Annotated in this window: 100 protein-coding genes and 2 pseudogenes (1 of these 102 only partly in view); 51 read left to right on the forward strand and 51 right to left on the reverse strand. The window is 70.7% G+C overall.

Features of this window, described 5'->3' with window-relative positions; translation table 11 throughout:
• Window positions 1–91: 91 nt before the first annotated feature.
• The 5 genes from ABH920_RS38210 to ABH920_RS38230 form a co-directional block, all read right to left on the reverse strand.
• The gene (locus ABH920_RS38210; protein WP_370354176.1) at window positions 92–1030 is read right to left on the reverse strand and encodes a lytic transglycosylase domain-containing protein; all 939 of its coding nucleotides are present in this window, start codon (window positions 1028–1030) and stop codon (window positions 92–94) included.
• Window positions 1031–1380: 350 nt separating this feature from the next.
• Window positions 1381–2235 (reverse strand): transglycosylase SLT domain-containing protein, encoded by an 855-nt coding sequence (locus tag ABH920_RS38215; protein ID WP_370354177.1) that lies wholly within the window; start codon window positions 2233–2235, stop codon window positions 1381–1383.
• A gap of 335 nt (window positions 2236–2570) precedes the next feature.
• Window positions 2571–3905, reverse strand: a complete 1335-nt coding sequence (locus ABH920_RS38220; RefSeq protein ID WP_370354178.1) for a PhoH family protein — start codon at window positions 3903–3905, stop codon at window positions 2571–2573.
• 244 nt (window positions 3906–4149) lie between these two features.
• The gene (locus ABH920_RS38225; protein ID WP_370354179.1) at window positions 4150–4929 is read right to left on the reverse strand and encodes an isoprenyl transferase; all 780 of its coding nucleotides are present in this window, start codon (window positions 4927–4929) and stop codon (window positions 4150–4152) included.
• A gap of 179 nt (window positions 4930–5108) precedes the next feature.
• The gene (locus tag ABH920_RS38230; RefSeq protein WP_370354180.1) at window positions 5109–6971 is read right to left on the reverse strand and encodes a phosphoenolpyruvate carboxykinase (GTP); all 1863 of its coding nucleotides are present in this window, start codon (window positions 6969–6971) and stop codon (window positions 5109–5111) included.
• A 250-nt stretch (window positions 6972–7221) separates the two neighbouring features.
• Here ABH920_RS38230 and ABH920_RS38235 point away from each other — a divergent pair, with 250 nt between their 5' ends.
• The 6 genes from ABH920_RS38235 to ABH920_RS38260 all read left to right on the forward strand — a co-directional run bounded on the left by ABH920_RS38235 (window position 7222) and on the right by ABH920_RS38260 (window position 12323).
• Window positions 7222–7890: a hemolysin III family protein gene (locus ABH920_RS38235; protein WP_370354181.1), complete on the forward strand. Its 669-nt coding sequence runs from the start codon at window positions 7222–7224 to the stop codon at window positions 7888–7890.
• A 217-nt stretch (window positions 7891–8107) separates the two neighbouring features.
• Window positions 8108–8869, forward strand: a complete 762-nt coding sequence (locus ABH920_RS38240; protein WP_370354333.1) for a helix-turn-helix domain-containing protein — start codon at window positions 8108–8110, stop codon at window positions 8867–8869.
• A 111-nt stretch (window positions 8870–8980) separates the two neighbouring features.
• On the forward strand, window positions 8981–9985 hold the full coding sequence (locus ABH920_RS38245; RefSeq protein WP_370354182.1) for a hypothetical protein: 1005 nt from the start codon (window positions 8981–8983) through the stop codon (window positions 9983–9985).
• An 88-nt stretch (window positions 9986–10073) separates the two neighbouring features.
• Window positions 10074–10289, forward strand: a complete 216-nt coding sequence (locus ABH920_RS38250; protein ID WP_194905727.1) for a hypothetical protein — start codon at window positions 10074–10076, stop codon at window positions 10287–10289.
• 387 nt (window positions 10290–10676) lie between these two features.
• Window positions 10677–11309, forward strand: a complete 633-nt coding sequence (locus ABH920_RS38255) for a DUF47 domain-containing protein (RefSeq protein ID WP_370354183.1) — start codon at window positions 10677–10679, stop codon at window positions 11307–11309.
• 3 nt (window positions 11310–11312) lie between these two features.
• Window positions 11313–12323 (forward strand): anion permease, encoded by a 1011-nt coding sequence (locus tag ABH920_RS38260; protein ID WP_370354184.1) that lies wholly within the window; start codon window positions 11313–11315, stop codon window positions 12321–12323.
• A 169-nt stretch (window positions 12324–12492) separates the two neighbouring features.
• On the opposite strand, the gene ABH920_RS38265 is transcribed toward ABH920_RS38260, so the two are convergent.
• On the reverse strand, window positions 12493–12786 hold the full coding sequence (locus tag ABH920_RS38265; RefSeq protein ID WP_370354185.1) for a 4a-hydroxytetrahydrobiopterin dehydratase: 294 nt from the start codon (window positions 12784–12786) through the stop codon (window positions 12493–12495).
• A gap of 91 nt (window positions 12787–12877) precedes the next feature.
• Between ABH920_RS38265 and ABH920_RS38270 the strand changes: the two genes are divergently transcribed.
• The gene (locus ABH920_RS38270) at window positions 12878–13288 is read left to right on the forward strand and encodes a (deoxy)nucleoside triphosphate pyrophosphohydrolase (RefSeq protein ID WP_370354186.1); all 411 of its coding nucleotides are present in this window, start codon (window positions 12878–12880) and stop codon (window positions 13286–13288) included.
• A 234-nt stretch (window positions 13289–13522) separates the two neighbouring features.
• Window positions 13523–16000, forward strand: coding sequence for a SpoIIE family protein phosphatase (locus ABH920_RS38275; protein ID WP_370354187.1), 2478 nt, complete (start codon window positions 13523–13525; stop codon window positions 15998–16000).
• Between the two features lie 41 nt (window positions 16001–16041).
• Here ABH920_RS38275 and ABH920_RS38280 read toward each other — a convergent pair whose 3' ends face one another.
• The 4 genes and pseudogenes from ABH920_RS38280 to ABH920_RS38295 form a co-directional block, all read right to left on the reverse strand.
• A complete protein-coding gene (locus ABH920_RS38280; RefSeq protein ID WP_370354188.1) occupies window positions 16042–16842 on the reverse strand; it encodes an arylamine N-acetyltransferase in 801 nt (266 codons plus the stop codon).
• Window positions 16843–16936: 94 nt separating this feature from the next.
• On the reverse strand, window positions 16937–17698 hold the full coding sequence (locus ABH920_RS38285) for a succinate dehydrogenase/fumarate reductase iron-sulfur subunit (protein ID WP_370354189.1): 762 nt from the start codon (window positions 17696–17698) through the stop codon (window positions 16937–16939).
• A gap of 338 nt (window positions 17699–18036) precedes the next feature.
• Window positions 18037–19971: pseudogene (locus ABH920_RS38290) on the reverse strand (fumarate reductase/succinate dehydrogenase flavoprotein subunit); the annotation flags it as partial.
• Window positions 19972–19988: 17 nt separating this feature from the next.
• On the reverse strand, window positions 19989–20813 hold the full coding sequence (locus tag ABH920_RS38295; protein WP_370354190.1) for a hypothetical protein: 825 nt from the start codon (window positions 20811–20813) through the stop codon (window positions 19989–19991).
• Window positions 20814–21196: 383 nt separating this feature from the next.
• Here ABH920_RS38295 and ABH920_RS38300 point away from each other — a divergent pair, with 383 nt between their 5' ends.
• Together ABH920_RS38300 and typA are read left to right on the forward strand one after the other, a co-directional pair.
• On the forward strand, window positions 21197–23920 hold the full coding sequence (locus ABH920_RS38300) for a PQQ-binding-like beta-propeller repeat protein (RefSeq protein WP_370354191.1): 2724 nt from the start codon (window positions 21197–21199) through the stop codon (window positions 23918–23920).
• A 167-nt stretch (window positions 23921–24087) separates the two neighbouring features.
• Window positions 24088–25983 (forward strand): translational GTPase TypA, encoded by a 1896-nt coding sequence (gene typA, locus ABH920_RS38305; protein ID WP_370354192.1) that lies wholly within the window; start codon window positions 24088–24090, stop codon window positions 25981–25983.
• Window positions 25984–26246: 263 nt separating this feature from the next.
• Here typA and ABH920_RS38310 read toward each other — a convergent pair whose 3' ends face one another.
• On the reverse strand, window positions 26247–26534 hold the full coding sequence (locus ABH920_RS38310) for a hypothetical protein (protein WP_370354193.1): 288 nt from the start codon (window positions 26532–26534) through the stop codon (window positions 26247–26249).
• A gap of 123 nt (window positions 26535–26657) precedes the next feature.
• Entirely contained in the window at window positions 26658–27089 is a 432-nt protein-coding gene (locus tag ABH920_RS38315; RefSeq protein WP_370354194.1) for a DUF4232 domain-containing protein, read from the reverse strand.
• Here ABH920_RS38315 and ABH920_RS38320 point away from each other — a divergent pair.
• Window positions 27076–27426, forward strand: coding sequence for a hypothetical protein (locus tag ABH920_RS38320; RefSeq protein ID WP_370354195.1), 351 nt, complete (start codon window positions 27076–27078; stop codon window positions 27424–27426). The genes ABH920_RS38315 and ABH920_RS38320 overlap by 14 nt on opposite strands.
• A gap of 123 nt (window positions 27427–27549) precedes the next feature.
• Here ABH920_RS38320 and ABH920_RS38325 read toward each other — a convergent pair whose 3' ends face one another.
• Complete coding sequence (locus ABH920_RS38325; protein ID WP_370354196.1) at window positions 27550–29706, reverse strand: prolyl oligopeptidase family serine peptidase; 2157 nt, start codon at window positions 29704–29706, stop codon at window positions 27550–27552.
• Between the two features lie 74 nt (window positions 29707–29780).
• Between ABH920_RS38325 and mshB the strand changes: the two genes are divergently transcribed.
• From mshB to ABH920_RS38340, 3 genes are all read left to right on the forward strand, one after another.
• On the forward strand, window positions 29781–30752 hold the full coding sequence (gene mshB / locus ABH920_RS38330) for an N-acetyl-1-D-myo-inositol-2-amino-2-deoxy-alpha-D-glucopyranoside deacetylase (RefSeq protein ID WP_370354198.1): 972 nt from the start codon (window positions 29781–29783) through the stop codon (window positions 30750–30752).
• Entirely contained in the window at window positions 30752–31324 is a 573-nt protein-coding gene (locus ABH920_RS38335) for a hypothetical protein (protein WP_370354199.1), read from the forward strand. Before mshB ends, ABH920_RS38335 begins: the two co-directional genes overlap by 1 nt.
• 286 nt (window positions 31325–31610) lie before the next feature.
• On the forward strand, window positions 31611–35444 hold the full coding sequence (locus tag ABH920_RS38340; protein ID WP_370354200.1) for a VanW family protein: 3834 nt from the start codon (window positions 31611–31613) through the stop codon (window positions 35442–35444).
• A 40-nt stretch (window positions 35445–35484) separates the two neighbouring features.
• Here the strand turns inward: ABH920_RS38340 and ABH920_RS38345 are convergent, their stop codons facing one another.
• Window positions 35485–36390, reverse strand: coding sequence for a LysR family transcriptional regulator (locus tag ABH920_RS38345; RefSeq protein WP_370354201.1), 906 nt, complete (start codon window positions 36388–36390; stop codon window positions 35485–35487).
• 61 nt (window positions 36391–36451) lie between these two features.
• Between ABH920_RS38345 and ABH920_RS38350 the strand changes: the two genes are divergently transcribed.
• Window positions 36452–36802: a DoxX family protein gene (locus tag ABH920_RS38350; RefSeq protein WP_370354202.1), complete on the forward strand. Its 351-nt coding sequence runs from the start codon at window positions 36452–36454 to the stop codon at window positions 36800–36802.
• Window positions 36803–37212: 410 nt separating this feature from the next.
• On the forward strand, window positions 37213–38307 hold the full coding sequence (locus tag ABH920_RS38355; protein WP_370354203.1) for a glycosyltransferase: 1095 nt from the start codon (window positions 37213–37215) through the stop codon (window positions 38305–38307).
• 95 nt (window positions 38308–38402) lie between these two features.
• Here ABH920_RS38355 and ABH920_RS38360 read toward each other — a convergent pair whose 3' ends face one another.
• Window positions 38403–38789 carry a hypothetical protein gene (locus ABH920_RS38360; RefSeq protein ID WP_370354204.1) on the reverse strand — a complete coding sequence of 129 codons (387 nt, stop codon included), beginning with the start codon at window positions 38787–38789 and terminating at the stop codon, window positions 38403–38405.
• Window positions 38790–39249: 460 nt separating this feature from the next.
• Here ABH920_RS38360 and ABH920_RS38365 point away from each other — a divergent pair, with 460 nt between their 5' ends.
• The 4 genes from ABH920_RS38365 to ABH920_RS38380 all read left to right on the forward strand — a co-directional run bounded on the left by ABH920_RS38365 (window position 39250) and on the right by ABH920_RS38380 (window position 43329).
• Window positions 39250–40215 (forward strand): ABC transporter ATP-binding protein, encoded by a 966-nt coding sequence (locus tag ABH920_RS38365; protein WP_370354205.1) that lies wholly within the window; start codon window positions 39250–39252, stop codon window positions 40213–40215.
• Window positions 40212–40934: an ABC transporter permease gene (locus ABH920_RS38370; protein WP_370354206.1), complete on the forward strand. Its 723-nt coding sequence runs from the start codon at window positions 40212–40214 to the stop codon at window positions 40932–40934. The genes ABH920_RS38365 and ABH920_RS38370 overlap by 4 nt, the downstream gene beginning before the upstream one ends.
• Window positions 40935–41039: 105 nt before the next feature.
• Window positions 41040–42362, forward strand: a complete 1323-nt coding sequence (locus ABH920_RS38375; protein WP_370354334.1) for a sensor histidine kinase — start codon at window positions 41040–41042, stop codon at window positions 42360–42362.
• A gap of 340 nt (window positions 42363–42702) precedes the next feature.
• Window positions 42703–43329 carry a response regulator gene (locus ABH920_RS38380; protein WP_370354207.1) on the forward strand — a complete coding sequence of 209 codons (627 nt, stop codon included), beginning with the start codon at window positions 42703–42705 and terminating at the stop codon, window positions 43327–43329.
• A gap of 45 nt (window positions 43330–43374) precedes the next feature.
• Here ABH920_RS38380 and ABH920_RS38385 read toward each other — a convergent pair whose 3' ends face one another.
• The 3 genes from ABH920_RS38385 to ABH920_RS38395 all read right to left on the reverse strand — a co-directional run bounded on the left by ABH920_RS38385 (window position 43375) and on the right by ABH920_RS38395 (window position 46317).
• Complete coding sequence (locus ABH920_RS38385; protein WP_370354208.1) at window positions 43375–44220, reverse strand: hypothetical protein; 846 nt, start codon at window positions 44218–44220, stop codon at window positions 43375–43377.
• 11 nt (window positions 44221–44231) lie between these two features.
• Entirely contained in the window at window positions 44232–44732 is a 501-nt protein-coding gene (locus ABH920_RS38390; protein ID WP_370354209.1) for a SigE family RNA polymerase sigma factor, read from the reverse strand.
• Window positions 44733–44817: 85 nt separating this feature from the next.
• On the reverse strand, window positions 44818–46317 hold the full coding sequence (locus ABH920_RS38395) for an MFS transporter (protein WP_370354210.1): 1500 nt from the start codon (window positions 46315–46317) through the stop codon (window positions 44818–44820).
• 104 nt (window positions 46318–46421) lie between these two features.
• Between ABH920_RS38395 and ABH920_RS38400 the strand changes: the two genes are divergently transcribed.
• On the forward strand, window positions 46422–47108 hold the full coding sequence (locus ABH920_RS38400; RefSeq protein WP_370354212.1) for a TetR/AcrR family transcriptional regulator: 687 nt from the start codon (window positions 46422–46424) through the stop codon (window positions 47106–47108).
• Between the two features lie 83 nt (window positions 47109–47191).
• On the opposite strand, the gene ABH920_RS38405 is transcribed toward ABH920_RS38400, so the two are convergent.
• From ABH920_RS38405 to sdhC, 5 genes are all read right to left on the reverse strand, one after another.
• Entirely contained in the window at window positions 47192–47632 is a 441-nt protein-coding gene (locus tag ABH920_RS38405) for an SSI family serine proteinase inhibitor (RefSeq protein ID WP_370354213.1), read from the reverse strand.
• A gap of 146 nt (window positions 47633–47778) precedes the next feature.
• Entirely contained in the window at window positions 47779–48552 is a 774-nt protein-coding gene (locus ABH920_RS38410) for a succinate dehydrogenase iron-sulfur subunit (RefSeq protein WP_370354214.1), read from the reverse strand.
• Window positions 48552–50315 (reverse strand): succinate dehydrogenase flavoprotein subunit, encoded by a 1764-nt coding sequence (gene sdhA / locus ABH920_RS38415; protein ID WP_370354215.1) that lies wholly within the window; start codon window positions 50313–50315, stop codon window positions 48552–48554. Before sdhA ends, ABH920_RS38410 begins: the two co-directional genes overlap by 1 nt.
• A gap of 8 nt (window positions 50316–50323) precedes the next feature.
• Complete coding sequence (locus tag ABH920_RS38420) at window positions 50324–50776, reverse strand: succinate dehydrogenase hydrophobic membrane anchor subunit (protein WP_194912089.1); 453 nt, start codon at window positions 50774–50776, stop codon at window positions 50324–50326.
• An 8-nt stretch (window positions 50777–50784) separates the two neighbouring features.
• Complete coding sequence (sdhC, locus tag ABH920_RS38425) at window positions 50785–51183, reverse strand: succinate dehydrogenase, cytochrome b556 subunit (protein ID WP_370354216.1); 399 nt, start codon at window positions 51181–51183, stop codon at window positions 50785–50787.
• A 372-nt stretch (window positions 51184–51555) separates the two neighbouring features.
• On the opposite strand from sdhC, the gene ABH920_RS38430 reads away from it, so the two are divergent.
• The 5 genes from ABH920_RS38430 (at window position 51556) to ABH920_RS38450 (ending at window position 57965) form a co-directional block, all read left to right on the forward strand.
• On the forward strand, window positions 51556–52806 hold the full coding sequence (locus ABH920_RS38430; RefSeq protein ID WP_370354217.1) for a cytochrome P450: 1251 nt from the start codon (window positions 51556–51558) through the stop codon (window positions 52804–52806).
• Between the two features lie 205 nt (window positions 52807–53011).
• Window positions 53012–54595, forward strand: a complete 1584-nt coding sequence (locus ABH920_RS38435; protein ID WP_370354218.1) for a methylmalonyl-CoA mutase — start codon at window positions 53012–53014, stop codon at window positions 54593–54595.
• A gap of 181 nt (window positions 54596–54776) precedes the next feature.
• Window positions 54777–55397, forward strand: coding sequence for a SigE family RNA polymerase sigma factor (locus tag ABH920_RS38440; protein WP_370354219.1), 621 nt, complete (start codon window positions 54777–54779; stop codon window positions 55395–55397).
• Window positions 55394–56317 carry a hypothetical protein gene (locus ABH920_RS38445; protein WP_370354220.1) on the forward strand — a complete coding sequence of 308 codons (924 nt, stop codon included), beginning with the start codon at window positions 55394–55396 and terminating at the stop codon, window positions 56315–56317. Before ABH920_RS38440 ends, ABH920_RS38445 begins: the two co-directional genes overlap by 4 nt.
• A 193-nt stretch (window positions 56318–56510) precedes the next feature.
• Entirely contained in the window at window positions 56511–57965 is a 1455-nt protein-coding gene (locus tag ABH920_RS38450; protein ID WP_370354221.1) for a N,N-dimethylformamidase beta subunit family domain-containing protein, read from the forward strand.
• A 21-nt stretch (window positions 57966–57986) separates the two neighbouring features.
• Here ABH920_RS38450 and ABH920_RS38455 read toward each other — a convergent pair whose 3' ends face one another.
• Window positions 57987–59072 (reverse strand): N,N-dimethylformamidase beta subunit family domain-containing protein, encoded by a 1086-nt coding sequence (locus ABH920_RS38455; protein ID WP_370354222.1) that lies wholly within the window; start codon window positions 59070–59072, stop codon window positions 57987–57989.
• 166 nt (window positions 59073–59238) lie between these two features.
• On the opposite strand from ABH920_RS38455, the gene ABH920_RS38460 reads away from it, so the two are divergent.
• From ABH920_RS38460 to ABH920_RS38490, 7 genes are all read left to right on the forward strand, one after another.
• Complete coding sequence (locus tag ABH920_RS38460) at window positions 59239–60480, forward strand: amidohydrolase (protein ID WP_370354223.1); 1242 nt, start codon at window positions 59239–59241, stop codon at window positions 60478–60480.
• 425 nt (window positions 60481–60905) lie between these two features.
• The gene (locus tag ABH920_RS38465; protein WP_370354224.1) at window positions 60906–62057 is read left to right on the forward strand and encodes a BMP family protein; all 1152 of its coding nucleotides are present in this window, start codon (window positions 60906–60908) and stop codon (window positions 62055–62057) included.
• A gap of 31 nt (window positions 62058–62088) precedes the next feature.
• Entirely contained in the window at window positions 62089–63903 is a 1815-nt protein-coding gene (locus tag ABH920_RS38470) for an ABC transporter ATP-binding protein (RefSeq protein WP_370354225.1), read from the forward strand.
• A complete protein-coding gene (locus ABH920_RS38475; protein ID WP_370354226.1) occupies window positions 63896–65131 on the forward strand; it encodes an ABC transporter permease in 1236 nt (411 codons plus the stop codon). The genes ABH920_RS38470 and ABH920_RS38475 overlap by 8 nt, the downstream gene beginning before the upstream one ends.
• A 64-nt stretch (window positions 65132–65195) precedes the next feature.
• Window positions 65196–66500, forward strand: coding sequence for an ABC transporter permease (locus ABH920_RS38480; RefSeq protein WP_370354227.1), 1305 nt, complete (start codon window positions 65196–65198; stop codon window positions 66498–66500).
• 17 nt (window positions 66501–66517) lie between these two features.
• Window positions 66518–66919 (forward strand): cytidine deaminase, encoded by a 402-nt coding sequence (locus ABH920_RS38485; RefSeq protein WP_370354229.1) that lies wholly within the window; start codon window positions 66518–66520, stop codon window positions 66917–66919.
• A gap of 10 nt (window positions 66920–66929) precedes the next feature.
• Window positions 66930–68219 (forward strand): thymidine phosphorylase, encoded by a 1290-nt coding sequence (locus ABH920_RS38490; protein WP_370354230.1) that lies wholly within the window; start codon window positions 66930–66932, stop codon window positions 68217–68219.
• 49 nt (window positions 68220–68268) lie between these two features.
• Here ABH920_RS38490 and ABH920_RS38495 read toward each other — a convergent pair.
• A pseudogene (locus tag ABH920_RS38495) lies at window positions 68269–69477 on the reverse strand (RNA-guided endonuclease InsQ/TnpB family protein); the annotation flags it as partial.
• 158 nt (window positions 69478–69635) lie between these two features.
• Here ABH920_RS38495 and ABH920_RS38500 point away from each other — a divergent pair.
• Entirely contained in the window at window positions 69636–70739 is a 1104-nt protein-coding gene (locus ABH920_RS38500; RefSeq protein WP_370354232.1) for an adenosine deaminase, read from the forward strand.
• Window positions 70740–70910: 171 nt separating this feature from the next.
• Window positions 70911–71633 (forward strand): hypothetical protein, encoded by a 723-nt coding sequence (locus ABH920_RS38505; protein ID WP_370354234.1) that lies wholly within the window; start codon window positions 70911–70913, stop codon window positions 71631–71633.
• A 496-nt stretch (window positions 71634–72129) separates the two neighbouring features.
• On the opposite strand, the gene ABH920_RS38510 is transcribed toward ABH920_RS38505, so the two are convergent.
• The 3 genes from ABH920_RS38510 to ABH920_RS38520 all read right to left on the reverse strand — a co-directional run bounded on the left by ABH920_RS38510 (window position 72130) and on the right by ABH920_RS38520 (window position 75065).
• On the reverse strand, window positions 72130–72741 hold the full coding sequence (locus tag ABH920_RS38510) for a hypothetical protein (protein WP_370354235.1): 612 nt from the start codon (window positions 72739–72741) through the stop codon (window positions 72130–72132).
• The gene (locus tag ABH920_RS38515; protein WP_370354236.1) at window positions 72738–74267 is read right to left on the reverse strand and encodes an ATP-binding protein; all 1530 of its coding nucleotides are present in this window, start codon (window positions 74265–74267) and stop codon (window positions 72738–72740) included. The genes ABH920_RS38510 and ABH920_RS38515 overlap by 4 nt, the downstream gene beginning before the upstream one ends.
• Window positions 74268–74387: 120 nt before the next feature.
• Window positions 74388–75065 (reverse strand): response regulator, encoded by a 678-nt coding sequence (locus ABH920_RS38520; protein WP_370354237.1) that lies wholly within the window; start codon window positions 75063–75065, stop codon window positions 74388–74390.
• A 116-nt stretch (window positions 75066–75181) separates the two neighbouring features.
• Here ABH920_RS38520 and ABH920_RS38525 point away from each other — a divergent pair, with 116 nt between their 5' ends.
• Window positions 75182–75721: a SigE family RNA polymerase sigma factor gene (locus ABH920_RS38525; protein ID WP_370354238.1), complete on the forward strand. Its 540-nt coding sequence runs from the start codon at window positions 75182–75184 to the stop codon at window positions 75719–75721.
• Window positions 75722–75915: 194 nt separating this feature from the next.
• Window positions 75916–76704, forward strand: coding sequence for a hypothetical protein (locus ABH920_RS38530; RefSeq protein WP_370354239.1), 789 nt, complete (start codon window positions 75916–75918; stop codon window positions 76702–76704).
• Window positions 76705–76854: 150 nt separating this feature from the next.
• Here ABH920_RS38530 and ABH920_RS38535 read toward each other — a convergent pair whose 3' ends face one another.
• The 4 genes from ABH920_RS38535 to deoC all read right to left on the reverse strand — a co-directional run bounded on the left by ABH920_RS38535 (window position 76855) and on the right by deoC (window position 80718).
• Complete coding sequence (locus tag ABH920_RS38535; protein WP_370354240.1) at window positions 76855–77199, reverse strand: hypothetical protein; 345 nt, start codon at window positions 77197–77199, stop codon at window positions 76855–76857.
• A gap of 71 nt (window positions 77200–77270) precedes the next feature.
• Window positions 77271–78311, reverse strand: coding sequence for an aldehyde dehydrogenase family protein (locus ABH920_RS38540; protein WP_370354241.1), 1041 nt, complete (start codon window positions 78309–78311; stop codon window positions 77271–77273).
• A complete protein-coding gene (locus ABH920_RS38545; RefSeq protein WP_370354335.1) occupies window positions 78304–79731 on the reverse strand; it encodes an aldehyde dehydrogenase family protein in 1428 nt (475 codons plus the stop codon). Before ABH920_RS38545 ends, ABH920_RS38540 begins: the two co-directional genes overlap by 8 nt.
• 45 nt (window positions 79732–79776) lie before the next feature.
• Entirely contained in the window at window positions 79777–80718 is a 942-nt protein-coding gene (deoC, locus tag ABH920_RS38550; RefSeq protein WP_370354242.1) for a deoxyribose-phosphate aldolase, read from the reverse strand.
• 118 nt (window positions 80719–80836) lie between these two features.
• On the opposite strand from deoC, the gene ABH920_RS38555 reads away from it, so the two are divergent.
• Window positions 80837–81559 (forward strand): PH domain-containing protein, encoded by a 723-nt coding sequence (locus ABH920_RS38555; protein ID WP_370354243.1) that lies wholly within the window; start codon window positions 80837–80839, stop codon window positions 81557–81559.
• 84 nt (window positions 81560–81643) lie between these two features.
• On the opposite strand, the gene ABH920_RS38560 is transcribed toward ABH920_RS38555, so the two are convergent.
• The 3 genes from ABH920_RS38560 to ABH920_RS38570 form a co-directional block, all read right to left on the reverse strand.
• Entirely contained in the window at window positions 81644–83443 is a 1800-nt protein-coding gene (locus tag ABH920_RS38560; RefSeq protein WP_370354244.1) for a phospho-sugar mutase, read from the reverse strand.
• A 20-nt stretch (window positions 83444–83463) separates the two neighbouring features.
• Window positions 83464–84273, reverse strand: a complete 810-nt coding sequence (locus ABH920_RS38565) for a purine-nucleoside phosphorylase (protein WP_370354245.1) — start codon at window positions 84271–84273, stop codon at window positions 83464–83466.
• A gap of 106 nt (window positions 84274–84379) precedes the next feature.
• Complete coding sequence (locus tag ABH920_RS38570; protein ID WP_370354246.1) at window positions 84380–85756, reverse strand: MFS transporter; 1377 nt, start codon at window positions 85754–85756, stop codon at window positions 84380–84382.
• A 78-nt stretch (window positions 85757–85834) separates the two neighbouring features.
• Between ABH920_RS38570 and ABH920_RS38575 the strand changes: the two genes are divergently transcribed.
• On the forward strand, window positions 85835–87250 hold the full coding sequence (locus tag ABH920_RS38575) for an NAD(P)H-quinone dehydrogenase (RefSeq protein WP_370354247.1): 1416 nt from the start codon (window positions 85835–85837) through the stop codon (window positions 87248–87250).
• A 156-nt stretch (window positions 87251–87406) separates the two neighbouring features.
• Entirely contained in the window at window positions 87407–87988 is a 582-nt protein-coding gene (locus ABH920_RS38580; protein WP_370354248.1) for a DUF6215 domain-containing protein, read from the forward strand.
• 25 nt (window positions 87989–88013) lie between these two features.
• Here the strand turns inward: ABH920_RS38580 and ABH920_RS38585 are convergent, their stop codons facing one another.
• Both ABH920_RS38585 and ABH920_RS38590 read right to left on the reverse strand, forming a co-directional pair.
• A complete protein-coding gene (locus ABH920_RS38585) occupies window positions 88014–88835 on the reverse strand; it encodes an SDR family oxidoreductase (protein ID WP_370354249.1) in 822 nt (273 codons plus the stop codon).
• Between the two features lie 4 nt (window positions 88836–88839).
• Window positions 88840–89217, reverse strand: a complete 378-nt coding sequence (locus tag ABH920_RS38590; protein WP_370354250.1) for a hypothetical protein — start codon at window positions 89215–89217, stop codon at window positions 88840–88842.
• Between the two features lie 133 nt (window positions 89218–89350).
• Between ABH920_RS38590 and ABH920_RS38595 the strand changes: the two genes are divergently transcribed.
• The gene (locus ABH920_RS38595) at window positions 89351–89890 is read left to right on the forward strand and encodes a helix-turn-helix domain-containing protein (RefSeq protein ID WP_370354251.1); all 540 of its coding nucleotides are present in this window, start codon (window positions 89351–89353) and stop codon (window positions 89888–89890) included.
• A 113-nt stretch (window positions 89891–90003) separates the two neighbouring features.
• On the opposite strand, the gene ABH920_RS38600 is transcribed toward ABH920_RS38595, so the two are convergent.
• Window positions 90004–91434 (reverse strand): hypothetical protein, encoded by a 1431-nt coding sequence (locus ABH920_RS38600; RefSeq protein ID WP_370354252.1) that lies wholly within the window; start codon window positions 91432–91434, stop codon window positions 90004–90006.
• Between the two features lie 131 nt (window positions 91435–91565).
• Window positions 91566–93341 (reverse strand): biotin carboxylase N-terminal domain-containing protein, encoded by a 1776-nt coding sequence (locus tag ABH920_RS38605; protein ID WP_370354253.1) that lies wholly within the window; start codon window positions 93339–93341, stop codon window positions 91566–91568.
• 295 nt (window positions 93342–93636) lie between these two features.
• Between ABH920_RS38605 and ABH920_RS38610 the strand changes: the two genes are divergently transcribed.
• Together ABH920_RS38610 and ABH920_RS38615 are read left to right on the forward strand one after the other, a co-directional pair.
• A complete protein-coding gene (locus ABH920_RS38610) occupies window positions 93637–94401 on the forward strand; it encodes a rhomboid family intramembrane serine protease (RefSeq protein WP_370354254.1) in 765 nt (254 codons plus the stop codon).
• 60 nt (window positions 94402–94461) lie between these two features.
• A complete protein-coding gene (locus tag ABH920_RS38615) occupies window positions 94462–95760 on the forward strand; it encodes a hypothetical protein (RefSeq protein ID WP_370354255.1) in 1299 nt (432 codons plus the stop codon).
• A gap of 6 nt (window positions 95761–95766) precedes the next feature.
• On the opposite strand, the gene ABH920_RS38620 is transcribed toward ABH920_RS38615, so the two are convergent.
• From ABH920_RS38620 to ABH920_RS38630, 3 genes are all read right to left on the reverse strand, one after another.
• Complete coding sequence (locus ABH920_RS38620; protein ID WP_370354256.1) at window positions 95767–96324, reverse strand: isochorismatase family protein; 558 nt, start codon at window positions 96322–96324, stop codon at window positions 95767–95769.
• A gap of 57 nt (window positions 96325–96381) precedes the next feature.
• Window positions 96382–97653: a cytochrome P450 gene (locus ABH920_RS38625; protein WP_370354257.1), complete on the reverse strand. Its 1272-nt coding sequence runs from the start codon at window positions 97651–97653 to the stop codon at window positions 96382–96384.
• A 121-nt stretch (window positions 97654–97774) separates the two neighbouring features.
• Complete coding sequence (locus tag ABH920_RS38630) at window positions 97775–98884, reverse strand: GGDEF domain-containing protein (RefSeq protein WP_370354258.1); 1110 nt, start codon at window positions 98882–98884, stop codon at window positions 97775–97777.
• 124 nt (window positions 98885–99008) lie between these two features.
• On the opposite strand from ABH920_RS38630, the gene ABH920_RS38635 reads away from it, so the two are divergent.
• Window positions 99009–99197 carry a hypothetical protein gene (locus tag ABH920_RS38635; protein WP_370354259.1) on the forward strand — a complete coding sequence of 63 codons (189 nt, stop codon included), beginning with the start codon at window positions 99009–99011 and terminating at the stop codon, window positions 99195–99197.
• 61 nt (window positions 99198–99258) lie between these two features.
• Here ABH920_RS38635 and ABH920_RS38640 read toward each other — a convergent pair whose 3' ends face one another.
• The 5 genes from ABH920_RS38640 to ABH920_RS38660 form a co-directional block, all read right to left on the reverse strand.
• Window positions 99259–100173 carry a hydroxymethylglutaryl-CoA lyase gene (locus ABH920_RS38640; RefSeq protein ID WP_370354260.1) on the reverse strand — a complete coding sequence of 305 codons (915 nt, stop codon included), beginning with the start codon at window positions 100171–100173 and terminating at the stop codon, window positions 99259–99261.
• A gap of 95 nt (window positions 100174–100268) precedes the next feature.
• Complete coding sequence (locus tag ABH920_RS38645) at window positions 100269–101576, reverse strand: adenylate/guanylate cyclase domain-containing protein (protein ID WP_370354261.1); 1308 nt, start codon at window positions 101574–101576, stop codon at window positions 100269–100271.
• A gap of 54 nt (window positions 101577–101630) precedes the next feature.
• Entirely contained in the window at window positions 101631–102173 is a 543-nt protein-coding gene (locus ABH920_RS38650) for a PH domain-containing protein (protein ID WP_370354262.1), read from the reverse strand.
• 122 nt (window positions 102174–102295) lie between these two features.
• Complete coding sequence (locus tag ABH920_RS38655; RefSeq protein WP_370354263.1) at window positions 102296–103219, reverse strand: biotin--[acetyl-CoA-carboxylase] ligase; 924 nt, start codon at window positions 103217–103219, stop codon at window positions 102296–102298.
• The gene (locus tag ABH920_RS38660) at window positions 103216–104421 is read right to left on the reverse strand and encodes an RNA-guided endonuclease InsQ/TnpB family protein (RefSeq protein WP_370354264.1); all 1206 of its coding nucleotides are present in this window, start codon (window positions 104419–104421) and stop codon (window positions 103216–103218) included. Before ABH920_RS38660 ends, ABH920_RS38655 begins: the two co-directional genes overlap by 4 nt.
• A 161-nt stretch (window positions 104422–104582) precedes the next feature.
• Here ABH920_RS38660 and ABH920_RS38665 point away from each other — a divergent pair, with 161 nt between their 5' ends.
• The 3 genes from ABH920_RS38665 to ABH920_RS38675 all read left to right on the forward strand — a co-directional run bounded on the left by ABH920_RS38665 (window position 104583) and on the right by ABH920_RS38675 (window position 107733).
• A complete protein-coding gene (locus ABH920_RS38665; RefSeq protein ID WP_370354265.1) occupies window positions 104583–106175 on the forward strand; it encodes an acyl-CoA carboxylase subunit beta in 1593 nt (530 codons plus the stop codon).
• The gene (locus tag ABH920_RS38670) at window positions 106172–106432 is read left to right on the forward strand and encodes an acyl-CoA carboxylase epsilon subunit (protein ID WP_370354266.1); all 261 of its coding nucleotides are present in this window, start codon (window positions 106172–106174) and stop codon (window positions 106430–106432) included. The genes ABH920_RS38665 and ABH920_RS38670 overlap by 4 nt, the downstream gene beginning before the upstream one ends.
• A gap of 179 nt (window positions 106433–106611) precedes the next feature.
• Window positions 106612–107733, forward strand: coding sequence for a hypothetical protein (locus ABH920_RS38675; RefSeq protein WP_370354267.1), 1122 nt, complete (start codon window positions 106612–106614; stop codon window positions 107731–107733).
• Window positions 107734–107821: 88 nt separating this feature from the next.
• Here ABH920_RS38675 and ABH920_RS38680 read toward each other — a convergent pair whose 3' ends face one another.
• Together ABH920_RS38680 and ABH920_RS38685 are read right to left on the reverse strand one after the other, a co-directional pair.
• Window positions 107822–108460, reverse strand: coding sequence for a nucleoside triphosphate pyrophosphatase (locus ABH920_RS38680; RefSeq protein WP_370354268.1), 639 nt, complete (start codon window positions 108458–108460; stop codon window positions 107822–107824).
• Between the two features lie 44 nt (window positions 108461–108504).
• Window positions 108505–108999, reverse strand: coding sequence for a hypothetical protein (locus ABH920_RS38685; RefSeq protein WP_370354269.1), 495 nt, complete (start codon window positions 108997–108999; stop codon window positions 108505–108507).
• 179 nt (window positions 109000–109178) lie between these two features.
• Between ABH920_RS38685 and ABH920_RS38690 the strand changes: the two genes are divergently transcribed.
• A complete protein-coding gene (locus ABH920_RS38690; protein ID WP_370354270.1) occupies window positions 109179–110090 on the forward strand; it encodes a polysaccharide deacetylase family protein in 912 nt (303 codons plus the stop codon).
• On the opposite strand, the gene ABH920_RS38695 is transcribed toward ABH920_RS38690, so the two are convergent.
• Window positions 110065–110328 carry a hypothetical protein gene (locus tag ABH920_RS38695; protein ID WP_370354271.1) on the reverse strand — a complete coding sequence of 88 codons (264 nt, stop codon included), beginning with the start codon at window positions 110326–110328 and terminating at the stop codon, window positions 110065–110067. The genes ABH920_RS38690 and ABH920_RS38695 overlap by 26 nt on opposite strands.
• Here ABH920_RS38695 and ABH920_RS38700 point away from each other — a divergent pair.
• Window positions 110327–111478: a hypothetical protein gene (locus ABH920_RS38700; protein ID WP_370354272.1), complete on the forward strand. Its 1152-nt coding sequence runs from the start codon at window positions 110327–110329 to the stop codon at window positions 111476–111478. The genes ABH920_RS38695 and ABH920_RS38700 overlap by 2 nt on opposite strands.
• Window positions 111479–111487: 9 nt before the next feature.
• On the opposite strand, the gene fdhD is transcribed toward ABH920_RS38700, so the two are convergent.
• A complete protein-coding gene (gene fdhD, locus ABH920_RS38705) occupies window positions 111488–112387 on the reverse strand; it encodes a formate dehydrogenase accessory sulfurtransferase FdhD (protein WP_370354273.1) in 900 nt (299 codons plus the stop codon).
• Window positions 112388–112522: 135 nt separating this feature from the next.
• Between fdhD and ABH920_RS38710 the strand changes: the two genes are divergently transcribed.
• Together ABH920_RS38710 and ABH920_RS38715 are read left to right on the forward strand one after the other, a co-directional pair.
• Complete coding sequence (locus tag ABH920_RS38710; protein WP_370354274.1) at window positions 112523–114412, forward strand: ABC transporter ATP-binding protein; 1890 nt, start codon at window positions 112523–112525, stop codon at window positions 114410–114412.
• A protein-coding gene (locus ABH920_RS38715; protein ID WP_370354275.1) for an ABC transporter ATP-binding protein crosses the window boundary here: on the forward strand, window positions 114409–114579 show its start. 1749 nt of this gene lie beyond the right edge of the window; only the first 171 of its 1920 coding nucleotides appear in the window; its start codon is at window positions 114409–114411; its stop codon lies beyond the right edge, outside the window. The genes ABH920_RS38710 and ABH920_RS38715 overlap by 4 nt, the downstream gene beginning before the upstream one ends.

A 114579-nucleotide genomic window follows, 5' to 3' on the forward strand; every position in this document is an offset into this window, starting at 1 on the left:
AGAGACCTCACCTGCTTGTCAGCATCCTGCAACACCAGGGCGCCCGAGCCGTGACGGCTCAGGCGCTCACACCTCACTTTTCAGACACGGCCTAGTACCAGCTGTGCGACTGCCAGAAGGACCACGCGCCGCACGGCGAGCCGTACCGCGAGTCCATGTACGACAGCACCCACTTGATCTGGGTGGTCGGGTTGTTCTCCCAGTCCGAGCCGGCCGAGGCCATCTTGCTGCCCGGCAGTGCCTGGCCCAGTCCGTACGCGCCGGACGAGGGGTTGCTCGCGTGCACGTTCCAGCCGGACTCGCGCTCGATGATGTTCGAGAAGCACGCGAACTGGCCGGAGGGCACCATCGACTGGGCGATGGCGTACGCGTCGCCGTACGAGCCGGTCGGCGCCGTCGGTTTCGGGGTCGTCGGCGTCGGCTTGGGAGTCGGCGTCTGCGTCGGCGTGGTGGTCGGCGCGGACGGCGTGCTCGTCGTGCTCGTCGGCAGTTGCTGGCGCTGTTCGTCGCGGTTCGCGGCGGCCGCTGCGGCCGCGCGTTGGTCGGCGGCCGCCTTGTCGGCGGCTGCCTTCTGGGCCGCGGCCTTCGCTGCGGCGTCGGCCGCGGCCTTGTCGGCTGCCGCCTTCTGCGCCGCGGCTGCGGCGGCCTGGTCGGCAGCGGCCTTCTCAGCTGCCGCCTTGTCGGCGGCTGCCTTCGTGGCGGCGTCGGCGGCGGCCTTGTCGGACGCGGCCTTCTGCTCCGCCGCGAACTGCGCTGCCGCGACCTGCCTGTTGTGGGTGGAGACGTCGTTCGAGTGCACCGCGTACGCGGTTCCCGCGCCTGCCAGGACCATCGTGCCGGCGGCGGCTGCCGCGACTATTCGGGAGGTCTTGGTGGGGAGCTTGGCGGTCATGAACGAGACGGTCTTGCCCGCCGCTGTCGAAGCGGCGCCCGCGATCCCGGATTTCGGGTCCTGCAGGGTGTTCGGGTCCTGCGAGGTGGGGTTGTGCTCGGGGTTGTGCTCGTGCTCAGGGCCAGTATGGCTGGACAAGAGTTGCCTTCCGCAGTGCCTCACCCCTTTTCGACAGCCGTCTCCGCACAGCACGGATTCGTCCGTGGCGTGTGGGAAGAGACGACCGGCTCCCTCATGGAGCGGCGCATGGGCGAACGGATAGGCGGCATCATCGCCGCCACATCCACCCCCTGGTGGATCAAAGTCCGTGAAGGACTTTGGTCCCGCGAGCCCGAGCGCGGGGTCTTCCAAAAATCGACCCTCTCCCGGAACTGAGATCGAACTCAAGCCGGGAGAGGGTCGGAAAAATCACAGTACATTGAGTTATGGTTCGGTCACTGCTGGGAACAGTGCCCGGTCAACGCCGGATTCTTGCTGGTTTGAGCGGCTTAGTAGCCGACCCAGCAGGAGCCGCCGCAACGCTGCGCGACGACGTTGTCCAGCGAACCGTAGGTCGCCGCGGCGTAGCGGGCGCCGGCGATGATGTTGTCCACCGGGTTGTAGATGTTGCCGTGGCCCGAAAGCATGTACGCGTTGAACGTCGGCTGGATCACCTGGAGCAGGCCGATCGACGGGGTGCCCTTGGCGGCGTTGGAGTCCCAGCCGTTGACCGCGCTCGGGTTGCCCGCGGACTCGTGCATCGCGGCCTGGTAGACGGCGTTGTAGGAGGTCGGGGTGCCGGTCGAGTCCAGGATGGACACGGCCTGCTTGATCCAGCCGTCCAGGTTGTTGGCGTAGCTCGGGGTGGCGGCGGCAGCGGCGGCCTTGGCCTTCGCGGCGGCCGCGGCCTGCGCCTGGGCCTGCGCGGCCTGGGCGGCGGCGGCCTGAGCGGCGGCAGCCTTCTCAGCGGACGCCTTCTCGGCGGCGGCCTTGGCGGCGGCGTCCGCCGCGGCCTTGTCAGCGGCGGCCTTGGCCGCGGCAGCGGCGGCGGCCTTGTCGGTGGCCGCCTTCTGGGCGGCGGCCTGAGCGGCGGCGGCGGTGTCGGCGGCCGGGGCGGCGGCCGGCAGCGCGGCGCGCTGCTCGCTGCGGTTGGCGGCGTCGGCGGCGGCGGCCCGCTGCGCGACGATGTCAGCGGCGCTCTTGGCCTGGTCTGCCTTCATGGTGGAGACGACAGCGGCGTCGGCCGTGGCGGCCTTGCCGTTGTTGACGGACGAAGCGTGGGCGGCGACGCCGGTCGCCACGAACGCGCCGGTCACGGCGAGAGCGCCGGTGATGGCGAGGGCCTTCGTCCGGGAAACACGCATACCGGACACAGAATTCCGCACGGAGAACAAAGGGAGCCTTCCGAAGTGGGTTCACCCCGCTGCGGCTCGACTCACCGTCTGTTCACAGACAGCGACAATGCAATGACTCATTGCGACTCATTGCGGTCGAGAGCGAAAGTCGAGCCGGGAAAACTCCCGGTTCTCGCTTCCGGCGCCGGCGGCCGTTCGGCCCTGGATCGTCGAATGCGATTGCCAGACGCGGGGTCTTACGCATTCGACGATGCAGGGCCTTTGGTCCCTTTTCAACTCAATCGGGCGTGTCCTGCGTCACGTTACACGCTCCGTGATATCCCCTGCACGAGGGGGGTACGCACTCAAACCGCCAGTTCCTCCAGCAACTCTGTCACCAGAGCGGCGATGGGGGACCTTTCGCTTCTGCTGAGAGTTACGTGAGCAAAGAGGGGGTGTCCCTTCAGCTTTTCCACCACGGAGACGATGCCGTCGTAACGCCCCACACGCAGATTGTCACGCTGCGCCACATCGTGGGTGAGAACGACACGGGAACCGGTGCCGATACGCGACAGAACGGTCAGTAGCACATTGCGTTCAAGCGATTGCGCCTCGTCCACGATCACAAAGGAATCGTGGAGTGACCGGCCGCGGATGTGGGTGAGCGGGAGCACTTCGAGCATTCCCCGGTCCACCACCTCGTCGATGACGGCCTGCGAGGTCAGCGCGGACAGCGTGTCGAACACCGCCTGGCCCCACGGCGACATCTTCTCGTTCTCGGTGCCCGGCAGGTATCCCAGCTCCTGGCCGCCCACGGCGTATAAGGGCCGGAACACCACGACCTTGCGATGCAGCCGCCGCTCCATCACCGACTCCAGGCCGGCGCACAGCGCCAGCGCGGACTTGCCGGTGCCGGCGCGGCCGCCGAGCGAGACGATGCCGATGTCCGGATCCAGCAGCAGATCCAGCGCCACGCGCTGTTCGGCCGAGCGGCCGTGCAGCCCGAAGACGTCGCGGTCGCCGCGCACCAGGCGCACCTTCTTGTCCTGCGTCACGCGTCCCAGGGCCTTGCCACGCTCGGAGAGCAACACCAGTCCGGTGTGGCAGGGCAGTCCCGCGGCCTCCGGGACGTCGACGAGCCCTGAGGAGAACAGCTCGTTCACGGACTCGGCGGCGACCTCGATCTCGGCCATGCCGGTCCAGCCGGACGCCGCCTCCAGGGCGATCTCCGCGCGGTACTCCTCCGCGGGCAGGCCCACGGCGCTGGCCTTGACCCGCATCGGCAGGTCCTTGCTGACCAGCGTGACGTCCAGGCCCTCGGCCGTGAGGTTGCAGGCCACCGCCAGGATGCGCGAGTCGTTGTCGCCGAGCCGGAAGCCCGGCGGCAGACCTTCGGGGTCGGTGTGGTTGAGCTCCACACGGAGGGTTCCGCCGGTCTCGCCGACGGGGATCGGGGCGTCGAGGCGCCCGTGGACGACCCGCATCTCGTCCAGGATCCGCAACGCGTTGCGGGCGAAGTAGCCGAGCTCGGGGTGATGCCGTTTGGCCTCCAGCTCGGTCACGACCACGATCGGGACGACGACCTCGTGTTCGGCGAACCTGGTCAGCGCCGACGGGTCGGCGAGCAGGACGCTGGTGTCGAGGACGTAGGTGCGGCGCCGGGCCTTGCTGGAGGCGCGGCGGCGAGGGGTAGCTGCCACAGTTGTCTGTCTCCCCAGAAGCGACAAATGCCGGGGAGCAGACCCGTCACAGCCATCTGTGTGAGTCGACCTTGCTCCACCGGCACGTCTGGAAAGTTCCCGTCACCTGATGGGGCTAAACGCAGTCCTTCTTGTTGTCACGGTTCTGACCTGTAGTGATAACGCTACGTAACAGAATGCAAGCACGTGAATCCGCCATTCCCGCAGGCCGGGTGCGGGTGCGGGTGCATTCGTTCCGTGCGATTCAGGAGCCGTAGCGCCGATGGCGGTTCGCGTAGTCGCGCAGAGCCCGCAGGAAGTCGACCTTCCGGAAGGCCGGCCAGTACGCCTCGCAGAAATAGAACTCGCTGTGCGCGCTCTGCCACAGCATGAAACCGCTCAGCCGCTGTTCCCCGGACGTCCTTATGATCAGGTCCGGATCCTGCTGGCCCTGCGTGTACAGGTGCTCCGTGATGTGCTCCACGTCGAGCATCTGCACCAGGTCCTCGATGGACGTCCCGCGCGCCGCGGCGTCGGCCAGCAGCGAGCGCACCGCGTCGGCGATCTCCTGGCGGCCGCCGTAGCCGATGGCGACGTTCACCTGGATCCCCGGGTTGTCCCGGGTCTGCTCCTCGATCTCCTTCAGGTGCCGGGCGAATTCGGCCGGCAGCAGGTCCAGCGCGCCCAGCGGGTGCACCCGCCAGCGGCCGGTGTCGGCCAGCGAGCGCACCGAACCCTCGATGATCCGCAGCAGGTCGGTGAGCTCCTCGGGGGGCCGGTTGAAGTTGTCGGTGGAGAACAGCCACAGCGTGACCGTCTCGACGCCGGCCTCCTCGGCCCAGTCCAGGACCTCGTGGATCTTGTCCGCCCCGCGCTGGTGGCCGGTGGCGATCTGCTCGCCCATCTGCTTGGCCCAGCGCCGGTTGCCGTCCATGATGACGCCGATGTGCCGCGGCACCTTCTTCTTGCCGCGCTGGACGTCCGAGTGCAGCCGGGCCGCCAGGCGCCGTTCGTACACGCTGTAGGCGACGTCACGCATGCTCACAGCACGGCGCCTTTCTTAAGGGACAGGGGGCGTCAGAAGTGGACGCATCGAGGTTATCGGAGTCCCGGCGCGTCTCGTCACGGCCTTCAGCAAACCTTCGGGTGCGGGTTTCGTGAAGACCGGCAGGCCCGTTCCCGCGAGCGGGAACGGGCCTGCCGGTACAAGGTGTGAGCGGTGTCTCAGCTCTCCAGGCGGTCCAGCCGGGACACGAGCGCCTCGTACTCGGCGGTCAGCTCGGCCGGCAGGTGGTCGCCGAAGCGGTCGAAGTGCGCCGGGATCTGCGCCGCCTCGGCCTTCCAGACGTCCTTGTCGACGCTCAGCAGCACGTCCAGGTCGGCCTCCGACAGCTCCAGGCCGTCCAGGTCCAGCGCGTCCTTGGTCGGCAGCACGCCGATCGGGGTCCGGACGCCCTCGGCGGTGCTGTCCAGGCGGTCCACGACCCACTTCAGCACGCGCGAGTTCTCGCCGAACCCGGGCCACAGGAACCGGCCGCCCTCGCCCTTGCGGAACCAGTTCACGTAGTAGATCTTCGGCAGCTTGTCGGCCTCGGCCTTCTGCCCGATCCGCAGCCAGTGGCCGAAGTAGTCGCCCATGTTGTAGCCGCAGAACGGCAGCATCGCGAACGGGTCGTGGCGCAGCTCGCCGGCGGTGCCCTCGGCGGCCGCGGTCTTCTCGCTGGCCACGTTGGCGCCCAGGAAGACGCCGTGCTGCCAGGAGAACGACTCGGTGACCAGCGGGACCGCGGTGGCGCGGCGGCCGCCGAACAGGATCGCCGAGATCGGGACGCCCGCCGGGTCCTCCCAGTTGTCGGCGATGGTCGGGCACTGCGCGGCCGGCACGCAGAACCGGGCGTTCGGGTGCGCGGCCGGCTCGTCGCTGTCCGGGGTCCAGTCGCGGCCCTTCCAGTCGGTCAGGTGCGCCGGCTTGTCCTCGGTCAGGCCCTCCCACCAGACGTCGCCGTCGTCGGTCAGCGCGACGTTGGTGAACACCGAGTTCGCGTAGAGGGTGTCGATCGCGTTGGAGTTGGTGTCGCGGCCGGTGCCCGGGGCGACGCCGAAGAAGCCGGCCTCCGGGTTGATGGCGTACAGCCGGCCGTCCTCGCCGAAGCGCATCCACGCGATGTCGTCGCCGACGGTCTCGACCTTCCACCCCGGGATGGTCGGGGTGAGCATCGCCAGGTTGGTCTTGCCGCAGGCGCTCGGGAACGCGGCGGCGACGTACTTGGCCTGGCCGTCGGGCGGCGTCAGCTTCAGGATCAGCATGTGCTCGGCCAGCCAGCCCTCGTCGCGGGCCATGACCGAGGCGATGCGCAGCGCGTAGCACTTCTTGCCGAGCAGGGCGTTGCCGCCGTAGCCCGACCCGTAGGACCAGATCTCGCGGGTCTCGGGGAAGTGGGTGATGTACTTCGTGGGGTTGCACGGCCACGGCACGTCGGCCTGGTCGGCGTCCAGCGGGGCGCCGACGGTGTGCGCGGCCCTGACGAACTCGCCGTCCGTGCCGAGTTCGTCCAGCACCTTCTGACCCATCCGGGTCATCACGCGCATGGACACCACGACGTACGGGGAGTCGGTCAGCTCCACGCCGATCGCCGACAGCGGCGAGCCGATCGGGCCCATCGAGAACGGCACGACGTACATCGTGCGGCCGCGCATGGCGCCGGCGAACAGGCCGCCCAGGATGCCCTTCATCTCGGCCGGGGCCATCCAGTTGTTGGTGGGGCCGGCGTCCGCTTCGCGCTCGGAGCAGATGAAGGTGCGGCCCTCGACGCGCGCGACGTCGCTCGGGTCCGACTTGGCGTAGAAGCTGTTCGGGCGCTTGGCCTCGTTCAGCCGGGTGAAGGTGCCCTGCTCGACCAGGAGGGTGGTCAGCCGGTCCCATTCGTCCTGCGAGCCGTCGCACCACACGACGGCGTCGGGCCGGGTGAGTTCCGCGATCTCGGCGACCCAGGCCTTCAGGGCCGCGTGGCCCGTCGGCGCGTGGTCCAGCCCGGGTATGGCCGCAGGGCTGTCCGCGGGCACGGTTTTTGTGGACACGTCAGTCATGGCGCGCTCCTAAGACACCGGGGTCGTTTCCCATCCGCACTGGTCGGCGGCCCCGGTCGATGTATGAGGGTATTTCGGAGTGTACCCAGAGCAGTCCACATGGTGGATAGTCGGCAATGGCTAGTTCGTCACACTCGGTTCGCCATCGTGTCCGGTTCCGGGCGGTTTGCGCGGTGTTCTCGCGGCGTACGGCCGGTGTACGGCGCCGGGGCCTATCGAAGTTACGGTCCCGTAGGTTACCGTCGGTGACATGACGCCGCCGCTTACGAACGCCGTATCGAACGCCGTCGCCCCGATGAAGCCGAAACTGCGCGGCTGGCTGCATCTGTGTGCGGCGCCGCTGGCGCTGGCCGCCGGGATCGTCCTGATCGCGCTGGCCGAGAACGGCCGGGCGCGGGCGGCTTCCGCGGTCTTCGCCTTCTCCGCCGTCATGCTCTTCGGCACCTCGGCGCTGTACCACCGCCGCAACTGGGGCCCGCGCGGCGAGGCGATCCTGCGCCGCCTGGACCACGCGAACATCTTCCTCATCATCGCCGGGACCTACACGCCGTTCACTGTGCTGCTGCTGCACGGAAGCGCCGAGCGCGCACTGCTCTACACGGTCTGGGGCGGCGCGTTGGCCGGCATCGCCTTCCGGGTCTTCTGGCTCGGGGCGCCGCGCTGGATCTACACCCCGTGCTACGTGGCGCTGGGCTGGGCCGCGGTGTTCTTCATGCCGCAGTTCCTGCACTCCGGGGGCGTGGCGATCGTGGTCATGATGGTCGTCGGCGGGCTGCTGTACTCGATCGGCGCACTGGTCTACGGGACGAAGCGGCCGGACTTCTCGCCGCGCTGGTTCGGCTTCCACGAGGTGTTCCACACGCTGACGATCGCGGCGTTCTCGCTGCATTTCATCGGGGTGTCGCTGGCGGCGATGTAGAGCGCCATCGTGTCCTTATATAAGGACTCTCTTTCAGGCGGCGGCCGGGCTTCGGGCCCGGCCGCCGCCTTTTCCGGTCGAACAGTCGCGCCGGGCTCCGTATCGTGAGGTCATGAGCACCGCGACCATCGCCGCGCCCCGGACCACCGTCCCGACCGACCCGACCGCGACCCGGCTCAAGAAGCAGCCGCCGGCCGCCGACGCCGACTTCGGCGCGATGCTGCGGGCCTGGCGCCGGACCCGCAACGTCAGTCAGCTCGACCTGTCCTCGGCCAGCGGGGTCTCGACGCGGCATCTGAGCTTCATGGAGACCGGTCGGGCCAAGCCCAGCCGGGACATGGTGCTGCGGCTGGCCGACGAGTTGGAAGTGCCGCTGCGCGAGCGGAACAAGCTGCTGGTCGCCGCCGGGTACGCCCCGGAGTTCAAGGCCCGGCCGCTGGCCAGCCCGGAGATGACCGCGGTGCGGCGGGCGATCGACGTGGTCCTCACCGGGCATCTGCCGTATCCGGCGCTGATGCAGGACCAGCACTCCAACATCATCGAGGCGAACAAGACCATCGGGATCTTCACGGACCTGGTGGCTCCGCATCTGTTGGCGGACGGCGGCAACACGGTGCGGCTCACGTTGCACCCCGAGGGTCTGGCGCCGTACCTGGTCAACCACGGCGAGGCGCGGGACCGGTTGCTGCGTGCGCTGAGCCGGCGGGCGGCGGCGTCCGGGGATCCGGAGCTGACCGCGCTGTTGAAGGAGTGCGTGGCGTATCCGCATCCGGAACCCGAACCGGAGCCGGATCTGTACGCGGGCGTGGTGCTGCCGTTCCGCTTCCGTCGGGACGGACAGGTGCTGAGCTTCTTCAGCTGCACGGCGGTGTTCGGTGCGGCGGCCGACCTGACCCTCGCGGACATGCAGTTGGAGACGTTCTTCCCGGCCGACGAAGTGACCGGCGAGGCGCTGCGGGAGTACGCGGCCCGCGTTTAGCACAGGATGGTCCGATCCGGTGGTATCGGCGCGTCATCACGTAACCACCTTCTGCGTGGCTCGTTGGGCAGCGGACAGACCCGCCGCCTTCCGAACCCACCAGGGGTAGCCGTGAACCGTCGCCGCATCGCCATCGGGGTCTCCTCGGTCAGCGGACTGGCCGTCGTCGCCGCCGGCGCGATGAGCATGTTCGGCTCCGGCGGCTCCGCCAACGCCGTCGATCTGCACGCGACGCCGGTCGCGGCGGTCACCGGCGCCGCCGGCGTCACCGCGGGGGCCGGGACCGCGCAGACCGACACCGTCGTCACCGTCGCCAATCCGGCGGTCCCGGCGCAGGGCAAGACCCCGGCCGTCGCGCCGCAGACGCTGACCATGCACGGCGCGGGCCTGTTCGACTTCACCAAGCAGGTCGGCTCGGTCGGCCTCACCGTGCCGACCGGTGCCCTGGACGAGGTGCTGACGCCGGCCACGGTGTACGTCCGCCGCAGCGCCACCGCCGCGACCGCGACCGCCGCCGCGGTCCCCGCCTCGGCCTGGAGCCGGACCGCCACCGCCGAGGTCCCCGACGGCGACGTGATCTCCGGCGGCGTGACCGATCCCGCGCTGATCTTCGCGATGCTCGGCGGCGTGCAGCCCGGTGTGCGCGAGGTCGGCCAGGAAGTCGTCCGGGGCGTTCCGGTGGTGCACTACCAGGGCACGCTGGACCTGGCGCAGGCCGCGTCCGCGCTGACCGGCCCGGCCTCCGCCAAGGGCGCGGCCGCCGAGGCCGCCGACGCCGTCGCCGACAAGCAGGCGCTGACCAACGCGGCGCACGCGTTCACGACCACCAAGGTGCCGTTCGACGCGTACCTGGACGCGCAGGGCCGCCTGCGCCGCTTCGTCGCCACGTTCTCGTTCCTGGAGGGCGGGCCGACCAAGCCGGTCGCGCAGGTGACCTCGGCCACGGAGCTGTACGGCTTCGGCACGCCGGTGACCGTCGCCGCGCCGAAGACCACGCCGGCCACCACGCCCGCGACCACGTCCCCGACTACTCCGGCCCCGGCGGAGAGCACCCCCGGACACCGCGCCACCACCCCGTCGGCCCATCCGACTAGCCCCACTCGCTCACACAAATAGTCCTGTTGGGCCATATCCGCAGGCCTCGGCACCCAATAGGCTCGACCGTCGGGGACCAAGGGGTCGCGATGACGGGCGGTGATCAGCCATGACGCTCTACCAGCAGGATTCTGGTTCGGCGTACGGCCGCTACGGCGCGCTGCCCTCGGTGTACGACGGCCCCGCGCTCGACGAGATCCGGCTGTACGGCGACCTGCTGCAGGTCGTCGCCGAGCATCCGAGCAGCGACAAGCGGCTGGACTGGGCGGTCATCGACCGCGCGCTCGGGCTGATGCCGACGGATCAGAAGCGGGATCGGAACTAGCCCGACGCCGGCCCGGGGCCCCGTCGAGGGCCCGGACGTTCCGCCGTCGGAATCCCGCTGCAAGCCTGGGTAAACCTGGGCAACCCAGCGGATCTCGGCGGATCTCGGCGGATCCCAGGGCAAACCACCGCACCTCAGCATCCTGAGCAGCCACCGGGCCGCGTCCCCATGGCGAACCCCGCTCGCGCCATCGGCGGAGATGGCGAAAATCACATCTGCGGGCCCGGAGATCGCCCCGGCCCAGGGACACGGCCCCGCTCACGGCCGTGACAACAGAGGCTCGGTTGTGCGCTCGGTAGGTTGAGCACCTAGCATCCTTACGGCGAACAAGCCAGAACAATCAGCCCCTGCCCGGATTAACGGCAACCGAAAACCTGGAGACTTCCAGTGAAACTGCGTCTGACCCCCAGGGAGACCAGCTTCTACGACCTGTTCGCCGAGCAGGCTGACCACCTCGTCATCGGGGCCGGCATCCTCACCGAACTGCTCGGGGCGACCGGACCGGGGGCGGGTGCCGAGCGGAACAAGATCGCCGAGCGGATGCGGGCCGCCGAGCACGCCTGCGACGAGACCACGCACAAGATCTACAACACCCTGAACTCCTCGTTCATCACCCCGTTCGACCGGGAGGACATCTACGCGCTGGCCTCCACCCTGGACGACGTCATGGACGAGATGGAAGAGGCCGTCGACCTGGTCAACCTCTACGGCATCCAGACGCTGCCGTCCGGGGTGGCCGACCAGGTGGACACGCTGGTGCGGGCCGCGGAGCTGACCGCGGAGGCGATGCGCAAGCTGCGCGGGATGAAGGACCTGTCCGAGTACTGGATCGAGGTCAACCGGTTGGAGAACGCCGGCGACCAGTCCTACCGCAAGCTGCTGGCCCACCTGTTCTCCGGGGAGTACGACGCGCTGACGGTGATGAAGCTCAAGGAGGTCGTCGACTCCTTAGAGGGGGCGGCGGACGCGTTCGAGCACGTCGCGAACACGGTCGAGTCCATCGTCGTCAAGGAGTCCTGACCGGTGCACTGGATCGGCCTGGTCACGGTGGTGGCCGTCGCCCTGGGGTTCAGTTACACCAACGGGTTCCACGACTCGGCCAACGCGATCGCCACCTCGGTGTCCACCCGGGCGCTGACCCCGCGGGCCGCGTTGCTGATGGCCGCGGTGATGAACCTGCTGGGCTCGTACATCGGGCTGCGGCTCGGCGGCGGTGTGGCCTCGACGATCACCAAGGGGATCATCAAGACCCCCGGCGGCGACGCCGGGCTGTGGATCGTGTTCTCGCTGCTCGTCGGGGCGATCGTGTGGAACGTGGCGACCTGGTACTTCGGGCTGCCCTCGTCGTCCTCGCACGCGCTGATCGGCGGGATGATCGGGGCCGGCCTGGCGGCCGGCATCACGGTCGAGTGGAAGGGCGTCTGGGAGAAGGTCATCCTGCCGATGGTGACGTCCCCGCTCGTGGGATTCGTCCTGGCGTTCTTCCTGATGGTGGGGATCCTGTGGGCGTTCCGGCGCGCGCACCCGGGGCGGGTGACGCGCGGCTTCCGGATCTCGCAGACCATCTCGGCCGCCGCGATGGCGCTGGGCCACGGCATCCAGGACGCGCAGAAGACCATCGGCGTGATCATGATGGCGCTGATCGCCGGCGGGCACGCGACCAGCAAGTCGGGCGTTCCGAACTGGGTGCTGCTGTCCAGCGCCTGCGCGATCTCGCTGGGCACGTACGCCGGCGGCTGGCGCATCATGCGCACACTGGGCCGCAAGATCATCGAGCTGGACCCGCCGCGCGGCTTCGCCGCCGAGACGGTCGCCTCGGGGGTGCTGTATTTCACCGCGTTCGTGTGGAACGCGCCGGTGTCCACCACGCAGATCATCACCGGCTCGATCATGGGCGTCGGCGCGACGAAGCGGCGCAGCGCGGTCCGCTGGGGCGTGGCGCGGAACATCCTCGGCGCGTGGCTGTTCACGCTGCCGGCCGCCGGGCTGTGCGCGGCGCTGGTCTGGTGGGTCACGCACGCGATCTTCGGGTAGTCCGGTCGGGCGGCCGGGCCGGCTGGACTTGCCGGACGGGCTGGACGGACCGGACGGGCCGGACGGACCGGACTCGCCGGACTCGCTGGGCGGGGCTCGGGCGCCTCGTGCGGCTCGGGCGGCGTCGCTCAGCTCGCCAGACCAGGCCTTTCGGTTCGGTGGGCCGCTCTCAGGCGGTCTCCGCGGCCAGCACCGTCTCGATCCGCCGGGCCAACTCCAGGTCCAGGTGGGTGACCCCGCCGGCGGAGTGCGTCGAGACGCGGAACCGCAGCGTCGCCCACCGCAGGTCGATGTCCGGGTGGTGGTTCATGTCCTCGGCGATGGCCGCCACCTTGTTCACCACCGCGATGGCCGCGGCGAAGTCGGCGGCGGTGAACACGCGCGTGAGATGCTCCGCGCCGCCGGTCCACTCGGGGTGGTCCGCCAGCAGGGGTGAGATCTCCTCTTGCGAGAGAATACGCATGTCCCCATTGTCGTCCCGTTGCCAAGAGGGCGTCGGCGGGCGGTGACGGAGTGTGATCATCGGGGCCCGCCGGTGTCCTAGACTCGCTGGAATGACCACTGGGACACCTGTCATCGTCGTCGGCGCGGCCATCGTCCGGAGTGATGACGAAGCCGTGCTGTGCGCCCGCCGGTCGGCGCCGGCCCATCTGGCCGGGAAGTGGGAGTTCCCCGGCGGGAAGGTCGAGGCGGGGGAGCGCGACGTCGACGCGGTCGTGCGCGAGTGCCGCGAGGAGCTGGGGGTCGAGGTGACGGTCGGCGCGCGGGTCGGGGAGGACGCGCGGATCGACGACCGGTTCACGCTGCGCGTGTTCCTGGCCCGCATGCGGCCCGGTCAGCCGGAGCCGTTGCCGCTGGAGGACCACGACCTTTTGGCGTGGGTTTCGCGCGGCGAGCTGCTGGACCTGGACTGGCTGGCTCCGGACGTGCCGATCGTTGCGCAATTGGGGTATATGGCCTGGTGAAACCTACTGGCCGTTGTGACTGCTCTCATAGTGTGAAAGTCAGATCAACTGCTTGAGAGTGCGGCATTCCGGGAAGGATCACGGAAGACCCGGATCCGCAACACGGGGTTCGGCGACCGCACTGATTCTCAGACACCACAGAATCGAAGCCGCCCGATGCCCGACACGCCGCCAGAGCAGCAGCCCCACCGGGAGCGGCAGGACAATCCCGGGTGGCGCGGCCGGGGCTGGGCCATGACCACGTCCGTGTTCGGGCAGGGCTCCGAGGGCGACGCGCAGCGGCAGCTGGGGCGGATGGCCGGGGTGATCGAGCGGGTACGCTCGGCGACCTTCATGCTCGACGGCGAGGGGACCATCCGCGAGTTCCGGCTCAACGCCGAGGAACTGCTGGGATGGCAGCGTACGGAGATGATCGGCAAGCCGTTCCACGCGATGTTCCGGCCCGCGGACCGGGCGGCGGCCGACCGGATGGTCGCGGCGGTGCGGTCCGGCGACGACGCGCGCGGGGCGCTGGACGCGGTCACGCCGAGCGGGGCGAGCGTGCCGGTCGACGCGCATCTCATGGGGCTGCGGGACGGCGACGGGCACGTGGTGGTGTTCGGGTACGCCAACTCCGCCGAGGACCTGATCCGGTTCACGCGGGACCGGGCCGTGCTGGACTCGCTGTTCGAGCAGTTCCCGGTCGGGATCGTGGTCTACGACGAGCAGGGGCGGTACGTCCGGCTGAACCGGGCGCTGGAGGAGATCAACGGGCTGCCGGTCTCCGACCACATCGGCAAGCGGGTCCGCGAGGTGCTGCCCGGACTTGATCCGAGGCTGGAGGAGATCCCCGACGAGGTGCTGCGGACCGGGGTCCCGGTGGTGGACGAGCAGTACGGCGGGTTCACTCCGGCCTCCGACGAGGAGCGGGTCTGGTCGGTCAGCTACAACCGGCTGCACGGCCCGGACGGCGAGGTCATCGGGCTGTCCGGGCTGATCCTGGACGTCACCGACCGGCATCGGGCGGCGGCCGCGGCGGCCGGCGCGCGGCGGCGGCTGGCGCTGGTGAACAAGGCCGGGTCGCGGATGGGGACGGCGCTGGACGTCGAGCGGACGGCGCGGGAGCTGGCCGACGTCGCGGTGCCGGACTTCGCGGACGCGATCGTGATCGAGATCAAGGAAGAGGTCTTCGACGAGCGGATCGGGCCGGTCGGGCCGGTGTGGCTGGCTCCGGTGCGGCGGCGCCGGGTGCTGGTGCACGAGGGGGGCGGGGCGGTGCCGGATCCGGTGCGGGCCGAGGGCTTCAGCGCGTGGTCGACCGATCCGGACATCAGCGACCGGATGCTCGGCGGCGCGGCGTGGCACTCGTCGGCGGGCATCAGCGCGGTCGCGAAGGAGCCGATCCGGGCGGTGGACGGGACGCTGCTGTGGCAGCCGACCGGCGGCGACTCGATCCTGGTGCCGCTGTGGGCGCGGGAGGCGCTGCTCGGGGTGGTGCACTTCCACCGGCACCCGGACAGCCCGCCGTTCGAGCCGGAGGACATCGAGGTCGCCGAGGAGATCACGACGCGGGCCGCGGTGTCGATCGACAACGGCCGGCTGTACTACCGGGAGCGGACCACGGCGCTGATGCTGCAGCGGGCGCTGCTTCCGCAGCGGATACCGAGCCTGCCGGGGGTACAGGTGGCGTACCGGTACCTGCCGGGGTCGGTGGGCGCGGAGGTCGGCGGGGACTGGTTCGACGTGATCCAGCTGTCCGGGGCGCGGGTGGCGCTGGTGGTCGGGGACGTGATGGGGGTCGGGGTGCGGGCGGCCGGGATCATGGGCCAGTTCCGCACCGCGGCGCGGACGCTGGCCGGCCTGGACCTGTCCCCGGCGCAGGTGCTGCACCAGCTCGACGAGCTGGGGGCGTCGCTGTCGGAGAACCACCTGGCGACGTGCATCTACGCGGTCTACGACCCGGCGACCGGCAAGCTCGCGGTCTCGCGCGCCGGCCACCCGCCGCCCTTGCTGCTGGCACCGGACGGGACGGTCGGCGGACTGGACGTCCCGCCGTCGCCGCCGCTGGGCGTGGGCGGCGGCGCGTACCGGAGCTGGGTGTTCGAGACGAAGGAGTTCGACATCCCCGACCGCTCCCGCCTGGCGTTCTACACGGACGGGATGGTCGAGGACAAGGGACGCGACATCGACGAGGGGATCGGCGTGATGGCGGCACTGCTGGCGAACTGCCCCCCGGACTCATTGGAAGAATGCTGCGACGCGGTGACGGACGTCCTGGGCATCACGGGCGACACGTCCGACGACGCGACCCTGCTGCTGGCACAGGTCCAGTCGATCCCCCCGGAAAGCAAGGCGCACTGGCAGCTCGACGCTCACCCCTCGGCGGTCTCGGACGCGCGCCGCAAGGTCCGCGAGCGGCTGGCGGAGTGGGGCATGAGCGGCCTGACGGACACGGCGGAGCTGCTGGTCAGCGAGCTGGTGACGAACGCCCAGCGGTACGGCCGGTCGCCGGTGTCGCTGGACATGCTGAAGACGGACCGGCTGCTGGTGGAGGTCGGCGACGCGCTGGACGTGGTCCCGCAGGTGCGGCGCGCGCAGGAGACGGACGAGGGCGGGCGGGGGCTGCAGCTGGTGAACCAGCTGGCCACGCGCTGGGGGACGCGGACCACGGGGAACGGGAAGATCGTGTGGTTCGAGTTGGGGGCGGGGGACGGGGCTTTGGGGCGGGGGTAGGTGCCGGGCGGCGGCTTGGCGAGGCCGATCAGCGCGCCGACTCAGCCCTTCGCCCGCCGGGGCGCCCGCGCCAGCTCGATCCCGAACCGCTCCCGCAGCAGGGTCAGCAGGTGCTCGTCGGAGGTGACCTCCTCGACGTGCCGGCCGGTGCTGTCGGTGGTGATCAGTTCGTCGCCGGTCAGGGTCAGGCGGCCGGCGTCGGTCAGGCGGGAGCAGACCAGGTTCCGGGTGAAGTGCGAGTCCGGTGAGGTGCACTGCCACCAGCTCGCCTGCGTGAAGTCGGTCAGTGCCAGGGGCTTCGGGTCGATGCGGTACTGCGCTTCGCCGTCGCGGAGGATGGTGAACTCCGCGTCGTCGTTCTCCGCGATGCGGAACAGGCCGCCGGGGTCCTTCTGGTCCGTGTGGTCGGTGAAGTGGAGCGGGAACTCGGTGTGCCGGCCGAAGCCGACGTCGGCCAGCCAGGTGTCGCCGGCGGCGTCGGTGACGTGCAGGGCCAGGTGGTCCAGCGGCGGGCTGTAGCCGTGCGCTGTGCTGAAGGTGCGGGCTGACAGGCGGTGCACGCGGTAGCCGAAGGCCTCCAGGAGGAGGGCGAACAGGCCGTTGAGCTCGTAGCAGAAGCCGCCTCGGCGGTGTTCGACGATCTTCTCGAACAGGGCCGCGCCGTCCAGGGTCACCGGTTCGTCGAGGTGGATGCTCAGGTTCTCGAACGGGACGGTGTGCAGGTGCGCGCTGTGCAGGCGGCGGAGTGTCGCGGCGTCGGGGGTCAGGGCGCCCTCCGTGACGCCGATGCGGGCGCGGTAGGCGGCGACCTGTTCGTGGTTCAGAGCGTGCGTGGGTGCCATGGGTCCTTTATCGCAGATCCGGCGCGGAAACGCCTGGGGCCGCAGTCCTACGACTGCGGCCCCAGGCGTTGCTCAGACGTGCGTCAGACCTGCGTCAGGCGTCCGACGAGGTGCGGCGGCGGATCTTGTTGCCCAGCCAGACCAGCGGGTCGTACTTCTTGTCGACGACGCGCTCCTTCAGCGGGATCAGCGCGTTGTCGGTGATGTGGATGTGCTCGGGGCACACCTCGGTGCAGCACTTCGTGATGTTGCAGAACCCGAGGCCGTGCTCCTCCTGCGCCGCCTTCTTGCGGTCGGCGGTGTCCAAGGGGTGCATGTCGAGCTCCGCCACGCGCATCAGGTAGCGCGGGCCGGCGAAGCTCTCCTTGTTCTCCTCGTGGTCGCGGACCGCGTGGCAGGTGTTCTGGCACAGGTAGCACTCGATGCACTTGCGGAACTCCTGCGAGCGTTCCACGTCGATCTGCTGCATGCGGTACTCGCCGGGCTTCAGGTCCTTCGGCGGGGTGAAGGACTTCACCTCGCGGGCCTTGGCGTAGTTGAAGCCGACGTCGGTCACCAGGTCCTTGATCACCGGGAAGGTGCGCAGCGGGGTGACGGTGACGGTCTCGTCCTGCTCGAAGGTCGACATGCGGGTCATGCACATCAGGCGGGGCTTGCCGTTGATCTCCGCCGAGCACGAGCCGCACTTGCCGGCCTTGCAGTTCCAGCGGCACGCCATGTCGGGGGCCTGCGTGGCCTGCAGCCGGTGGATGATGTCGAGGACGACCTCGCCCTCGTTGATCTCGACCTCGAAGTCCTTCAGGTCGCCGCCGGACGCGTCGCCGCGCCAGACCTTGAACTTGCCCTTGTAACCCATCGTCACTTCTCCTCGGCGGCGGTGTCGGACGTGGCGTTCTCCGCCTGGGCGCCGGCCTGGGCCTCGGCGGTCTGCTCCTCGGCCTGGGCCTCGGCGGACTTCGCGGCGGACTTCTCAGCCGCCGACCCGCCGTTGTTCTGGCCGGGGATCGGGGCGGCTTCCGGCGCGGCGTCGGTCTTGGCCTCGGGGGCCGCGTCGGCCTCAGCCGCGGGCACGGCGTCGGGCTTCGCGTCGGGCTCGGCGTCGGGCTTGGCATCGGCCGTCGCCTCCGGCTCGGCGTCCGCGTCCGCGACCGCGTCGGGGACCGCGTCCGCGACGGCGTCCGTCGCGGCCTCGGGCTCCGCGTCCGCCTCGGCACCCTCGCCGAGCACCCCGAGCTCGTCGTCCGTGAAGTACTTCTTCAGCTCGGAGACCTCGAACAGCCCGAGCAGATCCGGCCGGATCGTCGGGATCGGCTGGTGCTTGAGGTCGATCCCGGTCCCGTCCGCGCTCAGCGTGCAGATCAGGTTGACCTGCCGCCACTTCGAGGACATCGCCGGGAAGTCGTCGCGCGTGTGCCCGCCGCGGGACTCCTCGCGCTCCAGCGCCGCCTTGGCCACGCACTCGCTGACGATCAGCATGTTGCGCAGGTCCAGCGCGACGTGCCAGCCGGGGTTGAAGCGGCGCCCGCCGACCGAGCCGACCTTCTTGTGTCGGGGCTTGAAGTCCTCCAGCTTGGTCAGCGCCTCGCTCACCTCTTCGGGCTTGCGGATGATGCCGACGAGCGTGTTCATCGACACCTGCAGGTCGTGGTGCAGGGTGTACGGGTTCTCGCCCCCGGGGTTGGCCAGCGGGGCCAGCGCCTCCTCGACCGCGGCGTCGACGTCGGCCTCGGCCACCGCCGGCTTGCCGTCCGCGCCGAGCCCGTCCACGTACTCCGCGGCGTGCAGGCCCGCGCGGCGGCCGAAGACCAGCAGGTCGGACAGCGAGTTGCCGCCGAGCCGGTTGGAGCCGTGCATGCCGCCGGAGCACTCGCCGGCCGCGTACAGGCCCGGGACGGCCGTGCCCTGGGTGTCCGGGTCGACCTCGATGCCGCCCATGACGTAGTGGCACGTCGGGCCGACCTCCATCGGCTGCGCCGTGATGTCGACGTCGGCCAGCTCCTTGAACTGGTGGTACATCGACGGCAGCCGGCGCCGGATCTCCTCGGCCGGCAGGCGCGTGGAGACGTCCAGGTACACGCCGCCGTTCGGGGTGCCGCGGCCGGCCTTCACCTCGGAGTTGATCGAGCGCGCCACCTCGTCGCGGGGCAGCAGCTCGGGGGGACGCCGGTTGTTCTCCTGGTCGTCGTACCAGCGGTCGGCTTCCTCCTCGGTCTCCGCGTACTGCTTGCGGAAGACGTCCGGCACGTAGTCGAACATGAACCGCTTGCCCTCGCTGTTGCGGAGCACGCCGCCGTCGCCGCGGACCGACTCGGTGACCAGGATGCCCTTCACCGAGGGCGGCCAGACCATGCCCGTCGGGTGGAACTGGATGAACTCCATGTTCACCAGCGCGGCGCCGGCCAGCAGGGCCAGCGCGTGGCCGTCGCCGGTGTACTCCCAGCTGTTGCTGGTGACGGTGTAGCTGCGGCCGATGCCGCCGGTGGCCATGATCACCGCCGGGGCCTCGAAGACCACGAACTGCCCGGTCTCGCGGTAGTAGCCGATGGCGCCGGCGATGCGTCCCTGCTCGTCCTTGAGCAGCCGGACGATCGTGGTCTCGGCGAAGACGCGCAGGCTGCCCTCGTACTCGCCGGTCTCCGCCTTGTCCTCCTGCTGCAGCGCGACCACGCGCTGCTGCAGCGTGCGGATCAGCTCCAGGCCGGTCCGGTCGCCGACGTGCGCCAGCCGCGGGTACTCGTGCCCGCCGAAGTTGCGCTGGCTGATCTTGCCGTCCTTGGTGCGGTCGAACAGCGCGCCCCAGGCCTCCAGCTCCCAGATGCGGTCCGGGGCCTCCTTGGCGTGCAGCTCGGCCATCCGGAAGTGGTTCAGGAACTTGCCGCCGCGCATGGTGTCGCGGAAGTGGACCTGCCAGCTGTCCTTCGGGTTCACGTTGCCCATGGCGGCGGCCGCGCCGCCCTCGGCCATCACGGTGTGCGCCTTGCCGAACAGCGACTTGCTGATGACGGCGACGCGCTTGCCGGAGTGCCGGGCCTCGATCGCGGCGCGCAGTCCCGCACCGCCGGCCCCGATCACCACCACGTCGTAGGAGTGGCGCTCGATGCTCTCAGCGTTCTCAGTCTTCCCAGTCATGATTGCGCACTGATCCTTTAGAAGAACGTCGGGTTGCTGAAGGTGCCGTTGGCCACCAGGGCGACATACGCGTCCGTCAGCGCCACGCCGAACAGCGAGATCCACGCGAAGAGCATGTGCTTGTGGTTCAGCTTCGACACCAGCGTCCAGCCCTTGTAACGCAGCGGGTGCTTGGAGAAGTGCTTGAGCTTGCCGCCCATGATGTGCCGGCAGGAGTGGCACGACGCCGAGTACAGCCACAGCAGTGTGGCGTTGGCCAGCAGCACCAGCGTGCCCAGGCTCATGTGGCCCCACGCGCCGTCGACGTTGCGGAAGGCCAGGATCGCGTCCCAGGTCAGGATGACGTTGAAGACCAAGCCCGCGTAGAAGAAGTAGCGGTGCGAGTTGTTCAGGATCAGCGGGAAGCGGCGCTCGCCGGTGTACTTCTCGTGCGGCTCGGCGACGGCGCAGGCCTGCGGCGACAGCCAGAAGGCGCGGTAGTAGGCCTTCCGGTAGTAGTAGCAGGTCATCCGGAATCCCAGCGGGAAGATCAGGATGAGCAGCGCCGGCGAGATCGACCACCAGTCGCCGAACGGCTTGAAGCCGCCCAGGGACGAGCCCGGCACACACTTCGTGGCGATGCACGGGCTGTAGAACGGTGAGATCAGGTTGCCGGTGTAGTAGTCGGCGTTCTGGAACGCGCGGAACGTCGCGTAGAAGATGAAGGCGATCAGCACAATCATCGTCAGGAGCGGACTGAGCCACCACCTGTCTGTGCGCAGCGTCTTCTGTTCGATCTGTGCGCGCGCCGGGCTCAGCGGGGCGGGTGCCTCGGGGCCGGGCGCGATGGTGTCAGTCGCCATCGACTTGTGTCTCCCAGACGGGCAATGTTCTTACACTGATGTCTTACACGTAGGCGTCTTGCGTGCGCGGGCTTTCACTTGGCAGGGCTCTACAAAGCTGCGCGAACTCTAATGGACATCGCGTCAGATTCCATAGAACGCGTCACCCGGAGTAGTGGAAACGTGATCTACGTCACATCCTACCGGCGGCTGATCAGGGCCCGGACGGCGGGGGGACCGACAAGGGTTTGGCATCATGCTCCTCGAAGCCGCCACCGACGCGACGCTCGACGCGCCGAGGGGCGCGCGGGGACACGGGCGCACGGGCGCGGGGACACGGGGACGGGGACACGGGGTAACGGGAACGGCACGCGCGAGGCGGCCGTGATCAAGGGGTGGTCGCGATGGTGGGAGCGGTCGGGGCGGTCGGGGCGGCGATGGGTCCGCTGACCGACGGGGACCCGCGGCGGGTCGGTCCGCATTCGACGGTCGGCCGGCTCGGCGTCGGCGCGCTGGGTCCGCTGTACGGGGGGTACTCCGACGACGGCCGCGCGGTCGCGGTCCGGGCGCTGCGCCCGGAAGTGCTGGCCGACGAGGCGGTCCGGGCCCGCCTCGCGGCGGACGTCGCGGCGGCGCGCACGGTGGCGGTGCCCTCCGCGGCGCCGGTGCTCGGAGCCGAGCTGGCGGGCGAGGCGCCGTGGCTGGCGTCGGCGTTCGTCGCGGGCGTGCCGCTGGCGAAGGCGGTGGCCGACCACGGGCCGCTGCCCGAGCCCGCGCTACTAAGCCTCGCAGCCGGGCTCGCCGAGGCGCTGGCGGCCCTGCACGCCGCCGGCGTGATGCACGGCGACCTGCGGCCGGGGACGGTGCTGCTGACGCCCGAGGGGCCGTGCGTTGTCGACTACGCGCTGGTGCGCGCCTTCGACGGCGTGGCAGGGCTCGGGGTGGCCGGGTTCCTGGCGCCGGAGCAGGCGCTGGGCCGGACGGTCACGCCGGCGGCGGACATGTTCGCACTGGGCTCGACGCTGTTCTTCGCCGCGACCGGCCGCCCGCCATTCGGCGAGGGCACGCCCGACGAGGTGAAGAAGCGGGTCGCGAAGTCCTCGCCGGTGCTGGGAAAGCTGCCGACGGCGCTGGGGGAGCTGATCCGCGGGTGTCTCCAGAAGGACCCGAACGGGCGCGCGCAGCCACAGCAGGTGGTGGAGTACGTGCGGCGGCGGGCGCCGATCCCGTTGGGCGGCGGGTGGTTGCCGCCGGCGCTGGCCGAGGATGCGCGGGCGGCTGCGGCGGCGGGGTTGGGGTCGGCCGCGGGGCCGGATCCGGATGCGAACGCGACGATTGTTGTTGCGCCGCGGGTGGCTCAGGGGGCGGCGGGGCACGCGGGCGATGCCGGTTCCGGCTCGCCAGGGTCGGTGGCGGCGGGCGCCGGACAGCAGGCGGTGGGGCACGCGGGCGACGGCGGCTCGGGTACGCCAGGGTTGGTGCCGGCGAGTGCCGGGCAGCAGGCGGTGGGTCGCGTCGGCGATGCCGGCTCCGGCGCGCCAGGGTTTGTGGCGGCGGATGCCGGACAGCGGGCGGCGGGGCGCGCGGGCGACCGCGGTTCGGGTGTTCCGGGGCTGGTGCCGGCGGCTGTTGCTGGGCAGCAGGCTGATGCGGGAGCGGCATTTGCGGGTGCTGCACCTTTGCCTGGCGGGCAGATACCTGGGTTTGTGCAGCAGGCTGATGGCTCTGCGTTCTACCAGCAGTCCGGCGTTCCCGGCGTGCCTGGCGACCAGCCGGCCCCGAGCCGTCGCAACCTCCTCCTCGCGCTGACCGGCGGCGCGGTCGTCGTCGTGGGCGGTACGGCCGCGGCACTCGGACTCGGCGGCAGCTCCGGTACCACGACCACCGCCGATGCTCAGCCTTCTGCCGGCGCGGTCGGTGCCGTGCCGTCCGCGGCGAAGCCCTCAGCCTCTGCTTCCGGCCGGCTCCCGCTCCCGAAGAGCGGCCCGCTCTCGCCGCCGGTCGGCGCGGCCGGCACTCTGCAGGGCCCTGACGCCACCCCCTTCTGGTCGCTGCCCGGCGGCGGGATCTCCTCGCTCGCGGCCGGCGATGGAGTGCTCGTCGTGGGTGGCGAGTCCGGGGTCTCCGGCTACGACTTCGGGGCCAATCTGAAGTGGGGTCCTGTGCGGGCCTCCGGCGTTCGTGGCTCCGGCAACGGTGTCGTGGACTCCGGTGTCGTCTATCTGATCGTCGCGGCGGAGCGGGGCGGTGCCGGCGGCGATCTGCTCGCGCTGGACGTCGAGACCGGCGTGCAGAAGTGGCGCGCGGTCACGCCGCAGGGCCCCTGGCTCGACCTCCGCGTCGGCGGGGCGTTGGGCGGCATGGTGTTCGTTGTCGGGACGTCCGGGGGCGTGCCGGTCCTGTGGGCCGTCGATGTCGTCAGCGGCCGGAGCCTGTGGCAGAAGAGTGGTGTGGACTTCGCCACGTTGGCGGTGCCGTCGAGCGGCGCGCAGATCCTCACCGCCGGCGCCGGGGACCCGAACACCGGGGGAGCCGTCGCCGCCCTGGATATCCGCAGCGGTGACCAGGTGTGGAGCCGTCCGTGGAAGACCGCGGTGGACTACGGCCACGTCTCGCTCAACAAGGTCGCGTGCGCCGACGACTACTACGTCCTGCTGCTCTCCGACCAGCCGGAGGCCGACACCCTGACCGGCGGCAGCGCCAACGGCGGCCCGAACGCGTGGAGCGTCCCGTTGCCGGTGCCGCCCGGGGATGCCGGCACCATCGCGCTCATCACTCTCCTGCCCGAGGCCAACGCCGACGCCAACCCCAACGCCGTCGCCGTCCTCTCCCGCCACGGCCTCTACGCCGCCGATGCGCAGACCGGCGCGGTCCGCTGGCAGTCGCAGGGCACGCAGTTGTTCGCGACCGCCTCCGACGCCGGGGCTCCGCAGTCCGCGGACGGCAACGTCTACGTCCCCGACCAGCAGGGCACCTGGTGGGCCGTGGACCTCGCGACCGGCCGGACGCGCTGGAAGTACACCGTCGCCGGCTTCGACCGGAGTGCCGATCCGGTGTGGATCGCGGTGCCCGGCGGCGTGGTCGTCTCGGCCGGCGGGACGCTGGTGCTGATCGCGGCGGACGGATAAAAACTGCTGGTGACCGCCGCTGAGAGGTGACGCTCGCCACCTCACGGCGGGTGTCCGACGCTCCGAGTTAACCCTGACGCCGGGTGCGCGGGCACTGACGGTAAGCAGGAGGATTCCCGACCCCGTACGATGGGTAGGTATCCCCTTCTGCCAAGGAGCGCTCAGGCATGCCCACACGCGACAACATCAGGAACGTGGCGATCGTCGCGCACGTCGACCACGGCAAGACGACGCTGGTCGACGCGATGCTGTGGCAGTCCGGCGCGTTCGGCGAACACCAGCACGTCGACGAGCGCGCCATGGACTCCAACGACCTGGAGCGCGAGAAGGGCATCACCATCCTCGCCAAGAACACCGCGGTGCACTACCGCGGTCCCGACGGGGAGGACGTGGTGATCAACATCATCGACACCCCCGGGCACGCCGACTTCGGCGGCGAGGTGGAGCGCGGCCTGTCCATGGTGGACGGCGTGGTGCTGCTGGTGGACGCCTCGGAGGGTCCGCTGCCGCAGACCCGCTTCGTGCTGCGCAAGGCGCTGGCCGCGAAGATGCCGGTGATCCTGCTGATCAACAAGGTGGACCGGCCGGACTCGCGGGTCGACGAGGTCATCGACGAGACCTACGAGCTGTTCATGGACCTGGACGCCACCGAGGAGCAGATCGAGTTCCCGATCGTCTACGCCATCGCCCGCGACGGCAAGGCCACGCTGACCAAGCCGGTGCCCGGCTCCTCGGGCAACGGCCAGGGCGGCGACCTGGACTCGGACAACCTGCTGCCGCTGTTCAAGACCATCCTGGAGACCATCCCGGCCCCCTCCTACACCGAGGGCGCGCCGCTGCAGGCGCACGTCACCAACCTGGACGCGTCCAACTTCCTGGGCCGCATCGCGCTGTGCCGGGTGCACCAGGGCGAGATCCGCAAGGGCCAGCAGGTGGCCTGGTGCCGGCACGACGGCACCATCGAGCGGGTGAAGATCACCGAGCTGCTGATGACCGAGGCGCTGGAGCGCAAGCCGGCCGAGTCCGCCGGCCCCGGCGACATCATCGCCATCGCCGGCATCCCGGAGATCATGATCGGCGACACCCTGGCCGACCCGGAGGACCCGCGGCCGCTGCCGCTGATCACCGTCGACGAGCCGGCGATCTCGATGACCATCGGCACCAACACCGGCCCGCTGGTGGGCCGCGGTCCGACCAAGGGCACCAAGGTCACCGCGCGCCTGGTGAAGGACCGCCTGGACCGCGAGCTGGTCGGCAACGTCTCGCTGCGGGTGCTGCCCACCGAGCGCCCCGACGCCTGGGAGGTGCAGGGCCGCGGCGAGCTGGCGCTGGCCATCCTGGTGGAGACCATGCGCCGGGAGGGCTTCGAGCTCACCGTCGGCAAGCCGCAGGTGGTCACCAAGACCATCGACGGCAAGCTGCACGAGCCGGTCGAGCGCCTCACCATCGACTGCCCCGAGGAGTTCCTGGGCGCCGTCACCCAGCTGATCCAAGGCAACCGCAAGGGCCGCATGGAGACCATGACGAACCACGGCACCGGCTGGGTCCGCATGGAGTTCGTGGTCCCCTCCCGGGGCCTGATCGGCTTCCGCACCGAGTTCCTGACCATGACCCGCGGCACCGGCATCGCGCACGCGGTGTTCGAGGGCTACGAGCCCTGGTACGGCGAGCTGCGCACCCGCACCTCCGGCTCGCTGGTGGCCGACCGCCCGGGCGCGGCGACGCCGTTCGCGATGATGAACCTCCAGGAGCGCGGCACGATGTTCGTGCAGCCCACCACCGAGGTCTACGAGGGCATGATCGTCGGTGAGAACTCGCGCTCGGACGACATGGACGTGAACATCACCAAGGAGAAGAAGCTCACCAACATGCGGTCGTCCACCTCGGACGTCACCGAGACGCTGATCCCGCCGCGCCAGCTGTCGCTGGAGCAGGCGCTGGAGTTCATCCGCGAGGACGAGTGCGTCGAGGTCACGCCGGACACCGTCCGGATCCGCAAGGTGGAGCTGAACCAGCAGGTGCGCGGGCGCTCGCGCGGGAACGCGGCCAAGGCCAAGGGCTGAGCTACGGCTTGCTGATCTGACGGGTTCCGACGAACCTCCAGAGCGACGGAGCGGCCGCTGCGGGATCTCCCGCAGCGGCCGCTCCGTTTTCATGACAGCGCCTGCTTCGCTCATGTCCTCCAGTTACAGCAGTTACTTCCGGCAGTTACAGCAGTTACTTCCTGGTCGCGGCGGCTACTTCGCCGATTCGCCTACTCGCCTACTTCATGTCGAAGTTCCCGGCGCCCCAAGCCTGGCCGCCGGATCGAGCTTCGCCCCGCCGGTCAGCAGCAGCGGGCCGCCCTTCTGCGCGGCCAGCGCGTTGCCGGCGAGGGCCCGTCGGCCGCGGTGAAGCCGCCGCCGGTCGGGACGACCGTGTGCGAGCCGGTCCCGTCAGCGTTGACTTCGGACCAGTCGACGCCGTCGTTGTAGGCGATCGGCCCGTTGGCGGTGGTGCCGGAACCACTGGCTGTGGCCGCATGCGCTGCTGTCGTCAGCGCACTGACCCCACCACCGGTCACCGCCAACACCGCCAGGCTCGCGGCGGCGCGTGCTCGGACTCGCTGCGACACGGTGTCCCCCCAGCATGATCGGTGATCGAACGCCGATCATGCTAGGGACGTTCCCACCTGCGCCGGATCCCGTGAAGTTCGTAGAACGCCATCCCCCTTATGTGGTCTACGCCCCTTGATGGATCAGCCCCCGGCCGGACTCGACTGCCCGCTCACGAAAGGCTTCACCTCAAGCTCGCCCTTCTCGCACACCGGCGTCGGGTTGTCGAGCGTGATGTGCGCCCACGCGCTGTCGCCCGGCAGCTGTGCCTGCGCGTGCACCGTCGTCGGCTCGCACTGCCCGTTGTCGGGTTCGCCCGGGCCGGGGACGTTCGCCGAGTAGCGCATCTCGGCGTGGACGGAGGCGCCCGGGACGACGGTGATGGTGGTGGCCGGGACGGAGGTGTCCTTCACGATGTACGACGGCAGTGTGCGGTCGTTCGAGGCGAGCAGTGCGATGGCGGGGAAGCCGGAAACGGTGCAGCTGCGGGCCGAGGTGTTCTGCAGCGTGAGGTCGGCGGCGACGTGGCCGGCGCCCTGGCTGTCCGGGACCACGCGCCAGGTGCCCGACGGCATCTCGGCCGTGGTGCAGGCCGAGCTGGCGGCGTGGGTGGCCGGGGAGCTCGAAGCCGCCGTCGAGGTCGACGGTGCCGAGGCGGCCGAGCTCGACGCCGTGGAGCTGCCGCCGGCGGTGGTGGACGCGGAGGCCGGGCCGGAACCCCCTGCCGGGTTGGAGCCCGATCCCGTCGAGGACGTGGTCCCCGCCGAGTTCGTGGTCCCCACCGTGGGGCCGCCGCTGACGGCGCTCTTGGCGGAGGTGCTGGTGCATCCGGCCGTCAGGGCGACGGCTCCGAGCGCCCCCGCTGCGACCAGAACGGAAATACGGTTCATGGAACCCAACCTTTCCGGGTGACTACGGCAAGTAGACGCCGAGTAACCCGGCCAGGTTGCTACTAACCCGCGTCAACGGCTGGTCACCTCAACGGGACGCCAGGGTTCTGCGAGGCATTGCCCCAGCGTCGCGTCGAGGCGGCGGCTAGTTCTTGGCGAGCGCGCGCTTGAGGAAGTCGACCTGCAGCAGCATCAGGTTCTCCGCGACGACTTCCTGCGGCGTCATGTGCGTCACCCCCGACAGCAGCAGCGTCTCGTGCGGACGCCCCGCGGCCAGCAGCGCCGAGGACAGCCGCAGCGTGTGCGCGACCACCACGTTGTCGTCGGCCAGGCCGTGGATCAGCATCAGCGGCCGGTGCTGCTCGGCCCAGCCGCTGGGCTCGGTGCCCACGACGACCGAGTTGCGGCGGTAGACCTCCGGCTCGGCGTCCGGGTGGCCCAGGTAGCGCTCGGTGTAGCAGGTGTCGTACAGGTGCTGGTCGGTGACCGGGGCGCCGACCACGGCGGCGTGGAACACGTCGGGGCGGCGCAGGGCCGCCAGCGCCGACAGGTAGCCGCCGAAGGACCAGCCGCGGATCGCGACCCGGGTCAGGTCCAGGTCGGGGTTCTGCGCGGCCGCCGCCTGCACGGCGTCCACCTGGTCCTGCACCACCGGGCCCGCGAAGTCGCGGTAGACGGCGCGGTCCCACTCCGGCCCGCGGCCCGGCGTGCCGCGGCCGTCCACGACCAGCACCGCGAAGCCCTGGTCGGCCAGCCACTGCGAGGCCAGGTGCATGTTGTGCGAGGCCAGCGCGCGCTGCGCGTGCGGGCCGCCGTAGGGGTCCAGCAGGATCGGCAGCTTGGTACCAGGTACGTGGCCGGTCGGCAGGACCAGCACGCCGCGCAGCGATCGCTCGCCGAGCCGGACCATCGTCGCGTTCAGCTTCAGAGCGGGGGTCTCGGCGACGTTGCGGACCGTGCACAGGTCCTTCGCGTCGCCGTCCTCGTCCAGCCGCACCACGCGGGCGGTGGAGCCGGGCTCGGAGAACGACACCGAGCTGATGACGGCCAGGTCCGCGCCGAACACCGCGGAGTGCACGCCGAACGACTCAGTGAGCTGACGCACCACGCCGTCCCGCGAGACCAGGAACACGTGCACCTCGGCCGGGTCCTCGGCGCTGGCGGTGAACTGCACGCCGTGCTCGCCGACCGCCAGCACCGCGCGCACCTGGAGCTCCGGCGGGGTCAGCGGCTCGCCGTCGAGCAGGACGCGGTTCGCGCCCTCCCGGGCCGCGACGGTGACCAGCGCCGCCGTCGGCTCCTCGTCGCCGTCGTCGGCGCCGCTGATCCAGGACGGGACGCCGGAGACGATGTCCACCCAGCGCGGGTCCGACTCCTCGCCGTGCAGCGTCACCATGCCGGTGTCCGGGTCGAGCAGCGCGTAGGTGATGCGCGTCTGCTCGCGGTTCATCAGGCCCAGCACCGGGTCGCCGCCTGCAGACCAGTGGACCGTGGTCAGGTACGGCGAGGAGTCCTCCCACGCCACGTCCACCCGCGAGCCGTCCAGGCCGAGCACCACGCCGGAGACCGTCGCGTTGTTCGTCCCGGCCGCCGGGTAGCGCACCGCCGCCGGCTCCTTGCCGGGGTTCGCGGGGTCGGAGATGAACCAGGTCTGGATCGGCGCCTCGTCGGCGCGCTCGGCGAACAGCCGGTCGCCCTCCGGGGCCCACCAGTAGCCGCGGAAGCGGTCCATCTCCTCGGCGGCGATGAACTCGGCCAGGCCGTAGGTGACGGTGTCCGTCTCCGGCTCGGCCAGCGCGCGGTCGCCGGCGCCGTCCAGGCCGATCACCCGCATCGCACCGCCGGCCACGTAGGCCACGTGCGTGCCGGCCGGGTTCGGCCGCGGGTCGGCCACGCCGGCCGGGGTCGGGAGTTCGCGCACGGCCCGCGCCGCGTCGGTCTCTGTGAGGTCGGCCACGAACAGCCGGCCGGACAGCGCGAACGCCGCGTGCGACAGATCGGCGTCGACCGCGAAGCCGACGATGCCGGCCGCGCCCTGCCGCGAGCGCTCGCGGCGTGCCTTCTCCTCGTCGGTCAGCTCCTCGCCCGCGCCGCCGAGCAGCGCGACCGGATCGGCCACGAGCCGTTCCTCGCCGCTGGTCGGGTCCAGCACCCACAGGCAGGTCGCGGTGTCCGTGCCGTGCTTGCCGCGCAGGAACGCGATCCGCGTGCCGTCCGGGGAGATGCTGAAGGCGCGCGGCACGCCGAGGGTGAAGCGCTGGGTCCGGGCCGAATGCCGGGGGAACGAGGGGGTGTCAGCCATGCCGTCATGCTATTCGCCCCGGCGCCGCCGGGCTGTTCCCCGAGCGGCGGGGAAGGTATGCGTACCCTTGCCCTATGACCGCGAACACGACCGCGCAGCCGGCGGGCGCCACGCCCTCCCCGAGCCCCACGGCCGCCCGGCGTCTGCTGCTCGTCCACGCCCATCCGGACGACGAGGTGATCGGCACCGGCGCCACCATGGCCGGCTACGCCGCCGAGGGCGTGCACGTCACGCTGGTCACCTGCACCGCCGGCGAGGAGGGCGAGATCCTGGTGCCGGAGCTGGAGCACCTGGCCGCCGACCGCGAGGACCGGCTGGCCGACGTGCGGGTGGTGGAGCTGGCGAACGCGATGACCGCGCTCGGCGTGGCCGACCACCGGTTCCTCGGCGGCGTGGGCCGCTACCGGGACTCCGGGATGATGGGGACGCCGGCCAACGACAAGCCGTACACGTTCTGGCACGCCGACCTCGACGAGGCCGCCGGACACCTGGTGAAGGTGGTCCGCGAGATCCGGCCGCAGGTCCTGGTCACCTACGACGAGAACGGCGGCTACGGCCACCCGGACCACATCCAGGCCCACCGCGTCGCGATGCGCGCCGCCGAGCTGGCCGCTGACCCGGACTTCGCCCCCGAGCTCGGCGCGGCCTGGGAGATCACGAAGATTTACTGGACCGCGCTGCCGAAGTCGTCCCTGGCCGAGGGGATCCGCCTGCTGAAGGAAGCCGGGGACACCAGCGGTTTCCTGGCCGTGGACTCGGTGGACGATCTGCCCTTCGGCACCGACGACGCGTTGGTGACCACCGGCATCGACGGCAGCGCCTACATGGAGAACAAGCGCGAGGGCATGCGCGCCTACCCCACGCAGATCTCGATGAAGGAGGGCTTCTTCGCGCTCTCCAACGCGATCGGCATGAACTTCATGGCCCACGAGTTCTACCAGCTGGTGAAGGGCGTCGCCGAGCGCTCCGACAGCGAGTTGGAGAAGGACCTGTTCGCCGGCCTCGGGATCGCGGACGGGGCCGCTGCCGGGGCCTCCCAGGACTGATGGACGTTTCGGGCGCAGCGGAGGTCGGCGTGTCGGTGGTCGTGGTGCTGGCCGGTCTGGTCGGCCTGATCGGGTTGGTCGGGGCCGCGTGGCTGGGCACGGAGTCCCCGCGCGGGCGCGCGCTGGTGCTCTCCGGGCTCGGCGGGGCCGGGGCCGTGGTCGGGCTGATCGGCGCGATGATCCAGGGCTACACGGTGCGCGTCGGTGGTTCCGGCCCGCGCCTGCTGGACGCCGGGGACCCGACCTCCGCGTCCCAGGGCGGCTCCGGCGGCTTCGCCTTCCCGCTCGGCTCGCTCATCGGCCTGGTGCTGCTCACCGCGCTGCTGGTGGTCGGCGGGGCGCTGCTGCGCGCCCCGCGCGCCGTCGGGATCCCGGTCGCCGGCTGGCTGCTGGTCGTCGCGGTGCTCATGTTCGGGGTCGGCAACAGCGGCACCGTGATCCTGGCGAACACCTCCTCGGCGCAGATCTTCGTGTACGGCGGCCTTGTCATCGCCTTCGGCATCGCGGTGCTGGTGTACCAGTGGCAGCTGACCGACCGGCTCGCCGCGAAGGCCGCGGGTCGCTCGCGCTGAGCCGCTGAGCGCGCTTCTTGTCGCAAAACCGTCAGATCCGGCTTTTCCGGGACCGGACTCGAGGCGGAATCCTCCTCGCTCGATCGAGTGAAGCCTCGCCGGATTCCGGCGGGTCAGCGCCGCACGGCCGTGGCAATGTCACCCGTACGCCCCTGTGACCACCGCTGATCACAGTACTGTGATCGGAGCAACACTCTCGGTGGCCGGTGGCGCGCTGCTAGATGGCACAGCTAGTAGGCCCTGCCCGATGGCCCTGCGCGACCGACCTTGACAGAGGCGACCGATTTTGAACGACGAGTTTCCCCGACGCCAGGCAGACGACGTTGATCCGGACCGGCAGCCCGACTTCGGGTTCGGCGGCGCGCCGCTGTTCCGCGACGAGGTCCCGCCGCCGCCGGCCGAGCCCGCGTTCGGGACCGAGCCCGCGTTCCGGCCCGAGCCCGCGTTCGGGGCCGGCCCGGCCTCGGTCCCCGGTCCCGGTGCGACCGGGTTCCACGACGCCTCGCTGTTCCGCGACGGCGCCGAGCCGGCCGCCGAGCAGGCGCGCGGTCTCGACTACGGCGGCGGTGGCGACTACGGCACCGGGATCATGGCCGGTTTCGGCGGCGGTGCCGACACGCTGAGCAGTTCCGGCGGTTTCCCGGCGCAGCGCTTCGCGGGCCCCGGCGACGCGGCCGACACGGCCGGCCCGGGGGCGTTCTCGCACGCCGGCCCGAACGCCTTCAGCGGCGGTGCGGCGGCGAGCGGTGGCGCGGCTCCCGGCGGCGCCGGCGGCGGGGAACCGGAGTGGGGCCCGAGCGAGGGCCCGCTGCGCGTGGTGCCCGCCGACCAGGCCAGCGCGCTGCTGCGCATCAAGCTGCCGGACGCCCCGCCGGTCCCGTCGACCACGCTGCGCGGCGACGCCGCGATCGAGGAGGTCGTCGAGGCCTCGCAGATGCTGCACCGGGTGAGCCCGGCCAAGGCGACCGCGCTGCCCGGCGACGTGCTGGCGCTCACCACCGCGACGATGGTGGTGCCGATGCCGGGTGCCGCGTTCGGCGGGGTGCGGGCCGTGCCGCGCTCGGCGCGGCTCACCGCGTCGGTGCCGCCGGACCTGGCCAGCCGGGCCGAGGCGGACCTGCTGTCGGACACCGTCGAGCAGTTCTTCGGGGACTTCGACGCCATCGGGCGCGAGTTGGAAGCGCAGCGTGCGAGCGGCGCTCAGGCGGCTGCGGCCGCGGCGGCGGCGGCCGTACAGCCTCCGGCCTCGATCGTGCCCGCGCAGGGCGGGGGAGCGGCCGGAGCCGCGGCGTCGCAGTCCGCGCCGCTGCCGGGCCAGTACGCCCCCAGCGGGCCGCCCGCGGGCCGCTACGGCGTGCCGACGCAGTTCCCCGGCTACGACGCGGCGCGCCGCAGCCCGGTCGGTATGCGCTATCTCGGCGGCATCTTCCACGACTCGTCCGGCGAGTCCTCGTTCTACGACCCGTCGACCGAGTCGCTGGTCCCGATGGGCGCCGCGGCCATCTCGGCGTCGGACTTCCGGCGGACCGCGCCGGCGGTCACCCGGCCGGTCCCGCCGCCGCGCACCGGCCCGCAGCCGCCCCGGCCGCCCGCGCCGGTGTCCGCGCCGCGTGCGGCCGGGGCGGCTGCGGCTGCCTCGGCGCCTGCGGCGCAGGCCGCGTCGACAGCACCCGCGCCGCGAAGCGCTTCCGCGCCGCCGCGCACCGGCACCGTGCCCGGTCCGACGCGCGGCGGCCACACCGGCTACACCCAGTACGCCGACGGCGCCGACGACACCAAGGTGCTGTCGAAGGAGCACTGGTCCGACCACCACCCGGACCACCACCGCTCCCGGCGTGCCCGGCGCCGTGGCCGGGTGGCGCTGGTGTCCGCGCTGTCCGTGACCCTCGCGTGCGGCGTGCTGTACGGCGCTGCGCTCGCCTTCGAGGGCCAGGTGCCCAAGGGCACGGTCGTGGACGGCGTCGCCATCGGCGGCATGACCCGCACCGCCGCTGAGGCCAAGCTCTCCGCGGCTCTCGGCCCGACGCTGAACGCACCGCTGCGCCTGACCGCCGACGGCACCACGTTCCAGCTCGCGCCGGACCAGTCCGGGCTGCACATCGACTACGCCGGCACGGTCGCCGCCGCCGCCTCGGGCCGCACCGACCCGACGGTCGCCATCCCGGCGCTCGCCGGCAGCGGCCGCGAGGTCCCCTTACAGGTGAGCGTCGACCGCAGCGCGCTGAAGACCGCGCTGACCAATCTCACGGCCGGCTTCGACAAGCCGATGGTGGACGGCAGCGTGGTCTTCCCCGGCGGCGTCCCGACGCCGATCGCCCCGCGTCCGGGCCGGCAGATCGACGTCGACGCGGCGGTCGACGCGGTGGTCTCAGCCTTCGACAACGGTGTGTCCTCGGTGCACCTGGCAGCCCTGGCGCGTGAGCGGTCCGGAGGCGGGACGCCCGCGGTTCCGCTGCCGACTGCTCCGGCGGCATATGCGATGGTGCCTGCGAAGACTGCGTTTTCGCCGACGCACCACACCGCCACGTCGCGGGTGAAGCAGTCCCCTGCTACTCCTTCCTCGCCCTCGTCCACGCCCTCCGCGCCGGTTTCCCCGAGTGCGACCGACGGAACGCCGACAGGTACGGCGCCGGTCGTCCCGATCCCCACGGCACCGATCCCCGCGGCACCGGCCCCGGCGACCCCGGCCCCGGCCACCGCCCCGGACGCGGCGCCCTTCACCGGCTTCCCCGCCCCGCCGGTCGCCCTGGCCGTCCACGACGTCCAGCCGACCGTCACCCCGGCCGCCGTCGCGCAGGCCATGCAGGACTTCGCGCGCCCCGCGATGTCCGGCTCGGTGGTGCTGGTCACCGGCAGCGTCCACACCGTCCTGAAGCCCGCGATCCTGGGCCGCCACCTGGCGATCGAGCCGGACGGCCACGGCGGCCTGACCCCGAAGCTCGACGGCGCCGGCATCCGGGCCGAGCTCGACCACGACGCGCTGGCCAAGCTGGAGCAGGCGCCGACCGACGCCTCGTTCACCGTCTCCGGCGGGCAGCCGGTCCTGGTCCCGGGCAAGAACGGCGTCGGCTACGCCCCCGAGGCGATCCAGAACGCGATCCTGCCGGTGCTGACGAAGGCCTCGTCGTCGCAGCGTATTGCGACCGTGCCGATCGGCCCGCTGCCGCCGGCCCTGACCACCGAGGCCGCGCAGGCGCTCGGCGTGCGCGACGTGATGGGCCTGTACACCGCGCCGTTCAGCGCCACCACGCAGCGCACGGCGAACGTCAAGCGCGCCGCCGACCTGGTGCGCGGCCAGATTCTGCAGCCGGGCCAGGTGTTCAGCCTGAACCAGATCCTCGGCGCGCGCACGGCGACGAACGGCTTCCTCCCCGCCGCCCAGTCCGGAACCTCCGCCTCCTCCGCCTCGGCGCAGGATGCCGGCGCGGGCTCCTCGCTGGTCGCCACTGCGCTGTACAACGCCGAATATCTGGCCGGGCTCAAGGATGTGGAGCACCACCCGCACGCGACCGTGACCGACCACTTCCCGCCCGGGATGGAGGCCGCGGTGGTGTACCCGGACGTGGATCTGAAGTTCCAGAACGATTCCAGCGCTCCTGTCTACCTCTGGACGAGCTCCACGGAGAACGCGGTGACCGTCGCAGTACTCGGACAGAAGGCGTACGACTCGGTCCAGACCGAGACCTCGCCGCACTACGCGCTGGTGCAGCCGAAGACCACGTACTCCTTGGCAGAGTCCTGCGTCGCCAGTGACGGCGTCCCGGGGTTCCAGGTCGACGTCACCCGCACCCTCACCAAGAACGGCCAGGACCCGATCCGCCAGGTGTTCCACAGCTCCTACGCCGCGCAGGACAAGGTGATCTGCGGCGCGCCCGGCAGCAGCGGCTCCTCGACGACGAACGGCGCCACGGTCGGCACCCCCACCGGAACGCCGACCGGCGGCGCCGCGTCCCCGCAGTCCTCCGCCCCCGCGACGCAGGGCGCCACCTCCAGCAGCCCGAACGCCCCCAGCCCGACCGGCGGCGCGGCGTCCGGGACGCCGACCGAAACCCCACCTTCGAGCGGTTCGGACGGCTCGCTCCTGGGCGGCCTGCTGGGGGCGCCGTCGTCGCGGCACTGACGGTATGTGGCGATGTGGCGCGCAGTTCTACTGAGGTTTCTCAATTCTTTGCGATCACATCGACGCAGCAGGCGACGAAGTCCTGGACCGCCGGATCGGCGTCCTCGCCGACCCGCCACGCGACCGCGACCGTGCTCGCGCTGATCCCGTCGACGGGCCGGAACACCAGGCCCGGCCGCTGGTAGAAGCGCGACACCGACTCCGGGGCGAGGGCCACGCCGTCGCCGTTGCCGATCGCGGCGAGCCATTCGTCGGGCTGGGTCACGACCGCGCCGATCCGGACCGGCGTGCCTCCGGGGCCCGTGACGTCGTCGCCGCCGAGCCAGTACTCGCGCCAGGCGCCAGTGCGTGCCGGCGCCGCGACGAACGCCTCGTCGCGCAGGTCGGCCGCGGCGATCCGGTCGCGTCCGGCCAGCCGGTGGCCGGCGGACAGGACCACGCAGCGCGGTTCGCTGAACAGCTCCCTGATACGCAGACCCGCGGTGTCCGGCACCGGAAGCCGCAGGATCGCGGCCTGCACCAGACCCTCGGCCAGTGCCGCGCTCGGATCGCCCCAGTCCGCCTGCCGCATGCGGATCTTCCATCCGGGACGCCGGCGGGCGAACTCGGCGACGATCTCCGGGGTGGCCTCGTTCGCCGCCGCTGCGAGGAAACCTATATGCAGTGTTTTCTCTGACATGCGAGCGGCTGCTTGGGTCTTGCGCATTGCAATATCCCACTCACTCAGCAGAGTTGGGACACGGGCCGCGAGCGCGCGCCCCGCCGCCGTGAGGGTCATTCCGGTGCGGGAGCGGACGAACAGTTTCACGTCCAGCTGCGCCTCCAGCTGCCGGATCTGCTTCGTCAGCGCAGGTTGGGACACGTACAGCCGCTGCGCGGCACGGGTCAGCGTGCCCTCCTCGGCGACGGCCGCGAAATAGCGCAGCAGCCGGGTGTCCACATCCATGCCACCAGGTTATAGAAGCAGGTATTGGCGCCGCATCCGGTGTCCTGTCGAGGCTGGAGGCATGACCATCGTGTATGTCCTCGTCCTCGCCCTGACCATCTTCGCCAACGCCTTCGAGGGGGTCGCGGGCCTGGTCGGGGCCGCTTTCATGAAGCAGAACGCCGAGCAGGTCGGCGTGCCGTTCTCCTGGCTCCCGATCCTCGGCCTGCTCAAGGGGGCCGGCGCCGTCGGCCTGCTGTTCGGCCTGGTCGGAGTGCGTGCGCTCGGGATCGCCGCGGCGATCGGGCTGGTGCTGTTCTTCGTCGGGGCGCTCATCGCGCACGTCCGTGCCCGGGTCTTCCACAACATCGCCTTCCCCGCCGCGTTCGAGGCGTTCGCGATTGCGTCGCTGGTGCTGCTGATCACCCACTGAAACGACCGGACTGTAACGGTTGACATGGGCCGAACATCGGACGGAGGTGACCAGTCGCCCGACGGTGCCGTTGTCAACATAAATGAGGGCTCTTAGGATCCGGCTATGGGGACGGCCGGCGGTGGATTCACAGCGGATTCCGGGGGGAACCGATGGCAGGGCGCGTTTCGCCGTGCGCACGCACGGCTCGGTGGGGGTCTTATCCGATATCGCCGCCCATCCTCGGATCAAACCTCTGATCTCGCCGCCGCCGCTGTGGCCGCCGCCGCCGTCCCCGTTCCCGGTTCGGGTGCCCGCCCCGGACCTCACCCCACGGCCCGTCCCCGCGCCGGCGCCCGCGACGGCGCAGGCCCGTCGGCGGCCGCCGCCTGCCCGCGTCCCGGCGCGCGGGGCAAGGAAGGCGGCCCCGTATGACCAAAATCCTGCACGTCATCACCGGCCTGGCCTCCGGCGGCGCCGAGCGCCAGCTGGCCACGCTGTTACAGCACCTGCCCGAGGAGTGCGAGGTGGCGTGCCTGACCGAGGGCGGCCGCGTCGGGGAGCGGATCCGGGCCGACGGGTTCCGGGTCCACGACCTGCGCATGCCGTCCAACCGCGACATGGCGTCGCTGATGCACCTGGTGAAGCTGGTCCGCGACGGCGGCTTCGACATCGTGCACACCCACCTGTACCGGGCCCACCTGTACGGCCGGCTGGCCGCGCGGATGGCCGGGGTGCGCGCCATCGTCGCCACCGAGCACTCGTTGGGCAGGGAGCTCATCGAGGGGAAACCGAAGGACCGGCTCGGCGTCCGGGCCATGTACCGGGCCTCCGAGCGCATGGGCCGGGTGACGATAGCGGTCTCGCAGGCCGTCGCGGACTACCTGCGGGCCTGGCGGATCGAGCGGGTCGAGGTGATAGAGAACGGTATCGACATCCGCGAGTTCCGCTTCGATCCGAACGCGCGCACCCTGGTGCGCAAGATCCTGGGCATCGACGCCGGCGCCTTCGTGATCGGCGGTGTCGGCCGACTCGACCCGGACAAGCACTTCGAGGTGCTGATCGAGGCGGCCGGCCGGATCGACGGCGCGATCGCGCTGATCGTCGGGGCCGGCCCGGACCGCGCGCGGCTGCAACGGCTGGCGCACGAGATGATGCCCGGCCGCGTGCACTTCACCGGGGACGTCGGCGGCGGGATGCTGGAGATCAAGGACCTGCTGTCGGCGATGGACGTGTTCGCCTCGCCCTCGCCGTCGGAGACCTTCGGGCTGGCCCCGCTGGAGGCCGTGGCGTGCGGGCTGCCCGCGGTCTACTCCGACTCCCCGGCCCTGGACGGGCTGTCGGGTCTGGGAGACCGCGCCGCCCGGGTGCCGTCCCGGCCCGACGCGTTCGTCGCCGCGCTGCGGGAGGCGGCGGACCTGACGCCCGTGGACCGCTCGGCGCCGCCCGGCGCGCTGGAACGGTACGCGGTCGCCGAGCAGGCCGCGCATGTCAGTGAGTTGTACCGATCGGTGCTGGCCGGATAGCCCTGCCCGGCGCCCGGTGCCGGTCTCGGTGCCGATCGTCCCGGGCGCCCGGTGCGGTTCTCAGTGAGGTGATCTCAGCAGGCGATTCGGCCGTGTCAACGGATGATGCAAACCTCCGGCATGGGCAGTCCCCAATCACCCAGTTCAGTAGTGAGGACTCGGCGGGCCAGGTGACGGACTCGACTCCAGCCTGCATCGGTGGACAGCGCTTCCAGCGTCCACCGATCAGCGTTGTCCGGGCCACTCATCTCCTCGAAGACCGCGTCGATTTCCTGCAGGTCAGACATGGCGCTAGGACTGAACTGTCCTGCCGCGACCAGATACTCGGCCATGCCGAACGCGTGATCGAAGTCCAAGGCGATTTCGTCCGCCCCGACGCCGTACTTCTCCAGCCAGGCTACTTGGCTCGAAGCGTCAGCCGCTGTCACGATCAGCGCCTCGATCAGTAGGCGCCGGCCGTACGAAGGACCGGGAGTCTCCACGCCACGATCGTCTCACGTGCCCATCTCCGCCAACCACGCCCAGCATCCATCGGAGCAGGTTGTGCGACTGCCTGAACGCCGTGGGGACCTCAGAGATCCGCGACCCGACCGGGATCTTCTTTTCTGCCAGGCTCGCTGTGCCCCGCGCCATGATCTGGTTCGTCGCCGGACTGCTACGAGAGAACCGGCACACGCTCGGGACCCGGCGGAACACCCGCATCCTCACCTGTTTCCGCCCTCGTCCTCACGCAGTTCGAGCACAAGATGATCTGGCGATAGTCGCTGAGATCACCTCAGTGCGGTTCTCAGCGCGTTTCTCACCCCTGGGGCCATGACAGCTGTCATGCCGTTTTCACGAGCTTCCGCAATGGTTGCGGCCCTGGTCACGGTGGTGTCATGGATGTCGAACGGGGAGACGTGAGACCCGCACACACCACTGAGGACACTGGGGACGACTGACATGCCACGAGACGCTCGAAGCCCGGACGGGGCGGTAGTCGAGTTCGAGAACGTGAGCAAGACCTTCCACTCGCCCAAGGGGCCGGTGCACGCCGTCAACCACCTGACGATGGCGTTGCGGCCCGGCCAGACCATCGCCTTCCTCGGCCCGAACGGCGCCGGGAAGTCCACCTCGCTGAACATGCTGCTCGGGCTGAGCCGGCCCGACTCCGGCCGGGTGGCGCTGTTCGGCGGCACCGCCGCCGACGCCATCAAGCACGGCATGGTCGGGGCGATGCTGCAGTCCGGCGGGCTGATGAGCGACGTGACGGTGCGCGAGCAGGTCGGGTTGTGGGCGAAGCTGCACCCGCGGCCGATCCCGGTCGCCGAGGCGCTGAAGCGGGCGAACATCGCCGACCTGGCCGACCGCCGGGTGGACAAGCTGTCCGGCGGGCAGCAGCAGCGCGTGCAGTTCGCGATGGCGATCATCGGCGACAGCCCGCTGATCGTCCTGGACGAGCCCACGACCGGGATGGACGTGGAGAACCGCCAGGCGTTCTGGGCGACCATGCGGGAGCGCGCCTACGAGGGCAAGACGGTGCTGTTCGCCACGCACTACCTGGAAGAGGCGGACCAGTTCGCCGAGCGCGTCATCGTCATCAACAAGGGCCGGCTGCTCGCCGACGGCTCGGCGGCCGAGATCAAGGCCAGCGCGGGCGCCAAGCGGCTGTCGTTCCGGCTGCCCGGCGTGCCGGACGCGGTGCTGCACCGGCTGCCGAACCTGGTGCACGTGGAGCGGCAGTCGGACATCGTGCGGCTGCAGTCCTCCGACTCCGACGCGACGCTGTACGCGCTGCTGGACGCCGGATACCGGCCGGCCGAGATCGAGATCCAGGCGCTGGGCCTGGAGCAGGCATTCCTGGCGATCACCGCCGAGGACAACTCCGTCGGGGACACCGACACCGCGACTCTGGAGGCGGCGCGATGAGTGCCACGCTGACGCTCACCAAGCTGGACGTGATGCGGGTGATCCGCAACGGCCGCTACCTGATCTTCGCGATCGCGATGCCGGCGGCGCTGTACCTGATCGTCGGCAAGCAGAGCACGCAGGCCGACGGGGTCGACTTCAAGGCCTACTACATGCTGGCGATGGCCACGTACGGCGCGTTCGCCGGGGCCCTGATGAACAACTCCATCCGGATCGCCACCGAGCGCAAGTCCGGCTGGACCCGGCAGCTGCGGCTGACGCCGCTGCCGGGCTGGGGGTACGTCTTCGCCAAGGTGGTCACCTCGCTGGCCACGACCATCCCGTCGGTGCTGGTGGTGTTCGGGATCGGCGCGTTCCTGAACCATGTGGAGATGCCGGCCTGGAAGTGGGTCGTGAACGCCCTGGTGCTGTGGATCGCCTCGATGACCTTCGTCTCGCTGGCGGTGGCGATCGGCTACCGGTTCGACCCGGAGACCGCGCAGCCGGCCGTGATGCTGGTGTTCTTCCCGATGGCGATCCTGGGCGGCCTGTGGTTCCCGCTCGGCGGCACGCTTGAGAAGATCGGCAAGTGGTTCCCGACGTACCAGGCGCACAAACTGGGCACGGACATCATCAGCAGCGGGAAGGTCTCGGCGACCTCGGTCGCGGTGGTGCTCGGGTGGGGCGTGCTCTTCGCCCTGCTGGCCGTGGTCTCGTACCGGTCGGCGAAGGAGCAGTGATGTGACCGGCGGGGTCCCCGGTGCCGGTCGGCTGGTTCCGTCCGCCGACACCGGGGCCCGCCGGGTTGCGGAGGGAACCCGTGGGCGAGGCACGATACGGAGGTGATGGACGTGGGGAACGAGCGGTCGGCCGAGGGGCCGTCGGCGACGGCCGAGGAGGGGATGGCCGGCGCCGCGGAAAGGGCCGGCCGTTCGGCCTACGCGGACCCGCCTCTGATGCTGAAGGCGCCGCGGGTCGGACAGCCGGGCCGGTTCAAGTGGCTGTTCGCCGCGGTCTGGCTGTTCTACCTGGTCGACCCGGTGGCGAAGGTGAGCCGGTCGGACCACTCGCCGGGCTTCAAGTGGCTGATCTACGGCCTGGTCACGGTCTTCGTGCTGGTCTACGCCTGGCTGGCGTACTCGGTGTACCCGAAGTCGGGCCCGATCGGGGTGGTCAACGAGGCCCCGAGAGCGGTGGTCCCGACATTGGCGATCATGGCGGCGCTGGCCTTCGTGACCAGCGTCTGGGTCGACTCGGACCTGGCCGGCATGTGGGTGTACGTCGGAGCCGGCGCGGGCCTGGGCCTGACGATGCGCGACGGCACCGCGGCCCGCGGCGTGTTCGCGGCGCTGGGACTGATGACCGTCTGCGTCCTGCTCAGCGCCGACCTCCGCTCGGTCTCCACCTGGCTGACCCTGGCGTTCCCGATCTTCTTCGCCGGCATGTCCACCCTGGGCATCCGCCAGATGGCCGCCCTGATCGGCGAACTCCGCGAGGCCCGCAACCAGGTCGCGCACCTGGCGGCGAACGAGGAACGACTCCGCCTCGCGCGCGACCTGCACGACCTGACCGGCCACTCGCTGGCGACCATCACCCTGAAGGCGGAACTGGCCCAGCGCATGCTGGCCAAAGCCCGCGACGCGGCACCGGAGGGCCCGACCCCGCGCCTCGACGCGGCGCTGACCGAGGTCGGCGAGATCGAGCAGGTCTCCCGCCAGACCCTGACCGACATCCGCCAGGCGGTGAGCGGCTACCGCCGCGCGACACTGGCAGTGGAGGTGGCCTCGGCACACCTGGCCCTCGACGCGGCCGGAATCAAGCTCGACGCCTCCCCCGACGTCGCCGCCGCAACGGAAGAATTCGACGCGCGGAGCGAATCCGCGCTGGCCTGGTGCCTCCGCGAGGCGGTGACGAACGCCATCCGCCACAGCGCCGCGGAGCACGTGCACATCACGCTGGTACGCAGCGGCGACGAGATGGTGCTCACGGTGCGCAACGACGGCCGCGGCCTGGCAGCGACGGTCGGCGACACCGACAGCTGCGGCGGCCACGGGCTGACCGGCCTGCGCGAGCGGCTGGACGAGGTCGGGGGACGGCTGTCGGTGGGCGGGAACGACGGGGACTTTCGGTTGGTGGCGGCGGCTCCGGTGAAGGGGGTTGCGGGGTAGGGCGGGGTGTGGGGCTTGGTGCCGGCGGTGCGGCTGGATGGTGGCTGGCGCGGCCGGGCATGTGCGGATAGGGCTGCGCGGCGGCTGAGTGATTGCCGGGCGAACCTGGCGCGGCGGCCCGATGCTGGTCGGACAAGGGTGGCGGTCGGGCTGGATGGTGGCTGGCGCGGCCGGGTGCGGTTTTGGGCAGGGGCAGGAATGTGCGGATGAACTACACAGCAGCTGGGTGATGGCGGGCATGGCTGTTCGCGGCGGGATGCGGTTGTGTGCGGCGCGCGAGCCTGCGCTGCGGCCGACTTCCCCACCGCCCCGCCCGAATCGTTCCCGGTAGGTTGGCCCCATGACCACCGCGCCCGCCGACGTCGTCCGCCTCCTGCTCGCTGAGGACCAGGCCATGGTGCGCGGCGCCCTGGCGACGCTGCTCAATCTCGAGGACGATCTGGAGGTCGTCGCGGAGGTGGGGCGCGGCGATGAGGTGCTGGCGGCGGCGAAGGCCGCGGATGTGCGGGTCGCGCTGTTGGACATCGAGATGCCGGGGATGTCCGGGCTTGATGCCGCCGACGCGTTGCACCGGGCGCTGCCGGATGTGCGCATCATCATCCTGACCACGTTCGGGCGGCCGGGGTTCCTGCGGCGCGCGATGGAGTCCGGGGCTTCGGCGTTCCTGGTGAAGGACGCGCCGGTGGCCGAGTTGGTCGCGGCGATCCGGAAGGTGCTGCGCGGGGAGCGGGTCATCGACCCGGATCTGGCCGCCGCCGCGCTCGCCGCCGGGGAGAATCCGCTGACGCCGCGTGAGCGCGACGTGCTCGCGGCCTCCGCCGACGGCTCGACCATCGCCGACATCGCGCGGCGGCTGCACCTGTCGGAGGGCACGGTGCGCAACTACCTGTCGGCCTGCATCCAGAAGACCGCCGCCCGGAACCGCACCGAGGCGGTCCAGGCGGCGCAGCAGCGCGGCTGGTTGTGAGCGGCCGGCGGTGATTCGGGTTTTTCGGGCCCGGGGTTCTGGGGTTTACGGGACCTGTTTGAACGCGGCCACCAAGGCCGCGCCGAGCTTCTCGTTCAGGCCGATCGTCCGGAGTTCCTGGGGATCAGGGAGTTTCGAGAGGTCCTTGTTGTCGGCCCGGAACCCGAAGTTGTAGTGGGTGCTGGTGAGGTCGCGGATGGTGAAGACCGTGTCGAACTCTCCGTCCCAGGTGGGCGCGCTTGCCCGGGAGGACTGCCACTGGGCGGCGAGTCCGAGGAACCGGGCGTCGCCGCACTGGATCGGCTTGTCGCAGTCCCAGTCTGCCTTGAAAGGGTTCTGGCCGACGTCGACCTGCAGGTTGTAGGCCCGGCCCGACGGCTCGACGACATCGAGCATGATGCCGAACACGCTCTCGGGCACCGGCCCGACCGCCGGGTTGCCGACGTAGGCCTTGGCGTACTTCAGTGTGCTGCCGGCGGGCAGTGCCGCCTCGAAGGCCTTCACAGCGGCCTGCGCCGCCGGCCGGTCGTCCTCGAGCGGCGAACCCATGATTTCGGGCAGCGGCTTGGACGGCATCAGGTTCGTGGGCGCCGTCGAGGTCTGCGTCGTGGTCGCCGGGCCCGGGGCGGTGGCGGGACCCGCGTGCCCCACCACGAGTACCGCCGTGACCACCGCGGCCGTGGTCACGCCGACCCCGCCGGCCGCCAGCGCCCGGCGATGCGTCCGCCTGCGCCGTCCCAGGGCCCGGGCGCGATGGTGGAGGTCGACCAGGACCGGCACCTCCTCCGGCGCCGCCGCCGCGAGCCAGTGCTCGATGTCCTCCGCTCCGTAGTGCTCCTGCTCGTGTTCCTGCTCTCGTTCCCGTTGGTGTTCCTGTCCGTGGTCGTGCATGCCCGGCCTCCTCACGAGGTGAGATCCAGCGCCTGGTCCCCGAGGACCGAGCGCAATTGCTGGAGACCACGGTTGGCGTGCGACTTCACCGAACCGTCGGAGATGCCGAGGGCCGCGGCCGTCTCGGCGATGCTGCGGTCCTCCCAGTACCGCAGCACCAGAACGGCGCGATAGCGCGGGGAGACTTCGGCGAGCGCGGCCAACAGAGTCAGGCGGACGTCGCTGGTGGTGCCGACGCCGGCGATGTCCGGAACGGCCGCGCTCAGGATCTCCCGCTTCCGGCGCCGCCGGTAGGTGTCGACGAAGGTCCGGAACAGCATCCGGTGCACATAGGCGTCGATCTGCTCCACGCGCTGAATCCGGCTCCAGCCCACATACACCTTCGCCAGCGCGTTCTGCGTCAGGTCCTCGGCCAGATGCCAGTCCCCGCACAACAGATACGCGGTGCGCAGCAGCCGTTGCTGCCGTGCGAGGACGAACTCGTCAAACTCCCGCTCGCGCTCTTCCCGCATCCGCCGCTCCCTCCGTGGTCACCCCACTGACGAAGCGGCGGATGCAGGGGGTTGCGTCACGCGCCGAGCGGCTTGGGCGCGCACCCTACATGTGGACGGCCTTCGGCGCGTCGGCCGCGAGCGCCGCCGGATCCGGCTTGCCGGTGTTCATCAGCAGCGCCACGACCACCGCCCCGCCCAGCACGATCGCCGCCGCCACCCCCGAGGCGGTTGTGAAGCCGTGCACCACGGCGTCGTTCACCAGCGTCGGCGAGGGCTTGTGCGACTTCAGGTACGAGCTGGTGGCGCTGGCCGCGACCGTGTTGGACAGCGCGATCCCGACCGAGGCCAGCACCTGCTGCGAGGTGTTGACGGTCGCCGAGGCGACGCCGGCGTCCTCGGGGCGCACGTTGTGCGTCGCGTAGTTCATCGCCGGCGCCATCACCAGGCCGAGGCCCAGGCCCACCAGCACCTCCACCGGCAGCACGCCGGCCGCGTAGCCGGTGTCCGGCTTGACCGCGGTCATCAGCGCCAGGCCGCCGGCCGCGATCAGCATGCCGGGGACCATCAGCAGCCGCGGCGCGACCTTCGGCACCAGCCGGCTGCCGAGCAGTACCGCCGAGACCATGATGGCCGCGGTCATCGGCAGGAACGCGACGCCGGTCATGACCGCCGAGTACTTCTTCACGTCCTGCATGTAGTACGTCAGGAAGAGGAAGAGCGCGAACATGCCCACGGCCGCCGTGCCGACCGCGAGGTAGGCGCCGCCGCGGGTGCGGGACAGCAGCACGCGCAGCGGGAGCAGCGGCGCGGCCACCCGCGACTCCACCACCAGGAAGCCGACCAGCAGCACGGCGCCGCCGATCAGGCAGCCCAGGACCGTGCCGGAGCCCCAGCCGTCGGTCGAGGCCTGGCCGAGCCCGTAGACCACCGCGACCAGCCCGCCGACCACGAGCACGACGCCGGGCAGGTCGAGCTTCATGCGGCCCTCGGCGCGCGACTCCCGGATCTCCCGCAGGCCGCCGAACAGGGCGATCGCGGCGATCGGGATGTTGACGTAGAGGCAGTAGCGCCAGTTCAGGTACTCGGTCAGCAGGCCGCCGAGCAGCAGCCCGATCGCGTTGCCGCCGACCGCGACCGCGCCGAACAGGCCGAACGCCTTCGCGCGCTCCAGCGGCTCGGTGAACGTCGTGGCCAGCAGCGACAGCGCGGCCGGGGCGAGCAGCGCGCCGAACGCGCCTTGCAGGCAGCGCGCGATGAGCAGCACGGCGAAGTCCGGCGCCACGCCGCCGAGCGCGGAGGCCAGCGCGAAGCCGGTCAGGCCGATCAGCAGCGCGCGCTTGCGGCCGGTGTAGTCGGCGACGCGGCCGCCGAGCAGCAGCAGGCTGCCGAAGGCGAGGGTGTAGCCGGTGATCAGCCACTGCCGGCTGCCGTCGGAGAAACCGAGGGAGCGCTGGGCCGAGGGGAGCGCGATGTTCATGATGGTGCCGTCCAGGACGACCATCAGCTGGGCCACGGCTATGAAGATCAGGGCTTTCCATCGCCGGGGGTCCTTCTCGGGCACGGCGGCCCGCGCCCCGGACGCGGTCTGGATGGTGTCGGTCATCGGGAACCCCCCACTAAACGGAGCATTTTCATCCACTATCGCGTCGAGGATAGCAGAAGTGGAGGATTTTCATCCGTTCCGCTCGGGACGCTACAGTGCGCGCCATGCGAGCCGATGCCGAGGACAACCGCCGCGCCCTGCTGGACGCGGCGCGCGAGATCTACGTCGAGGAGGGCACGTCGGTCGCGCTCGACAAGATCGCCAAGCGCGCCGGCGTCGGCATCGGGACTCTGTACCGGCGCTTCTCGGACCGGGACGCGCTGCTGCGCGGCGTGCTCGTCGACCTCTTCGAAGGCATGTCGGCGGCGGCCCGCCGGGCGCAGGCCGAGGCCCAGGCCGCCCCCGCCGGCCCGCCGGCCTGGGAGGCGCTGGTCCGCGCGGTGGCGGGTCTGGGCCTGGGGCCGACGCTGCCGGTGATCTTCCGCGAACGCTTCGACCTGATCGACGACCCGGCGGTCTCCGCCGCGATGCGCGAGGCGATCGACGCCGTCGAGGGCGTGTACCTGCGGGCCCAGGAGGCCGGGCAGCTGCGCGCGGACATCAGCTTCCTGGAGGTCCAGATGCTGGCCGGGATGCTGTCGCAGAGCGGTCCCAGCCGGCCGCCGATGACCGATCCGGAGACGCTGACCGACCGGCTCGTGGGCATCCTGCTCGACGGTCTGCGCGCCGGGGCGGGCAACCACGCGTTGCCGGGCGAGCCGACGGTTTTCAGCCCTCTGAACCCCGACGACCGCGCCGCCGTGGAGCGGGCGATCGCCGAGGAGAAGCAGCGGCGGGAGCTGGGGAGTTAGCCGCTGCTCGCCGGCGAGAACTACCGGCGAGAACTACTAGGCACTCCTCTCAGCCCTGCCTGCCTCAGCCTGCCTGTGTCAGCTCAGAACGCGAACACATCCCCGGTCGCCCTGGCCAGCCATCCGCCATTCGTGTACTTGTGCCCCCAAGCCACCCGCGCGCCCTCCCACGTCCCGGCCGCCCTGACCTCCACCGGCGCCACGACCGCCGGCGCCAGCCACGTCGGATGCACCGACAGCGCGTCGAGGTTCCCGTGCACCGCCGCCAGCTCCTCGCACGCCGAGGTCGCGTCCTTCAGCCCGCCGAGGCCGTGGACCACCGGCGCCGCGCCGTCGCTCGCCGTGGACGTACACAGCAAGTACGTGACCTGCGTCTGCCCGCTCGTGGCGTCCACGCGCTTGAGGTGCAGACCGCCGAGCACGTGGACTCGGAAGCCGTCAGACGCCTGGGCGGCCCCGGCCCCGGTGGTGAGCGCCGCCGCGGAGAGCAGCGCGGTGACGGTGACGGCTGCGAAGCGGCGCATCGTCGATCCCTTCGTCAGAGGTGCCGCCGGCCCCGGATCGGCCGGCGGACAGCACCTCCCAGCGTCCCGCGAACCGCCCTCGCAAAAGCGGAAGACCCGCCGAATTCACTCTCGGCGGGTCTTCGTGGCGCAATGGACCAAACGGATCAAATAACCCTGCGGGTGATCAGCGCCCGCTTCACCTCGGCGATGGCCTGCGTGATCTGGATCCCGCGCGGGCACGCCTCGGTGCAGTTGAACGTGGTCCGGCAGCGCCACACGCCCTCGCGGTCGTTCAGGATCTCCAGGCGCTCGTTCGCCCCGTCGTCGCGGGAGTCGAAGATGAACCGGTGCGCGTTGACGATCGCCGCCGGGCCGAAGTACTGCCCGTCGGCCCAGAACACCGGGCACGACGTGGTGCACGCCGCGCACAGGATGCACTTGGTGGTGTCGTCGAAGCGGTCGCGGTCCTTCTGCGACTGGATCCGCTCGCGGGTGGGCTCGTTGCCGTGCGCGATCAGGAACGGCTTGACGTCGCGGTAGGCCTGGAAGAACGGCTCCATGTCGACCACGAGGTCCTTCAGCACCGGCAGGCCCTGGATCGGCTCGACGGTGATCGGCTTGCTCGGGTTCAGGTCCTTCACCAGGGCCTTGCACGCCAGCCGGTTCTTGCCGTTGATCCGCATCGCGTCCGAGCCGCAGACGCCGTGCGCGCAGGAGCGCCGGAACGTCAGTGAGCCGTCCTGCTCCCACTTGATCTTGTGCAGCGAGTCCAGGATGCGTGCCGTCGGGTCCGCCGTGACCTGGTAGTCGACCCAGTGCGGGGCGGCGTCGACTTCGGGGTTGTAGCGCCGGATGCGGACCGTGATGGTCATCATCGCGATGCCGGCCTTGCCGGAGGCCGACGTCTCGACGTGCTCTTGCACAGTAGCGGTGCTCATCAGTACTTACGCTCCGTCGGCTGGTAGCGGGTCACGATGACGGGCTTGTAGTCCAGGCGGATCTTGTATCCACCCTCGCCGTCCTTCTCCCGGTAGGCCATCGTGTGCTTCTGCCAGTTCACGTCGTCCCGCGTCGGGTAGTCCTCGCGGGCCTGCGCGCCGCGCGACTCGGTCCGGTTGCGGGCGCCGAGCACCAGGATCTCGGCCAGGTCCAGCAGGAAGCCCAGCTCCACGGCCTCCAGCAGGTCGGTGTTGAACCGCTTGCCCTTGTCCTGGACGGCGACGTCCCGGTACCGGCGCTGCAGCTCCTTGACGTCCTTCTCGGCCTGCGCCAGCGTCTCGTCGTTGCGGTACACGCCGGCGTTCTGGTCCATGGTCGTCTGCAGCTCGGACCGGATCTGCGCGACGCGCTCGTGGCCGGTGGAGGTGCGCAGGCCCTCGACCATCGACACCACGGCCTGCTCCGGCTCGGCCGGCAGCGGCTTGAGCTCGGCGCCGACCGTGTACTCCGCGGCGTTGATGCCGGCGCGGCGGCCGAAGACGTTGATGTCCAGCAGCGAGTTGGTGCCCAGGCGGTTCGAGCCGTGGACCGACACGCACGCCACCTCGCCGGCCGCGTACATGCCCTTCACGACGGTGTCGTTGTCGGACAGCACCTCGCCGGAGACGTTGGTCGGCACGCCGCCCATCGCGTAGTGCGCGGTCGGGTACACCGGCACCAGCTCCGTCGTCGGCTCCACGCCGAGGTAGGTGCGGGCGAACTCGGTGATGTCCGGCAGCTTCTCCTCGATCTGCTCGGCCGGCAGGTGCGTCAGGTCCAGGTAGACGTAGTCCTTGTTGGGCCCGGCGCCGCGGCCGTCGCGGACCTCCAGCACCATGGAGCGCGCGACGATGTCGCGGGGCGCCAGGTCCTTGATGGTCGGGGCGTAGCGCTCCATGAAGCGCTCGCCGTCGGCGTTGCGCAGGATGCCGCCCTCGCCGCGGGCGCCCTCGGTGAGCAGGATGCCCAGGCCCGCCAGGCCTGTCGGGTGGAACTGGTAGAACTCCATGTCCTCCAGCGGCAGCCCGCGGCGCCACACGATGCCCATGCCGTCGCCGGTCAGGGTGTGCGCGTTCGAGGTGGTCTTGAAGACCTTGCCGAAGCCGCCGGTGGCCAGGATGACGGCCTTGCCGCGGAAGATGTGGATCTCGCCGGTGGCCAGCTCCAGCGCCACGACGCCGGCGGCGTACTTGGTGCCGTCCGGGTCCTCGTGCAGCAGCAGGTCCAGGACGTAGAACTCGTTGTAGAACTCGACTTCCTGCTTGACGCAGTTCTGGTACAGAGTCTGCAGGATCATGTGGCCGGTGCGGTCGGCGGCGAAGCAGGACCGGTGCACCGGCGCCTTGCCGTGCTCCTTGGTGTGCCCGCCGAAGCGCCGCTGGTCGATCTTGCCCTCGGGGGTCCGGGAGAAGGGCAGGCCCATCTTCTCCAGGTCCAGGACGGCGTCGATCGCCTCCTTGCACATGATCTCGGCGGCGTCCTGGTCGACCAGGTAGTCGCCGCCCTTCACGGTGTCATAGGTGTGCCACTCCCAGTTGTCGTCCTCGACGTTGGCCAGCGCGGCGCACATGCCGCCCTGCGCCGCGCCGGTGTGGGAGCGGGTCGGGTAAAGCTTCGTCAGCACCGCCGTGCGGCTGCGCTTGGAGGCCTCCAGGGCCGCGCGCATGCCCGCGCCGCCGGCGCCGACGATGATGGTGTCGTAAGTGTGGATCTGAGGTGCCATGCGCGCGCCTAGCCCTTGATGCTCGGGTCGAACGTGAAGATGACCAGGGTGCCGAGGAAGATCGTCAGCACGGAGGCCGTGTACAGCAGGCCCTTGAGGATCGCGCGGGTGCGGTCCTTGTCGGCGTAGTCGTTGATGACCGTGCGCATGCCGTTGGTGCCGTGGATCATCGCCAGCCACAGCTGGAGCAGGTCCCAGAACTGCCACCACGGCGAGGCCCAGCGGCCGGCGACGAAGGCGAAGCCGATCTTCTCCACGCCGCCGTCGGTGACCATCATGATGAACAGGTGGCCCAGGACCAGGAAGACCAGCAGGACCCCGGAGGCCCGCATGAACAGCCAGGAGTAGAGCTCGAAGTTGCCCCGGGTGACCTTGCCCGGGCCCTTGCGGCTGCGGAAGCGCTGGGAGCGGCCGGGGTTGCCGGTGCGCGGCGGCTCGAGAGCGACGTGAGAGGAGGACATGAGACCGGTCACCACCCGAACCACTCGTGGAAGGTGTGCTGCATCATCGGCTCCAGGAAGCCGAGCATCAGCACCGCCCACAGACCGACGACGACCCAGAGCAGCTGGCGCTGGTACTTCGGCCCCTTGCTCCAGAAGTCGATGGCGATGATCCGCAGGCCGTTGAAGGCGTGGAACATGACGGCGCCGACCAGGCCGACCTCGAGGATGTTCACCACGGGGTTCTTGTACGTGCCGATGACCTGGTTGTACGTGTGCGGACTGACGCGGACCAGCGCCGTGTCGAGCACGTGTGCGAACAGGAAGAAGAACAGGAGGACGCCGGTGACGCGTTGCGCGACCCAGCTCCACATGCCTTCCCGGCCGCGGTAGAGGGTGCCCTTGGCGCCCTGAGCTCCGCTTGCCATGCCCAGCCTCTCAGGTGGTGAAGTAGCTGACGAGACGGCTACCGATACCGTGCGCAGCAGTCATGACGTGCGGACAGGCTTCGATGCCAGCGGTCATGCTAACGATCATCAAGTGGACAAAACGGACTCGCAAGCCGAGTGTGACCAACTCCTCAGGGCTCGGACGCCGAATGGGTTGTGTTAGCCCTTGTGAGGGATTTGCCAACGTTTTCGTTGGCTTAAATACGTCGCGGATCCGCCGCGAGTGCGCAGGTTGCGGGCCGGTAACGAGCGCGGGCGCGATGGGTATTGCGGAAACTAGAACACGTTATTACGGTGCCCCTACACCGGAAGCTGACAACCCGTCAGACGACTCGGCCGGGAGGCGCTCGCATGTCCGTCACGACCAAGCCCGCGATCCCGGTGAACCGGGACTTCACCGATCCGGACCTGTACGAGGAGCGGATGCCGTTCGAGGAGTTCGCCGAGCTGCGGCGGACCGCGCGGCTGTGGTGGTGCGCCACCCCGGACTCCCAGCAGCCGTTCGGCGACGACGGGTACTGGGTGGCCTCGCGCCACGCCGACGTCAAGTACGTCTCCACCCACCCGGAGCTGTTCGCCTCCTCGCCGAACACCGCCCTGGTGCGCTTCGGACCCCGCGTGACGCGCGAAGACCTGGACATGCAGAAGGTCATCATGCTGAACGCCGACGCGCCGGACCACACCAAGATGCGCAACATCGTCCAGCGCGGGTTCACCCCGCGCTCGATCAACGCGCTGGAGTCGGTGCTGAAGGAGCGCACACGCCGGATCGTCGCCGAGGCGGCGGAGCGGGGGAGCGGGAACTTCGTCACGGACCTGGCCAGTGAGCTGCCGCTGCAGGCGATCGCCGACCTGATCGGGGTGCCGCAGGAGGACCGCTGGAAGCTGTTCGAGTGGTCGAACACGATGACCGGCTACGACGACCCGGATCTGAACGTCAGCGAGGAGGACGGCAAGAACGCCTCCATCGAGCTGCTGGTGTACGCGATGGAGCTGGCGGCGAAGCGGCGGGAGCACCCCGAGGACGACATCGTCACCAAGCTCATCCAGGCCGACCGCGGCGACGGGTTCGGGAAGCTGAACGACGACGAGTTCGGCTTCTTCGTGATGATGCTGGTGGTGGCCGGCAACGAGACCACGCGGAACGCGATCACGCACGGGATGCAGGCGTTCTTCGACAACCCCGCGCAGTGGGAGCTCTATAAGAAGGAGCGGCCCAAGACCGCCGCGGACGAGATCGTCCGGTGGGCGACGCCGATCATCTCCTTCCAGCGCACCGCCGTGGCTGACACCCTGGTCGGGGACGTCGAGGTCAAGGCCGGGCAGCGGGTGGTGATGCTGTACTCCTCGGCGAACTACGACGAGAGCGTGATCTCCGCGCCGCACACGTTCGACATCTCCCGCGACCCCAACCCGCACCTCGGGTTCGGGGGCGGCGGGCCGCACTACTGCCTGGGCGCGAACCTGGCGAAGATGGAGATCAACCTGATGTTCGAGGCGCTGGCCGAGCTGGCGCCGGGGCTGGCTTCGGACGGCGATGTGCGACGGCTGCGGTCGGCGTGGATCAACGGGATCAAGGCGCTGCCGGTGCGGTACGTCTGACGCGGTGGTTCTGAAGGCGGTACGTCTGAAGGCTGGGGTCGGTAGGGGTACCGCCGGCGGCGCGGGGCTGGTGGCATTGGGGTGCAATCGGCGGGTGACGTGTGCTTCAGGCCTCCGTTGGTGCGCTGTAGGTGTACCGAATAACCTGCGGTCAGGAGGCCGCGTTCCCTCGCCGCGAGCCCCGTAGCCGTTAGGAGCGCCGAAGGTGTCATCGCTGAGCGAGTCCGGCCTGCCGATCGAGCCCGTGTACGGCCCGTCCGCGCTGAGCGGCTGGGACCCGGCCGCCAAGCTGGGGGAGCCGGGCGCCTTCCCGTTCACCCGCGGGGTGTACCCGACGATGTACACCGGCAAGCCGTGGACGATGCGCCAGTACGCCGGCTTCGGCACCGCGGCGGAGTCCAACCGGCGCTACCACCAGCTGATCGACGCCGGGACCATGGGCCTGTCGGTGGCCTTCGACCTGCCGACCCAGATGGGCTACGACTCCGACGAGGCGATCGCGGCCGGCGAGGTGGGCAAGGTCGGCGTGGCGATCGACTCGGTCGAGGACATGCGGGTGCTGTTCGACGACATCCCCCTCGGCGAGGTCTCCACGTCGATGACGATCAACGCCCCGGGCGCGGTCCTGCTGCTGATGTACCAGCTGGTCGGCGAGGAGCAGGGGGTGCCGTCGGCCCGGCTGACCGGCACCATCCAGAACGACATCCTGAAGGAGTACATCGCCCGCGGGACGTACATCTTCCCGCCGAAGCCGTCCCTGCGCCTGGTGTCGAACGTCTTCCAGTACTGCCACCGCGAAGTCCCGAAGTGGAACACCATCTCCATCAGCGGCTACCACATGGCCGAGGCGGGGGCGACGCCCGCGCAGGAGATCGCCTTCACCCTCGCGAACGGCATCGAGTACGTCCGCGCGGCGGTGGCGTCGGGCCTGGACGTCGACGACTTCGCGCCCCGCCTGTCGTTCTTCTTCGTGGCCCGCACAACGCTGCTGGAGGAGATCGCCAAGTTCCGCGCGGCCCGCCGCATCTGGTCCCGCGTGATGCGCGACGAGTTCGGCGCCAAGAACCCGAAGTCGCAGATGCTGCGCTTCCACACACAGACGGCCGGCGTGCAGCTCATGGCGCAGCAGCCGGAGGTCAACCTGGTGCGCGTGGCGCTCCAGGGCCTCGGCGCCGTGCTCGGCGGCACGCAGTCACTGCACACGAACTCGTTCGACGAGGCCATCGCCCTGCCGACGGAGAAGGCGGCCCGGCTGGCGCTGCGGACGCAGCAGGTGATCGCGTACGAGTCGGACGTCACGAAGACGGTGGACCCCTTCGCGGGCTCGTACGCCATCGAGGCCATGACCGACGAAGTCGAGACCGCGGCGCTGGAACTGATGGCACGCGTCGAGGACTACGGCGGCGCGGTCGCGGGCATCGAGGCCGGCTTCCAGAAGCAGGAGATCGAGCGCTCGGCGTACCAGATCACGCAGGAGATCGACAGCGGGAAGCGCACGGTCGTCGGCGTGAACAAGTACACGATCGACGTCGAGGAACCCTACGAACCACTCCGTGTGAACCCCGCGATCGAGGCCCAGCAGGCGGAGCGCCTCGCGAAGCTGCGCGCCGAGCGCGACAACGCGGCGGTGTCGAAGGCGCTGGATGCGATGAAGCGCGCTGCGGGGACGGATGCGGAGAACGTGCTGTACCCGATGCGGGAGGCTCTGGCCGCTCGGGCTACCGGCGGCGAGGTGAGCCACGCGCTGCGGGAGGTTTGGGGGACTTTTGTGCCGGCGGATGCTTTCTAGGGCTTTCGCTTGAGCTCGGACCGGACGGGACCTTCAACGGGGAGAACGGTCCCGCGACCGGCTGTCGCTCGCTGAGATCGAGGCCCTTGCGGTCTCCAAGATCACCCTGCCCGCCCTTCCGCTACCCTCGGGCAACCCCGCCACGCGCTTCGTGCTCTAGGTAGGGCGGAAGGGGGTCGCGATGCGACGAAGTGCGATCGCGGGGGCCGGGGCCGATGGCGGCGCCGGGGATGCGGGGGTGGGCGCCGTGGCCGAGGCTGAGGCCGACCTCGATGCCGAGTTCCAGGCGTACATGGCGGCGCGGTGGCCGGTGTTGGTGCGGACCGCTTTTCTCCTGACCGGGGATCGGTTTCTGGCGGAGGACCTGGCGCAGACGGCCTTGACCCGCGTCTACGCGTCGTGGCGGCGGGTGCGGCGGGCTGATGACGTCGACGCGTACGTGCGGCGGGTGCTGGTCAACGCGAATACGGGGCGCTTCCGGAAGCGGCGGGTCGCCGAGCACCTGGTGGCCGTGCCGCTCGACGGGCGCTCGCATACCCCGCACGAGCCGATCGCGCAGCGGTCCGCGCTGATGGCGGCGCTGGCCGAGCTGCCCGCGCGGCAGCGGGCGGTCGTGGTGCTGCGGTACTGGGAGGACCTCTCGGAACGCGACGTCGCCTCGGTGATGGGGTGCTCGGTCGGGACCGTCAAGAGTCAGGCCTCGAAGGCGCTCGCCCGGCTGCGGGCCAGTGCGGTGCTGGTCGATCGCGACTTCCATCGCGACTCCACCGTGGAGGAATCCGGAAGGAAGGAACCGGAATGAGTGACCAGTCAGAGTACGAACACAGGCACGACCACCCGTACGCCGACCTGCACGACGCCTTCGGCGCCGAGGTCGCCGGCCTCGACATCGGCGCCACCCCGGTCGGCGCGGTGATGAGGGGCGGCGCGGCGTTGCGCGCGCGGCGGCGCCTTACCGCGGTCTCGGGAGTGGCGGCGCTCGCCGTGCTGCCGGTCGCCGCGGTGACGATCTTCGCCGGCGGCAGCGGGGCGGGAGCCGGGCCTGGGACGTTGAAGCCGGCGGCCACCACCAACAGCACCGGCCCTGATCAGGCCGAATCCTCGGCCCCGGCCGTCACCAAGACCCCGACCCGGAGCCCCAGCGCGTCGATCACCCTCCCCCAACTGACCCGGAGCATCGGCGCCCCGAACCCCGACGACCTCTTCACCGTCGTCGCCAGCGGCACCATCGACGGCAAGCAGTGGCGCCTGGTGCGCGACCTGTTCGTGGTCTCCAAGAGCCAGTCGTTGATGTTGGGCCTCGGCAGCCACCTGCCGATCTCCGAGCAGGGCAAGGCCGGCACCACCACCTGCGACTACACCGGCTTGCAGTGGGGCGGCAACCCGCCTGGATCGCAGCCCGACTTCGACGCCGGCGGTCAGTGCGGCGGCGACGTCGAGTCCCAGCGCGGGCCGCTGTCGTCCGGCATGGTCTCGCATTCCAGCGGTCTCGCGCTGTGGTCGTTCATCGGCCGCGTCGACTCCACGAAGGTGGCCTCGATGGCCGTCACCATCGGCGGCCACACCACCGCCCGGCAGTCGATCGTCCCGGTCCCGGGCGAGAACGACGGCTACTACGTCGTCCTGTTGCCGGCGCTCAGTGACCAGGACCAGCAGGCCATGAAGTACTACACGACGTACGACGCCGGCGGTCACGTCGTGGACCACATCCAGTTCGGCTGACCGACGTCCGGCGGAAGCGCCGTCGCGCCGGACACCCCGACCGACATGCAAGGCGCGGTCTCAGGCCAACTCGACTGACCTGAGACCGCGACTACCATGGTCGCAGATCTGCGCACACAGATCCGGTATAGCCACAGATAAGCGCGTTCCGCGCCAGCTCCACCATCGATCGGCGGCGTCAATGGGTGTCAACATGGGGATCGGCAAGTACGGCCGACGTGTCGCGGCGAAAGCCAAGCGCGAGGTCACCGGCATGTTCCGGGCCAAGCCGTACGATCCCCGGCACCCGCTCCCGCCGACCCGCGACATCGCTCCCGCCGAGCACGTCGGCGCCGCCGGGGAGCCCGTCTGGTCGCCGAAGTCCGGCGGCACCTGCGCCAGCAGCGACGTCGAGGGCCGCATCCGCGTCTACGCCTCGGCCAACAGTGTGAACCGCGGCACCGGCATCGACTTCATGGTGTCGGTGAACCCCCCGCAGCGCTTCACCGTCGAGGTGTTCCGGGTCGGCGCCGAGGATGTCAGCGTCCTGAAGACCGAGGCGCTCGACGGCGCGCCCCAGCCGTGGTCCTCGCTCGACCTCACCACCCGCACCATCACCTGCGACTGGACCCCGACCTGGCACCTCGACGTGCCGGCCGGCTGGCGCAGCGGGATCCACGTCGCGAAGCTCCGCACCGACGACGGCCTGCAGACGTGCGTCCCGTTCGTGGTGCGCGACGACGCGGGGAGCCACGACATCCTCGTGGGGCTGCCCTTCCCGACGTACCAGGCGTACAACGAGTACCCCAAGGACAAGAAGACCGGCGCGAGCCTGTACTACGCCTGGGAAGACGGCAAGATCTACACCGAGGGCAAGGCCGCGACGAAGGTCAGCTTCGAGCGGCCGTACCACGTCACCGGGCTGCCGGCGAACTTCGACCTGGACACGTCGTTCGCCAAGTGGGTCGAAACGTGGGCCGACGCGCACGGCAAGACCGTCGGGTACGCCGACAGCGCCGACCTGCACGACGGCACCGTGGACCCGACGCGTTACCAGGCCCTGATCTTCCCCGGGCACGACGAGTACTGGTCGGCGCCGATGCGCGACGCGCTCGACAAGGCGCTCGCGAACGGGGCGAACGTCGCGTTCCTCGCCGCGAACAACGTGTACTGGCGGATCCGGCTGGAGGACGGCGGCCGGACCGTCGTCTGCTACAAGAACCGGCCCGACCCCGGCGCCGCCTCGGCGAACGAGCGGACCGCGCAGTGGCGGCAGACCGGGCGTCCGGAGCAGGCGGTGCTCGGCTCGCAGTACGTGTCGACGCTGAAGGGCACGGCGCCGCTGGTCGTGGACAACGCCGGGCACTGGTTCTGGGCCGGGACGGGGGTTCGGAACGGCGAGCAGATCCCCGAGCTGCTGTGGGGGGAGTGCGACCAGGTGCAGCCGTGGGTGCAGAGCCCTGATGGCGTCGAGATCCTGGCCGCCTCGCCGTACACCGGGCAGGGGCAGCCGCGGGTGCAGCACACCGTGCTGCACCGGACGCCGGCCGGGGGACTGGTCTTCGACGGCGGCACGTTCCATTGGGCGAAAGGCTTGTCAGCGCACGGGATCGCGGACTCGCGGATCCAGCGTGCGACGGCGAACCTGCTGGAGCGCATGCTGGGCTGACGGCCCGAGCACGGCCGCTGTTCAGTAATGAACCAGGATTCTGTTGTCGCGGCCGTCGGGCCCGGGCGCGAAGTCGATGGAAGGCGGCGGAACGCCTTCGAGGCCGCCGACATCCGTGCCGGACAGCGCTGCCCTGGCGATGGCGGCGCGCATCCGGAGCGACCACAGATCGGCGCGCAGCAGGACCTTGCGATAGGCGCCCGGATCGACGAGGCCGGCGTGCAGATCCAGGCTGGTCGCGAAGTCGGTGCCGGTCAGCGGCTCGACGAACGCGGCGTCGGCGGCGAACCCGCCGGGCAGGCCGTTGCCCGCGAAGGGACGGTCGAACGACAGCGCCCGCGCGCGGCGCACATCCGCGACCGGCCACGGGTTCGCGGCGGTGTACGCGGCGAACGGGAGCACCACGAGCGTCGGGAAGCCGGCGGCCAGCGGCCCGCGCACGACGAAGGGCACATAGGCGCTGCGGCCGCGCATCGCGACGACGGACAGGAGCGGCGCGTCGACGGTGAAGCGCGCGACGTAGAGGCCCGGCGGCCAGGACTCGGGGATGTCGAGGAGGAGCGAGGGTTCCCAGTCGCACCAGGTGAGGGGGATGCCTACGTCGCCGGGCACGCCTGCGGCGGCTTGTGGGGCGCCAGGAGAATGAGGGGCGCCGCCGAATCCGCCGCCTGCTGCTTCGGCCGCGGCTGCGTCCCGCGCCGAACCGCGCTCGCCGCCGAACTCATCGCCGGCCGGCCAGGCACCGCCGCCCTCCGAACCACGCTCGCGATCGAATCCGCCGCCTGCTGCTTCGGCCGCAGCCGCGTCCCGCGCCGAACCCTGCCCACCGCCGAATCCGCCGCCAGCCCCCACTCCCGCGACTCGCACCCACGCCACCGCCGCCCCGTCCTGGTCCTCCCCGACGAACCGCACCGCCGGCGTCGGCACCGCCGTCCCGATCCGGCGCACGGCGACCGAGCACGCGGCGGCGCTGGGGACCGAGACGCGGAACTCCATCGTGCCGCCGGCGGGGGCGCTGGGGGCCGAGGCGTAGGCCTGGATCGCGCGGCGGGTTCCGGGCAGGGGGTGCCTGGGGTGCGGGAGTCGGGCGGGCCTGCGGGTCTTCACAATCCGTCACCCTGACATGACCAGGTCGGAGAAATGCTGTCCTACCCATGTGGGCCATGAGTCAATCCTCCTATCGGGTCAGAAAGTCGCGATCTTCTTCACCCGATCAGCGCATCATTTGACCGACTGGCCCCACAGTCCGGTGCCCGGGGCCTACCCTTGGGCAATGGACCAGGCTCACGAAGTGCCGGTCGCCAGCGACTCGGCTCCGGTTTCGGATCAGTACACGCACGTCCTCGACGTCGCCGGGCACCTCGTGCCCGAGCTGGTCCTCTTCCGCCGGGATCTGCACGCCAACCCCGAGCTGAGCCGTGCCGAGTTCCGTACCACCGCCGCCATCGCCGCGCGGCTGGAGCGGGCCGGGCTCGCCCCGCGGGTGCGCGGGGTGGGGACCGGGCTGGTCTGCGACATCGTGCCCGCCGGCGCCGAGAAGCTGCCGTTCCTGGCGTTCCGGGCCGACATCGACGCGCTGCCGATCGAGGAGAGCAACGAGCTCGACTTCCGCTCGCGGGTGCCCGGGGTGATGCACGCCTGCGGCCACGACGTGCACACCGCCGTGGTGCTCGGCGCCGGGCTGACGCTGGCCGAGCTGGCCCGCGAGGGCCGGCTGGCGCGGCCGGTGCGGCTGATCTTCCAGCCCGCCGAGGAGGTCATGCCCGGCGGCGCGCTGGACATGGTGGCCGACGGCGCGCTCTACGGGGTCAGCAAGATCCTGTCCGTGCACTGCGATCCGAAGCTGGACGCCGGCCAGGTCGGCCTGCGCACCGGCGCGCTGACCGCGGCCTGCGACCTGGTCTCGCTGACCCTGGACGGCCCCGGCGGCCACACCTCCCGGCCGCACCTGACCGCCGACCTGGTCTACGCGCTGGCCTCGATCGTGGCCGAGGTGCCGGCGGCGCTGTCCCGGCGCATCGACCCGCGGGCCGGCCTGTCGCTGGTCTGGGGCCAGATCGCGGCCGGCAGCGCGCCGAACGCGATCCCCGGCCACGGCTCGGCCCGGGGCACCATCCGCACCCTGGACCAGGACGCCTGGAACCAGGCCCCGGACGTGGTGCACGAGCTCATCGACGCGATCGCCGCGAAGTTCGGCGTCAAGCACACCCTGGACTACGTGCAGGGCGTGCCGCCGGTGGTGAACGAGGCCGAGTCGGTCGCGCTGCTGCGCACGGCCGCCGCCCGGGCCCTCGGCGGCGAGGCGGTCCGCACCACCCCGCAGTCGCTCGGCGGCGAGGACTTCGCCTGGTACCTGCAGCGGGTGCCCGGCGCGATGGCCCGGCTCGGCGTGCGCACCCCCGGCGACAAGGCCGTGCGCGATCTGCATCAGGGGACGTTCCTGGCCGACGAGGGTGCGATCGCGGCCGGCGTCCGGATGCTCGCCACCGCCGCGCTGTGCGACTGGATCAGCTGACCGCCGAACGTCGATCTAGGCGCTGACTTCTGACCGCCGACCGCCGACCGCCGACCGCCCACCGCGGTCAGTCGCCGATCGCGCAGACCGTCAGGCGAACACAGAACAACGCGGGCCTGACGGAAGCTCAACGCCCACGTGGCCCGAAAACACCCCGCTGACACCACGATGACCGGATAGCGACCACGCCTTTGCGCTGAATGCGCATTTCGCGGCGCTTCGCCGGTCCTTGGTGCGTGCGCCCCGTAATCCCCCGGCGGCGTCGTGCGATCATGCCAAAAAGTTCGCACGTTCCGGGATCACAGGTGTATTGCGATGTGGCCCCGCAAGCGCTGAACTGACTGACCAATAGGTACGCCCTGCTTAGTCTGTCTACCGTCGTCCACATCGTGGCTGTGTTTTCGAAAACTTCTGGAGGGGGAGCCGTGCGCACCACCAACATGACCAGGATCGCCGCCACCGCCGCCGTGGTGGCCCTGGCCGCCGCGGGCTGCGGCTCGAAGTCGACCGCCTCGTCGGGCTCGTCGAGCTCGTCCGGGTCCTCGACCTCGGCGTCGTCCTCGTCCACGTCGTCGTCCGGCGGCTCCGCCTCGAACGCCAACTTCCAGGCGTGCATGGTGACCGACACCGGCGGCATCGACGACCGCTCGTTCAACGCCTCGGCCTGGAAGGGCATGCAGGACGCGCAGTCCGACGGCAAGGCCAAGGTCAAGTACGTGCAGTCGGCCACCGAGAACGACTACGTCACGAACATCACCAGCCTCGAGGCGCAGAACTGCAACCTGATCGTCACCGTCGGCGGCCTGATGGCCGACGCGACCGACAGCCAGGCCGCGGCCAAGCCCAGCCAGAACTTCGCGATCGTCGACAACAGCTCGGCGGACACCAAGACCAACAAGCCGGTGCCGAACGTGCACGGCATGGAGTTCAACACCGCGCAGGGCGGCTTCCTGGCCGGCTACCTGGCGGCCGCGTCCTCCAAGTCCGGTGTGGTGGCCACCTGGGGCGGCCTGAACATCCCGCCGGTGACCATCTACATGGACGGCTTCTGGGAAGGCGTCCAGTACTACAACACCGCGAAGAGCAAGAGCGTCAAGGTCCTGGGCTGGGACGAGACCAACCCCAGCAGCGGCACCTTCTCGAACTCCTTCACGGACACCAACAAGGGCAAGTCCATCACCGACGGCTTCATCAACCAGGGCGCCGACATCATCTTCCCGGTCGCCGGCGGCGCCGGGCGCGGCGCGACCGCCTCGGCCAAGGGCGGCAAGGCGAAGGTCATCTGGGTCGACACCGACGGCTGCGTCTCGGACAGCGAGGACTGCTCGGTGTTCCTGGCCTCGGTGACCAAGGGCATCGAGAACGCGGTGAAGAAGACCGTCGAGGACGCCGCGGCCGGCAACTTCAAGGGCGGCACCCAGGACGTCCTGGACCTGTCCGACGGCGGCACCGACCTGGTCTACGGCCAGCAGCTGGGCTCCTCGATCCCGTCCGACCTGCAGACCGAGATCACGAACCTGAAGGCGCAGATCACCAGCGGCGCGATCAAGATCAAGTCGCCGTCCCAGCCGAAGTAAGCAAAACCCTTTCGAGAAGCGATCAACATCGATGCGACTGGAACTCCGTGGCATCACCAAGACGTTCGGGTCGGTGGCGGCGAACTCCGCCATCGACCTGATCGTCGAACCCGGTGAGATCCACTGCCTGCTGGGCGAGAACGGGGCCGGAAAATCGACCCTGATGAACATCCTCTACGGTCTGCTCACCCCGGATTCCGGACAGATCGTGGTGGATGGGGAGACGCGCGAGTTCACGTCGCCCGGTGACGCGATCGCCGCCGGGATCGGCATGGTGCACCAGCACTTCATGCTGGTCCCGGTGTTCACCGTCGCCGACAACCTGATGCTCGGCCACGAGGAGGCGCGCGGCGGGCTGTTCGGCTGGCTGGACCGCCGCAAGGCCAGGGCCGACGTGTTGGAGGTCTCGGCGCGCTACGGCCTGCCGGTGGACCCCGACGCGGTGGTCGAGGACCTGCCGGTGGGGGTGCAGCAGCGGGTCGAGATCGTCAAGGCCCTGATGCGCGACGCCCAGGTGCTGATCCTCGACGAGCCCACCGCGGTGCTCACCCCGCAGGAGACCGAGGAGCTGTTCACGGTCATGCGGGGGCTGAAGGCGGCCGGCAAGTCCGTCGTGTTCATCACCCACAAGCTCAACGAGGTCCGGGCGATCGCCGACCGGATCACGGTGATCCGGCGCGGCGCGGTGGTCGGCAGCGCCGAGCCCACGGCCACCGCGCGCGAGCTGGCCTCGCTCATGGTCGGCCGCGACGTGCGGCTGGTCGTGGAGAAGGAGCCGCGCGAGGCCGGCGAGGTCGCGCTGAGTGTGCAGAACCTGAACGTGATGGACGACCGCGGCTTCCTGGCCGTCGACGACGTGTCCTTCGACCTGCACGCCGGGGAGATCCTCGGCGTCGCCGGCGTCCAGGGCAACGGCCAGACCGAGCTCGTCGAGGCGATCACGGGCCTGCGGGCCGCGACCGGCTCCGCCGAGCTGTTCGGCCGGCAGCTGGTCGGCGCCTCGCCGCGTTCGGTGCTGCGCCAGGGCCTCGGACACGTCCCGGAGGACCGCCAGCACGACGGCCTGGTCCCGGACTTCTCCATCGCCGAGAACCTGGTGCTGGACCAGTACGACACCGAGCCCTTCGGAGGCCTGTTCCGGCTGGACCTGGAGGCGATCGAGAAGAACGGCGCCGAGCGGCTCGCCGAGTTCGACATCCGCGCCGAGTCCGAGCGGACCCCGGCCGGCGCGCTGTCCGGCGGCAACCAGCAGAAGGTGGTCGTGGCCCGCGCGCTCCAGCGCGATCCCAGCCTGCTGATCGCCTCGCAGCCGACCCGCGGCGTCGACGTCGGCGCGATGGAGTTCATCCACAAGCGGATCGTCGAGCAGCGCGACGCCGGCAAGGCGGTGCTGATCGTGTCCACCGAGCTGGACGAGATCACCGCGCTGGCGGACCGGATCGCGGTGATGTACCGGGGCCGGATCGTCGGGATCGTGCCGCCGGACACCACGAACGAGGAGCTGGGCCTGCTGATGGCCGGCGGGTCGGCGGAGGACGACGCGACCGCGGTGTCGGCGCCGGTCGACGCTGTTCCGGCGGCTCGGGAGCCGTTGGACGACGTGGCCGACGAGCCCGCGACCGAGGAAGCCGAGCCGGCCGAGGAAGCCGAGCCGGCCGTGGAAGCCGCGGAAGCCGCCGAGTCCGAGCCGATCGCCGCCACGGAGACCGAGCCGGCCGCCGAAGCCGAGCCTGAGTCCGAGTCCGAGGCCGCTGAGCAAACCGCGACCGCGAAGACTGAGGCCGCGAAGACCGCGACCGCGAAGACCGAGGCCGCCGAAGAGAGCAGTGAGAGCGCCGATGAGTGACCGGCTGAAGCGAACACTCGCCGCCATCGGCTCGGCGAACAGCGTCACCGTGACCGCGCTGGCCTTCGTGCTGTCGGTGGTGATCGGCGGGATCCTGATGATCCTGTCCGACCAGCACCTGCTGTCCGAGTGGGGCTACGTCTTCAGCAGGAACTGGAGCGACGCGCCGACCGACTCCTGGCGCAAGGTCGCCAGCGGCTACACCGCGATGTTCCACGGCGCGGTCTACGACCCGCACGCCAAGCAGGCGCTGCGGCCGATCGAGAACACGATCGTCGAGGCCACCCCGCTGGTCTTCGCGGGCCTGGCGGTCGCGCTGCCGTTCCGCGCCGGCCTGTTCAACATCGGGGGCCAGAGCCAGCTGATCGTCGGCGCGATCTTCGCGACCTGGGTCGGCTTCACGGTCTCGGCCCCGATGCCGCTGACCGTCCTGCTGGTGGTCCTGGCCGGCATCGTCGGCGGTGCCCTGGTCGGCGGCCTGACCGGTCTGCTCAAGGCCCGGTTCGGCGCGCACGAGGTGATCAGCTCGATCATGCTGAACAACATCGCGCTCGGCGTGCTGGCCTGGGTGATCAAGACCAAGGCGTTCCACGACCCGAGCCGCCAGGACGCGATCAGCAAGCCGGTCAAGAACTCCGCGCTGCTGCCCGCGATCTCCGGCAGCAGCCCCGAGCTGAACCTCTCGACGGTGCTGGCGATCCTGGCCGTGCTGCTGGTCTGGTGGCTGCTGACCCGCTCCACCCTCGGTTTCCGGCTGCGCGCCCTGGGCTCGAACCCGGACGCCGCGCGCACCGCGGGCATCGCGGTCTCGCGCAACCAGGTGTACGCGATGCTGCTGGCCGGCGCCCTGATGGGGCTGGTCGGGGTGACTCAGATCAGCGGCACGCTGTCGGCCTCGCACGCGATGACCAACTCCCTGGACAACGGCTTCGGCTTCACCGGCATCACGGTGGCGCTGCTGGGCCGCGGCAAGCCGGTCGGCGTGGCGCTGGCGGCGCTGCTGTTCGGCGCGCTGACCGCGGGCGGCGTGGCCATGGAGGCCGCGACGACGCCCACCATCCCGCACGACGTGGGCACCGTGGTGCAGGCTGTGATCGTGGTCTTCGTCGCCGCTCCCATGCTGGTGAAGGAGATCTTCCGGCTGCGCGAGGTCCGCCGCGAGGGCACCGGCGCCGCCCCGTCGGTCGCGCCGGCCACGGCGGTCGACTCCCCGGCGGAGGCGGTGTGATGCGCGCTCTGTCGACGTACGTTCCCCAATCGGCCCAGGGGGCCTCGAAGGTGGAGGGCTCCTGATGGCCGTAGCGACGATCGCCCCGGCACCGGCCGTGGTGGCCGGCGGCACCGAGGCCGACGCCCGGCGGTACTCCGCCGGCGTCACGCAGATCATCATGGGCCTGGTCACGCTGTTCGGCTTCGGCCTGGGCACCCGCACCGCGCACGGCGGTAGCACCACCTTCGGCTTGACCCTGGTCTCCAAGCAGGGCACGCACGTCCCGGACTGGGTGTTCCCGGCCCGGCCGGTGATCGTGGCGCTGGCCGTGGTCGTCATCGCGGTCGGCGTGGCCCGGCTGGCGCTCCAGCTGCCGCGGCGCTGGCGGCTGATCGGGACCTCGGCGGTCCTGTTCTGCTTCACCTTCGCGTTCATGGCCTGGAGCGCCGCGGACCCCAAGGGCGGCGAGCGGCTGGTCATCCCGTCCGTGCTGGACTCGATGGTGATCGCGGCGGTGCCGCTGGTGCTCGGCGCGCTCGGCGGGGTGATCGGCGAGCGCTCCGGCGTGGTCAACGTGGCGATCGAGGGCCAGCTGCTGTTCGGCGGCTTCATGACCGCGCTGGTCGGCACGGCCGCGCACAGCCTGTGGATCGGCGTGCTCGCCGGGGTGCTGGCCGGCGCGCTGATGGGCCTGCTGCTCGCGGTGCTGGCCATCCGGTACCTGATCGAGCAGGTCGTGCTCGGCGTGGTGCTGAACCTGCTGGCGCTGGGCGTCACCGGGTTCCTGTTCAAGTCGCTGATGCAGACGAACCAGAACTCGTACAACAACCTGACGCCGTTCACCACGGTCCGGATTCCGGGCCTGGCCTCGCTGTGGGTCCTCGGCCCGGTGCTGTTCGACCAGCCGCTGATCGTCTACATCACGGTGTTCCTGGTGGTGGCGGTGCACGTGGGTCTGTTCCACACCCGGTGGGGCCTGCGGACCCGGGCGGTCGGCGAGCACCCGGCCGCCGCCGACACCGTCGGTATCAAGGTGCTGCGTCTGCGCTACCGCAACGTGGCGCTCGGCGGCGCGCTGGCCGGGCTGGGCGGGGCGTGGCTGGTCGGCAACGTCGGCAACTTCACCGAGTCGATGACCAACGGCAAGGGCTTCATCGCGCTGGCCGCGGTGATCTTCGGACGCTGGTCGCCGTTCGGGGCGCTGGCCGCGGCGGCGTTGTTCGGCTTCACCGACGCGCTGGCCAGCCAGACCTCGTCGCTGCAGCTGCCGATCCCCTCGGACCTGCTGACCACGCTGCCGTACGTGGCGACGCTGTTCGCGGTGGCCGGTCTGATCGGCCGGGTGCGGGCTCCCGCGGCCGACGGTAAGCCGTACATCAAGGGCTGAGAGCTAACCTGATCACCATGGAGATCGACTGGGCCGCCCTGCGCACCGCGGCGCGAGAGGCGATGGCGCACGCGTACGTGCCGTACTCGAAGTTCCCGGTGGGCGCGGCGGCCCTGGTCGAGGACGGCCGGATCGTCAGCGGCTGCAACGTGGAGAACGCCTCGTACGGCCTGACGCTGTGCGCCGAGTGCGGGCTGGTGTCCGCGCTGCACGCCTCCGGCGGCGGCCGCCTGGTCGCCTTCGCCTGCGTCGACGGCGCGGGCGCGGCCCTGATGCCCTGCGGCCGCTGCCGCCAGCTGCTCTTCGAGTTCGGCGGCGCGGCGCTGCGGGTGGATCTGGGCCCTGACACCGCTCCGACGACGATGGCGGAGCTCCTGCCCCGCGCTTTCGGCCCGGACAATCTCAGCAATCACAGCTAGGGAACAGCTCATGGACGCCATCACCGTCATCCGCGCCAAGCGCGACCGTGCGGAGCTCACCGACGGGCAGATCGACTGGATCCTCGCCGCCTACACCGACGGCCGGGTGGCCGACGAGCAGATGGCCGCGCTGGCGATGGCGATCCTGCTGAACGGCATGAACCGGCGCGAGATCGCGCGCTGGACGCAGGCGATGATCTCCTCCGGCGAGCGCATGGACTTCTCCGCGCTCGCCCGGCCGACCGTGGACAAGCACTCCACCGGCGGCGTCGGCGACAAGATCACGCTGCCGCTGGCCCCGCTGGTGGCCGCGTGCGGCGCGGCGGTCCCGCAGCTGTCCGGCCGGGGCCTGGGCCACACCGGCGGCACCCTGGACAAGCTGGAGTCGATCCCCGGCTGGCGGGCGTCGCTGTCGAACGAGGAGATGCTGGCGGTCCTGGCCGACGCCGGCGCGGTGGTCTGCGCGGCCGGCGACGGCCTGGCCCCGGCCGACCGGAAGCTGTACGCGCTGCGCGACGTCACCGGGACCGTCGAGTCGATCCCGCTGATCGCGTCCTCGATCATGTCCAAGAAGATCGCCGAGGGCACCAGCGCCCTGGTGCTGGACGTGAAGTGCGGCAGCGGCGCGTTCATGAAGGACTTCGCGAACGCCCGCGAGCTGGCCGAGACCATGGTGGCGCTCGGCACCGACCACGGCGTCGCGACCACCGCGCTGATCACCGCGATGGACAACCCGCTGGGCCGCACCGCGGGCAACGCGCTGGAGGTGCGCGAGTCGGTCGAAGTTCTGTCCGGCGGCGGCCCGGCGGACGTCAGGGAACTGACACTGGCGCTGGCCCGCGAGATGCTGGCCGCGGCCGGCCTGGACGCCGTGGACCCGGCGGACAAGCTCGACGACGGCTCGGCCCTGGACTCCTGGAAGCGCATGATCCGCGCCCAGGGCGGCGACCCCGACGCCGACCTGCCGGTGGCGAAGGAGACCCACGTGGTCACCGCCGACGCCGACGGCGTCCTGGTCGGCATGGACTCCTTCAAGGTCGGCGTGGCCGCCTGGCGCCTCGGCGCGGGCCGCGCCCGCAAGGAGGACGCCGTGCAGGCCGGCGCCGGCGTGCAGTGGCACGTGGTGCCCGGCGACGCGGTGCGGGCGGGACAGCCGTTGTTCACGTTGCACACCGACACTCCGGAGACGTTCGACACCGCGCTGGAAAGCCTGGCGGGCGCTTGCGATTTCGCCGCTCCGGGGACGGAGTTCACGCGGTCGCCGCTTGTTTTGGACCGAGTCGCCGCTTCGAACCGGTAGTGACTCCGCCTACGGCGGACGCCGCAGGCTTCTCCCGCCGTCGGGCTTTCACCGACTCGGGAAGGACCAGCCCGGCCCTGATCGCGATGTTGAGCGCGCCGACGCGATCGGCGTGATCGGCATGGCCACATTCGAGGCACAAGAACCTCTCTGCCTCACGGTTCTCCGCTGCCACGTGACCACAGTCGGGGAGCGGGCATGTGCGGGAACTGTTACGAGGGTTCACGGGAATGACTTCACGACCGGCGCTTTCAGCCTTGTCCGCGAGGATGCCCAGGAACACCCCCCAACCCGCGTCCAAGATGCTGTGATTGAGACGAGCCTTCGCGCTGCTGCCGTTGGGCAGGAACGTACCTGGTTGGCCGAGATCGGGCTTCGGCTTCGGGGCACGCGTCATGCCCGCGATGTTCAAATGTTCGTGGGCGATGCGGTCGTAGTTTCGGACCAGGTCATGCGCGGTCTTGTGGGCGTGGTCGAGCCGCTGGCGGCTGATCTTGCGGTGGAGCTTCGCGACCTATGCGACCGCGCGGCGGTGTGCTGCAGTGCGGTCGTCGGGTTTGACTTTGCCGAATGCCTTGAGTGCCCGCTGAGAGTCTGCGAGGTCCTCTGCGCTCTGCTTGCCATGGCGCGGGTTCGGAACGTGTCGGCCGGCATGGGTGGTCAGGAAGTGTGTGACTCCCATGTCGATCCCGACGACGAGGCCGGTGCCCGGAAGCGGTTCAGCGGGTACGTCGTCACAGGACAGGATGACGTACCAGCGGTTGCCTTCGCGCTTGACGCCGATCGTCTTGACTCGCCCCTTGACCGGCCGGTGTCGATGTACTCGGATGTGGCCGACGCCTTGCAGGCGGACGCGCGTCACCTTGTCGTCCGGCGTGGGGTCCCAACGGCACCCGCCGCCGTCTTTGGGGAACTCGACGGTGTCGAACCTGCTCAGGCTCCGGAAACGCGGGTAGCCGGGCCTTTCGCCTGCCTTCGCCCGACGGAAGAACGCGGAGAATGCTCTGTCCAAGCGGCGAAGAGTGGCTTGCTGGGATGAGAACGACCAGCGAGCCTGATCGGCGTCGTTGGCACGGATGGCCTTGAGCTGTGCGGACTGGTCGCCGTAATCGACAGTGGTCTTGGAGATGTGCCGCCAGGCATCACGGCGTTCCTGCAGAGCAGCGTTGTACAGCACGCAGTGGTCGTGCAGCATCGCTTTCAACGCGATCTCTTGGCGGGCGGTCGGACGAAGCACGAACTTGAATGCGCGTCTCATGGCCGCCGCGCCCTTGAGTGACACCTGATGCTGTCGCATCGGTCGACCAACCCCATGACGGCCATGTCGAAGACTATATACGTGGCGTTCATAAGCCGTTACGTGAAGCTACCAATGTGTTGGCCGATGCCCACATTCTCACCCGCTACGCTTCGCTGATGGATGAAGAGCTGATCCGCAGGGCTCCGAAGGCCCTGCTGCACGACCACCTCGACGGTGGTCTGCGCCCGCAGACGGTGATCGAACTCGCCGACCAGTACGGTTACACCAACCTGCCGGAGTACGACGGCACCGCCGAGGGGCTCGGCCGGTGGTTCGCCGAGGCGGCCGATTCCGGGTCGCTGCCGCGGTATCTGGAGACGTTCGAGCACACGGTCGGGGTGATGCAGCACGCCGACGCGCTGTTCCGGGTGGCCGCCGAGTGTGCCGAGGATCTGGCGGCCGACGGGGTGGTGTACGCCGAGTCGCGGTACGCGCCCGAGCAGCATCTGGAGGCCGGGCTCAGCCTCGACGAGGTCGTCGAGGCCGTGGACGCCGGGTTCCGGGAGGGGGAGCGGCGCGCCGCCGCGGCCGGGAACCGGATCCGGGTCGGCACGCTGCTGACCGCGATGCGGCACGCCGCGCGCTCCTCGGAGATCGCCGAGCTGGCGGTGCGGCACCGGGACCGGGGCGTGTCAGGGTTCGACATCGCCGGGGCCGAGGCCGGGTATCCGCCCACCCGGCACCTGGACGCCTTCGAGTACCTGCGCCGGGAGAACTTCCACTTCACGATCCACGCCGGGGAGGCCTTCGGGCTGCCGTCGATCTGGGAGGCGCTGCAGTGGTGCGGCGCGGACCGGCTCGGGCACGGCAACGCCATCATGGACGACATCCTGGTGGACGCCGACGGCAGGGCGACGCTCGGGCGGCTCGCGGCCTACGTGCGGGACAAGCGGATTCCGCTGGAGATGTGCCCGACCTCGAACCTGCAGACCGGCGCCGCGCGCTCCTACGAGTCGCACCCGATCGGGTTGCTTCGAGAACTGCACTTTCGGGTGACGGTGAACACCGACAACCGGCTGATGAGTTCGACCTCGATGACGCGTGAGTTCAGCGAACTGCACAAGGCTTTCGGCTACGAGCTGGAGGACATGCAGTGGTTTACGATAAACGCTCTGAAGTCCGCGTTCCTGCCCTTTGACCAGCGGTTGGAGCTGATCAACGGGTATGTGAAGCCGACCTACGAGCAGCTGCGCGCAGAGGTTTCCCCGCCCTCTGCCTAAGATCCGTCGACGGGTGGGGAAACCGGCCGGAGCGTTCTGTTATGAGGCCGGTGAACTCACCTTTTCGGCGGACGAGGTGTTGGATCCGCCCGACCGTTGTCTGTACCTTGCGTATTCGCCGCATCGCACACCGCGATGGCGGTCCCCTATGCAATCCGCGAGGTATCACCGATGTCGAAGGTCACCCCCAGCGCGCTCCGCGGTCTGAGCGTCGCCGCCGGCACCGTCGGCCTGGCCGCCGTCGGGGCGGCGGCGATGGCCGGCCAGGCCAGCGCCGCGTCCGGCGTGCCGGGGCTCGCCGACGGCGGGCTGCCCGTGTCCACCAACGCCGTGCCCGCGGTCTTCGGGGCCGTGGCGCACAACCACGGCACCATCGCCGGGATCCCGCTGGCGGGCCTGCCGGTGCTGAGCCAGCTCCCGGGGATCGCGGACGACGCCTCGCCGGCCTCGGACGCCCTCCCGGGCCTGGGCTACGCGGACCTCGGCGAGGTCCCGCTGTCCCGCAGCCGGCTGACCGAGCCGCAGCGCGCGGCGTACGTCCCGCAGCACGCGATGCGCACCACGCACGCGCTCCACGCCGACCCCGCGGCCACCGCCCCGGCGGCGGCCCCGGCGGCACCGGCCCAGGGCCCCGCCCCGGCTGCCCCGCCCGCCGCCGCCCCGATGCCGCAGGCGCCCGCGCAGGCCCCGACCCAGCTCCCGCCGGCCCAGGCCGCGGCGGCGAAGGCCGGCCCGCTGGACAACGTCACCAACGCGCTGCACGGCCTGCCGATCGCCGGCCAGCTCGCGGGCCCCGGCGGCAGCCTCCCGGTGGTCGGTGGCCTCACCGGCGGCGGCTCGCCGCTCGGCGGGCTGTCCGGGCTGGCCGGCGGGCTGTCGAACCTCGGCGGCTGAGTCCGGTCCTCGCGATCCGCTCGGCGGGCATCCGCCGGCGGATTGCGGATAGCGGATGACGGACGGCGAATAGCGGATCGCAGAGGATCGGATCGCAGAAGGCGGCGAGCGGTCGCCGGGGCGAATCAGGACCCTGGCGACACCCGCCGGCCGCAAAACCACTGCGGCTCCACTCCGACCCCACCGCAAGCCCGCCGCGACCCCGCCCGAGTCCTGCGAAACCGGCCCGGCCGCTGCGGGCGCGAACCCCACCCGGGGTCGCGACCAGCCGGCCGCCGGGCCCGCACCACCCGCACTACCGCCGCGGAAAACCCCGCGCACACAAAGCTTTCCCGACCCCGAACCCGGGCCGGCCGACAGTGAAGACCGTCGGCCCGGATGCCATCCGTGCGATCAGGGCACGGACCCAACCCGGCGGAACAGCCGGTTCAGATAGTTGATTCTTGGCCGGTGGCCGTTCCGTCACGGGGCGGCCACCGAGCATTTCCGAGGCTGGTCAGCCCTCGGCGGTGCTCTTGCCGACCACGCCGGGCGCCGTCGGCTTGGCCGCCGCGCCGCCGGGGTTGGTCTGCACGACCCCTTCCGGGCAGTCCTGCCATTGGGTGTCGGACCCGGTGCTCGGCTCGATGAGCCTGGTGGTGGCGCGGATCTGCGGGTTGGGGTCGGGGTGCTGGATCCACCACTGGTCGAAGGTGCAGGTCAGCTGCTGCAGGGCCAGCGGGCCCAGCGGCGCCGGGCTGTAGACGAAGTACTGGTGTGCCTGCTGCGTCGGCTTCAGGGTGACGCCCGGCGGTACGTAGGTCGTGTACTGGTCGGCCTGTTCGTCGGCGGACAGTATGGCGAGTTCGTCCGGCAGGCTCATGGGGGCCGGTTCGTTCTGGACCGGGCGGTTGATCATCGTGCCCGGGCCCTTGTTGATCGTCGAGAACAGGAACAGCGACACCGTGTACGGGTACTGCGACGGTGAGGCCGTCTCCGGGCTGCTCGGCGGGGACGCGCCGAACGGGTCGAGCCGCGCCACGTTCACCCCGGTCGGCTGTACGCCGCAGCCGCCCACGGCCAGCACGGCGGCAGCCGCGGCGGCGGCGATCGCCCACCGGCGCCTCATGCCGGCACCTCCGGCGCCGGGACGGTCGCACCCAGGGGCAGCCGCAGGGTGAAGACGGCACCACCGCCCGGATGGTTCCCGCCGGTCAGCTCTCCGCCGTGGATGTGGGCGTTCTCGTAGGCGATCGACAGCCCCAGGCCGCTGCCCTCGGAGCGGACTCGGGCCTTGTCCGCCTTGTAGAAGCGCTCGAAGATGTGCTCCAGGGCGTCCGGCGGGATACCCGGCCCGTGGTCGCGCACCTGCAGGACCAGGTTCGGTCCGTACGCGCCGATCGACAGCTCCACCGGTCCCTCTCCGCCGTGCTTTATCGCGTTGCCGACCATGTTCGCCACGATCACGTCGATCCTGCGCTGGTCCACGGCCACGACGAAGCCCGGCGGCACGTTGAGGGTGACGCGCCCGGTCCAGCCGCGGGCGTCCAGGCAGCCCTGTACGAGCGCCACCAGGTCGACTTCCTCGCGGCGCAGCTGTGCGGTGCCCGCGTCGAATCGTGAGATCTCCATCAAGTCCTCGACGAGTCGGGCCAGCCGTCTTGTTTCAGTGACGATGAGCTGCGCGGCCGGCGCGCTCTCGTCGCCGACGTCGGTCGCCTCCTCGAGCATGTCGGTGACGGCGGTCATCGCGGTGAGCGGCGTGCGCAACTCGTGGGAGACGTCGGCGACGAAACGCCGCGAGGAGGCTTCCAGGGAGCGCAGCTCGGCGATCGAGCGCTCCAGGGCCTCGGCGGTCTCGTTGAAGGTGCGCGACACGTCGGCGACCTCGTCATTGCCCCGCACCTCGACCCGGGTGTCCAGCTTCCCGGCGCCCAGCCGTCGCGCCGCGATGCCCAGGCGCCGCAAGGGGAGCAGCACGCCGCGCGAGGCGAGCAGACCCAGCAGCAGCGCTATCGCTATCGCGACGGCCGCCGCGATGGCGGAGTTCTGCGCCAGCCGGTCCAGGTCCACCTGCTGGGGTTCCAGGCTGACGAAGCTGTAGACCTCGATCCCGTTCGGCTGGACGGAGCTGCCGATGATCAGGTATGGCACGCCGCCCACGCGCACCCGCTGCCAGGCGATGCTCCTCTGCGCCGCGCCGCGCAGTGCCGGCGGGACCGAGTTGTAGGTGAGGTAGTTCTGGGTCGCGCCGTCTCCGATGCCGCGGCGGTGCAGCACCCAGTCGGTGCCGCTCGCGGCCTGGAGCTTGAAACTCAGGTTGGTCAGGGCGGGGGGCGGGTTTGCCGTGGGCGTGGCGTCCTCCAGCTGTTGCTGGTTCGAGGTCACCGCCGCCCTGAACTGCTGCACCGAGGTCTGGTTTATGCGGTTCATCAACGACTGCCGCGTCAGCACATAGGAAACCCCGGTCACCGCCACCGACGTCATCAGCGCCACCGCCGCGAACGCCGCCAGCAACCGCATCCGCAGGCCGGTCAGCCGCAGCGGGCGCTTGTGCCGCCGGCGTTCCTGGTCGGCGCGGCGCGGCAGCTCCTGGACCTTCGGCGCCTTGGCTGCCTTGGCCACCTTGCCGCCCTTCGGCTTCTCCCTAAGCACGGGGCACACTCAAGCAGTCATGGCGCTGAGTGAGCAAGCCAGTGCTCTGCGTGCGCGCAGTCGCAGTCGCCCTTGCGGCCACCGTTGTGGTGAGTGTCGCAGCCGCTGCGGCTTCCGCGCTCATCGCGGCGGGTCCAGCCGGTACCCGACGCCGCGCACCGTCTTGATCAGCGTCGGTTCGGCCGGGATGTCCTCGACCTTCGCGCGCAGGCGCTGGACGCAGGCGTCGACGAGGCGGGAGTCGCCGAGGTAGTCGTGCTCCCACACCAGGCGCAGCAGCTGCTGGCGGGACAGGGCCTGGCCGGCGTGCCGGGACAGCTCCATCACCAGCTTCAGCTCGGTCGGGGTCAGCGGGATCGCGACGCCGCGCTTGCTCACCGTCATCGCCGAGCGGTCCACGGTCAGGTCGCCGTAGACCGCTATGTCGCTGGTCTCGCGCTCGCCGCGGCGCAGGACGGCGCGGATGCGGGCGTCCAGGACGCGGGGCTGGACCGGCTTCACGACGTAGTCGTCCGCGCCGGACTCCAGGCCGACGACCACGTCGATGTCGTCGCTGCGCGCGGTGAGCAGGATGATCGGGAGCTGCTCGGTGCGGCGGATCTGGCGGCAGACCTCGAACCCGTCCACGCCGGGGAGCATCACGTCCAGGACGATCAGATCGGGGCGCACGGTCTTGTACGTGGCCAGTGCCTCCTCGCCGCTGGCCGCGACCGCGACCTGGTGACCCTGGCGGGTCAGCGCGAGCTGGAGCGCCGTGCGGATGGCGGCGTCGTCTTCGACGAGGAGCAGGGACGGCATGGCTGACATTCTGCCTTGACCTGGGGCGCTCTCAGGAAGTCTTCAGGTGGGGGCTGTTGCACTCCTGTGACACGTCGGCGACGAAGCACGGAAGGGCGGCGGCGAGCCTTCTGGGTATGACGGACCATGCTCCCCACGTAAACGGCTCGCGCGAGGACTTCACGGAGTACGTCGCCGCGCGCCGTTCGACGCTGCTGCGCGCGGCCTGCCAGCTCACCGCCAACCCCGCCGACGCCGAGGACCTGCTGCAGGAAGGCCTGGTCAAGGTGTACGGGGCGTGGCACCGCATCGCCGACAAGCGGGTGGCGCACGCCTATGTGCGGCGCACCATGTCCAACCACCAGATATCGCAGTGGCGCCGGCACCGCGTCGAGGAGTACCCGGCCTCCGACGAGCTGCCCGACTCCGCCGTGTGGGATCTGGACACGGAGCGTGTCGAGTTGCGCACGGTCCTGCATCACGCGCTGGCCGCGCTCCCGCACCGCGACCGGCAGGTCCTGGCACTGCGCTATTACGGTTCGTACACGGACTCCGAGATCGCCGAGCGGCTCGGGATGTCCGTCGGCACAGTGAAGTCGACCTTGTGGCGCGCGTTGAGGAAACTGCGCGAGAACGGCGCCGTGCGGACTCTGCACGCCGACCTGGTTGCCGCCTGACGACTCCCTGACGACCCCCTGTCACGCCTTTGGGACCCGCAGTACCGCAGAGTCTTGTATTTCTTTGGTAAAGGCAAACCGGCGTCAATCCATAGATAACGCGATGACCTGAACGTTTCGTGTTCCCGCGCCTCTGGTTGTGTGGAAGGCTGTTCGGCGAAGACTGACCGACTCACAGTTAGGGGCTAGAGGTCATGCCTCCGATAGCTCAGCGCCTTCGCGAACCGGCGGCCTTTGTGCTGCTCGCTTTCGGCGCGCTAAGCACGCTGTTCAACACGATCACGTTCCTGTTCGGCCCGGGCGAGAACAACAACGGGCTCGGCGGCGGACCGTCCTTCTCCGACCGTGCGGCGGCCGAGGTCGGGAACCTGCTGAGCGTCGTCGTGGTCGCGGCCCTGGTCGGCTCCGTGGTGCTGGCCCATCTGCCGTCGCACCTGAAGCAGGTGAAGGTCATCTCGCTGGTCTCGCTGATCACCCTGGGTGTCGCGGACCTGTTCGGCGTGGTCGCGCTGTTCTCGGCCTTCGGCGCCAACGCCGCGACCGGCTGGGACAAGACCTCGACCTTCTTCATCTCGCTGGGCGAGCTGGCCGTCGCCGGCGTCGGCTCCTGGCTGGTGCTGGGCTACTTCCAGCAGCACCAGCCGGCCAAGCCGGCCGCCGGCTTCCAGCCGCCGCAGCAGCAGTGGGGCCCCGGCCCGCAGCAGCAGCCCCAGCAGCAGTGGCAGCAGCAGCCGCCGCAGCAGCAGGCGCCGCAGGGTCAGCCGTGGGGTCCGCCCCCGCCTCAGCAGCAGGCGCCCCAGCAGCCGGTTCCGCAGCAGCAGCCGCAGCCACAGTGGGGCCAGCCGCAGCCGCAGCACGACGCCGACTCGATGATGACGCAGGCCATCCCGACGGTGCCGCCGGCGCCGCAGGGCCAGCAGCAGCCGCCCCAGCCGCCCCAGCAGGACGGCGGGCTGCCGATCGGCAACTGGACCTCTGAGTGAGGGCAGTGCCTGCGGAGTGACAGCAGGGCCTTAGCGGGAGGTGAAAGGGCCGGCCTTCGGGCCGGCCCTTTCGCGTGCCCGGAACTGTGCCCGGAACTGTGCCGGGAAGCGCCCCGGGATCTGTACCCGAACTGTGCCAGGGCCCCGTAATCAGGGCAGCACGGTGCCCACGACGGGCACCTCGCGCAGCGGCAGCCCGTCCTTGAACGGCGCGGTCAGCGGGAACGTCGACAGGTCCATGCCGCCGACCGGCACCCGGAAGTTGTTCGACAGCAGGTCCAGCGGGGTGTGCGCGAGCGGGTACAGCGGGGTGGCGCCGAGCGCGGCGGTGGCCTGGTGGGTGGTGGCCATGGCCGCGGCGGTGCCGGCCTCGGCGCCGGTGATGTCGTCGTTCTGGGTGGCGGCGTGCGCGGCCGGAGCCGCGGCCAGGGCGAGGCCGGACAGCGCGGCGAGGCCGAGGACGCGCCGGGCGGCAGAGTGCGGGTTCTTGGACATGTTCGCTCCAACGACACTGGGTGTCCCGCCGTTACGACGGGACACCCAGTGGAGTCTTAACGTGACAGTCTTCAGATTCCGATCGGGTGCCAAACCGTCTTCGTCTCCAGGAACGGCTTGATCCGCCCCAGCCCCGGGTCCGCGCTCCAGTCGTAGCCGGCCTTGGGCCGCACGACCCGCTTCAGGTTCTCCGCGGCCGCGACCTCCAGGTCCCGCGCCAGGTCCGAACCGGCCGGCGCGCCGGCCAGGTCCAGCGCGTTCACGTCCAGGTGCGAGGCCAGCCACGGCGCCAGCTCGGCCGTGCCGCCGGTCAGGATGTTGACGACGCCGCCGGGCAGGTCGGAGGTCGCCATCACCTCGCCGAGCGTCACCGCAGGCACCGCGGAGGCGTCCGGAGCGACCACCACGGCCGCGTTCCCGCCGACGATCGCCGGGGCGATCACGGAGGTCAGGCCGAGCAGTGTCGGTGCCGCCGGGGCCAGCAGCGCCACCACGCCGGTCGGCTCCGGCGAGGAGACGTTCCAGTACGGTCCGGCGACCGGGTTGGCCGAGCCGAGCACCTGCGCCAGCTTGTCCGACCAGCCCGCGTACCAGACCCAGCGGTCGACCGCGGCGTCCACCTGCGCGTAGGCCGCGGCGGACGGGACGCCCTCGACGCCGGCGATCTGCTGCGCGAACTGGTCGCGCCGCTCCTCCAGCATCTCCGCGATCCGGTACAGGATCTGGCCGCGGTTGTAGGCGGTCGCCTTCGACCAGCCGGGCTGCGCGGCCCGCGCCGCGCGCACCGCGTCCCGCGCGTCCTTGCGCGACGCCTGCGCCGCGTTGGCGATGAACTCGCCGCTGCTCGCCGTCACGGCGTAGCTCCGTCCACTTTCCGACCGCGGGAAGGCGCCGCCGATGTAGAGCTTGTAGGTCTTGCGCACCGAGGAACGCGGCGCGGCGGCCGGAGTCGTCGGCTTCGGCTCGGCTTCTGCCACAGCGGCCTGCGATGCTTCCGCCACCTTGGCTACCTTCGCCGTCGTCTGGGCTTCTGCGGACTTCACGGCCTTGACGGTCGTCGTGGCCTTCGCGGGCTTGGCCGCCTTCGCGGCCTTCTTCTTGGTCTCAGACATCGAGGTAAGCCTCCAGACCGTGGCGCCCGCCCTCGCGGCCGTACCCGGACTCCTTGTAGCCGCCGAACGGCGAGGTGGGGTCGAAGCGGTTGAACGTGTTCGCCCACACCACGCCGGCGCGCATCCGCTGCGCCAGCCACAGGATCCGCGAACCCTTGTCGGTCCACACGCCTGCGGACAGGCCGTAGGCGGTGTTGTTGGCCTTCTCCACGGCCTCGGCCGGGGTCCGGAACGTCAGCACCGACAGCACCGGCCCGAAGATCTCCTCGCGGGCGATCCGGTGGGCCTGCGAGACGCCGGTGAAGATGGTCGGGGCGAAGAAGAACCCGCGCTCGGGCAGCTCGCACGGCGGCGACCAGCGGGTCGCGCCCTCGGCCTCGCCGGCCTCGGTCAGCGTCCGGATCCGGGCCAGCTGCTCGGCGGAGTTGATCGCGCCGAGGTCGGTGTTCTTGTCCAGCGGGTCCCCGACGCGCAGCGTCTTCATCCGCTCGCGCAGCCGGTCCACGACCTCCTCGGCCACCGACTCCTGCACCAGCAGCCGCGACCCGGCGCAGCAGACGTGCCCCTGGTTGAAGAAGATCCCGTCGACGATGCCCTCGATCGCCTGCTCCAGCGGCGCGTCGTCGAAGACCAGGTTCGCCGCCTTGCCGCCGAGCTCCAGCGTCACCTTCTTCGAGGTCCCGGCGACCTGTTTGGCGATCATCCGGCCGACCTCGGTGGACCCGGTGAACGCCACCTTGTCGACCCCGGGGTGCGCGACCAGGGCCGCGCCGGTGGCCCCGGCGCCGGTCAGGATGTTCACCACGCCCGGGGGCAGGTCCGCCTGCTGGCAGATCTCGGCGAACAGCAGCGCGGTCAGCGGCGTGGTCTCGGCCGGCTTGAGGACCACGGTGTTGCCGCAGGCCAGCGCCGGCGCCACCTTCCACGCCAGCATCAGCAGCGGGAAGTTCCACGGGATCACCTGGCCGGCCACGCCCAGCGGCTTCGGGTCCGGGCCGAGATTCGCGTAGCCGAGCTTGTCCGCCCACCCCGCGTAGTAGAAGAAGTGCGCGGCGGCCAGCGGGATGTCGACGTCGCGCGACTCCCGGATCGGCTTGCCGTTGTCCAGCGACTCCAGCACGGCCAGCTCGCGGGCCCGCTCCTGGATGATGCGCGCGATGCGGTAGATGTACTTGGCGCGCTCGGCACCCGGCATCCGCGACCAGACCTCGTCGTACGCCTTGCGCGCGACCGCGACCGCGCGGTCCACGTCGGCGGCGTCGGCCAGCGCGACCTCGGCCAGCACCTCCTCGGTGGCCGGGTTGACCGACTTGAAGGCGCCGCCGGAGCCCTCGACGAACTCGCCGCCGACGAACAAGCCGTAGGACGGCTTCAGGTCCACGACCGAGCGCGACTCGGGGGCCGGGGCGTACTCGAAGATGCCCGCGTTGCTTGTCTTCGCCATGACCTCTGTCTTCGCCATGAATCAGTCCACCGTCACGTAGTCAGGGCCGGAGTACACCCCGGTGGCGAGCTTGCGGCGCTGCAACAACAGGTCGTTGAGCAGGCTGGAGGCGCCGAACCGGAACCAGTCCGGGTCCAGCCAGTCCGGGCCCGCGGTCTCGTTCACCGTCACCAGGTACTTGATGGCGTCCTTGGCGGTCCGGATGCCGCCGGCCGGCTTCACGCCGACCTGCCGGCCGGTCTGGGCGCGGAAGTCGCGCACCGACTCCAGCATCAGCAGCGTCACCGGCAGCGTGGCGGCCGGGCTCACCTTGCCGGTGGAGGTCTTGATGAAGTCGGCGCCGGACAGCATCGCCAGCCAGGAGGCCCGCTTGACGTTGTCGTAGGTGGCCAGCTCGCCGGTCTCCAGGATCACCTTCAGGTGGGCGTCGTGCCCGCCGGTCCTGCAGGCTTCCTTGACGGCGGCGATCTCCTCGGCGACGGCCCCGTACCGGCCGGCCAGGAAGGCGCCGCGGTCGATCACCATGTCGATCTCGTCGGCCCCGGCCTCGACCGCGGCGGCGGTGTCGGCCAGCTTCACCGCCAGCGGCGCCCGGCCGCTGGGGAACGCGGTCGCCACGGCGGCCACCTTGACGCCGGAGCCGGCCAGCGCCGCCTTGGCGGTCTCCACCATGTCGCCGTAGACGCAGATCGCGGCCACGCTCGGGCAGTCAGGCTGGTCGGGCTCGGGGCGGATGCCCTTGGCGCACAGCGCCCGGACCTTGCCCGGGGTGTCGGCGCCCTCCAGCGTGGTGAGGTCGACCATGCGCACGGCCAGGTCCAGCGCCTCGGCCTTCGCGGTGGTCTTGATCGATCGGGTCCCCAGCTTGGCGGCGCGGGCGTCGGCGCCCACCTGGTCCACCGGCGGAAGGCCGTGGAGGAGGCGGCGCAGGCCCGCGTCGTCGAGGGCGAGTTGTGCGGTCACGGGACCACGGTAGACGGTGCGCTCTACGTGGAGAAATGGCAGGTCTTGCCGATCACTACTTAGTCACAATCGCTTCTCGGTCTCGGAGCGTGGGACGGTCGGTGGCAGAATCGGGAGTATGCGACTCAAATCCCCGGCCCCGACAGACGACACGACCGTGTCGCCGGTCGAGAAGCCCACCTCCTACCGGACCGTCGGATCCCTCGGGACCGGCGCCGTGCTGGTGGCCTTCGGCGCGCTCTTCCTGTTCGCGTTCGGCCTGGGATCGGAGAAGCACCCGGTCGGCTCCATGGTCGGTCTGGTGATGCTGGTCAGCGGCGTGGTCGGCGGTATCTACCCGGCCGCCTTCAGCCACGCGGACCACCTCACCATCCGCAACCCCTTCCGCCGCATCGACATCAGCTGGCCGCGCGTCGAGTCCGTCTCGGCCAAGCTGTCGTTGGTGGTCGAGACGGTCGCGGAGGAGGGCAAGGCGCGCAAGTTCACGATCTGGTCGGTCCCGGTCTCGATGCACGAGCGCCGCAAGTCCGACCGCTCGGTGGCGAAGCAGGCCCGCGTCGCCCGCGCCGAGTCCGCGCGGCAGGCCGCCGGCGCCGGCGACATCGCCGGCAGCGCGATCGGCGCCGCCGGCTACGGCCGCCCCAAGTCGTTGCGCGAGGACCCGCTGGAGCACATGGCGCTCGCCGACCAGGCAGTCGTGGAGATGCGGGACCGCCAGCGCGTGTGCACGACGTCGGTGGAGAACGCGGCGCCGACCGCGGTGACCTGGACCTGGTACACGCTGGCGCCGTTCGTGGTGAGCGTGGCGCTGCTGGTGGCGGCGATCGCCGGGGCTTTCTAGAGGCGTACGAAGACGTGTGAAGGGCGGCCGATCGAGTGATCGGCCGCCCTTCTGCTTGCTCCGCGTCCTGCGCGAATCCGGTTGCTACGCGAACTGCGCGAACCACTCCTCAAGCTCGGCGCGCACGGCGGCGATCCGCGCCACCACCGGCGACCGGTCGGCGGCCGCGCGGTCGCCGAGCTCGATGTAGCACTTCAGCTTCGGCTCGGTCCCGCTGGGCCGCACCGCGATCCAGCCGCCGTCCAGCGCCAGCCGCAGCCCCTGCTCCGGCGGGAGCGCGGTGCCGTTGGCGGACAGGTCGCCGACCTCGGCGACCGCGACCCCGCCGAGCGCGGCCGGCGGGTTCCGGCGCATGGTGCGCATCATCGTCTGGATCTGCTCGGGGTCGTTGCTGCGGATCGACAGCTGCGTGGTGACCAGGTTGCCGGTGATCTTGTCGACCTCGGCGAGGTAGTCCAGCAGCGTCCGGCCGTTCGCCTTGAGCCCGGCGACCAGCACGGCGGCGGTCAGTGCGGCGGTGACGCCGTCCTTGTCCTTCACGTGTGCGGGATCGACGCAGTAGCCGATCGCTTCCTCGTAGCCGAAGGCCAGGTCCGGGACCTTGGACAGCCACTTGAATCCGGTCAGCGTCCGTGCGTAGTCGACCTTCGCGTCGGCGGCGATCGCGGCCAGTCCCTCGGAGGAGACGATCGAGGTCGCGAAGGTTCCCCGGCGGCCCGCGGTGGCCAGGTGGTGGCCGAGCATCAGGCCGACGTCGTCGCCCGAGAGCCGGCGCCAGCCGCCCGGCGCCGCCTGGTCCGGCACGGCCAGTGCCATCCGGTCGGCGTCGGGGTCGTTGGCGATGATGAGGTCGGCGTGGTGCTCCTCGGCGAGGGCGAACGCCAGGTCCAGCGCGCCGGGCTCCTCCGGGTTGGGGAACGAGACCGTCGGGAAGTCCGGGTCGGGCTTCTGCTGCTCCGGAACGCTGATCGGCTCGGGGAATCCGGCGTTCGTCAGGACTCTGCGGGCCAGTTCGTAGCCGACGCCGTGCATGGCCGTGTAGACGTAGGTGAGGTCCAGCTCGGGGGAGCCCGGCATCAGCTCCAACGACCGCGCCACATAGGACTCGATCACGCTCTCCGGCACGGCCTCCGCGTTCTCGACCCGGCCCAGCGGCACGTCCGCCAGCGCCCCGACCGCGTCGATCTTCGCGGCGATCAGCGCGTCGTTCGGCTCCGTGATCTGCGAGCCGTCGCCGAGGTACACCTTGTAGCCGTTGTCCCGTGCCGGGTTGTGGCTCGCGGTGACCATGACGCCGGCCTGCGCCCCGAGCGCCAGCACGCTGTACGCCAGCATCGGCGTGGGCAGCTCGCGCGGCATCAGGTACGGCCGGTGCCCGGCGCCGAGCATCACCTCGGCGGTGTCCTCGGCGAAGCGGCGCGAGTTGTGCCGGGCGTCGTAGCCGATCGCCACGACCTGCCCGGTGCCGTGCTGCTCGGTGACGAAGGCGGCCAGCCCGGCGGCGGCGCGCAACACGGTCACCCGGTTCATCCGGTTCGGGCCCGCGCCGAGCTCGCCGCGCAGGCCGGCGGTGCCGAACTGCAGGCGGCCGTCGAAGCGGTCCTCCAGGTAGCCGTACGCCACCGGGTCGCCGGACTCGGCGCCCTCCAGCAGGTCGGCGAGCTCCGTGCGGGTCGTCGGATCGGGATCCTCGGCCAGCCAGGCGCGGGCGGCGGCGAACAGCGCCTCGCTGATCGCGGTGCCAGTGCTGGTGCCGATGCTGGTGTCGGTGGCGGTGCTCTCGGCGGTGCCGGTGGCAGTGCTGGCGTCGGTGGCGGTGCTGGTCGTCGTGGAGCCGCCGGCACCGGCGTCCGGGCCGGTGCCTCGCTCAGTCCTCTGCGTCATCGCGTCCCCTTCCGGGCCGGTCAGATCTTCTCGACGATGCCCTGGAGCAACGTGCCCAGGGACGCAGCCGACGCCGCACCGGTCTCCATGACCTCGGTGTGCGACAGCGGCTCGCCGGTCATGCCGGCGGCGAGGTTCGTCACCAGGGAGATACCCATGACTTCGGCCCCCGCCTCACGCGCCGCGATGGCCTCCAGCGCGGTGGACATGCCGACCAGGTCGGCGCCCCAGCCGCGGAACATGCGGATCTCGGCCGGGGTCTCGAAGTGCGGGCCGCGCAGCGCCAGGTAGACGCCCTCGGCCAGGCTCGGGTCGACGGTGCGCGCGAGCTCGCGCAGCCGTGCGGAGTACAGGTCGGTGAGGTCCACGAAGCGGGCGCCGACGATCGGCGACTCGCTCTGCAGGTTCAGGTGGTCGCTGATCAGGACCGGCTGGCCGGCGTGCATGTCCGAGCGCAGCCCGCCGCAGCCGTTGGTGAGCACGACGGTCTTCACGCCGTTGGCCACCGCGGTGCGCACGCCGTGCGCGACCGAGGCGACGCCGCGGCCCTCGTACAGGTGCGTGCGGCCCAGGAAGACCAGGACCTTGGTGCCGCCGACGGTCACCGAGCGCACCTTGCCGGCGTGCCCGACGACGGTGGACGCGGCGAAGCCGGGCAGGGCGTCGACCGGGGACTCCCAGTCCGGGGTGCCGAGCGCGTCGGCGGCCTCGGCCCAGCCGGAGCCCATGACCACGGCGACGTCGTGCCGCCCGGCGAGCTCGGTGAGGCTGGCGCCGGCGGTCTCGGCAAGCTGGTAGGGGTCCTGGGTCGGGTCAGCGCTGTTCGTCACCTGGTGAGCGTACAGCGCGGGGTTCGCGGACGGTGTCCCGGAGGTTGCGGACTCCGCAGGCCCCGCGAACCCTGCGGACCCTGCGAACCCCGCGGGCCCCCTGGCGTCAGACCGCCACGAACCCTGGAGCCGGCTCCTCGCCGAGCGGCGCGGTCAGGGTCGACAGCACCGGCGCGTCCGCCCGCAGCTGCCGCACCTGCGAGGACATGAACGTCAGCCCGGTCGCGCCGATGATCACCGCCCCGGCGCCGAGCTGCACCGCCCTGGTCCCGAACGCGTTCGCGGCGGGCCCGGCCACCAGCGATCCCAACGGGGACGCGCTCAGCGAGCCCAGCGCGTCGTAGGAGTAGACCCGCGCGAGCTTGTCCTGCGGGATGTGCCGGGTCAGCGCCACGGTCCACAGGATCATGAAGTACTCGCCGGAGAACCCGGCCAGCACCGAGACCGCGGAGATGGCCCACAGCGGCCCGCCCAGGCCCATGACGATCGGCGGCAGCGCGAAGGCGAAGGTGAGGATCGTGCCGACGAACATCGGCCGCTTCACCTGGTAGATCAGCCCGGCGACGCCGCCGAGCAGGATGCCCAGGCCGTCGCAGCTGATGATCAGCGCCCAGGCCCCGGCGCCGCCGAGGCGGGCCTTGGCCACCTCCGGGCCGAGCACCGAGAACCCGCCGAACCAGCCCGCCAGCACGGCGGCGTAGCAGGCGATGACCGCCCACAGCCAGGTGCGCGAGCGGACCTCGATCCAGCCCTCGCGCAGCTCGTGCAGCATGCCCGGCGCCTTCTCGGCGGCGCGCTCCAGCGCGGTGACCGTGATCCGGAACAGCGGGAGCGTCCCGATCAGCAGCAGCACCGCGTCCAGGCCCATCGCCTCGCCCGGCCCGAAGGCCGTGACCAGGACGCCGCCCACCGCCGCGCCGAGCATCAGCATCGAGGACTGGGCCAGCCGGGACAGCGAGGAGGCGGCCTGCATCCGCTCCTCCGGCACCAGCCGCGGGATCAGCGACTGCGACGAGGGGTAGAACAGCGCGCCGCCGGTGCCCATGAGCAGGGCGGCGACCAGCAGGTTCCAGGTGTTCGCGGCGTGCGTGAGCATGAGCACCGCGGCCAGGCCCTCGCCGGCGGCGGCCGAGAAGTTGGCGGCCATCATCACCCGCTGCGGCCGGAACCGGTCCGCCAGCACCCCGCCGACCAGGGTGAAGACCAGCATCGGGGCCAGCTGCGCGGCCAGCACGAAGGAGACCGCGGCGGCGTTCCCGTCCGGGTGCGCGGCGGACCTGGTGACGGCGAGCACGGCGAAGGACAGCGCCACGGACGAGATGCCGGTCGCTGACGTGGACAGCAGGCGCTCCAACAGGACCAGCCGGAACTGGCTGATCCGCAGAACGGTGAGGGATTCGCGGAAGGTCTCCTTCAGAGACGGCGATTCCGCTACCTGGCTGATGGGCGCGTCCGCCGCGAAGTCCTGGGCGGGGTTGCTCACGGTTATCTACCTGGTTTCCGACTAGTCGCTAGCCGATCCAGGCTATCCGGTGACGCCAACTAGTTTTCGTGCGAGACAATGGTGCACGTGACTCGGATCGTGATCATCGGCGGCGGACCTGGCGGCTACGAGGCGGCGCTGGTGGCCTCCCGACTCGGCGCGGAGGTCGTGCTCGTCGAGCACGAGGGCGTCGGCGGGGCTTCGGTGCTCACCGACTGTGTGCCGTCCAAGACGCTGATCGCGACGGCCGATGTGATGTCGTCGTTCGAGTCGGCCGAGGAGCTGGGGATCCGCATCGGAGGCGTCTCGGTCGGCGGCAGCTGCGTGAGCGGCGTGAACCTGGAGAAGGTCAACCGCCGGGTGAAGAACCTGGCCTCGGCGCAGTCCGTGGACATCGCCGAGTCGCTGAGCAAGGCCGGGGTGCAGATCATCAAGGGCCGCGGCCGGCTGACCGCCGACCGCCAGGTCGAGGTGGACCTCCCGGACGGCACTGTCGCGGTCTACCACGCCGACGTGATCCTGCTGGCCACCGGCGTGCGCCCGCGCGAGATGGCCGAGGCGATGCCCGACGGCGAGCGCATCCTGAACTGGAAGCAGGTCTACAACCTCAAGGAGCTCCCGCCGGAGCTGATCGTGGTCGGCTCGGGCGTCACCGGCGCCGAGTTCGCCGGCGCCTACCAGGCGCTGGGCTCGGCGGTGACGTTGGTCTCCTCCCGCGACCGGGTCCTGCCCGGCGAGGACGCCGACGCCGCCGAGGTGCTGGAGAGCGTCTTCCGCCGCCGCGGCATGCGGGTGCTCTCGCGCTCGCGCATGGCCTCGGCGGTCCGCGACGGCGACCGGGTGATCGTGACCCTGGAGGACGGCCGCACGGTCGAGGGCTCGCACGTGCTGGTGGCCGTCGGCTCGCTGCCGAACACCGAGGGCATGGGCTTGGAGGAGGCCGGCGTCGAGCTGACGAAGAGCGGCCACATCGAGGTGGACCGGGTCTCGCGCACCTCGGCGCCCGGCGTCTACGCGGCCGGGGACGTGACCGGCGTGCTGCTGCTGGCCTCGGTGGCCGCGATGCAGGGCCGGATCGCGATGTACCACGCGCTCGGCGAGGCGGTGTGGCCGATCAACCTCAAGCGGGTGTCGTCCAACATCTTCACCAGCCCCGAGGTCGCCACGGTCGGCCAGACGAACGTCAACGCGCACCACGACTCGCCCGGCTTCAACGAGTACAAGCTGGCGCTGGACTCCAACCCCCGCGCGAAGATGCTGGGCTTCAAGGACGGCTTCGTGAAGCTGTTCTCCCGCAAGGGCTCGGACACGATCGTCGGCGGCGTGGTCGTCGCCCCGCGCGCCAGCGAGCTGATCCACCCCATCACCATGGCCGTCGACCTGCACCTGACGGTGGACCAGGTCGCCTCGGTGTTCACGGTGTACCCGTCGCTGTCCGGCTCGATCGCCGAGGCCGCGCGCCGGCTGCACGCGGACGTGAAGGACGAGGACTGAGGCCCCGCCTCAGTCCCGGTCCCGGCTCGGTCGCGCCCCGGTCCCGCCCCGGTCCCGCCCCGGTCCCGCCCCGGGGGTTGTCCGACCTCCGCCACCGCTGCCAGGATGGTCGCCTTCGGGCAGGTTACCGGCCGGTAGCGACAGGGGGCGACATTCGTGAAGGACTCGCATCGCAGCACCCGTTTCCAGATCATCGCCGCCCTGGCGCTCGGCGGCGTCGTGGTGGCCGGAGCGGTGGCGCTGACCGTCACCTGGAAGGACCCGAAACCGGACCCCTGCCAGGCGGCGTCGCAGAGCACCGCGGCCCAGGACGGCGCGAAACTGTGCACGGCGCTGGAAAAGGCGGAACTGCCGACGCTGCTGGGCGTCCCGAGCGCGCAGACCGCCTACGGCGGCCAGATGGCGGTCCCGGGCAGCACCCCGGCGGACTACCAGGAGGTCCACGTCGAGTGGGTCGTGGGCCAGTACGCGGTGATCCTGTCGACGAGCAAGAGCGCGACGCTGAAGCAGACGGAGCAGCTGGCCGGGCACCCGGCGGCGCTGCTGTCGGGAGCTTCGGGCGGGCATCAGGTGAACCGCCTGGAGGTGGCCTGGGCACCCAGCGGCGGGGCCGGGGTCTACGCGGTCGACGTGATGATGGCCGACGGGTCGGCGATGGCGCAGAGCGATGCCGGGCGGTTGGAGCGGACGGTGGCGGCGAAGGTGTTGCCGGGGTTGCCGGAGTGGCGGGCCGGCTGAGGCGCCAGGCACTCCTGGAGCGCGCTCAGCCGCCTTGGGCGAGCTCAGCTATCGGCTGCCACTGGCGCCAGTTCTCGAGCCGGCTGGCGTATTCGTTCGTGGCGACAGTGAATGGCACGGAGCCGAGGAACACCCGCAGCGGCGGCGTCTCGGCGTCGACGATTTTGAGTATCGCGGCGGCGGAAGCGTCCGGATCCCCGGGCGGGTTGGCCGACAATCGCTTCGCCGTCGCCTCGCGGACCGGCGCGTAGGCGTCGATCGGGGTCGCGCGCTTGGCCGAGGCGCCACCCCAGTCGGTCGCGTAGCTGGCCGGTTCGATCAGCGTCAGATGCACACCGAAGGTCTTGACCTCCTGTGCCAGGCTCTGGCTGAGGCCTTCGAGCGCCCACTTGGACGCGTGGTAGATCCCGATCCCGGGGAACGCGGTGATCCCGCCGATCGAGGAGACCTGCAAGATGTGGCCCTTGCGGGCCTGGCGCAGGTAGGGCAGGGCGGCCTGGGCGACCCAGAGCGCACCGAACAGGTTCGTCTCGATCTGGTCGCGGGCCTCCTGTTCGGACAGTTCCTCGATCATCCCGAACTGGCCGTAGCCGGCGTTGTTGACGACGACGTCGAGTTCGCCGAAGTGGTCGTGGGCGGCCTTGACCGCGGCGAACACGGCTGAGCGGTCGGTGACGTCCAGGGCCAGCCCGAGGAAGGTGTCCGGATGACGCTCGGCGAGGTTGCCGATCGTGCGGGGGTCGCGAGCGGTCCCGACGACGCGGTCGCCGCGGTCGAGTGCCGCGGTCGCCCACCTGCGGCCGAATCCGCGAGAGGCGCCGGTCAGGAACCAGGTGCGTTGTGCCATGAGATCACTGCTCCGGTCGTTGAAATGTCTGCGCCGCGCGCATGGCTGCCGTGTCGTGCACCTGGCGGATGAAGGTGATCTGGCCGTCGACCACCGTGAACTGCTCGGCGATCCGCAGCGGGCCGAGCGGGTCGAGCACCAGGTCGTAGACCATCACCGCCTCGCCCGGGCCGGCGCATGCGGACAACAGCTGGACGCTCGACACGCGTTCGCCGAACTTGCTGATCGCCTCCACGAATTCCCGCTTGTCCGCGAACACGCTGACCGGAAGGTCCGTCGTGAGGCTGTCCGCGAGCAGCTGCGCGGCCGCATCGAAGTTCTTGGTCGTGGTCCAGGCCTCGTGGTAGCGGCGAACCACATCCAGTACCGCTTCGTCAGTCATGTCGGTCCTCATCACCTTGGGAGAGTCGATCACCCGGTCGATGAAGCCAGGCTACATACCGGTCGTTCAGTATGTCAACGACGTACCGAACGTTTAGTATGCTGACCTCATGACTCCTTCCCAGCGACGCGACATGCGGGCGGACATCCTCGACGCGGCGCGACAGCTGTTCGGGACCAAGGGCTACACGGTCACGTCGATCGCAGATCTCGCAGACGCGCTGGGCGTCACCAAAGGCGCGCTCTACTACCACTTCAAATCCAAGGAGGCCATCCTCTCCGCCCTGGTCGCGGAGCCGGCAGCCGAGATCGCGGCCATCGCCGAAGACGCCGCCGGCCGGACACCGCAGGAGTTGCTCACCGCTCTGATCGACCTACAGGCCAAACATCCGGCCGCCTACATGGCGTTGCAGTCCGGGGACGCTTCCGTGCTGCAGGAGCACTCCCAACGCCACGACTTCGTCGGGAAGACGGAGCTGATCATCCTGGCCGTGGCGGGCCGAGACCCATCTCCCGTTCGTGTCATCCGCGCCCGGATGGCCGTCGCCGCCGTCAAGGAAGGCACGATGGCCGCACTCGTGGCAGGACAAGGCGAACTCGCCGACGACATGCGGGTGGAGCTGCTGGAAGCCGCCATGGCAACCCTCGATGCGGGCGGCCAGGCCGCCGACTGAGGCCGGCGGCACGGCGAGCACGCACTCCGGCTGCCGGTGACACCCGGCTACCCGGCCACCCGGCTACCCGACCACAAGGCGGTTTCACGGAATCTGGGCCAGAGCCCCTGCGGTCACCAATCCCCGCCGCCGCCACCGCCCCAGTCCGAGCCGCCGCCGCCGGAGTCGCCGCCTCCGCCGCCCCAGTCGCTGCCGCCCCAGTCCGAGGAGCCGCCGGAGTCGCCCCAGCTGGAGCCGCCGCTGTCGCCTCCGCCGCCGGAGCCGCCGTCGCCCCAGCCGCCTCCGCCGCCGTTGTCGTAGTAGTTGTTCTCGACGTAGGTGTCGTGGCCGCCGAACATCGAGCCCATCACCGTGCCGATCATCAGCGCGGGCAGTACCGAGCCGCCGAAGTAGCCGCCGGCCCAGGGCGCGTAGGCCGGTCCTGCGTTGTAGTACGGCTGCGGTCCGTACGCCGTCTCCACCTGCCGCACCTGCGGCTCCTGTCCGGTGTCCACGCGCGTCATGTCCGCGGCGCACGCCGGTACGGGACGCGGCGCGCCGCCCGGGGGTGCCCACGTCACCTCGCCCACCGACGGGCCGTGGCGCGGGTCGAAGAAGCACGGCGGGCGCCGCGTCGGCAGCGGTGCTCCCGTGCGCCGGGCGTCCAGGGTGGCCAGCGCGAAGCGGCCCTCGTCCAGCGCCTCGGTGACGTTCTTCATGTCCTCCGGGCGCTGCGCCGCCGCGGCCGCCTTCTTCGCCGCCTCGTACTGATCCAGGGCCTTGCTGTAGTCGGCGCGCATCTCGTCGGTCGCGGCCGGGTCGCCGGGGGAGAAGTCCAGCCGGTCCAGCACCTCGCCGTAGGCGGTGATGTCCTCGTCGACCGCGCGCTTCAAGCCGTCCAGCTCGACCGCCCGCCGCTGGTTCGCCCGCCGCTTCTTGCGGCCGGCGACCGCCAGATACGTGCCGCCGGCGATGACCACCAGCACCACGATGAGGATGAGCGCGCCCGCTCCGGACTTGGAAGAAGAAGACGACTTCCCGCCGGAGGTCGCGCGGCCGTCAGTGCTCACCGCGGAGTCGACGGAGGACACGAACGTCGTCAGCACCGTGTCCAGATTCCCGCCGCTGCCCTTGGCCGCCGCGACCGCCAGGCCGTTGGCCTGCCCGGTGTGCAGCGAGCCGGAGAAGTCCAGCGCCTGGAAGCTGTGGCCGACGCTCGCGGCGTAGACGCCCGACAGGCCGACCTTGTTCCGCAACTGTTGAAGCAGCGTGCCCTGATGGAACGTGGGGTTGTCCGGCAGGATCGCGATGAACACCGCGGTCCCGGAGTGCATCCCGTGGATCTGCGACACCACGGAGTCGATCTGCGCCGAGCTCAGCTGGACCGGCGCGCCCGGATCCACATAGACCGGCTTGTCCTTGAGCGCCGAAGCGACCGAGCCGATCGTCGAGTCGGCGGCACGTGCTGAGCCGCCGCTCCAGAAGAAGACTGAGAGCAGAAGAGCGAAGCCCGCAAGGAGGACGGCGGACGTCCTCCTTCCCCGGCGGGCAAGAAGGTGATCCATTCCCCGAGGCTAGCCGATCGCCACGGCGAAGGCCCGCCGCACGCGATCGCGTACGACGGGCCCACCGGCCACGCCGGCGTTCAGTCCTTGACCAGGCTCAGCCGTGGCGCCGCCTCAGCCGTGGACCCGCCTTAGTCCTTGATCTCGCAGAGCACCGTGCCGGCCGTGACCGTCGCCCCGACCTCGGCCGCGATCGACGTCACCGTCCCGGCCTTGTGCGCGTTGATCGGCTGCTCCATCTTCATCGCCTCCAGCACCACGATCAGGTCCCCGGCCGCGACTTCCTGGCCGGCCTCGACCGCGACCTTGACGATCGTGCCCTGCATCGGCGCGGTCAGCGCGTCGCCGGAGACCGCCGCGCCGCCCTTGGCGCCGCCGCCCCGCTTCGGCGCCGCCTTGCCGCCGGCGCGCCCGCCGGCCCCGCCACCGCCGCCGGTGGCCGACACCCCGAGCTCGGCTGGCAGCGTCACCTCCAGGCGCTTGCCGCCGACCTCGACGACGACCGTCGTGCGCTCGCCGGCCTCCGCGGCCTCGCCCGGCGTCCCGGCGTACGCCGGGATCGTGTTGTCGAACTCCGTCTCGATCCACCGGGTGTGGACGTGGAACGGGCCCTCCTCCGGGGTGAAGGCCGGGTCGTCCATCACCGCGACGTGGAACGGCAGCGCGGTCGGCATGCCGTCGATCTCGAACTCGGCCAGCGCCCGGCGCGCGCGCTCCACGGCCTGCTTGCGGTCCCGGCCCGAGACGATCAGCTTGGCCAGCAGCGAGTCGAAGTTCTGGCCGATCTCCGCGCCCTGCTCGATGCCGGAGTCCAGGCGCACGCCCGGACCCGACGGCGGCCGCCAGGTGGTGACCACGCCGGGGGCCGGCAGGAAGTTGCGGCCCGGGTCCTCGCCGTTGATCCGGAACTCGAACGAGTGACCGCGGACCTCCGGGTCGCCGTAGCCCAGCTCCTCGCCGTCGGCGATCCGGAACATCTCGCGGACCAGGTCCAGGCCGGTGACCTCCTCGCTGACCGGGTGCTCGACCTGCAGGCGGGTGTTCACCTCCAGGAAGGAGATGGTGCCGTCCTGGCCGACCAGGAACTCGCACGTGCCCGCGCCGTAGTAGCCGGCCTCCTTCAGGATCGCCTTCGAGGCCCGGTACAGCTCCGCGATCTGCTCCTCGCTGAGGTACGGCGCCGGGGCCTCCTCGACCAGCTTCTGGTGCCGGCGCTGCAGCGAGCAGTCGCGGGTGGACACCACCACGACGTTGCCGTGCTGGTCGGCCAGGCACTGGGTCTCCACGTGCCGCGGCCGGTCCAGGTAGCGCTCGACGAAGCACTCGCCGCGGCCGAAGGCGGTGACCGCCTCGCGCACCGCCGACTCGTACAGCTCGGGGATCTCCTCCAGCGTCCGGGCGACCTTCAGGCCGCGGCCGCCGCCGCCGAACGCCGCCTTGATCGCCACCGGCAGGCCGTGCTCGCGGGCGAAGGCCACCACCTCGTCGGCGCCGGTCACCGGGTCCGGGGTGCCGGCCACCAGCGGGGCGCCGGCGCGCTGCGCGATGTGCCGGGCCGAGACCTTGTCGCCGAGCGAGCTGATCGCCGCCGGCGGCGGGCCGATCCAGGTCAGGCCGGCGTCGATGACCGCCTGCGCGAACTCGGCGTTCTCCGACAGGAAGCCGTAGCCGGGGTGCACCGCGTCCGCGCCGGAGTCGGCGGCGGCCTTCAGCAGCTTGGCGATGACCAGGTACGAGTCGCCGGGGGTGGAGCCGCCCAGGGCGTACGCCTCATCGGCGACCCGGACGTGCAGCGCGTCCCGGTCCGGGTCGGCGTAGACCGCGACGGAGCCGATACCGGCGTCCCGGCACGCCCGGGCGACCCGGACCGCGATCTCGCCACGATTGGCGATCAGAACCTTGCGCACGGGCAATCCCTTTCCTCGGGCCCATGCCCTGCCCCCGGTGTACAGGTCCGAAGGACCTATACCGCGGGTGGGGTAGGGACAGTCGTTTCGCAGTTTAGGGCCGTCTGCGTGAACCGGCCGCACGATGCGGACGTGGTTCGCGCCACTTCGGTGGGCCCCCGGGACCACTCGCGAGGGCCGTATGCGCCTTTCGACGTCTCTTTTCTCCCTCTCAAGGTGGATGCGTCCTCGGACAGCGACCGCTACGCTTTTCCTGGACTAACGCGATACAACGCGAAGACACTTGGGGGACCGGATGGACGGGCCAGCGGACGGCCGCAGCGCCGAGGAAGTGCTGTACGAGGCGCGCAAAGCGCTGTACGTCATGGTTGGCTTCATCGCCCTCATCTGGGCGGTGCAGGTGGTGAACTGGGCGACCAACTACCGGCTGTCCACCCACTTCGGCATCATCCCGCGCAACGTCGGCCACCTCGGCGACATCGTCTCCTCGCCCTTCCTGCACTACAGCTGGCAGCACATCGAGAGCAACAGCGGTCCGCTGTTCGTCTTCGGTTTCCTGGCGGCCTATCGGGGAGTCCGCAAGTTCCTGATGGTGACCCTGATCATCACGCTCAGCAGTGGCCTGATGGTCTGGTTCGCGCAGGGCAACTCGAACACCGTCGGCGCCTCCGGCCTGGTCTACGGCTACTTCACCTACGTCATCGTGAAGGGCCTGTTCGACCGGCACCTGGTCGACGTGCTGATCGGCTGCGTCATGGCCCTGTCCTACGCCTACCTGCTCACCGCCGCGCTGCCCGGCGTGCCGCACGTGTCCTGGCTCGGCCACCTCGGCGGGGCGATCGGCGGCGTGCTGGCCGGCTGGCTGCTGCGCGAGCGCGGCGCGGCGGCGCTGGCGGGGCGCGGCGGGGGCGGCGAGACGCTGGGCGACGGCGGCCTGTCGGACACCAAGGTCCTGCCCGAACCGGCCAAGAGCGGTGGCCGGAAATCGGCCAAGGGCGGTAGTCTCCCGGGCAGCCCGCGGTCGGACCTCTTGAAGGAGCTCGACGATCTCGGGTTGTGATTCCCGAGAGGCGTGGGTGGGGTGCGGATACAACGCGGAGCACGGTCTGTCGTCGCGGGCATGGCGGGGGCCTGCCTGGTCACGGCGGCGGTAGGGATACTCGCCGCGGAGCCGGCCCAGGCCGCCCGGGCGTCGGCGAACCTGACGCTGGGCCCGAACAGCGGCGCCCCCAACTCGCAGTTCACGGCCAGCTTCCACATGAACGCGCGCAACGGCCCGGCGGGCTGCCTCGGCGGCTCGGTCACGTTCAACTTCGATGCCGTGCCCGCCGGCTCCGGCGCACTGGACCAGACCTGCACCGCCACCGCGGTGATCACCGTCCCGCCGACCGCCAACGCCGGCCCGCACACGGTCATGGCGGCCGCTAGCGGCGCGGCGCAGAGCGCGTCGGCGAACGCGACCTTCACGGTCACCGCCGGGCAGCCCACCCCGCCGTCCACGACCGGCGGGCCGACCACCCCGACCACGCCCGCGACCCCCACGTCGACGGCGCCACCCTCGTGGTCGAACTCGACGACGCCCTACCCGGGCTGGACCGCGCCGCCGTTCGCCAGCCAGGTGGTCCCGACGTCGGTAGGGAACTGCGACACCCAGAGCCAGCACGCGACGGCGGCCGGCAAGGGCTTCCTGCAGATACCCGCGTACTCGGTCGGCGCGCATCCGCCGAACAACGGCTCCACCGTGATCACCGAGCCGGCGGCCGGCTCGCTGCCGATCGTGTCGGTCGGCCCGAACGGCATGATCCCGCCGCAGCTGGGAGACGGCCGGCACCCGTATCAGAACCTGGAGTTGCTGGAGTCGATCGACGCGAACGTGTCGCCGAAGCTGCGGCTGGCCGCGGCGGCCGGGGAACCGTTCGGCTGCCTGCACGTGGAGTCGTTCGGCGGACCGGGCAGCGGATACGGATACCTCTCGTACGCGCTCAAGGACGCGACGGTGATCAGCGTCCAGGACGCGAACCCCGACGGCTCGCTGTTCCAGACCGCCGAGCCGACCGTCGCCCCGCCGACGACGCCGGCCGCCCCGGCCTCCGGCGCCAAGGACAAGAAGGGCAAGGCACCCGCCTCGTCGCCGGCTCCGCCCCCGGCTCCCACGGCGAAGTTCGAGCGGGTCGTGCTCGGCTACTCGTCGCTGTCCTGGGAGTACCAGGAGGCGGCCGGCGGGGCGCAGGCGCCGATCCACCGCGGGGCCGGCACCATCGTCCCCGCGCCGCCGTCCGCGCCGCTGTCCTACTCGAACCTGGTGTTCGCCTTCGGCGGTCTGGTCGCGGCCGCGGTCGCGTTGATGTTCGCGTACCACTCGCGGCGGCGGGACCTGGCGCGGCGGCTGCGGCGTCGGCGCGCCACGCACGCTTCGTAGGGCGCGTCAGCCCTGATCGAAGCTGAGGTCGGCGGCGGTCACGGTGCCGGCGGTCCGGCCCGGCGCCTCGTGGTACTGCCAGTACAGGTTCGTGTGCGCGATGACCGCGTCCGGAGCCGGGGCGCCGTAGGCCGTGCTGTCCTCGGTGGTGTGGGCGTCGCTCACCAGGAGGGCGTCGTAGCCGCGGGTGATGGCGCCGTGCAGCGTCGAGCGGATGCAGGCGTCGGTCTGCGCGCCGGTCACCACGAGGCTGCCGACCTTGAGGCCGGCCAGGACCGACTCCAGGTCGGTCTCCTCGAACGAGTCGCCCCAGTGCTTCTGCACCTGCGGCTCGTCCGCACGCGGGTCGAGTTCCGGGACGATCTTCCACGGCTCCGAGCCGGCCTCCCGGTTCTCCCCGATGTCCTGGATCCAGACCACCGGGACGCCCGCGGTGCGCGCCTTGCCGACGACCGTGTCGATGTTGGCTACGACGGCGTCGCGCTCGTGGTTGCCGGCGACGACGCCGTTCTGGACGTCGATGACCAGCACGGCCTTGTTCGGCCGGTTTTCGAGTGTGCTCATGACAGCAAACTAGCCGGGGCGGCCGACAAGCGCTCCTCTATTTGATCGCGTCCGATCTCATCCGATCTCGTAGCGGAGCCGCTTGATCCCGTTGATGAAGCTCGACGTCAGCCGGTCCGGCTCGCCGACGCTGCGGATGGTCGGCGCCCTGGTGAACAGCTCCCGCAGCAGTGCGGTCATCTCGGTCCGGGCCAGGTGCGCACCGAGGCAGAAGTGCGGGCCCGGGCCGCCGAAGCTGACGTGCGGGTTGGGGGAGCGGGTGATGTCGAAGCGGTCGGGGTCGGCGAAGACGTCCGGGTCGCGGTTGGCGGCGTTGTAGAAGAGCAGGACTTTGTCGCCCTTCTTCAGCGGCGTGCCGTTCAGGTCGTGGTCCTGGGTCAGGGTGCGGCGGAACTGCGTGACCGGGGTCGCGTAGCGCAGGATCTCGTCGAGGGCGCCGACGATGTGGCCGTCGAAGTCGCTCCGCAGCAGCTCCATCTGGTCCGGGTGGTCGGTGAAGAGCTTCAGGCCGTGCGACAGCGCGGTGCGCGTGGTCTCGTTCCCGGCCACCACCAGCAGGATGAAGAACGAGCCGAACTCCTGGTCGGTGAGGGCTTCGCCGTCGAGGTCGGCGTTCACCAGCCGGGAGGTCAGGTCGTCGGTGGGGCGCCGGCGGCGCTCGTGGCCCAGGGCCGCGGCCAGCCGGTGGAGCTGACGGCCGGAGCGGATCAGACGGTAGAGCGCCAGCGGGCCGACCAGCTTGGTGCGCAGCGGGCCCGCGTCCTCCGGGACGCCGGTGTACTCCTCGTCGCTGCCGGCCAGGATGCGGTTGGTGTGCGCGAGGATCATCGCGTGCTGCCGCTCGGGGATGCCCATCATGTCGCAGATGACCTGCATCGGCAGGCGCGCGGCGGCCTCGGCGACGAAATCGCCGGTGCGGTGGGCCATGAGGTCGTCGACGATACGGCTCGAGGTGCTCTCGATGTTCGCTTTCAGGCCGTTGACCAGCTTCGGGGTGAAGGCGCGGGAGACGATGCGGCGGAGCCGGGCGTGCCGGGGGTCGTCCATGTTGATCATCGAGCCGAAGTAGCCCGCCAGGTAGCGCGGCATGTCCGGGATGCTGTTCGACGTCGGCTCGCTGCTGAACAGCTCCGGGTGGCGGCTGGCCGCGACGACGTCGGCGTGGCGGGTGAGGGCGTAGTAGCCGGCGCCGGGCTTGATGAGGGGGAAGCGGGGCTCGGCGAACAGCGGGGCCACGGGGCGCGCGCGGAGCTCGGCGAAGGCGGCCATGCGCTGGTCGTAGGGCAGGGACCAGAAGGCGTTGTCGGACAGGTCGATGTCGGTGGCCATGGGTTTCAGCTTGACATCGAGGCCTGATACGTCAAGTGGGTCGCGGGGCGTGGGGTTGAGGGTCTGTGGGCCGTGGGAAGGGGCCGCGGATCGCGGATCGCCTCGCGGAACGCCTCGCGGGTCAGCGGCCGCGGCGTATTCGGCGGCGGTCGCGGGAGGCCGCGGAGCCGTCGGCAGCCGCCTCCTCGACTCGGATGAGGTGCCGCGTGGTGGCGGCGACCGGGCGCTGGATGCCCTCGTGCTTGGCCTCGTACTGCGCGGCGTCCGCGAGCCGGAAGAGGGTGTCCCGGCTGGCGACCGTGCCGGCCGGGCCGTCGGTGGCGGCGTAGCCGACCGCGGCCCCGGAGATGCCCTCCAGCTTGGCGGCGCGGCCGGCCAGGTCCTCGGCCAGCTGGGTCACCGTCGACCAGGGCTGGCCGACCACCAGGACGCAGAACTCGTCGCCGCCTATGCGGGCCGCCAGGGCGCCGTTGACGGTGCCGGCGACCGCCGAGAGGTGCCCGGCCAGCTGCTCCAGGACGGCGTCCCCGGTGTCGTGGCCGGAGGTGTCGTTGACCTGCTTGAGGCCGTTCACGTCGCAGATGATCAGGGCCACCGGCAGCCCGGTGAGGCGGTGCAGCTCCATCGCCTCGTCCAGGCCGACCTCGATGGCCCGCCGGTTGGCCAGGCCGGTCAGCTCGTCGGTGTAGGCCAGCCGCTCCAGGTACTCCTGCCGGTCGGCCTGCGCCAGGCCGGCGCTGACCAGGGCCGCGAGCGTGGCGGCGAAGTCCAGGTCGGCGTCGGTGTAGGGCTCCTGGTCGGCGGTGCGGGCCGCGTAGAGCTCGCCCCAGACCTGCCCGGCGAAGAAGATCGGCGAGATCAGCGCGCTGTGGCGCTCGCGGAGTCGCAGCGAGGCGGTGCGCCGGGGGTCGGCGTCGGCGTCGTCGCTGCGCAGGGTCCACGGCCGCGGGTACTCCTCGCTGACGATGCGCGGGAAGTCCGACGGCGCGTACCACTCCTCCTCCGGGAACCGCTCCTCGAACGGCAGCAGCTCCCCGTGGTTGATCAGCACGCGCAGCTGGCCGGTGGCGCGCACGTACTCCGACAGCGACACGACCCGCGCGTCCAGCGCCTTGCGGGACTCCTCGGCGACGACGGTGATGACCTCGCTGAACCCGTGGACCCGCGCCAGGGCGCGGGCCAGGTCGGTGAGCGCACGCAGGCGGATCGAGGCTTGATCTGTATTAGACATGGCCGCGTTGTCCGCCGTACGAAATCACGGGACCACGCTAGGTGATGTCCTCCGGCTGTGCCACTTCACCCGTCCGGGCGATGGTCCACGAGATCGACGCCCGGTGTCGGTACCGTGGCCCGACGTGACCGGAGCCCAGCACCCCACCTCCTCGGCCGGCGACGGCCTGGCCGCCGCCCGCGCCCGGGCCGCCGAGTTGGGCGTGTCCGTGTCCGAATACGTGCGCGACCAGCTGCGCCGCACGCGCGGCGAGGAGGCGTGGGAGCGGGCCTTGGCGCAGGCGGGGGAGGCGGCTCCGCCTAAGCGGGAGTAGCGAGCGGGTACCTGCGCGCCTCGGCTCAGCTCTGTTGCGCCCGGCTCAGCTCCGGCTCAGCTCAGCTCTGCGCCAGCCGCGTCCGCGGTCCGGCCCGCAGCACCTGCGAGGGCAGCGTCCGGCCGACGGCGCGCTCGGCGTAGGCCGCCGTGTCCAGCAGCGCGTCCAGGTCCACGCCGGTGTCGATGCCCATGTCCTCGACCATGTGCACCAGCTCCTCGGTGGCGATGTTGCCGGAGGCGCCGGGGGCGTAGGGGCAGCCGCCGAGGCCGCCGACCGAGGCGTCGAAGTCGGTGACGCCGAGCTGCAGCGCGGCCAGGACGTTCGCCAGGCCGGTGCCGCGGGTGTTGTGGAAGTGCAGGTTCAGCGGCTTGTCCGCGTGTGCCGAGCGGGTCTCGCCGATCAGCCGGGTGACACGGGTCGGGGTGGCCATGCCGGTGGTGTCGCCGAAGGACAGGGAGTCGGCGCCGTGCGCGACCGCCGTGTCGACCACCCAGAGCACGCGCTCGGTGGGGACCTCGCCCTCGTACGGGCAGCCCCAGGCGGTGGAGACGATGACCTGGACCGTGGCGCCCCGGCCGTGCGCCAGGTCCATGATCGCGGCGATGTCGTCGAGGGATTCGGCGGTGCTGCGGTTCAGGTTCTTCTTGTTGTGCGTGTCCGAGGCGGAGACGACCACTTCGATCTCGTTGAAGCCGGCGTCCAGGGCCCGCTCGGCGCCCTTGAGGTTCGGCACCAGCGCCGAGTAGCGGATACCGTCGGCCCGGGTCATCTGCGCGGCGACCTCGGCGGCGTCGGCCATCTGCGGGATCGCGCGGGGGTGCACGAACGACACCGCCTCGATGCGGGAGACGCCGGTGTGGGAGAGCCGGTCGATCAGTTCGATCTTGGTTTCGGTGGAGACCGGGTCCTCGTTCTGCAGGCCGTCGCGCGGCCCCACTTCCCGGAGCGACAACGCTGTCGGCATATCGGTCATGCATATGACGCTAGCAGCGGTGTCTCAAAGTCTGGAATGTGAGGGCTGTCACCTTGGGGCGACCGGCTTGCGCTGAGCTGGCACTCAGCTGGCGCTCAGCCCCCGGTCAGCGCCGTCAGCGCGATCTCGCCGAGCCCGCGCACCATCCGCGTCCCGACCGGCTCCAGCGCGAACGAGGCGTCGTCGGCCAGCGCGTCGGCCAGCTCCGGGTCCACCACGATCTGGTCCGGCTCGGCCAGCGACGTCAGCCGTGCCGCCAGGTTGACCGTGGTCCCGTAGATGTCGCCGTTGCGCTGCACGACGTGCCCGTACGCCACGCCGATCCGCAGCTCGGGCACCGCCTCGGTGCGCCGCATCGAGGCCAGCAGGTCCAGCGCGATCCGCGCGGCCCGGGCCGGGGAGTCGGCGGCGAACATGATCTCGTCGCCCAGGGTCTTGATCAGCCGGCCGCCGCCGTAGGCCACGGTGTCGGCGGCGTTGGCCTCGAACACCGACACCAGCCGGGCCAGCTCCTCCTCGGTCAGCTGGCGCGAGAGCCGGGTGAAGGAGACCAGGTCGGCGAACCCGACGGCCTGCAGGCCCTCGGCGTGCTCCTGGAGCTGCTGCCGGACCCGGCCGGCGGCCGCGGCGAGCTGCCGGCGCCAGACGTAGACCAGCAGCTCCTCCAGCTCCGGCAGGACCCGGCGGCCGATCCGGTAGCCGAACTCGGCCATCTCCTCCGAGCCCACGCCGGCCGTGTCGAAGGCATCGAACAGCACGTCGACCTGCCATTCGGCGAGCCGCGCCGTGGTCTGTCCCATGGAGCGCGCGACCTGGACCGCGAAGTCCTCGGTGAACAGCCCGCTGCGCGGCATGCCGCCGAGCCGGAGCAGGGCGTCGACGTCGGCGTCGGTGAAGGCGCGGGCCTGGCCGACGTCGGCGAAGCCCATCGCGCGCCAGTAGCGGCGGGCCTCGTCGTAGGGGATGCCCGCGGCTTTGCAGACCTCGTAGGCGGTGTGCCGGGGGACGCCGCCGAGCAGGAGGGCTTCGAGCTCGTCGCCGTTGGCGGCCTTGCGCTTGGCGGCGCTGGAGGTGCCGGGGGTGGCGGGAGTGCCGGAGGCGCCGTTGGCTCCGCCGGCGGTGCCGTTCCGGGCGACTCCGGAGCCGCTGGCGGCGCCGGGACCGGCCACGCCGCCGATACCGCCGACGCCTCCGATGCCGCCCACGCCGGCGGCGCTGGCGGCGCCTCCGACGGCGCGGGAGCCGGAGGTCCGGGCAGCCCCGGCCGAGTCAGCCGAGTCAGCCGAGTCGGCCGAGCCAGCCGAATTGGCTGACCCAGCCGGCTCGCCCTCGGCCCGGCGCGCCCGGCCGCCGTTCTTCCCGGCCGCGTCGTGGCCACCGTCCCCCGGCACCCTGCGCGCCATCGTGTTCCGCAGCTCCTGCCCTGGTCGCCGTCGAATCGCCTGCGTCTGCTACTTCTACTTCTTCTTGCCGTGCTGCTCTTCGGGCTCGGCCAGCGCGGCCGTCCCGTCGGTGCCGACGTTGCTGATCAGGTTGGTCAGCTCACGCTGCGTGGACTCCACGTGCGGGATGTCCTCCAGCTGCTCCTGGCCGTGCTCGCCGGCCGACTCCACCACCAGCGTGCCACAGCCCAGGATGCGGTCCAGCAGGCCGTTGTGCTTGAACGACACGTCGTTGATCTTCACCAGGGGCATGTCGCGGCCCTCGCGGTGGATGAAGCCCTCGCGGATGATCAGACGCTTGTTCGTGACGATGTAGTTCTTGTTCAGCCAGATGACCCAGGGCCGGACCGTGAACACGATGATGTCGATCAGCGCCAGCGCGCCGACCCCGATCGCTGCGACCTTCTGCGTGCTGCCGCTGGTCAGCCCGGCCGCGGCGCCGAACACGGCGACCGCGACGACCAGGTTCAGCACCGGGAGGATCAGCGCCTTCCAGTGCGGACGCAGCGCGAGGTCGATCTGCTCGCCGGGCGCCAGAAGGTGCTTGGGGTAACCCATTGCCGTCACTACTCCCTCAACTCCGCGCCTCCCCCCTGTGAGGAAGCGAAGGTGTCCTGTCGCCACGCATACTTGCAGACAATAGGAGCGCTTGGCAGTTACTTGCCGGTGACAGGGTCTTGTCACCTGAGATGAACGACATCCCCGGCCCCGAACGCGCGCTCCCCGTCGGCGTTCCGCACCAGCAGCCGGCCGTCGCCGTCGAGCCCCACAGCCTCCCCGACCACGGGCTCCCCGCCGGGCAGCTCCACCCGCACCCGCCGCCCGAAAGTCGCGCACGAAGCGGCGTAGGCGGAGAGCAGCCCCGAGGCCATCGGGTCGCCCCCGGTGACGCTCCAGTCCGTGTACCAGCGCTCGAGCTCGCGCAGGATCGCGCGCAGCAGCGTGTCGCGATCGGCGGCCTTGGCGTTCTCCAGCAGCAGCGAGGTCGCGTGCGGCGCCGGCAGCTCATCGCGGCGCAACGAGACGTTGAGGCCGAGCCCCACGACCGCGGCCGCGCCACCCGGAGTCTCGACGCGCTCGACGAGGATGCCGCCGAGCTTTCGGGCGGCGCCGTAGGCGGTGTCCTTACTACTGTCGGTTTCATTGGGGGCGTCGGATCCATCGGGACCATCGTCGTCATCCACCACGATCAGATCGTTCGGCCACTTCAACCGCACCGGAACATCACTGACCGCGTCCACAGCCGTCCGCACCGCGGTCCCAGCCAGCAACGGCAACCACCCCCACCGCGTCGGAGGCACATCATCCGGCCGGAGCAACACCGACAGGAACAACCCCGACCGCGCCGGCGCCGTCCACGTCCGCCCCAACCGCCCCCGCCCGGCACTCTGCGCCTCGGCGACGAGGACGTACCCCTCCGCCTTCCCAGCCCGCGCCGCCTCGGCCACGTCCGCGTTGGTGGACCCGGTCTCCCGCACCACTTCGACGCGCCTCCACAGGCCGCCGGGGCGGACGACCGCCTTGTTCACTGCCAGCTCGCGCAGGGGTGGGCGGTCCAAATCATCGTAAGGCGATTGACGTCCGTCATCCTCTGCGCCGGTCATGTCAGAACTCCTTCGCTTCGGTCGGTTCCTGCTTCATCGACGGCTGCCGGAACGCGTTCCGGTCTTACGCCCTCTCCACAGGCGTTTAGCCTCTCCCGGCGTCCCAGGGCGAGGATGTTGCGGGCAGCGTTCACATCACGATCATGACGCATTCCGCACGACGGGCAGTCCCATTCGCGGATACGGAGCGTTATGCGCTCGACGCGAGTGCCACAGCACGAGCAGGTCTTCGTGGTCGGTGCGAACCGGTCGATCTTGGTGAACTCACGGCCGTACAACGCTGCCTTGTACTCCAGCATGTCCACGAACTGGGTCCAGCCGGCGTCATGGATCGATTTCGCCAGCCTGGTCCGCCCGAGAGCCGCCACGGCCAAGTCCTCCACGAACACCGCTTGGTTTTCGCGGATGACGCGGGTGGACTCTTGGTGATGCCAGTCGCGGCGCCTGTCGGCGACCTTTGCGTGCTGTCGCGCCAGCTTCAGTCTGGCCTTCTGCCGGTTCGCAGAGCCTTTCTCCTTACGAGACAACTCTCGGTGTAGGCGTTTGAGCTTTCGCTGTGCCCGCCGGAGGAACCGCGGAGTCGCGATCTTGTCTCCGGCAGATGTCACGCCGAAATGGGTGAGGCCCAGGTCGATGCCACATTCGACGTCGGTACGGGGCAACGGTTGTTCCGCGACCTCGACCACGAACGACGCCCAGTAGCGATGGGCCGCATCGCGCACGACCGTCACAGATGATGGCTCGGCGGGTAGCTTCCTTGACCAAACGACCTCGATGTTGCCAACTTTGGCGACGTAGAGCTTGCCATTGTTCCGAATGGTGAAGCCGTTCGACGTCAGCCGAATTGCCTGTCGTGCGTCACGTTTGGACTTGAAGCGCGGAAGGCCGACCGCCGGTCCGCGCCGCTCGGCCCGCCCTGACGCGAAATACGCTCGGTATGCGCAGTTCAGGTCGCGGAGCGACTGGACCAAGACGACTGATGACACCTCAGACAGCCAGGCTCTTTCCGGTGTCCGCTTAGCCAGCGTGGTCACGCGCTTCTGGAGCTCACCGTCGTCGATGAACCCCTGCCCCGCCGCGAACGCCTCCTGTCGCAGCCGTAGGCCGTCGTTGTACACGACCCGCGCACACCCGAATGCCCGGGCAAGCGCATCGCGCTGCAGGGCGTCCGGATACAGGCGGTACCTGTAGCGCAACAACATGTGACCGATGTTATGGATGTCCGGCGCGCCCGCGCCGAACACACGCGCGACGACAACCCGAACGAGTGATCGACTACCGACTCGCAGGCGACCCGTGCGTGTGGACAGAATCACGGTCCGCCGCCCAAGGCATCGTGCCTGATACGCATTACAGTGACCACGTGACCGACGCCGAAGCCCCCTCAAACGACGCACCCCACACCACGGCGGGCAAGCTCGCGGAACTCCGATCCCGCCTCGACACGGCGATCCACGCCGGCAACGAGCGTGCGGTGGAGAAGCAGCACGCCAAGGGGAGGATGACGGCCCGCGAGCGGATCGAGTATCTGCTCGACGACGGCTCCTTCATGGAACTGGACGAGCTGGCGGTGCACCGCTCGGCGCGCTTCGGGATGGAGCGGAACCGGCCGTACACCGATGGTGTGGTCACCGGGTTCGGGACCGTGGACGGCCGGCAGGTGTGCGTGTTCTCGCAGGACGTCACGCTCTTCGGCGGGGCGCTCGGCGAGGTCTACGGCGAGAAGATCGTCAAGGTGCTGGACCTGGCGCTCAAGCTCGGGTGCCCGATCGTGGGGATCAATGAGGGCGGCGGCGCGCGGATCCAGGAGGGTGTCGTCTCGCTCGGGCTCTACGGCGAGATCTTCCGGCGCAATGTGCTGGCCTCCGGTGTCATCCCGCAGATCTCGCTGATCATGGGTGCGGCGGCCGGCGGGCACGTCTACTCCCCGGCGCTGACCGACTTCGTGGTGATGGTCGACCAGACCTCGCAGATGTTCATCACCGGCCCCGACGTCATCAAGACCGTCACCGGCGAGGACGTCTCGATGGAGGACCTCGGCGGTGCCCGGACGCACAACACCAAGTCCGGCAACGCGCACTACATGGGCGCCGACGAGAAGGACGCCATCGACTACGTCAAGGGCCTGCTGTCCTTCCTGCCGAGCAACAACCTCGAGGACGCCCCCGAGTACGACGTCGCCGCCGACCTGGAGATCACGGCCGAGGACCGGGAGTTGGACACGCTGGTGCCGGACTCGGCGAACCAGCCCTACGACATCCACCGGGTCATCGAGCACGTGCTGGACGACGCCGACTTCCTGGAAGTCCAGTCCCTGTTCGCGCCGAACATCGTCGTCGGCTTCGGCCGGGTCGAGGGCCGTACCGTCGGCATCGTCGCCAACCAGCCGATGCAGCTGGCCGGCTGCCTGGACATCGACGCCTCCGAGAAGGCCGCGCGCTTCGTCCGCACCTGCGACGCCTTCAACGTCCCGGTCCTCACCTTCGTCGACGTCCCGGGCTTCCTCCCGGGCACCGACCAGGAGTGGAACGGCATCATCCGCCGCGGCGCGAAGCTGATCTACGCCTACGCCGAGGCCACGGTGCCGCTGCTGACCATCATCACCCGCAAGGCCTTCGGCGGCGCCTACGACGTCATGGGCAGCAAGCACCTCGGCGCCGACCTGAACGTCGCCTGGCCCACCGCGCAGATCGCGGTGATGGGCGCGCAGGGCGCGGTGAACATCCTGTACCGCAAGGAGCTGGCGGCGGCCGAGGACCCCGCCGCCGAGCGTGCGCGGCTCATCCAGGAGTACGAGGACGAGCTCCTGAACCCCTACGACGCGGCCGAGCGCGGCTACGTCGACTCGGTGATCGAGCCGTCGCAGACCCGCACCTACGTGGTCAAGGCGTTGCGCGCACTGCGTTCCAAGCGCGAGACGCTGCCGCCGAAGAAGCACGGGAACATCCCGCTGTGAGCGGCGCGGAGCAGGGTGGCGGAGTGCGGGCCGTACCCGAAGTCAAAGTCCTGCACGGCAATCCCACGGCCGAGGAAGTCGCCGTGGTGGTCGCCGTCGTCGCCGCGGCCGTCGCCGGTGCGGCGTCACGATCGAGTAACGACGGCAGCGGAGCCCGTCCGCGCAGCGGTTGGATGGCGCGGGAGCGGAACGTGCGCGCGCCGTTGCACCCCGGTCCCGGCGGATGGCGCGCCTCGGCGTTCCCTCAAGCACGCTGAGTGAGACGTCTGGCATCCCTGCGGCATACACCCCAGGGAGTAGTCGGGGAAGATCACGTCATCTGTAGGGGGATTCCCAGATTCCGCCTTAAGTCTCATCCGGTCCGTCGGGACCGGCGAGTACAGTTGACAGTGTTAGAAGAAAAGTTGTAGCTCCGCAAAGTGGGGGGTACCCAGCAATGCCAACGACGACGTCCATATCCACAAAGCGCCGCTCGATCCGCGCGCTGACGATGACGATCGCTGTCGGCGCCGTCGCCGGGCTCTCGCTGTCCGCGTGCTCCTCCTCGGGGAGCACCGACAGCGCGAATACCACCGGCAAGACGCCCACTGAGGCGCTGGCTGCCGCGGTGCACAACATCTCCAACGGCAACGCCGAGTCCTTCCAGCTCTCGCTGAAGCCGGACGACGCGATGATCGCGGCCCTGAACAAGGACAGCAGCGACCCGCAGTCCGCGGCGATCGCCAAGAGCCTGTTCGGCAACGGCGGCATCGTCGTGAAGTTCACGGCCAGCTCCGACAAGCCGCTGAAGGACCTCAAGACCGGCGAGAGCCCGAACGTCGAGTTCGACCTGACCGCCGGCGGCACCGACCTGGTCGACGTGCGCAGCGTGGGCGGGGCGCTGTACGCGAAGCTCAACGTGCCGCAGTTCCTGCAGCTGTCCGGCAAGTCCGCGTCCTCGCTGAACAGCCAGCTCGGCCAGGTGCCGCCGGACTTCCAGGCGCCGCTGCAGGCCCTGATGGCCGGCAAGTGGATCGGCGTCAGCGCCTCGGACCTGAAGGGTCTGGAGCAGATGCTGCAGAGCTTCGGCGGGAGTGCCGGCGACCTCGGCTCCACGCCGACCTCCTCCTCCAGCGGCCCCGGCTCCCAGATGCTGTCCGGCCTGGAGACCGCGCTGATGAAGGCCCTGACCCAGGACGCCAACGTCACCGACAAGGGCAGCGGCCACTACGCGGTCAGCGGCAAGGTCAAGGTCATCGGCCAGGACGTGCTGCAGGCGATCGGCCCGGTGCTGAACACCGTGCCCGGCAAGTCGAAGACCGACATCGACAAGCTGCGCGAGGGCCTGAACAACGTGCCGGACAGTGAGAACGTCACGTTCGACATCTGGGTCAAGAGCGGGCAGATCAGCGAGCTGCAGGTGGACCTCGCGCAGTTCCTGCCGGCGGCCAAGACCGGCGGCGGCCACCTGCCGGTGGACGCGAAGTTCACGCAGAGCGCGAGCAGCGTCAGCGCGCCGAGCGACGTGACGAACGTCGACGTGCAGAAGCTGCTGTCCTCGTTCGGCAGCGGCCTGTAAGTCTGGGCGGTTTGTTGCGTAGGCCGGCCTGAGCAAGCATCGACGGCGGGGAGTCCTGACGGGCTCCCCGCCGTCGTGTCGTCTCATTTCATTCCGCCGCGGCGTCGGCGCTCCAGTAAGCGGTGTAGTTCAGCCCCAGATCGGCCATCAGCTTGCGCAGCAACGGCTTCGACAGCCCGATCACGTTCGAGTGGTCGCCCTCGATCCGGTCCACGAAGGCGCCGCCGAGCCCGTCGATGGTGAACGCCCCGGCCACCCGCTCCGGTTCGCCGGTGGCGACGTAGGCCATGATCTCCTCGTCGCTGGGCTCCCCGAAGTGCACGACGGTCGCGGCGACCTCGCCGGTCTCCTTGCCGGTCGCGCGGTCGACCAGCCAGTGCCCGGTGAGCAGGACGCCGGAGCGGCCGCGCATCGCGTACCAGCGGGCCACCGCCTCCTCCGGGGTGTCCGGCTTGCCGAGCGGACGGCCCTCGAACTCCAGGACCGAGTCGCAGCCGACGACCAGGGCGCCGTCGGTCTCCGGGAGCGCGGCGACGGCGCGGGTCTTGGCCTGGGCCAGCGCGAGGGCGACCGCGCGGGGGGTGGCGTCCGGGCCGAGGGCTTCCTCGACGGCGTCCTCGTCCACGCCGCTGACCAGGACGCGGGGATCGAAGCCGGCGTTGCGCAGCAGCGTCAGCCGGGCGGGGGAGGCGGAGGCCAGGACGATCGGAGGCGGGGTTGTGGACATGCCCCGACTCTAACCGGGCCGCCGGGAACAGCTCCGGGGCGCCGTCAGGCGGTGGTCGGCGCGCCGTTGCCGGGCCGCGGGCCGGGGCTGCTGCCACCGGCCGGCGGTGCGGGCTCGACCGGGCCGGGCTCGGGCTTGGGCGCGGCCGGCGTCACCATCGCCACCGCGAGCGCGCCGGCCAGCAGCAGGAACACGCCGCCGAGGATGAACAGCTGGGTCCAGCCGGTCAGGCCGGTGACGACTATCGTCACGAACAGCTGCAGCGCCGCTATGGCCATCATCAGGCCCTGCATGAAGTTGTTCAGCACCATGCCGAACGCGGACAGGACCAGGACGATCGCGCCCAGCATCAGCGCCGCGAACAGTCCCAGGTTCAGGCCGATGGCCACCAGCTTGAGCAGGCCGGGCCCGGCCGGGCCGAACTTCACGCCGTTGCCGAAGGAGACGAAGCCGTAGAAGCCGGCGGCCACGATCAGCGTCCCCAGCGCCTCGGCGGCCAGCGCCAAGGCTCCGGCGAGGATCAGTATCTTGCGTCCCACGGCTGCGGCTCCCGATCCCGATGACGGAGTATTGGACGGTTCGTTGAAAACTACTCGCCGGTAGCGGTCGGTACAAGAGGGTTGATGACTCCCGATCGGGTGAAACGCCGGTCGCACTTAAGGCGGCACGCGGACCAAACACCGGAAAACGGACGGTGGCGGACCTAGGATCTTGCGGCGTGAAGGCACCGGACCGACGTACCGCGCTGCGGGCGGGATTGGCCGTGTTGGGCTCGGCCGCGTCGGCGGGCCTGGCGGCGTGCTCGGACGGGAAGGGCGCCGGGGCGGCCGGACCGGCCGCGGACGCCGCGCGCGGGTCGGGCGGCTCGAGCGGCTCGACCGGCGTGACCGGCTCGACCAGCACCACCGGCTCGGCTGGCACGGTCGGCTCGGCCACAGGCACCGGCGCCAGCGGCTCGTCCGGCGCGGCCCAGCCCGGAGCCACCGCCGGGAGCTCCGCGTCCCCGGCCTCCCCCTCCAGCCGGACCCAGGCCCTCGCCGAGGTCGACCACGCCGCGTCCGGCCGTCCGCAGGTCGCCCTGACCTTCCACGGCGACGGCGACCCCCAGCTGGCCCAGGCCCTGCTCAAGGAGGCCGAGGCCGGCCAGGCCCGGCTCACCGTGCTGGCCGTCGGCCGCTGGCTCGGCGCGCATCCGGAGATGGCCCGGCGGGTCCTGGACGGCGGCCACGAGCTGGGCAACCACACCGAGAACCACGTCGACGTCTCGCGGCTGTCGCCGGCCGCGGCCTTCGCAGAGATCGAGCAGTGCGCCGCGCGCCTGCAGAAGCTGACCGGCTCGCCGGGCATCTGGTTCCGGCCTTCACAGACCCAGCACGCCAACCCCATGCTGATCGAGCAGGCGCGCAAGGCCGGCTATCGCACGGTGCTGTCCTACGACGTGGACCCGCTGGACTACGAGGACCCCTCGGCCGCGCAGATCACCGAGCGGCTGCTGGCGGCGGTGCACCCGGGAGCCGTGGTGTCGATGCACCTGGGGCACCAGCACACGGTGGCGGCACTGCCGGCCGTGCTCGCCGGGCTGAAGTCCCGCGGCCTGGCCGCCGTCACCGCATCGGAGCTGTTCTCGTGACGCGCAGTGCGCACGGCCGCCGTTCCCAGCCGCCGCAGTCGTCTCGATCGCCGCGTTCGTCGAGGCCGTCGCGCCCGTCGCAGCCCACCATCCGGATGCGCCGGGCGGCGGCGACGCTGATCGCGACCGGGGTGATCGGCGCCGGCGTGTGGTTCGCCACCGATCGCGCTGTGTGGAACGACAACGGCAGCCCGGCCGCGAAGGGTTCCAGTTCCGGATCCGGCTCCGGTTCGGGCATGACCGGCATGACCGGGATGGATTCGAGCGCAGGACCGGGCCCGGCTTCCGCTCAGAACGCCGCCGGCGCGTCGGCCGCCACCCCCGCCGGGACACCGCGCAGCGCCGGGACGATGCTGCCCGCCGCGCTGCCCGGGATGCCCGCCTACGACCCCGCCGACCTGTACTCCTTCGACCGCCCGGGCATGGTGTCGCCGGTGATCGCGGCGGCGCTGCCCCGGGTCTACGTCCCGAACAGCGAGAGCGACACCGTCACGGTGATCGACCCGTCGGACTACCACATCATCGAGACGATGAAGGTGGGCCACGAGCCGCAGCACGTGGTCCCGTCCTGGGACCTGAAGACCCTGTGGGTGAACAACGACCTGGGCAACAGCCTGACCCCGATCGACCCCTTCACGGGCAAGGCGGGGGCGCCGATCCCGGTCCACGACCCCTACAACCTGTACTTCACGCCGGACGGGGCGTCCGCGGTCGTGATGGCCAGCAAGGACATGCAGCTGGTCTTCCGCGACCCGCACACCATGGCCGTGCAGAAGGTCCTGCCGGTCCCGTGCGAGGGCGTGAACCACGCGGACTTCTCGCCCGACGGCTCGTACTTCATCGTGTCCTGCGAGTTCTCCGGCCAGCTGCTGAAGGTGGACACCAAGAACCGCGCCATCCTCGGCGTCCTGGACCTGCCGCAGAAGGGCTCGATGCCGCAGGACGTGAAGATCTCCCCGGACGGCAAGGTCTTCTACATCGCGGACATGGTCGCCAACGGCCTGTGGACCGTGGACGGCGACGCGTTCAAGCTGACCGGCCTGATCCCCACCGGCAAGGGCGCCCACGGCCTGTACGTCTCCCGCGACTCGACGACGATGTACGTCTCCAACCGCGGCGAGGGCAGCATCACCCTGCTGGACTTCGCCACCGGCAAGCCCCGCGCCAAGTGGCAGCTGCCCGACGGCGGCTCACCCGACATAGGAGGCGTCTCGGCGGACGGCAAGGTGCTGTGGCTGTCCGGCCGCTACAACGCCGAGGTCTACGCCATCTCCACGACGGACGGCCGGCTGCTGGCGCGCATTCACGTGGGCCGCGGGCCGCACGGGCTCGCGGTGTATCCGCAGCCGGGGCGGTATTCGCTCGGGCACACCGGGGTGTTTCGGTAGCGGCGCACCTCAGCCGATAATCCGCTCCGCCCCGCAGTAGACGTTCGCCGTCCGCCCCCGCAGGAACCCGACCAGCGTCAGCCCCGACTCCGCCGCCAGGCTCACCGCCAGCGACGACGGCGCCGACACCGCGGCCAGCACCGGGATCCCGCCGGCCACCGCCTTCTGCACCAGCTCGAACGAGGCCCGGCCGCTCACCGCCAGCACGTGCTCGCGCAGCGGCAGCCGGCCGGCGCGCAGCGCCCAGCCGAGGACCTTGTCGACCGCGTTGTGGCGGCCGACGTCCTCGCGCAGGCACACCAGCTCGCCGTCGGCGGTGAACAGGGCCGCCGCGTGGAGCCCGCCGGTCTTGGCGAAGATCTTCTGGGCCTCGCGCATTCGGTCCGGCAGCGTGAACAGGGTCGTGGCCGGGATCTTCACGTCGTCGTGCGCGACCGGCCAGCGCACCGCCGCGTGCACGGCGTCGATCGACGTCTTCCCGCACACCCCGCAGGCGCTGGTCACGTACGACGACCGGCGCAGCCGCTCCTCGGGCAGCTCCACGCCGGGGGCCAGGGTCACGTCCACGATGTTCAGCGGGTCGCCGTCGGCGAACGCCAGCGACGCCTCGCCGTCGACGTACGCCGTGGAGGAACAGCCGTTGTCGGCCGAGCAGAACTTCATGCGGACCACGTCGTCCGGCGCGGCCAGCACGCCCTCGGCCGTCAGGTGCCCGGCCACCAGGTCGAAGTCGTCGCCGGGGGTCCGCATGGTCACCGTGAACGGCCGTCCGCCGATGCGCATCTCCAGCGGCTCCTCGGCGGCCAGGTGCTCCTCGCCGCCGCGGCGGCGGACCGGACCGGCCGTACCGTCGGCGTTCTCGGTGCCGTCCAGCCGCACCACACGCCGTCGTGCCGTCACCCTACTCACGGGCCTCACCCACACTCGTCCCCAAGCCTTAGGATCCCAGGTTGCCCCGGTAATAGGCAAGTGATTTTCCACCACTGACATTCCCGCTTAAAAACCAGGTGAGAAGTGTCACGGGCATTCTCTACCATCCGACCTATGGAGTCGACGCCAGCAGAACCTGTCACCAGTAAACCCAAGATTCCAGACAGTACAGAGCTTCCCGACGAACCCAGGCGCGGCGCGTTCGTCTCGCTGCGCCGCCTGGCCCCCTTCGTCCGGCCCTACCGCGGCCAGATGGTCCTGATGACCCTGTCCGCGCTCGGGGCCACCCTGGTCGGCGTCGCCGTGCCGCTGCTGACCAAAGATCTCATCGACGGGCCGATCGCGCACCACGACAAGGCGGCCCTGTGGCCACTGGGCGGCCTTGTCCTCCTGTTCGGCATCGCCGAAGCCACGCTGTTCTGGCTCCGCCGGTGGTTCCTGCAACGCGCCGCCCTCGGCATCGAGGCCGACATCCGGAACGCCTTCTTCCGCCACCTGCAGAAGCTGCCGGTGGCCTTCCACGACTCCTGGCAGTCCGGTCAGCTCGTCTCCCGCATGTCCGGCGACATCAACAGCCTGCGCCGGTTCTTCGGCTTCGCGTTGATCTTCCTGGTGGTCAACGGCGCCACCTTCCTGCTCGTCGGCGGCGCCCTGGTCTTCATCCACCCGGTGATGGGCCTGATCATCTACGCCGCGGCGATCCCGCTGATCCTCTACGGCCGGCTCGCCGACCGCCGCTATCACCGCCAGTCCCGCGCCGCGCAGGACCAGGCCGGCGACGTCGCCACCCTGGTCGAGGAGTCCGCGCTGGGCATCCGCGCGGTCAAGGCCTTCGGCCGCCAGGGCCTGCTGTTCGGCCGCTTCGACGAGCGCGCGCAGACGCTGCGCACGCTGGAGCTCACGAAGATCAGGACCCTGTCGGAGCTCTGGGCGGTCTTCGCCCTGCAGCCGCAGGTGGTGCTCTCGCTGTGCGTGCTGATCGGCGCCTACGCGGTGTCCTCCGGCGTGCTGTCCCTGGGCACGCTGGTCGCGTTCATCTCGCTGTACCTGACGCTGCTGTGGCCGATCGAGTCCATGGCCTGGCTGATGGCGCAGAGCCAGGAGGCGAACTCGGCGGCCGAGCGCGTTCTGGAAGTGCTGGACATCGTGCCGACCATCGCCGACGCGGAGACCACACAGCGCCCGCGACCCGCCAGTGCCGGCGAGCTGGTCTTCGAGAACGTCAGCTTCAGCTACCCGAACTCCGACCGGCCGGTCATCTCCGGGTTCGACCTGCGCGTCGCCCCCGGCGAGACGGTCGCCCTGGTCGGCCCCACCGGCTGCGGCAAGACCACGCTGACCGCGCTGGTGCCGCGGCTGTACGACGCCACCGCCGGGCGGGTGCTGGTCGACGGCGTCGACGTGCGCGACCTGCCGCTGGCCGAGCTGCGCAGCAAGGTCGCGTGCGCCTTCGAGGACCCGACGCTGTTCTCCGCCTCGGTGCGCGAGAACCTCACCATGGGCCTCCCGGACGCCACCGGGGAGCAGGTCGACGAGGCGATCGGGGTCGCGCAGGCCGGGTTCGTCAACGACCTGCCCTGGGCCCTGGACACCCGGGTGGGGGAGCAGGGGCTGACGCTGTCCGGCGGGCAGCGGCAGCGCGTCGCGCTGGCCCGCGCGGTGCTGGGCCGGCCCTCGATCCTGGTGCTGGACGACCCGCTGTCCGCGCTGGACATCCACACCGAGGGCAAGGTCGAGGAGGCGCTGCACAGCGTGCTGCGCGGCACCACCGGCCTGGTGGTCGCGCACCGGCCGTCCACGGTGCTGCTGGCCGACCGGGTGGTGCTGCTCTCGCCGCCGGGGCCGGAGGGCACGGCCATCGCGGCCGTCGGGACGCACCACGAGCTGTTGCAGACGTGTCCGGCGTACCGCGACATCCTTTCGCAGACTTCTGATCTGGCCGACGCGGCGGCGGAGTCCGAGCCCGACACCTCCGACAGCGAACTCGTGGAGGCGTCCCGATGACCACGACGACCACCGACTGGCGCGGCGTCGCCGTCGAGAAGCAGGACGACCTGCCGGACAAGCGGGGCATCCGGCTGCGGGCGCGGAGCCGGCGGCTGCTCGGCGAGCTGGTCCGGCCGCATCGCAGAGAGCTGCTGTTCTGCACCGGAATGGTGCTGGTGCAGACC

It is taken from the genome of Catenulispora sp. EB89, assembly GCF_041261445.1.
In the GTDB taxonomy this organism is placed as follows: Bacteria; Actinomycetota; Actinomycetes; order Streptomycetales; family Catenulisporaceae; genus Catenulispora.

Bases quoted from the DNA above. Each gene is read 5' to 3' on its own strand.
- ABH920_RS38215 (WP_370354177.1), bottom strand. From the start codon at position 2,235: ATGCGTGTTTCCCGGACGAAGGCCCTCGCCATCACCGGCGCTCTCGCC.
- ABH920_RS38230 (WP_370354180.1), bottom strand. From the start codon at position 6,971: ATGACTGACGTGTCCACAAAAACCGTGCCCGCGGACAGCCCTGCGGCC.
- ABH920_RS38235 (WP_370354181.1), top strand. From the start codon at position 7,222: ATGACGCCGCCGCTTACGAACGCCGTATCGAACGCCGTCGCCCCGATG.
- ABH920_RS38240 (WP_370354333.1), top strand. From the start codon at position 8,108: ATGCTGCGGGCCTGGCGCCGGACCCGCAACGTCAGTCAGCTCGACCTG.
- ABH920_RS38250 (WP_194905727.1), top strand. From the start codon at position 10,074: ATGACGCTCTACCAGCAGGATTCTGGTTCGGCGTACGGCCGCTACGGC.
- ABH920_RS38265 (WP_370354185.1), bottom strand. From the start codon at position 12,786: ATGCGTATTCTCTCGCAAGAGGAGATCTCACCCCTGCTGGCGGACCAC.
- ABH920_RS38270 (WP_370354186.1), top strand. From the start codon at position 12,878: ATGACCACTGGGACACCTGTCATCGTCGTCGGCGCGGCCATCGTCCGG.
- ABH920_RS38275 (WP_370354187.1), top strand. From the start codon at position 13,523: ATGACCACGTCCGTGTTCGGGCAGGGCTCCGAGGGCGACGCGCAGCGG.
- ABH920_RS38280 (WP_370354188.1), bottom strand. From the start codon at position 16,842: ATGGCACCCACGCACGCTCTGAACCACGAACAGGTCGCCGCCTACCGC.
- ABH920_RS38285 (WP_370354189.1), bottom strand. From the start codon at position 17,698: ATGGGTTACAAGGGCAAGTTCAAGGTCTGGCGCGGCGACGCGTCCGGC.
- ABH920_RS38295 (WP_370354190.1), bottom strand. From the start codon at position 20,813: ATGGCGACTGACACCATCGCGCCCGGCCCCGAGGCACCCGCCCCGCTG.
- ABH920_RS38300 (WP_370354191.1), top strand. From the start codon at position 21,197: ATGGTGGGAGCGGTCGGGGCGGTCGGGGCGGCGATGGGTCCGCTGACC.
- typA (WP_370354192.1), top strand. From the start codon at position 24,088: ATGCCCACACGCGACAACATCAGGAACGTGGCGATCGTCGCGCACGTC.
- ABH920_RS38315 (WP_370354194.1), bottom strand. From the start codon at position 27,089: ATGCCGTCGGGCACCTGGCGCGTGGTCCCGGACAGCCAGGGCGCCGGC.
- ABH920_RS38325 (WP_370354196.1), bottom strand. From the start codon at position 29,706: ATGGCTGACACCCCCTCGTTCCCCCGGCATTCGGCCCGGACCCAGCGC.
- mshB (WP_370354198.1), top strand. From the start codon at position 29,781: ATGACCGCGAACACGACCGCGCAGCCGGCGGGCGCCACGCCCTCCCCG.
- ABH920_RS38335 (WP_370354199.1), top strand. From the start codon at position 30,752: ATGGACGTTTCGGGCGCAGCGGAGGTCGGCGTGTCGGTGGTCGTGGTG.
- ABH920_RS38345 (WP_370354201.1), bottom strand. From the start codon at position 36,390: ATGGATGTGGACACCCGGCTGCTGCGCTATTTCGCGGCCGTCGCCGAG.
- ABH920_RS38350 (WP_370354202.1), top strand. From the start codon at position 36,452: ATGACCATCGTGTATGTCCTCGTCCTCGCCCTGACCATCTTCGCCAAC.
- ABH920_RS38355 (WP_370354203.1), top strand. From the start codon at position 37,213: ATGACCAAAATCCTGCACGTCATCACCGGCCTGGCCTCCGGCGGCGCC.
- ABH920_RS38365 (WP_370354205.1), top strand. From the start codon at position 39,250: ATGCCACGAGACGCTCGAAGCCCGGACGGGGCGGTAGTCGAGTTCGAG.
- ABH920_RS38370 (WP_370354206.1), top strand. From the start codon at position 40,212: ATGAGTGCCACGCTGACGCTCACCAAGCTGGACGTGATGCGGGTGATC.
- ABH920_RS38375 (WP_370354334.1), top strand. From the start codon at position 41,040: ATGGACGTGGGGAACGAGCGGTCGGCCGAGGGGCCGTCGGCGACGGCC.
- ABH920_RS38380 (WP_370354207.1), top strand. From the start codon at position 42,703: ATGACCACCGCGCCCGCCGACGTCGTCCGCCTCCTGCTCGCTGAGGAC.
- ABH920_RS38385 (WP_370354208.1), bottom strand. From the start codon at position 44,220: ATGCACGACCACGGACAGGAACACCAACGGGAACGAGAGCAGGAACAC.
- ABH920_RS38390 (WP_370354209.1), bottom strand. From the start codon at position 44,732: ATGCGGGAAGAGCGCGAGCGGGAGTTTGACGAGTTCGTCCTCGCACGG.
- ABH920_RS38395 (WP_370354210.1), bottom strand. From the start codon at position 46,317: ATGACCGACACCATCCAGACCGCGTCCGGGGCGCGGGCCGCCGTGCCC.
- ABH920_RS38400 (WP_370354212.1), top strand. From the start codon at position 46,422: ATGCGAGCCGATGCCGAGGACAACCGCCGCGCCCTGCTGGACGCGGCG.
- ABH920_RS38405 (WP_370354213.1), bottom strand. From the start codon at position 47,632: ATGCGCCGCTTCGCAGCCGTCACCGTCACCGCGCTGCTCTCCGCGGCG.
- ABH920_RS38410 (WP_370354214.1), bottom strand. From the start codon at position 48,552: ATGAGCACCGCTACTGTGCAAGAGCACGTCGAGACGTCGGCCTCCGGC.
- sdhA (WP_370354215.1), bottom strand. From the start codon at position 50,315: ATGGCACCTCAGATCCACACTTACGACACCATCATCGTCGGCGCCGGC.
- ABH920_RS38420 (WP_194912089.1), bottom strand. From the start codon at position 50,776: ATGTCCTCCTCTCACGTCGCTCTCGAGCCGCCGCGCACCGGCAACCCC.
- sdhC (WP_370354216.1), bottom strand. From the start codon at position 51,183: ATGGCAAGCGGAGCTCAGGGCGCCAAGGGCACCCTCTACCGCGGCCGG.
- ABH920_RS38430 (WP_370354217.1), top strand. From the start codon at position 51,556: ATGTCCGTCACGACCAAGCCCGCGATCCCGGTGAACCGGGACTTCACC.
- ABH920_RS38440 (WP_370354219.1), top strand. From the start codon at position 54,777: ATGCGACGAAGTGCGATCGCGGGGGCCGGGGCCGATGGCGGCGCCGGG.
- ABH920_RS38445 (WP_370354220.1), top strand. From the start codon at position 55,394: ATGAGTGACCAGTCAGAGTACGAACACAGGCACGACCACCCGTACGCC.
- ABH920_RS38450 (WP_370354221.1), top strand. From the start codon at position 56,511: ATGGGGATCGGCAAGTACGGCCGACGTGTCGCGGCGAAAGCCAAGCGC.
- ABH920_RS38460 (WP_370354223.1), top strand. From the start codon at position 59,239: ATGGACCAGGCTCACGAAGTGCCGGTCGCCAGCGACTCGGCTCCGGTT.
- ABH920_RS38470 (WP_370354225.1), top strand. From the start codon at position 62,089: ATGCGACTGGAACTCCGTGGCATCACCAAGACGTTCGGGTCGGTGGCG.
- ABH920_RS38475 (WP_370354226.1), top strand. From the start codon at position 63,896: ATGAGTGACCGGCTGAAGCGAACACTCGCCGCCATCGGCTCGGCGAAC.
- ABH920_RS38480 (WP_370354227.1), top strand. From the start codon at position 65,196: ATGGCCGTAGCGACGATCGCCCCGGCACCGGCCGTGGTGGCCGGCGGC.
- ABH920_RS38485 (WP_370354229.1), top strand. From the start codon at position 66,518: ATGGAGATCGACTGGGCCGCCCTGCGCACCGCGGCGCGAGAGGCGATG.
- ABH920_RS38490 (WP_370354230.1), top strand. From the start codon at position 66,930: ATGGACGCCATCACCGTCATCCGCGCCAAGCGCGACCGTGCGGAGCTC.
- ABH920_RS38500 (WP_370354232.1), top strand. From the start codon at position 69,636: ATGGATGAAGAGCTGATCCGCAGGGCTCCGAAGGCCCTGCTGCACGAC.
- ABH920_RS38505 (WP_370354234.1), top strand. From the start codon at position 70,911: ATGTCGAAGGTCACCCCCAGCGCGCTCCGCGGTCTGAGCGTCGCCGCC.
- ABH920_RS38510 (WP_370354235.1), bottom strand. From the start codon at position 72,741: ATGAGGCGCCGGTGGGCGATCGCCGCCGCCGCGGCTGCCGCCGTGCTG.
- ABH920_RS38520 (WP_370354237.1), bottom strand. From the start codon at position 75,065: ATGCCGTCCCTGCTCCTCGTCGAAGACGACGCCGCCATCCGCACGGCG.
- ABH920_RS38525 (WP_370354238.1), top strand. From the start codon at position 75,182: ATGACGGACCATGCTCCCCACGTAAACGGCTCGCGCGAGGACTTCACG.
- ABH920_RS38530 (WP_370354239.1), top strand. From the start codon at position 75,916: ATGCCTCCGATAGCTCAGCGCCTTCGCGAACCGGCGGCCTTTGTGCTG.
- ABH920_RS38535 (WP_370354240.1), bottom strand. From the start codon at position 77,199: ATGTCCAAGAACCCGCACTCTGCCGCCCGGCGCGTCCTCGGCCTCGCC.
- ABH920_RS38540 (WP_370354241.1), bottom strand. From the start codon at position 78,311: ATGTCTGAGACCAAGAAGAAGGCCGCGAAGGCGGCCAAGCCCGCGAAG.
- ABH920_RS38555 (WP_370354243.1), top strand. From the start codon at position 80,837: ATGCGACTCAAATCCCCGGCCCCGACAGACGACACGACCGTGTCGCCG.
- ABH920_RS38560 (WP_370354244.1), bottom strand. From the start codon at position 83,443: ATGACGCAGAGGACTGAGCGAGGCACCGGCCCGGACGCCGGTGCCGGC.
- ABH920_RS38575 (WP_370354247.1), top strand. From the start codon at position 85,835: ATGGTGCACGTGACTCGGATCGTGATCATCGGCGGCGGACCTGGCGGC.
- ABH920_RS38585 (WP_370354249.1), bottom strand. From the start codon at position 88,835: ATGGCACAACGCACCTGGTTCCTGACCGGCGCCTCTCGCGGATTCGGC.
- ABH920_RS38590 (WP_370354250.1), bottom strand. From the start codon at position 89,217: ATGACTGACGAAGCGGTACTGGATGTGGTTCGCCGCTACCACGAGGCC.
- ABH920_RS38595 (WP_370354251.1), top strand. From the start codon at position 89,351: ATGCGGGCGGACATCCTCGACGCGGCGCGACAGCTGTTCGGGACCAAG.
- ABH920_RS38600 (WP_370354252.1), bottom strand. From the start codon at position 91,434: ATGGATCACCTTCTTGCCCGCCGGGGAAGGAGGACGTCCGCCGTCCTC.
- ABH920_RS38610 (WP_370354254.1), top strand. From the start codon at position 93,637: ATGGACGGGCCAGCGGACGGCCGCAGCGCCGAGGAAGTGCTGTACGAG.
- ABH920_RS38615 (WP_370354255.1), top strand. From the start codon at position 94,462: ATGGCGGGGGCCTGCCTGGTCACGGCGGCGGTAGGGATACTCGCCGCG.
- ABH920_RS38620 (WP_370354256.1), bottom strand. From the start codon at position 96,324: ATGAGCACACTCGAAAACCGGCCGAACAAGGCCGTGCTGGTCATCGAC.
- ABH920_RS38625 (WP_370354257.1), bottom strand. From the start codon at position 97,653: ATGGCCACCGACATCGACCTGTCCGACAACGCCTTCTGGTCCCTGCCC.
- ABH920_RS38630 (WP_370354258.1), bottom strand. From the start codon at position 98,884: ATGTCTAATACAGATCAAGCCTCGATCCGCCTGCGTGCGCTCACCGAC.
- ABH920_RS38640 (WP_370354260.1), bottom strand. From the start codon at position 100,173: ATGACCGATATGCCGACAGCGTTGTCGCTCCGGGAAGTGGGGCCGCGC.
- ABH920_RS38645 (WP_370354261.1), bottom strand. From the start codon at position 101,576: ATGGCGCGCAGGGTGCCGGGGGACGGTGGCCACGACGCGGCCGGGAAG.
- ABH920_RS38650 (WP_370354262.1), bottom strand. From the start codon at position 102,173: ATGGGTTACCCCAAGCACCTTCTGGCGCCCGGCGAGCAGATCGACCTC.
- ABH920_RS38655 (WP_370354263.1), bottom strand. From the start codon at position 103,219: ATGACCGGCGCAGAGGATGACGGACGTCAATCGCCTTACGATGATTTG.
- ABH920_RS38660 (WP_370354264.1), bottom strand. From the start codon at position 104,421: ATGTTGTTGCGCTACAGGTACCGCCTGTATCCGGACGCCCTGCAGCGC.
- ABH920_RS38675 (WP_370354267.1), top strand. From the start codon at position 106,612: ATGCCAACGACGACGTCCATATCCACAAAGCGCCGCTCGATCCGCGCG.
- ABH920_RS38680 (WP_370354268.1), bottom strand. From the start codon at position 108,460: ATGTCCACAACCCCGCCTCCGATCGTCCTGGCCTCCGCCTCCCCCGCC.
- ABH920_RS38700 (WP_370354272.1), top strand. From the start codon at position 110,327: ATGACCGGCATGACCGGGATGGATTCGAGCGCAGGACCGGGCCCGGCT.
- ABH920_RS38695 (WP_370354271.1), bottom strand. From the start codon at position 110,328: ATGCCCGAACCGGAGCCGGATCCGGAACTGGAACCCTTCGCGGCCGGG.
- ABH920_RS38710 (WP_370354274.1), top strand. From the start codon at position 112,523: ATGGAGTCGACGCCAGCAGAACCTGTCACCAGTAAACCCAAGATTCCA.